Origin of the sequence: Pseudomonas sp. PSB11 (assembly GCF_014596605.1) — a bacterium.
Classification (GTDB): domain Bacteria; phylum Pseudomonadota; class Gammaproteobacteria; order Pseudomonadales; family Pseudomonadaceae; genus Aquipseudomonas; species Aquipseudomonas umsongensis.
Genome location: NZ_NOIO01000022.1, coordinates 1 through 113,488, shown reverse-complemented (window position 1 = coordinate 113,488; position 113,488 = coordinate 1). Strand labels below are relative to the sequence as shown.

The 113,488-nt window shown below is 59.5% G+C and carries 110 protein-coding genes, 2 tRNA genes and 1 pseudogene; 41 read left to right on the top strand and 72 right to left on the bottom strand.

All coding sequences use genetic code 11. From position 1 onward, the window contains the following. Window positions 1-202: pseudogene (locus CGA21_RS30020) on the top strand (IS110 family transposase); the annotation flags it as partial. Window positions 203-243: 41 nt separating this feature from the next. Here CGA21_RS30020 and xerD read toward each other — a convergent pair. The 6 genes from xerD to ffh all read right to left on the bottom strand — a co-directional run bounded on the left by xerD (window position 244) and on the right by ffh (window position 4,810). Next, complete coding sequence (gene xerD, locus CGA21_RS22460) at window positions 244-1,140, bottom strand: site-specific tyrosine recombinase XerD (protein ID WP_110755138.1); 897 nt, start codon at window positions 1,138-1,140, stop codon at window positions 244-246. A gap of 99 nt (window positions 1,141-1,239) precedes the next feature. Beyond that, window positions 1,240-1,590 carry a 50S ribosomal protein L19 gene (gene rplS / locus CGA21_RS22455; RefSeq protein WP_003175895.1) on the bottom strand — a complete coding sequence of 117 codons (351 nt, stop codon included), beginning with the start codon at window positions 1,588-1,590 and terminating at the stop codon, window positions 1,240-1,242. Between the two features lie 45 nt (window positions 1,591-1,635). Continuing rightward, window positions 1,636-2,388 (bottom strand): tRNA (guanosine(37)-N1)-methyltransferase TrmD, encoded by a 753-nt coding sequence (gene trmD, locus CGA21_RS22450; protein ID WP_188265071.1) that lies wholly within the window; start codon window positions 2,386-2,388, stop codon window positions 1,636-1,638. Between the two features lie 2 nt (window positions 2,389-2,390). After that, window positions 2,391-2,927, bottom strand: a complete 537-nt coding sequence (gene rimM, locus CGA21_RS22445; protein ID WP_020795643.1) for a ribosome maturation factor RimM — start codon at window positions 2,925-2,927, stop codon at window positions 2,391-2,393. Window positions 2,928-2,932: 5 nt separating this feature from the next. Further along, complete coding sequence (gene rpsP / locus CGA21_RS22440; protein ID WP_003198088.1) at window positions 2,933-3,184, bottom strand: 30S ribosomal protein S16; 252 nt, start codon at window positions 3,182-3,184, stop codon at window positions 2,933-2,935. A 249-nt stretch (window positions 3,185-3,433) separates the two neighbouring features. Further along, window positions 3,434-4,810, bottom strand: coding sequence for a signal recognition particle protein (ffh, locus tag CGA21_RS22435; RefSeq protein ID WP_188265070.1), 1,377 nt, complete (start codon window positions 4,808-4,810; stop codon window positions 3,434-3,436). Window positions 4,811-5,005: 195 nt separating this feature from the next. Between ffh and CGA21_RS22430 the strand changes: the two genes are divergently transcribed. From CGA21_RS22430 to CGA21_RS22420, 3 genes are all read left to right on the top strand, one after another. Continuing rightward, window positions 5,006-5,818 carry an inner membrane protein YpjD gene (locus CGA21_RS22430; protein ID WP_110755139.1) on the top strand — a complete coding sequence of 271 codons (813 nt, stop codon included), beginning with the start codon at window positions 5,006-5,008 and terminating at the stop codon, window positions 5,816-5,818. Window positions 5,819-5,830: 12 nt separating this feature from the next. Beyond that, on the top strand, window positions 5,831-7,084 hold the full coding sequence (locus CGA21_RS22425; protein WP_110755140.1) for an HlyC/CorC family transporter: 1,254 nt from the start codon (window positions 5,831-5,833) through the stop codon (window positions 7,082-7,084). A gap of 262 nt (window positions 7,085-7,346) precedes the next feature. Then, complete coding sequence (locus CGA21_RS22420) at window positions 7,347-8,660, top strand: MFS transporter (RefSeq protein WP_188265069.1); 1,314 nt, start codon at window positions 7,347-7,349, stop codon at window positions 8,658-8,660. A gap of 107 nt (window positions 8,661-8,767) precedes the next feature. Here the strand turns inward: CGA21_RS22420 and purT are convergent, their stop codons facing one another. From purT to CGA21_RS22395, 5 genes are all read right to left on the bottom strand, one after another. Beyond that, complete coding sequence (gene purT / locus CGA21_RS22415) at window positions 8,768-9,949, bottom strand: formate-dependent phosphoribosylglycinamide formyltransferase (RefSeq protein ID WP_110755142.1); 1,182 nt, start codon at window positions 9,947-9,949, stop codon at window positions 8,768-8,770. 99 nt (window positions 9,950-10,048) lie between these two features. Beyond that, on the bottom strand, window positions 10,049-10,516 hold the full coding sequence (locus CGA21_RS22410; RefSeq protein WP_110755143.1) for a preQ0 transporter: 468 nt from the start codon (window positions 10,514-10,516) through the stop codon (window positions 10,049-10,051). A 125-nt stretch (window positions 10,517-10,641) separates the two neighbouring features. Next, window positions 10,642-10,857 carry a DUF1289 domain-containing protein gene (locus CGA21_RS22405; RefSeq protein ID WP_188265068.1) on the bottom strand — a complete coding sequence of 72 codons (216 nt, stop codon included), beginning with the start codon at window positions 10,855-10,857 and terminating at the stop codon, window positions 10,642-10,644. Beyond that, window positions 10,854-11,378: a gamma carbonic anhydrase family protein gene (locus tag CGA21_RS22400; protein WP_188265067.1), complete on the bottom strand. Its 525-nt coding sequence runs from the start codon at window positions 11,376-11,378 to the stop codon at window positions 10,854-10,856. The genes CGA21_RS22405 and CGA21_RS22400 overlap by 4 nt, the downstream gene beginning before the upstream one ends. 55 nt (window positions 11,379-11,433) lie before the next feature. After that, window positions 11,434-12,033: a CoA pyrophosphatase gene (locus CGA21_RS22395; protein ID WP_110755146.1), complete on the bottom strand. Its 600-nt coding sequence runs from the start codon at window positions 12,031-12,033 to the stop codon at window positions 11,434-11,436. Window positions 12,034-12,180: 147 nt separating this feature from the next. On the opposite strand from CGA21_RS22395, the gene CGA21_RS22390 reads away from it, so the two are divergent. The 9 genes from CGA21_RS22390 to cmoB all read left to right on the top strand — a co-directional run bounded on the left by CGA21_RS22390 (window position 12,181) and on the right by cmoB (window position 20,194). After that, entirely contained in the window at window positions 12,181-12,732 is a 552-nt protein-coding gene (locus CGA21_RS22390) for an NUDIX hydrolase (protein ID WP_020795633.1), read from the top strand. Window positions 12,733-12,857: 125 nt separating this feature from the next. After that, window positions 12,858-13,361 carry a murein L,D-transpeptidase family protein gene (locus CGA21_RS22385; RefSeq protein WP_188265066.1) on the top strand — a complete coding sequence of 168 codons (504 nt, stop codon included), beginning with the start codon at window positions 12,858-12,860 and terminating at the stop codon, window positions 13,359-13,361. A gap of 185 nt (window positions 13,362-13,546) precedes the next feature. Continuing rightward, the gene (gene lon / locus CGA21_RS22380; RefSeq protein WP_110755148.1) at window positions 13,547-15,964 is read left to right on the top strand and encodes an endopeptidase La; all 2,418 of its coding nucleotides are present in this window, start codon (window positions 13,547-13,549) and stop codon (window positions 15,962-15,964) included. Between the two features lie 167 nt (window positions 15,965-16,131). Further along, on the top strand, window positions 16,132-16,518 hold the full coding sequence (locus CGA21_RS22375; RefSeq protein WP_188265065.1) for a hypothetical protein: 387 nt from the start codon (window positions 16,132-16,134) through the stop codon (window positions 16,516-16,518). A gap of 137 nt (window positions 16,519-16,655) precedes the next feature. Continuing rightward, complete coding sequence (locus CGA21_RS22370; RefSeq protein ID WP_188265064.1) at window positions 16,656-17,048, top strand: protease inhibitor I42 family protein; 393 nt, start codon at window positions 16,656-16,658, stop codon at window positions 17,046-17,048. A 2-nt stretch (window positions 17,049-17,050) separates the two neighbouring features. Further along, window positions 17,051-17,686, top strand: a complete 636-nt coding sequence (locus CGA21_RS22365; protein WP_110755151.1) for a lysoplasmalogenase — start codon at window positions 17,051-17,053, stop codon at window positions 17,684-17,686. 171 nt (window positions 17,687-17,857) lie between these two features. Further along, entirely contained in the window at window positions 17,858-18,316 is a 459-nt protein-coding gene (locus CGA21_RS22360) for a hypothetical protein (RefSeq protein WP_188265063.1), read from the top strand. A 145-nt stretch (window positions 18,317-18,461) separates the two neighbouring features. Continuing rightward, on the top strand, window positions 18,462-19,241 hold the full coding sequence (cmoA, locus tag CGA21_RS22355; protein ID WP_177411559.1) for a carboxy-S-adenosyl-L-methionine synthase CmoA: 780 nt from the start codon (window positions 18,462-18,464) through the stop codon (window positions 19,239-19,241). After that, the gene (cmoB, locus tag CGA21_RS22350) at window positions 19,238-20,194 is read left to right on the top strand and encodes a tRNA 5-methoxyuridine(34)/uridine 5-oxyacetic acid(34) synthase CmoB (RefSeq protein WP_188265062.1); all 957 of its coding nucleotides are present in this window, start codon (window positions 19,238-19,240) and stop codon (window positions 20,192-20,194) included. Before cmoA ends, cmoB begins: the two co-directional genes overlap by 4 nt. A gap of 132 nt (window positions 20,195-20,326) precedes the next feature. Here the strand turns inward: cmoB and tadA are convergent, their stop codons facing one another. The 6 genes from tadA to CGA21_RS22320 form a co-directional block, all read right to left on the bottom strand. Next, window positions 20,327-20,824 (bottom strand): tRNA adenosine(34) deaminase TadA, encoded by a 498-nt coding sequence (tadA, locus tag CGA21_RS22345; protein WP_110747066.1) that lies wholly within the window; start codon window positions 20,822-20,824, stop codon window positions 20,327-20,329. After that, a complete protein-coding gene (locus CGA21_RS22340) occupies window positions 20,824-22,200 on the bottom strand; it encodes a multicopper oxidase family protein (protein WP_188265061.1) in 1,377 nt (458 codons plus the stop codon). The genes tadA and CGA21_RS22340 overlap by 1 nt, the downstream gene beginning before the upstream one ends. 196 nt (window positions 22,201-22,396) lie before the next feature. After that, window positions 22,397-23,974, bottom strand: coding sequence for a glutamine-hydrolyzing GMP synthase (guaA, locus tag CGA21_RS22335; RefSeq protein ID WP_083348292.1), 1,578 nt, complete (start codon window positions 23,972-23,974; stop codon window positions 22,397-22,399). Between the two features lie 99 nt (window positions 23,975-24,073). Further along, window positions 24,074-25,543 (bottom strand): IMP dehydrogenase, encoded by a 1,470-nt coding sequence (gene guaB, locus CGA21_RS22330; protein ID WP_020795621.1) that lies wholly within the window; start codon window positions 25,541-25,543, stop codon window positions 24,074-24,076. Between the two features lie 218 nt (window positions 25,544-25,761). Beyond that, a complete protein-coding gene (locus CGA21_RS22325) occupies window positions 25,762-26,310 on the bottom strand; it encodes a hypothetical protein (RefSeq protein ID WP_020795620.1) in 549 nt (182 codons plus the stop codon). 61 nt (window positions 26,311-26,371) lie between these two features. Beyond that, the gene (locus CGA21_RS22320) at window positions 26,372-27,136 is read right to left on the bottom strand and encodes a sulfite exporter TauE/SafE family protein (RefSeq protein ID WP_188265060.1); all 765 of its coding nucleotides are present in this window, start codon (window positions 27,134-27,136) and stop codon (window positions 26,372-26,374) included. 137 nt (window positions 27,137-27,273) lie between these two features. On the opposite strand from CGA21_RS22320, the gene xseA reads away from it, so the two are divergent. Continuing rightward, the gene (gene xseA, locus CGA21_RS22315) at window positions 27,274-28,653 is read left to right on the top strand and encodes an exodeoxyribonuclease VII large subunit (protein WP_188265073.1); all 1,380 of its coding nucleotides are present in this window, start codon (window positions 27,274-27,276) and stop codon (window positions 28,651-28,653) included. A 3-nt stretch (window positions 28,654-28,656) separates the two neighbouring features. Then, entirely contained in the window at window positions 28,657-29,478 is an 822-nt protein-coding gene (locus tag CGA21_RS22310) for a M23 family metallopeptidase (protein ID WP_033041361.1), read from the top strand. 100 nt (window positions 29,479-29,578) lie between these two features. Here CGA21_RS22310 and CGA21_RS22305 read toward each other — a convergent pair whose 3' ends face one another. Next, complete coding sequence (locus tag CGA21_RS22305) at window positions 29,579-29,935, bottom strand: hypothetical protein (protein ID WP_020795616.1); 357 nt, start codon at window positions 29,933-29,935, stop codon at window positions 29,579-29,581. A gap of 388 nt (window positions 29,936-30,323) precedes the next feature. Here CGA21_RS22305 and leuA point away from each other — a divergent pair, with 388 nt between their 5' ends. Then, window positions 30,324-32,003: a 2-isopropylmalate synthase gene (leuA, locus tag CGA21_RS22300; RefSeq protein ID WP_020795615.1), complete on the top strand. Its 1,680-nt coding sequence runs from the start codon at window positions 30,324-30,326 to the stop codon at window positions 32,001-32,003. 179 nt (window positions 32,004-32,182) lie between these two features. On the opposite strand, the gene CGA21_RS22295 is transcribed toward leuA, so the two are convergent. The 21 genes from CGA21_RS22295 to trmJ form a co-directional block, all read right to left on the bottom strand. Further along, window positions 32,183-32,974, bottom strand: a complete 792-nt coding sequence (locus CGA21_RS22295; RefSeq protein ID WP_188265059.1) for an amidohydrolase — start codon at window positions 32,972-32,974, stop codon at window positions 32,183-32,185. Further along, on the bottom strand, window positions 32,962-34,110 hold the full coding sequence (locus tag CGA21_RS22290) for a pyridoxal phosphate-dependent aminotransferase (RefSeq protein ID WP_110747058.1): 1,149 nt from the start codon (window positions 34,108-34,110) through the stop codon (window positions 32,962-32,964). Before CGA21_RS22290 ends, CGA21_RS22295 begins: the two co-directional genes overlap by 13 nt. A 226-nt stretch (window positions 34,111-34,336) precedes the next feature. After that, a complete protein-coding gene (der, locus tag CGA21_RS22285) occupies window positions 34,337-35,806 on the bottom strand; it encodes a ribosome biogenesis GTPase Der (protein WP_110747055.1) in 1,470 nt (489 codons plus the stop codon). Window positions 35,807-36,055: 249 nt separating this feature from the next. Continuing rightward, window positions 36,056-37,207: an outer membrane protein assembly factor BamB gene (gene bamB / locus CGA21_RS22280; RefSeq protein ID WP_020795610.1), complete on the bottom strand. Its 1,152-nt coding sequence runs from the start codon at window positions 37,205-37,207 to the stop codon at window positions 36,056-36,058. Beyond that, window positions 37,200-37,841 (bottom strand): tetratricopeptide repeat protein, encoded by a 642-nt coding sequence (locus CGA21_RS22275; RefSeq protein WP_110747052.1) that lies wholly within the window; start codon window positions 37,839-37,841, stop codon window positions 37,200-37,202. The genes bamB and CGA21_RS22275 overlap by 8 nt, the downstream gene beginning before the upstream one ends. A gap of 41 nt (window positions 37,842-37,882) precedes the next feature. Beyond that, complete coding sequence (hisS, locus tag CGA21_RS22270) at window positions 37,883-39,172, bottom strand: histidine--tRNA ligase (protein ID WP_020795608.1); 1,290 nt, start codon at window positions 39,170-39,172, stop codon at window positions 37,883-37,885. 37 nt (window positions 39,173-39,209) lie between these two features. Further along, window positions 39,210-40,319, bottom strand: coding sequence for a flavodoxin-dependent (E)-4-hydroxy-3-methylbut-2-enyl-diphosphate synthase (gene ispG, locus CGA21_RS22265; protein WP_020795607.1), 1,110 nt, complete (start codon window positions 40,317-40,319; stop codon window positions 39,210-39,212). A gap of 3 nt (window positions 40,320-40,322) precedes the next feature. Continuing rightward, a complete protein-coding gene (locus CGA21_RS22260; protein WP_188265058.1) occupies window positions 40,323-41,345 on the bottom strand; it encodes a RodZ domain-containing protein in 1,023 nt (340 codons plus the stop codon). Further along, window positions 41,345-42,103 carry a type IV pilus biogenesis/stability protein PilW gene (gene pilW / locus CGA21_RS22255; RefSeq protein WP_188265057.1) on the bottom strand — a complete coding sequence of 253 codons (759 nt, stop codon included), beginning with the start codon at window positions 42,101-42,103 and terminating at the stop codon, window positions 41,345-41,347. The genes CGA21_RS22260 and pilW overlap by 1 nt, the downstream gene beginning before the upstream one ends. 16 nt (window positions 42,104-42,119) lie before the next feature. Next, the gene (gene rlmN / locus CGA21_RS22250; RefSeq protein WP_020795604.1) at window positions 42,120-43,262 is read right to left on the bottom strand and encodes a 23S rRNA (adenine(2503)-C(2))-methyltransferase RlmN; all 1,143 of its coding nucleotides are present in this window, start codon (window positions 43,260-43,262) and stop codon (window positions 42,120-42,122) included. Window positions 43,263-43,290: 28 nt separating this feature from the next. Next, a complete protein-coding gene (gene ndk / locus CGA21_RS22245; protein WP_020795603.1) occupies window positions 43,291-43,716 on the bottom strand; it encodes a nucleoside-diphosphate kinase in 426 nt (141 codons plus the stop codon). 195 nt (window positions 43,717-43,911) lie between these two features. Next, a complete protein-coding gene (gene iscX / locus CGA21_RS22240; protein WP_188265056.1) occupies window positions 43,912-44,112 on the bottom strand; it encodes a Fe-S cluster assembly protein IscX in 201 nt (66 codons plus the stop codon). Between the two features lie 14 nt (window positions 44,113-44,126). Beyond that, window positions 44,127-44,468, bottom strand: a complete 342-nt coding sequence (gene fdx / locus CGA21_RS22235) for an ISC system 2Fe-2S type ferredoxin (protein ID WP_020795601.1) — start codon at window positions 44,466-44,468, stop codon at window positions 44,127-44,129. Between the two features lie 2 nt (window positions 44,469-44,470). Beyond that, window positions 44,471-46,333, bottom strand: coding sequence for a Fe-S protein assembly chaperone HscA (gene hscA, locus CGA21_RS22230; RefSeq protein WP_110747046.1), 1,863 nt, complete (start codon window positions 46,331-46,333; stop codon window positions 44,471-44,473). 51 nt (window positions 46,334-46,384) lie between these two features. Next, a complete protein-coding gene (gene hscB, locus CGA21_RS22225; protein WP_008025499.1) occupies window positions 46,385-46,906 on the bottom strand; it encodes a co-chaperone HscB in 522 nt (173 codons plus the stop codon). 8 nt (window positions 46,907-46,914) lie between these two features. Continuing rightward, on the bottom strand, window positions 46,915-47,238 hold the full coding sequence (gene iscA, locus CGA21_RS22220) for an iron-sulfur cluster assembly protein IscA (RefSeq protein ID WP_003227904.1): 324 nt from the start codon (window positions 47,236-47,238) through the stop codon (window positions 46,915-46,917). 34 nt (window positions 47,239-47,272) lie between these two features. Beyond that, window positions 47,273-47,659 carry a Fe-S cluster assembly scaffold IscU gene (gene iscU, locus CGA21_RS22215; RefSeq protein WP_007974006.1) on the bottom strand — a complete coding sequence of 129 codons (387 nt, stop codon included), beginning with the start codon at window positions 47,657-47,659 and terminating at the stop codon, window positions 47,273-47,275. Window positions 47,660-47,761: 102 nt separating this feature from the next. Beyond that, window positions 47,762-48,976 carry an IscS subfamily cysteine desulfurase gene (locus CGA21_RS22210; RefSeq protein WP_020795599.1) on the bottom strand — a complete coding sequence of 405 codons (1,215 nt, stop codon included), beginning with the start codon at window positions 48,974-48,976 and terminating at the stop codon, window positions 47,762-47,764. Window positions 48,977-49,026: 50 nt separating this feature from the next. Further along, window positions 49,027-49,518: a Fe-S cluster assembly transcriptional regulator IscR gene (gene iscR / locus CGA21_RS22205; RefSeq protein ID WP_007903581.1), complete on the bottom strand. Its 492-nt coding sequence runs from the start codon at window positions 49,516-49,518 to the stop codon at window positions 49,027-49,029. Between the two features lie 270 nt (window positions 49,519-49,788). Then, entirely contained in the window at window positions 49,789-50,565 is a 777-nt protein-coding gene (gene cysE, locus CGA21_RS22200; protein WP_110747044.1) for a serine O-acetyltransferase, read from the bottom strand. Between the two features lie 2 nt (window positions 50,566-50,567). Further along, window positions 50,568-51,338: a tRNA (cytosine(32)/uridine(32)-2'-O)-methyltransferase TrmJ gene (trmJ, locus tag CGA21_RS22195; protein ID WP_033042604.1), complete on the bottom strand. Its 771-nt coding sequence runs from the start codon at window positions 51,336-51,338 to the stop codon at window positions 50,568-50,570. A 145-nt stretch (window positions 51,339-51,483) separates the two neighbouring features. Between trmJ and suhB the strand changes: the two genes are divergently transcribed. Then, a complete protein-coding gene (gene suhB / locus CGA21_RS22190; RefSeq protein ID WP_007941397.1) occupies window positions 51,484-52,302 on the top strand; it encodes an inositol-phosphate phosphatase in 819 nt (272 codons plus the stop codon). 255 nt (window positions 52,303-52,557) lie between these two features. On the opposite strand, the gene CGA21_RS22185 is transcribed toward suhB, so the two are convergent. The 6 genes from CGA21_RS22185 to queA all read right to left on the bottom strand — a co-directional run bounded on the left by CGA21_RS22185 (window position 52,558) and on the right by queA (window position 58,643). Beyond that, the gene (locus CGA21_RS22185; protein ID WP_020795595.1) at window positions 52,558-53,109 is read right to left on the bottom strand and encodes a glycine zipper 2TM domain-containing protein; all 552 of its coding nucleotides are present in this window, start codon (window positions 53,107-53,109) and stop codon (window positions 52,558-52,560) included. A gap of 119 nt (window positions 53,110-53,228) precedes the next feature. Next, window positions 53,229-54,143 (bottom strand): protein translocase subunit SecF, encoded by a 915-nt coding sequence (secF, locus tag CGA21_RS22180; RefSeq protein ID WP_033040611.1) that lies wholly within the window; start codon window positions 54,141-54,143, stop codon window positions 53,229-53,231. Window positions 54,144-54,152: 9 nt separating this feature from the next. Beyond that, window positions 54,153-56,021: a protein translocase subunit SecD gene (secD, locus tag CGA21_RS22175; RefSeq protein ID WP_188265055.1), complete on the bottom strand. Its 1,869-nt coding sequence runs from the start codon at window positions 56,019-56,021 to the stop codon at window positions 54,153-54,155. 63 nt (window positions 56,022-56,084) lie between these two features. Beyond that, window positions 56,085-56,420, bottom strand: a complete 336-nt coding sequence (gene yajC / locus CGA21_RS22170) for a preprotein translocase subunit YajC (protein ID WP_007982729.1) — start codon at window positions 56,418-56,420, stop codon at window positions 56,085-56,087. Between the two features lie 43 nt (window positions 56,421-56,463). After that, entirely contained in the window at window positions 56,464-57,579 is a 1,116-nt protein-coding gene (tgt, locus tag CGA21_RS22165; RefSeq protein WP_020795592.1) for a tRNA guanosine(34) transglycosylase Tgt, read from the bottom strand. A gap of 14 nt (window positions 57,580-57,593) precedes the next feature. Continuing rightward, complete coding sequence (gene queA / locus CGA21_RS22160; RefSeq protein WP_188265054.1) at window positions 57,594-58,643, bottom strand: tRNA preQ1(34) S-adenosylmethionine ribosyltransferase-isomerase QueA; 1,050 nt, start codon at window positions 58,641-58,643, stop codon at window positions 57,594-57,596. 105 nt (window positions 58,644-58,748) lie between these two features. Between queA and CGA21_RS22155 the strand changes: the two genes are divergently transcribed. The 5 genes from CGA21_RS22155 (at window position 58,749) to CGA21_RS22135 (ending at window position 63,154) form a co-directional block, all read left to right on the top strand. After that, window positions 58,749-58,833: transfer RNA gene (locus CGA21_RS22155), tRNA-Leu, on the top strand. A gap of 179 nt (window positions 58,834-59,012) precedes the next feature. Continuing rightward, window positions 59,013-59,342, top strand: coding sequence for a hypothetical protein (locus CGA21_RS22150; RefSeq protein WP_188265053.1), 330 nt, complete (start codon window positions 59,013-59,015; stop codon window positions 59,340-59,342). A gap of 637 nt (window positions 59,343-59,979) precedes the next feature. Further along, complete coding sequence (locus tag CGA21_RS22145; protein ID WP_188265052.1) at window positions 59,980-61,164, top strand: SIR2 family protein; 1,185 nt, start codon at window positions 59,980-59,982, stop codon at window positions 61,162-61,164. Then, window positions 61,161-62,933, top strand: coding sequence for an ATP-binding protein (locus CGA21_RS22140; protein WP_188265051.1), 1,773 nt, complete (start codon window positions 61,161-61,163; stop codon window positions 62,931-62,933). Before CGA21_RS22145 ends, CGA21_RS22140 begins: the two co-directional genes overlap by 4 nt. Window positions 62,934-62,941: 8 nt before the next feature. Continuing rightward, window positions 62,942-63,154: a KTSC domain-containing protein gene (locus CGA21_RS22135; RefSeq protein ID WP_188265050.1), complete on the top strand. Its 213-nt coding sequence runs from the start codon at window positions 62,942-62,944 to the stop codon at window positions 63,152-63,154. Between the two features lie 224 nt (window positions 63,155-63,378). On the opposite strand, the gene CGA21_RS22130 is transcribed toward CGA21_RS22135, so the two are convergent. From CGA21_RS22130 to CGA21_RS22120, 3 genes are all read right to left on the bottom strand, one after another. Further along, window positions 63,379-64,080, bottom strand: coding sequence for a hypothetical protein (locus CGA21_RS22130; RefSeq protein WP_188265049.1), 702 nt, complete (start codon window positions 64,078-64,080; stop codon window positions 63,379-63,381). A gap of 14 nt (window positions 64,081-64,094) precedes the next feature. Then, window positions 64,095-64,169, bottom strand: a tRNA-Thr gene (locus CGA21_RS22125). A 439-nt stretch (window positions 64,170-64,608) separates the two neighbouring features. Beyond that, complete coding sequence (locus CGA21_RS22120) at window positions 64,609-64,854, bottom strand: hypothetical protein (protein ID WP_188265048.1); 246 nt, start codon at window positions 64,852-64,854, stop codon at window positions 64,609-64,611. An 843-nt stretch (window positions 64,855-65,697) separates the two neighbouring features. Here CGA21_RS22120 and CGA21_RS22115 point away from each other — a divergent pair. The 5 genes from CGA21_RS22115 to CGA21_RS22095 all read left to right on the top strand — a co-directional run bounded on the left by CGA21_RS22115 (window position 65,698) and on the right by CGA21_RS22095 (window position 72,051). Further along, window positions 65,698-66,006, top strand: a complete 309-nt coding sequence (locus CGA21_RS22115) for a DUF3077 domain-containing protein (protein WP_188265047.1) — start codon at window positions 65,698-65,700, stop codon at window positions 66,004-66,006. Between the two features lie 921 nt (window positions 66,007-66,927). Further along, on the top strand, window positions 66,928-67,404 hold the full coding sequence (locus tag CGA21_RS22110; RefSeq protein WP_020795582.1) for a formate dehydrogenase subunit gamma: 477 nt from the start codon (window positions 66,928-66,930) through the stop codon (window positions 67,402-67,404). Continuing rightward, window positions 67,401-68,960, top strand: coding sequence for a formate dehydrogenase beta subunit (locus CGA21_RS22105; RefSeq protein ID WP_188265046.1), 1,560 nt, complete (start codon window positions 67,401-67,403; stop codon window positions 68,958-68,960). Before CGA21_RS22110 ends, CGA21_RS22105 begins: the two co-directional genes overlap by 4 nt. After that, on the top strand, window positions 68,957-71,839 hold the full coding sequence (fdhF, locus tag CGA21_RS22100; RefSeq protein ID WP_188265045.1) for a formate dehydrogenase subunit alpha: 2,883 nt from the start codon (window positions 68,957-68,959) through the stop codon (window positions 71,837-71,839). Before CGA21_RS22105 ends, fdhF begins: the two co-directional genes overlap by 4 nt. Further along, window positions 71,836-72,051, top strand: a complete 216-nt coding sequence (locus CGA21_RS22095) for a formate dehydrogenase subunit delta (protein WP_110747026.1) — start codon at window positions 71,836-71,838, stop codon at window positions 72,049-72,051. The genes fdhF and CGA21_RS22095 overlap by 4 nt, the downstream gene beginning before the upstream one ends. Before the next feature lie 120 nt (window positions 72,052-72,171). Here the strand turns inward: CGA21_RS22095 and CGA21_RS22090 are convergent, their stop codons facing one another. The 7 genes from CGA21_RS22090 to CGA21_RS22060 form a co-directional block, all read right to left on the bottom strand. Further along, the gene (locus tag CGA21_RS22090) at window positions 72,172-73,167 is read right to left on the bottom strand and encodes an asparaginase (RefSeq protein ID WP_188265044.1); all 996 of its coding nucleotides are present in this window, start codon (window positions 73,165-73,167) and stop codon (window positions 72,172-72,174) included. A 76-nt stretch (window positions 73,168-73,243) separates the two neighbouring features. Beyond that, window positions 73,244-74,443: a hypothetical protein gene (locus CGA21_RS22085; RefSeq protein WP_110747023.1), complete on the bottom strand. Its 1,200-nt coding sequence runs from the start codon at window positions 74,441-74,443 to the stop codon at window positions 73,244-73,246. A gap of 15 nt (window positions 74,444-74,458) precedes the next feature. After that, window positions 74,459-75,346 (bottom strand): nitrilase family protein, encoded by an 888-nt coding sequence (locus CGA21_RS22080; RefSeq protein WP_188265072.1) that lies wholly within the window; start codon window positions 75,344-75,346, stop codon window positions 74,459-74,461. Between the two features lie 200 nt (window positions 75,347-75,546). Further along, window positions 75,547-77,493, bottom strand: a complete 1,947-nt coding sequence (locus CGA21_RS22075) for a flavin monoamine oxidase family protein (protein WP_110747079.1) — start codon at window positions 77,491-77,493, stop codon at window positions 75,547-75,549. Window positions 77,494-77,676: 183 nt separating this feature from the next. Continuing rightward, window positions 77,677-78,129 (bottom strand): hypothetical protein, encoded by a 453-nt coding sequence (locus CGA21_RS22070; RefSeq protein WP_188265043.1) that lies wholly within the window; start codon window positions 78,127-78,129, stop codon window positions 77,677-77,679. A gap of 159 nt (window positions 78,130-78,288) precedes the next feature. Beyond that, window positions 78,289-78,657 carry a PH domain-containing protein gene (locus CGA21_RS22065; protein ID WP_188265042.1) on the bottom strand — a complete coding sequence of 123 codons (369 nt, stop codon included), beginning with the start codon at window positions 78,655-78,657 and terminating at the stop codon, window positions 78,289-78,291. A gap of 61 nt (window positions 78,658-78,718) precedes the next feature. Next, on the bottom strand, window positions 78,719-79,060 hold the full coding sequence (locus CGA21_RS22060) for a potassium channel family protein (protein ID WP_110747018.1): 342 nt from the start codon (window positions 79,058-79,060) through the stop codon (window positions 78,719-78,721). Window positions 79,061-79,187: 127 nt separating this feature from the next. Between CGA21_RS22060 and CGA21_RS22055 the strand changes: the two genes are divergently transcribed. Then, window positions 79,188-81,107 (top strand): alkaline phosphatase D family protein, encoded by a 1,920-nt coding sequence (locus CGA21_RS22055; RefSeq protein ID WP_188265041.1) that lies wholly within the window; start codon window positions 79,188-79,190, stop codon window positions 81,105-81,107. Window positions 81,108-81,248: 141 nt separating this feature from the next. After that, a complete protein-coding gene (locus tag CGA21_RS22050; RefSeq protein WP_188265040.1) occupies window positions 81,249-81,734 on the top strand; it encodes an AAA family ATPase in 486 nt (161 codons plus the stop codon). 101 nt (window positions 81,735-81,835) lie between these two features. On the opposite strand, the gene CGA21_RS22045 is transcribed toward CGA21_RS22050, so the two are convergent. Then, window positions 81,836-83,014 carry an aspartate aminotransferase family protein gene (locus tag CGA21_RS22045; RefSeq protein WP_188265039.1) on the bottom strand — a complete coding sequence of 393 codons (1,179 nt, stop codon included), beginning with the start codon at window positions 83,012-83,014 and terminating at the stop codon, window positions 81,836-81,838. Between the two features lie 102 nt (window positions 83,015-83,116). Here CGA21_RS22045 and CGA21_RS22040 point away from each other — a divergent pair, with 102 nt between their 5' ends. After that, window positions 83,117-84,022: a LysR family transcriptional regulator gene (locus CGA21_RS22040; protein ID WP_020795566.1), complete on the top strand. Its 906-nt coding sequence runs from the start codon at window positions 83,117-83,119 to the stop codon at window positions 84,020-84,022. Between the two features lie 78 nt (window positions 84,023-84,100). Further along, window positions 84,101-85,114, top strand: a complete 1,014-nt coding sequence (locus tag CGA21_RS22035; protein WP_110747009.1) for a sensor domain-containing diguanylate cyclase — start codon at window positions 84,101-84,103, stop codon at window positions 85,112-85,114. A 6-nt stretch (window positions 85,115-85,120) separates the two neighbouring features. On the opposite strand, the gene msrA is transcribed toward CGA21_RS22035, so the two are convergent. Further along, entirely contained in the window at window positions 85,121-85,828 is a 708-nt protein-coding gene (gene msrA / locus CGA21_RS22030) for a peptide-methionine (S)-S-oxide reductase MsrA (RefSeq protein WP_083348257.1), read from the bottom strand. Window positions 85,829-85,848: 20 nt separating this feature from the next. Next, a complete protein-coding gene (gene msrB / locus CGA21_RS22025) occupies window positions 85,849-86,367 on the bottom strand; it encodes a peptide-methionine (R)-S-oxide reductase MsrB (protein WP_020795563.1) in 519 nt (172 codons plus the stop codon). Between the two features lie 294 nt (window positions 86,368-86,661). Between msrB and CGA21_RS22020 the strand changes: the two genes are divergently transcribed. After that, window positions 86,662-87,381: a response regulator transcription factor gene (locus CGA21_RS22020; protein WP_083348256.1), complete on the top strand. Its 720-nt coding sequence runs from the start codon at window positions 86,662-86,664 to the stop codon at window positions 87,379-87,381. Further along, window positions 87,378-88,898, top strand: coding sequence for a sensor histidine kinase (locus tag CGA21_RS22015; protein ID WP_188265038.1), 1,521 nt, complete (start codon window positions 87,378-87,380; stop codon window positions 88,896-88,898). The genes CGA21_RS22020 and CGA21_RS22015 overlap by 4 nt, the downstream gene beginning before the upstream one ends. A 148-nt stretch (window positions 88,899-89,046) precedes the next feature. On the opposite strand, the gene CGA21_RS22010 is transcribed toward CGA21_RS22015, so the two are convergent. From CGA21_RS22010 to CGA21_RS21995, 4 genes are all read right to left on the bottom strand, one after another. Next, complete coding sequence (locus tag CGA21_RS22010; protein WP_188265037.1) at window positions 89,047-89,802, bottom strand: class II aldolase/adducin family protein; 756 nt, start codon at window positions 89,800-89,802, stop codon at window positions 89,047-89,049. Next, on the bottom strand, window positions 89,799-90,743 hold the full coding sequence (locus CGA21_RS22005; protein ID WP_188265036.1) for a CobW family GTP-binding protein: 945 nt from the start codon (window positions 90,741-90,743) through the stop codon (window positions 89,799-89,801). Before CGA21_RS22005 ends, CGA21_RS22010 begins: the two co-directional genes overlap by 4 nt. Then, the gene (locus CGA21_RS22000) at window positions 90,743-92,488 is read right to left on the bottom strand and encodes an amidohydrolase (protein ID WP_188265035.1); all 1,746 of its coding nucleotides are present in this window, start codon (window positions 92,486-92,488) and stop codon (window positions 90,743-90,745) included. The genes CGA21_RS22005 and CGA21_RS22000 overlap by 1 nt, the downstream gene beginning before the upstream one ends. An 81-nt stretch (window positions 92,489-92,569) precedes the next feature. Continuing rightward, window positions 92,570-94,174 (bottom strand): 5-guanidino-2-oxopentanoate decarboxylase, encoded by a 1,605-nt coding sequence (locus CGA21_RS21995; RefSeq protein ID WP_188265034.1) that lies wholly within the window; start codon window positions 94,172-94,174, stop codon window positions 92,570-92,572. A gap of 147 nt (window positions 94,175-94,321) precedes the next feature. Between CGA21_RS21995 and CGA21_RS21990 the strand changes: the two genes are divergently transcribed. The 7 genes from CGA21_RS21990 (at window position 94,322) to CGA21_RS21960 (ending at window position 102,135) form a co-directional block, all read left to right on the top strand. Beyond that, a complete protein-coding gene (locus CGA21_RS21990) occupies window positions 94,322-95,227 on the top strand; it encodes a LysR substrate-binding domain-containing protein (RefSeq protein ID WP_188265033.1) in 906 nt (301 codons plus the stop codon). Window positions 95,228-95,492: 265 nt separating this feature from the next. Then, a complete protein-coding gene (locus CGA21_RS21985) occupies window positions 95,493-96,584 on the top strand; it encodes an ATP-binding cassette domain-containing protein (RefSeq protein WP_110746995.1) in 1,092 nt (363 codons plus the stop codon). 94 nt (window positions 96,585-96,678) lie between these two features. Then, window positions 96,679-97,791: an ABC transporter substrate-binding protein gene (locus CGA21_RS21980; RefSeq protein ID WP_179056290.1), complete on the top strand. Its 1,113-nt coding sequence runs from the start codon at window positions 96,679-96,681 to the stop codon at window positions 97,789-97,791. Window positions 97,792-97,801: 10 nt separating this feature from the next. Further along, on the top strand, window positions 97,802-98,674 hold the full coding sequence (locus CGA21_RS21975) for an ABC transporter permease (protein WP_110746991.1): 873 nt from the start codon (window positions 97,802-97,804) through the stop codon (window positions 98,672-98,674). Window positions 98,675-98,681: 7 nt separating this feature from the next. Next, complete coding sequence (locus CGA21_RS21970; protein ID WP_188265032.1) at window positions 98,682-99,509, top strand: ABC transporter permease; 828 nt, start codon at window positions 98,682-98,684, stop codon at window positions 99,507-99,509. 291 nt (window positions 99,510-99,800) lie between these two features. Beyond that, window positions 99,801-100,505 carry a hypothetical protein gene (locus tag CGA21_RS21965; protein WP_110746988.1) on the top strand — a complete coding sequence of 235 codons (705 nt, stop codon included), beginning with the start codon at window positions 99,801-99,803 and terminating at the stop codon, window positions 100,503-100,505. A 199-nt stretch (window positions 100,506-100,704) separates the two neighbouring features. Beyond that, window positions 100,705-102,135 (top strand): PLP-dependent aminotransferase family protein, encoded by a 1,431-nt coding sequence (locus CGA21_RS21960; protein WP_188265031.1) that lies wholly within the window; start codon window positions 100,705-100,707, stop codon window positions 102,133-102,135. Window positions 102,136-102,226: 91 nt separating this feature from the next. Here the strand turns inward: CGA21_RS21960 and CGA21_RS21955 are convergent, their stop codons facing one another. The 10 genes from CGA21_RS21955 to CGA21_RS21910 form a co-directional block, all read right to left on the bottom strand. Then, on the bottom strand, window positions 102,227-103,027 hold the full coding sequence (locus CGA21_RS21955) for an N-acyl homoserine lactonase family protein (RefSeq protein ID WP_188265030.1): 801 nt from the start codon (window positions 103,025-103,027) through the stop codon (window positions 102,227-102,229). A gap of 14 nt (window positions 103,028-103,041) precedes the next feature. Then, window positions 103,042-104,001, bottom strand: coding sequence for a diiron oxygenase (locus tag CGA21_RS21950; RefSeq protein WP_188265029.1), 960 nt, complete (start codon window positions 103,999-104,001; stop codon window positions 103,042-103,044). A gap of 62 nt (window positions 104,002-104,063) precedes the next feature. After that, on the bottom strand, window positions 104,064-104,822 hold the full coding sequence (locus tag CGA21_RS21945; protein WP_188265028.1) for a TauD/TfdA family dioxygenase: 759 nt from the start codon (window positions 104,820-104,822) through the stop codon (window positions 104,064-104,066). Between the two features lie 21 nt (window positions 104,823-104,843). Next, the gene (locus CGA21_RS21940; RefSeq protein WP_188265027.1) at window positions 104,844-105,716 is read right to left on the bottom strand and encodes a branched-chain amino acid aminotransferase; all 873 of its coding nucleotides are present in this window, start codon (window positions 105,714-105,716) and stop codon (window positions 104,844-104,846) included. Window positions 105,717-105,747: 31 nt separating this feature from the next. After that, the gene (locus CGA21_RS21935; RefSeq protein ID WP_188265026.1) at window positions 105,748-107,100 is read right to left on the bottom strand and encodes a KamA family radical SAM protein; all 1,353 of its coding nucleotides are present in this window, start codon (window positions 107,098-107,100) and stop codon (window positions 105,748-105,750) included. Window positions 107,101-107,134: 34 nt separating this feature from the next. Beyond that, window positions 107,135-107,791: a glutathione transferase gene (yfcF, locus tag CGA21_RS21930; protein WP_110746977.1), complete on the bottom strand. Its 657-nt coding sequence runs from the start codon at window positions 107,789-107,791 to the stop codon at window positions 107,135-107,137. A gap of 210 nt (window positions 107,792-108,001) precedes the next feature. Beyond that, window positions 108,002-108,487, bottom strand: a complete 486-nt coding sequence (locus CGA21_RS21925; RefSeq protein WP_110746975.1) for a cupin domain-containing protein — start codon at window positions 108,485-108,487, stop codon at window positions 108,002-108,004. 84 nt (window positions 108,488-108,571) lie between these two features. Beyond that, on the bottom strand, window positions 108,572-109,066 hold the full coding sequence (locus CGA21_RS21920; protein ID WP_110746973.1) for a RidA family protein: 495 nt from the start codon (window positions 109,064-109,066) through the stop codon (window positions 108,572-108,574). Between the two features lie 48 nt (window positions 109,067-109,114). After that, window positions 109,115-110,395, bottom strand: coding sequence for an acetyl-CoA carboxylase biotin carboxylase subunit family protein (locus CGA21_RS21915; protein ID WP_188265025.1), 1,281 nt, complete (start codon window positions 110,393-110,395; stop codon window positions 109,115-109,117). A gap of 42 nt (window positions 110,396-110,437) precedes the next feature. Then, window positions 110,438-111,535: a hypothetical protein gene (locus CGA21_RS21910; RefSeq protein ID WP_110746970.1), complete on the bottom strand. Its 1,098-nt coding sequence runs from the start codon at window positions 111,533-111,535 to the stop codon at window positions 110,438-110,440. Between the two features lie 148 nt (window positions 111,536-111,683). On the opposite strand from CGA21_RS21910, the gene CGA21_RS21905 reads away from it, so the two are divergent. Continuing rightward, on the top strand, window positions 111,684-113,102 hold the full coding sequence (locus CGA21_RS21905) for a PLP-dependent aminotransferase family protein (protein ID WP_110746968.1): 1,419 nt from the start codon (window positions 111,684-111,686) through the stop codon (window positions 113,100-113,102). The last annotated feature ends 386 nt before the right edge of the window (window positions 113,103-113,488 follow it).

The window sequence follows — 113,488 nt, the reverse complement described above, 5'->3', positions numbered from 1 at the left end:
AGGCGATCCAGAAGCCCGCCGCCTTCTGCACAATGCGGCTATGTCGGCGAGTCGAACCGAAGCCTGGAAAGGGTTTTACCAAGAACAAAGAAATCGGGGTTTCAGCACCACTCAAGCCCTGGTGATGCTGGCTCGCAAGCTCGCTCGGATCGTATTCGCTCTGCTAAAGGGACAGAGCGAATACCAACCGAAAACAAGTTGAGGGCTTCACCTCAACCATAGAATCTCCCACAGGGGACAACATTAGCCTCGAGGGTGGTGTTTGGCGTGCAGGTCCTGCAAACGCGCCCGGGCGACGTGGGTATAGATCTGCGTGGTCGACAGGTCGCTGTGGCCGAGCAGCATCTGCACCACCCGCAGGTCCGCACCGTGGTTGAGCAGATGCGTGGCGAACGCATGGCGCAAGGTGTGCGGCGACAGCGACTTGCCGATCCCGGCAACCTTGGCCTGGTGCTTGATCCGGTGCCAGAACGTCTGGCGGGTCATCTGCTCGCCGCGCTGGCTGGGGAACAACACATCGCTGGGCCGCCCGCCGAGCAACTCGCCACGACCATCGCGCAGATAACGTTCGACCCAGACAATCGCCTCCTCGCCCATCGGCACCAGCCGCTCCTTGCTGCCCTTGCCCATCACCCGCAACACGCCCTGGCGCAGGTTGACCTGCTCCAGCGTCAGGCTGATCAGCTCTGTCACCCGCAGGCCACAGGCATAGAGGACTTCGAGCATGGCCCGGTCGCGCTGGCCGATGGCTTCGCTTAAATCCGGCGCCTTGAGCAAGGCTTCGACGTCAGCTTCCGACAGGGATTTGGGCAAGGGCCTGCCCAACTGCGGCATGTCCACGCGCAAGGTCGGATCGATGGCGATCAGCTTTTCCCGCAGCAGATAGCGATAAAAGCCGCGCACACCCGAGAGAAATCGCGCCGTGGATCGGGGTTTGTAGTTCTGTTCCAGACGCCAGGCCAGGTGATCGAGAATCAATTCTCGACCGGCATTGACCAGTTCCAGGCCCTTCTCCTGCAGCCAGCCGTTGAACAGGGCCAGATCGCTGCGATAGGCATCGCGGGTGTTGTCGGACAGGCCTTTTTCCAGCCAGAGAGCGTCGAGGAACTGGTCTATCAGGGGGTGATCGATGGCGGGCATAAAGGCTCAGGTGGGACCGGCAACACGGTCAACGAAGATAAATCGCGGGCAACAAAAAAGCAGCCCGTAGGCTGCTTTTTTCTGCATCGGAAGCTGGACTTAAGCCAGTTTTTCCTTGATGCGAGCTGCTTTACCCGACAGGTCACGCAGGTAGTACAGCTTGGCTTTACGTACGTCACCGCGACGCTTGACAGCCATGCTGTCGATTTGCGGGGAGTAGGTCTGGAAAGTACGCTCTACGCCAACACCGTTGGAGATCTTACGCACGGTGAATGCACTGTTAACGCCGCGGTTACGCTTGGCGATTACAACGCCTTCGAACGCTTGCAGACGCGAACGGTCGCCTTCCTTCACTTTCACCTGAACGACAATGGTGTCGCCCGGGGCAAAGGTAGGGATCTCTTTGGTCATCTGCTCTGCTTCGAGTGCAAGGATGATTTTGTTAGTCATGCTGTGCTCCTAAGGTAAATCGTCGGATCTACCATCGATACGTTGTTAACTATCGTCCCGCTCGCGGATGTATTCCTCGAGCAGCTTCTTCTCTTCTCCAGAAAGCGAGCGGCTTTCCAGAAGATCGACGCGTCGTTCAAAGGTCCGACCAAGGGACTGCTTTAAACGCCAACGCCGGATGTGCGCGTGATTGCCACTTAGCAATACGTCGGGAACACGCTGATCCGCATACACCTCCGGTCGGGTGTAGTGCGGGCAATCCAGCAAACCATCCGTAAAGGAATCTTCCTCGGCGGAGTCCGCATGCCCTAAAGCTCCAGGCAGCAGTCGTGTAACCGCATCGATCAGGACCATCGCCGGCAGCTCGCCGCCAGACAGTACATAGTCGCCAATCGACCACTCTTCATCGACATGAGCATCAATAAAACGCTCGTCAATGCCTTCATAACGACCGGCAATCAGGATCAATGCATCCAGATTCGCCAACTCGCGTACCGCCGACTGAGTCAGTTGACGGCCTTGGGGGGACAGGTAAATCACCTTCGCTCCCTCCCCGGCGGCTGCCTTGGCCTCGACCAGAGCATCTTCCAGGGGCTTGATCTTCATCACCATGCCCGGACCACCGCCAAAAGGGCGATCATCCACAGTGTGATGTCGATCCGTCGTGTAGTCTCGCGGGTTCCAACAGGTGAGCTGCAACAGCCCCTGTTTCACCGCCCGACTGGTGATGCCGTACTCGCTGATGGCGGAGAACATCTCGGGAAACAAACTGATCACTTCTACGCGCAAGTTAGCCACGCTTAGAAATCCGCATCCCAATCCACCTTCATCTCACCCGCGGCCAGGTCGACGGCCAACACGCATTGCTCGGTATAGGGCAACAGGCGTTCGCGATCATCCAGGCTGCCAGCGCAAGGCTTGACCACCATTACATCATTGGCGCCGGTTTCCAGAAGATGATCGATTTTCCCGAACAGTTGCCCGTGGGTATCGATGACCTTCAGACCTTCCAGCTGGTACCAGTAGTACTCGCCGTCGGTCAATTCAGGGAACAGGTTGCGCGGCACGCAGATCTCATAACCGGCCAGAAGACGCGCTTCTTCACGATCATCAAGACCCTTGAGCTTTGCGACCAGGAACTTGTCGTTCCCGCGTCCGCTGACCAGCTCTACCTGCTTTACATTGCCGTCACGCTTGAGCGTCCAGGTTTTGTAATCCAGCAGGTTCTTAATCGGATCAGTAAAGGAATACACCTTCACTTCGCCGCGAACGCCGTGAACCGAGTAAATCTTGCCGATAACGATCAAATCATCAGCAGCAGCTGGCGTCGCGTTCATATTGCTCAGGCCGCAGCCTTAGCAGATTCCTTCAACAACTGAGCAACGCGCTCAGAAGGTTGTGCACCAACGCTCAGCCAGTAGGCTACGCGCTCTTGGTTCACGGACAGACGAACTTCTTGACCACGAGCAACAGGGTTGAAGAAACCAACCTGTTCCTTGTGCGAACCGTCGCGCGGGTTGCGGCTGTCGGTTACGGTCAAGTGGTAAAACGGGCGCTTTTTGGAGCCGCCAAGGGCAAGACGGATTGTTAGCATGTGAACATCGTTCCTGTAGTCGGTGCTGCAAATCTAAAGGCACAGCGGGCATGGGTGCCCGAAAGGCCGCATATTCTAAGGAATATCCGGACTTTTGCAAATGACTTTTTCCGGCTGCCTTTCGGCCGCCATCAAGATTTGCTATAGAGCCGTCGGTAAAAACGGCCGGTCAGCTCCCGCCAAGTGCGGGTTTGCTGTGAATCCCACGTCCGTGTGGGCTGCGCAAGAGCAAGCCCTTGCGCGAATTCTTTACATTTTTGGCATGCCGCCGCCGGGCAACATACCGCCCATGCCGCGCATCATCTTGGCCATTCCGCCTTTGGCGGTGAATTTCTTCATCATCTTCTGCATCTGCTTGTGCTGCTTGATCAAGCGACCGATGTCCTGCACCTGGGTGCCGGAACCCATGGCGATACGACGCTTGCGCGAACCACTGATCAGCTCAGGGTCACGGCGCTCGGCCGGGGTCATGGAGTTGATGATGGCTTCCATTTGCTTGAACTGTTTCTCTGCCGCGCTCTGGGCATTGCCCATTTGCGCCAGGTTCACACCGCCCATGTTCGGCAGTTTGTCCATGAGGCCGCCGAGGCCGCCCATGTTCTTCATCTGTTGCAGCTGGTCACGGAAGTCTTCGAGGTCGAAGCCCTTGCCCTTCTTCAGCTTCTTGGCCAGCTTGTCGGCCTTGTCCTTGTCGAGGGTCGCTTCCGCCTGCTCGATGAGGCTGAGCACGTCGCCCATGCCGAGGATGCGCGAGGCAATACGCTCCGGGTGGAACGGGTCGAGCGCTTCGCTCTTCTCACCCATACCGATGAACTTGATCGGCTTGCCGGTGATGGCACGCACCGACAGGGCGGCACCGCCACGGGCGTCGCCGTCGACCTTGGTCAGGATCACGCCGGTCAGTGGCAGCGCATCGCCGAAGGCCTTGGCCGTGTTGGCGGCGTCCTGGCCGGTCATGGCATCGACCACGAACAATGTTTCGACCGGATTGATCGCGGCGTGCAACGCCTTGATCTCACCCATCATCTCTTCATCGATGTGCAGGCGACCGGCGGTATCGACGATGACCACGTCGATGAATTTGAGTTTTGCTTCCTTGATAGCCGCCTGAGCGATCGCGATCGGCTTCTGGCTCAGGTCGGACGGGAAGAAGGTAACACCGACTTCACCCGCGAGCATTTCCAGCTGCTTGATCGCCGCTGGGCGATAAACGTCCGCGGACACGACCATGACCGACTTTTTCTTGCGCTCTTTAAGGAAGCGCGCAAGTTTGCCGGCGGTGGTGGTTTTACCAGCACCCTGCAAACCGGCCATCAGGATGACCGCTGGCGGCACGGCGCTCAGGTTCAGGTCTTCGTTGGCCGCGCCCATCAGGCTTTCGAGTTCGGCCTGGACGATCTTCACGAAGGCCTGGCCCGGCGTCAGGCTGCGCGACACCTCGGTGCCGACAGCGCGTTCCTTGACCGAATTGACGAAGTCCTTGACCACCGGCAGGGCGACGTCGGCTTCGAGCAACGCCATGCGCACTTCGCGCAGGGTGTCTTTGATGTTGTCTTCGGTCAGCTTCGCCTTGCCGGTGACATGGCGCAGCGTCTGCGAGAGACGGTCGGTTAAGTTTTCAAACATTGCGCGATCCTTTCAGGCCCTGTGTAGACCGGGATAATGGCGGCCCAGACCGGACTAAACGTGTGCTCGGCGAGCCTGCGGCGTGGGCAGGTCGCGGATTATAGCGAAGACTGCGTCTGGCGGACACCTCGCACTTTCGTGTCGCGTGGGTTCTATGCCAAACTCAGCGCCTTTCGGGCTTGCCTAACAGGACTTATGCTCCCCTTGTCACCCAGTTTGCTTGCTACCCTCGCCGCCGCCTGCTTATACGCCGCTGCGACCTTCTATCAAGGCACTCGCCTGGCCACCGGAGCCAAGGCCAACAAGCGCCTGCTGGTTACGCTCGGCGTGCTGGCGGTGCTGGCCCACAGCGCCAGCCTGGTGACCCACCTGCTGACCCCGATTGGCCTGGGCCTGGATTTTTTCAGTGCCGCCAGCCTGATTGCCGCTGCGGTCATCGCCCTGACGCTGCTGGCCTGCTCACGCATTCCGGTGGAAAACCTGCTGGTGCTGCTGTTCCCCCTGGGTGCATTGACCGCGCTGCTGGCACAGTTCGCCCCCACCGGTACTGTGCAAATCATCGACGAGGAGCCAGGCATTCTCGCCCACATCCTGTTGTCGATCCTCGCCTATGGCATGTTCACCATTGCAGTGTTCCAGTCGCTACTGCTGCTGCTCCAGGATCATCAACTCAAGCACAAGCATCCCTCCGGGCTGATCAAGAACTTCCCGCCACTGCAAACCATGGAGAGCCTGCTGTTCGGCTTCCTTTGGGCCGGCTGGACACTGTTGTCGCTGTCGCTGATCTCCGGCTGGCTGTTTGTCGACAACCTGTTCGCCCAGCACCTGGTGCACAAGACCCTGCTGGCCTGCCTGGCCTGGATCGTCTTCAGCGTGCTGCTCTGGGGCCGTAACCACCTTGGCTGGCGAGGTCACAAGGCCATTCGCTGGACCCTGGCCGGTTTCTGCCTGTTGATGCTGGCGTATTTCGGCAGCAAGCTGGTTCGTGAATACATCCTGCACATCTGACGGGCGGCAATAATGGACGACTTGCCCATAGGGCCGATGCTTGCAGTAGTAGCCTTGCTGATATTGTGGTCGGGGCTGTTTACTGCCATAGAAGCCGCGCAGCAGCACCTGCTGGCCCAGCGCAATGCATCGCGCGCCAGCGACAAACCGCTGGCCAGGTTGAGCTTCCCCCTTGTCAGCCTGATCTTCTGCAATACCCTGTGCCGCGCCCTGGTCATGGTCATCTGTACCCTGCTGGCGATTTTTACCTGGGCTGAAAACGGCCCGTGGCTGGCGTGTGCGGGCGCCGGTGCCCTTCTGTTGATCCTGGCCGACTACCTGCCGCGAGCCCTCGCCACCCGTCATCCGGACGCAATCCTGGCCCTGGGCAACAACTTGCTGGCCATCCCCCTGAAGCTTGTATATCCGGCAGCGTGGCTGCTCAATGCCATCAGCCAGTTGCTGTTGCGCCCGTTCGCTCGCAAAGCCAATGTCGTGCAACAGAGCGAAGACGAGCCCGTACCGCCGCGGCACGACCCTCACGGCCATCAAGAGCATGCTGTCAGCCGTCCGCACGCGCTGCCGGGCATCCATGCACTGGATAACATCACGGTCAACGACATCCTGGTGCCGCGCAGCGAGGTCGACGGGATCAACCTCGACGACCCGATCGAAGACATCATCGAGCAACTGCGCCACAACCAGCGCACCCGCCTGCCGGTGTTCCACAGCGACATCAACCAAGTGGAAGCGGTGCTCAATACCCGGCAAATCGGCCATTTGCTACCCGACGGCAGCCTGACCCTGGAAGCCTTGCTGGCGGCCTGTCGCGAACCCTACTTCGTCCCTGAAAGCACCCCGCTGCAATTGCAATTGCTGAACTTCCACAAGCAACAGCGGCGCCTGGGCATGGTGGTCGACGAATATGGCGAAGTCCTGGGTATCGTCACCCTCGAAGACATTCTCGAAGAAATCGTCGGTGAATTCGAAAGCCAGCAAAGCCAGGACAACCCGCACATCCATCCACAGGCCGATGGCCGCCTGGTGATCGACGGTGCCGCCTCGATCCGCGACTTGAACAAGAGCCTCGGCTGGCACCTGCCCAGCGACGGCCCGAAAACCCTGAACGGCCTGGTGACCGAAGCGCTGGAAACCATCCCGGACTGTCCGGTATGCCTGAAAATCGGCCGCTATCGCCTGGAAATTCTCGAAACCGAGGACAACCGTGTCACGCGGGTGCTGATCTGGCACAACAGTTCTGTACCGGCAGTTGCATCAGTCCAATAACCGTTAAAAGATCGCAGTCTGCGATCTTTTTTGCACTTGTTGAATCGTTAGCCACCTTCCTATAATCGAACGGCTTACCCAAGCCTCGCCGTCCCGTGCTTACCCTGCACACCGCAAGTTCCGGCCTGACCATCAGACACGCCCGCTACAAACCGACGCCTGCTCCGACCTGGAACGGCGACCCGCGCCTGCACCCACATCCCTGGGTAATCGACCATAATAATTCGCTCCACTGGGGCACATGACAGTCAGGGATTACCGCATGACGACCAGCACGACCTACAACGACGCCACACCCGCACCGGTGAACTCCGCCAGCCGCGTGGCCACCGCGAGCTTCATCGGCACGGCCATCGAGTTCTACGACTTCTACGTCTATGCCACCGCAGCCGCGCTGGTGATTGGCCCGGTGTTCTTTCCACAGACCTCCGGCACGGCCCAGATGCTCTCGGCCTTCCTCACATTCGGCATCGCCTTCCTGGCACGACCGCTGGGTTCGGCGTTGTTCGGGCACTTTGGCGACCGCATCGGCCGTAAATCGACCCTCGTGGCCTCCCTGTTGTTGATGGGTGTGTGCACCACGCTGATCGGCGTGCTCCCGGGTTACGACAGCATTGGGGCCTGGGCACCGATCCTGCTGTGCGTGCTGCGCTTCGGCCAGGGCCTGGGACTGGGCGGCGAATGGGGCGGTGCCGCCTTGCTCGCCACGGAAAATGCCCCGAAGGGCAAGCGCGCCTGGTTCGGCATGTTCCCTCAATTGGGCCCCTCCATCGGCTTCCTCGCGGCCAACGGCCTGTTCCTGACCTTGGCCATGACGCTGGATGATCAACAGTTCCGCTCCTGGGGCTGGCGGATTCCGTTCCTGCTCAGCGCGGCGTTGGTGATGGTCGGCCTGTACGTGCGACTCAAACTCCACGAAACACCGGTGTTCGCCAACGCCATGGCGCGCCAGGAACGGGTGAAGATCCCGCTGGTGGAACTGTTCAGCCAATACTGGGTACCGGTATTGCTGGGGGCCGGTTCGATGGTGGTGTGTTATGCGCTGTTCTACATCTCGACTGTTTTCTCGCTGAGTTACGGCGTGGCGACGCTCGGCTACAGCCGCGAAACCTTCCTCGGCCTGCTGTGCTTCGCGGTGCTGTTCATGGCCGCGGCCACGCCGCTCTCAGCCTTGGCCAGCGACCGTTACGGGCGCAAACCGGTGCTGATCGTCGGCGGTGTGCTGGCGATCCTCTCGGGCTTTTTGATGGAGCCTCTGCTGACGCAAGGTTCGACCTGGAGCGTGGCGCTGTTCCTGTGCATCGAACTTTTTCTGATGGGCGTGACGTTTGCGCCGATGGGCGCGCTGCTGCCAGAGCTGTTCCCGACCCACGTGCGATACACCGGCGCCTCGGCTGCGTACAACCTGGGCGGGATCGTCGGGGCTTCGGCGGCACCGTTCTTTGCGCAGAAACTGGTGGCGATGGGCGGACTGAGTTACGTCGGCGGGTATGTGTCGGGGGCGGCGGTGCTGAGCCTGATCGCCGTGCTGTGCCTGAAGGAAACGCGCAATAACGACCTGAATCGAGTCTCATAAGAGCGTAGGAACGATCAGAAGCTTCGCGAGCAGGCTCGCTCCCACATGGTTCTGGTGTACACCGATCCAATGTGGGAGCGAGCCTGCTCGCGAATGCCGCGCCGCGGTTAGAGCTCTACCACAACTGCCTGGGATGCGCGGGTTGCCTTGGCACGAGCCGCCTCGATCGACTCATCCCGCGCCAGCGCCACACCCATCCGGCGCTGGCCATTCACTTCAGGCTTGCCAAACAGACGCAATGCCGTATCCGGCTCGCTCAACGCTGCACCCAGGTTGGCAAACGCGGTCTGGGTCGACTGCCCTTCCACCAGGATCACCGACGAAGCCGACGGGCCGAACTGACGGATCAGCGGAATCGGCAGCCCCAGGATCGCCCGTGCATGCAGGGCGAATTGCGACAGGTCCTGTGAAATCAACGTCACCAGACCGGTGTCGTGCGGACGCGGCGACACTTCGCTGAACCACACCTGATCACCCTTGATGAACAGCTCGACGCCAAACAGGCCACGGCCACCCAAGGCCTCTGTCACCGCCTTGGCCACGCGCTCGGATTCCGCCAGCGCCACCGGGCTCATGGCCTGAGGCTGCCAGCTTTCCTGGTAATCGCCTTTCTCCTGGCGATGACCGACCGGTGCACAGAAGGTGGTGCCACCGACGTGACGCACGGTCAGCAAGGTAATCTCATAATCGAAATCGATGAATCCTTCGATGATCACCCGGCCTTTACCGGCACGACCGCCTTCCTGGGCATAATCCCAGGCCTTCTTCACGTCATCGACGCTGCGCAGCAGGCTCTGGCCCTTGCCCGACGAGCTCATGACAGGCTTGACCACGCAGGGGAAACCGAGGTCTTCGACGGCCTTGCTGTAATCCTCGAAGGTGTCGGCGAAGTGGTAAGGCGAGGTCGGCAGGTCCAGCTCTTCGGCGGCCAGGCGACGGATGCCCTCGCGGTTCATGGTCAGCTGTGCGGCCCGCGCGGTGGGGATCACGGTGAAGCCTTCGGACTCCAGTTCCACCAGGGTCGCGGTGGCAATGGCTTCGATTTCCGGCACGATGAAGTGCGGCTGCTCGGCTTCGATGACCGCGCGCAGTGCCGCGCCATCAAGCATGTTGATCACGTGGCTGCGATGCGCCACCTGCATGGCCGGCGCATTGGCGTAGCGATCCACGGCAATCACTTCAACGCCCAGGCGTTGCAGCTCGATCACCACTTCCTTGCCCAGCTCGCCACAGCCACACATCAATACGCGGGTCGCGGTGGGCGACAATGGAGTTCCGATACGGGTCATCTCAAGTCCTCAAGAAGCGGATCATCGAGGGATGCGGCGCCTGGCGCGCTTCCCATGGGGAGAAAGCGCGGCATTTTACATGAACCGCAGGGTTTGGCTTCAGCTGACGAGTGCCTGCTTGCGCAAGCGCCAGGCCATGATCAGCCATACCGCCGTGACGCCGGCGAACTTGGACCCCAGTGCGGTGAGAATCACCCCCGGGGTCAGCGCGTCGATCATGCCGAAGAAGATAAACGTATCGAGCGGAATGCTCAGGGCTGAACTTATCCACAGTCGGTCGTGCAACGGGCGCCGGGTGATGCTGAACACCAGCCAGTCGATGCACTCCGACACGGCAAATGCCGTGGCGCTGGCCAGGGCGATAGAGGGATCGGAGGTGATGTACGACAACACCAGCGCCGCCAACATCGCCGCGATTGCGCCGTGACCGAAGCGGATTTGCACCATGTCGCGCAACACGAACACCAGGCCGCCCCAGGCCGACCAGATGATGTCCAGGTGCGGGGCAGTGGAGAAGGCGTAGTTGATCAGCACGACGCTGCTGATATAGGCGATCAGGAAGAACATGGAGGCACCTGTCAATTTGGCGCACAGGGTACTTCAACCAAACGCCAAATCAAAAGATCGCAGCCTGCGGCAGCTCCTACAGGGGATCAAATGTAGGAGCTGCCGCAGGCTGCGATCTTTTGATCTTATCGGCCGGGTGTCTTGCCGATCATCCACACCAACCCACTGGCCTTGGCCCGCTCATGGCACAACCCCAACACCGTGCGGCGCTCGTCGTTGCTCATGCGGCTCCAGCGGGTGATTTCCTCTACCGTGCGCTGACAGCCCGTGCAAATGTCATCGTCGTCCAGTGCGCAAATATTCACACAAGGCGATGCAACCAGGCGTTCGGGAGTGCTCATTCTTCCTGCTCAGCCAGGTCGCGTGCATAGCGCTGTGAGTTATGCACATAGTGGGCGGCGCTGGCCTCCAGCATCTTTTTCTGCTGTTCGGTCAGCTCGCGCACCACTTTGCCGGGGGAACCCATGACCAGCGAACCGTCGGGTATTTCCTTGCCTTCGCCGATCAGCGAATTGGCGCCGATGATGCAGTTCTTGCCGATTTTCGCGCCGTTGAGGATCACCGCGTTGATACCGATCAGGCTGTAGTCACCCACGGTGCAGCCGTGCAGCATGGCGTTGTGGCCGATGGTCACGCCGGTGCCGATGGTGAGCGGGTAACCCATGTCGGTATGCATCACGGTGCCATCCTGGACGTTGCTGTCCTTGCCGATCAGGATCAGCTCGTTGTCGCCCCGCAACACGGCGTTGAACCAGACGTTGGCGCCCTCTTCCAGTTTGACCTTGCCCACCAGCACGGCGTTGGGAGCGACCCAGCTCTGTGGATGGGTCTCGACACGGGCGTCGCCCAGGCGGTATTTCATCTTGTTGTCCTCAAGGCTCAGGCAGCGGCGTGTTCAAGCCATTCGAGTGATGGCTTCAGGTATTGATAAAGCTTTTAGGTGGTAGATGCAGGCTGATTTTCGCGTCATAGAGCAGATTGATCAACTCGACAATCATGATCGCCGTCAGGCCCCAGATCTTGAATTCACCATAGCGATAACTCGGCACGTACCAGCTTCGTCCCTGGTAATCGATGCGATGGGTGTGCTCGCGCGGGTCTTCGCGAAAGAACTCCAAGGGCACACTGAACACGGCGGCGATCTCGGCATCGTTGGCCCGGTACTCGACAAAATCCGGAATCACCCCGACATAAGGTGTGACCTTGATGCCGTGCAGGGAGATCAACGGGCTCAGCGGTCCGATCACTTCGACCAGGCCCGGTGGCAGGCCGATTTCTTCTTCGGCTTCGCGCAGCGCGGTAAAAACCAGGTCGGGGTCTTCAGGGTCGCGGCGACCACCGGGAAAGGCGACTTCGCCACCATGGGTCGACAGCCCGCTGGCGCGCAGGGTCAATACCAGTTCCGGCTCGTCACTGCGGGTGATCGGCACCAGGACGGCGGCCTCTGGGAAACGTCGGTCGGTCTCCAACGTACGCGGTGTGTGGTGACTTACCCGATGCAGTAGCTCGTCCAGCATGAGTGTTCTCGATCAGTGCCTTACCCTGCATCATGCACCAATCGCTTCGGTCGCCCAACCCCCCGGACAGTGGCATGTCGCGAAACGACAACTTGCCGACAGCCACCACCGCACGCCAAGATAGGCGCAGCATTCAGGAACCCAAGCATGAAATTTTGCAGTCAGTGCGGCAACCCGGTGACCCAACGCATTCCCGAGGGCGATTCACGCCTGCGTTTTGTCTGCGACAGCTGTCACGCCATTCACTACCAGAACCCCAACATCGTCGCCGGTTGCGTCGCGACCTGGGGCACCCAGGTCCTGTTGTGCCGCCGCGCCATCGAGCCGCGCCGGGGCTATTGGACCCTGCCCGCCGGCTTCATGGAAAACGGTGAGACCATCGAGCAGGCGGCCATTCGCGAGACGGCCGAGGAAGCCTGCGCCCGAGTGCGCAACCTGAGCATCTATACGTTGATCGATGTGCCGCACATCAGCCAGGTGCACGTGTTCTTCCGCGCCGAGTTGGCGGACCTGGATTTTGCCGCCGGTATAGAGAGCCTGGAGGTGCAACTATTCGACGAAGCCGACATCCCTTGGGACGAGCTGGCTTTCCGCACGGTGGGCCGTACCTTAGAATGCTTCTTCGCTGACCGGAAGACCGAAGTCTATCCCGTGCGGTCCGAATCAATCCCGCCGCTGGTTCAGTCTGTCATCACTTGATGTCATCTTGGTATCATCACCCGGCGCACACAGATCGTCCGAACTCGGCCCGGACCTTCGGCAGCGCCTGCAAAAACACCTATAAATAGATATATGGTCGCGACACCTCTTGGGGAATCGTTTCAATGCGCTGGTTGCTTGCCCTGTTCTGCTTGTCGTTCATCACGGTGTCCCAGGCTACTGCCATGGAGCCCCTGGATGGCAAGGTCATCGAGAAAATCCTGGTTCTCAAGTCGGCCCATCAATTGCAGTTGATCAATGACGGCAAGCCGTTCAAGACCTATCGCATTTCCCTGGGTAAACGGCCCAAGGGCCCCAAGCTGATGGAAGGCGACAAACGCACACCAGAAGGTTTCTACTGGATCGACTGGCGCAAGGTCAGCGACCGCTTCAACCTGGCGATGCACATTTCCTACCCGAATATCACTGATTCCGCCCGCTCGCGCCGTGAAGGCGTCGATCCCGGCGGCATGATCATGATCCACGGCACCCCGGACACCGAGGAAAACCCCGAGCACCTGTTCCACACCCTGGACTGGACCGACGGTTGCATTGCCATGCGCAACATGGACATGCGTGAAATCTGGAACCTGGTACCGGACGGCACGATGATCGAGATTCGCCCTTGATTTGACGAATGAGCGTTCCCATACCGTGGGAACGCTGCCCGTTTTGCCCTGCGCGCCATGCGTGTTACAGACTGACCCCCAGGACTTGTCCAGATCCTGATCGCCCCCCGAATATCCCCTCCCCCCATTGAAACCACCCTCGGCCTGCCCCATCTAAGACCCATACCCCATTGCGCAGGTGCCCCATGAGCGACCAGCAAGCATTCCCCGAAGACCCCAGCGAATACGCCGACCCGGAACACGCCGAACACCACCACACCGGCAAGGGCCTCGCCCTGCCCGGCCAGAACCTGCCGGACAAGGTCTACATCATTCCGATTCACAACCGCCCTTTCTTCCCGGCCCAAGTGCTGCCGGTCATCGTCAATGAAGAACCCTGGGCTGAAACCCTCGACCTGGTCGCCAAATCCGAGCATCACTCCCTGGCCCTGTTCTACATGGACACGCCCCAGGAAGACCCGCGCCATTTTGATACCTCGGCGCTGCCGCTCTACGGCACCCTGGTCAAGGTGCATCACGCCAGTCGCGAAAACGGCAAATTGCAATTCGTCGCCCAGGGCCTGACCCGTGTGCGCCTCAAGACCTGGCTCAAGCACCACCGCCCGCCGTACCTGGTGGAAGTCGAGTACCCGCACCAGCCCACCGAGCCGACCGACGAGGTCAAGGCCTACGGGATGGCGCTGATCAATGCGATCAAGGAACTGCTGCCCCTCAATCCGCTGTACAGCGAAGAGCTGAAGAACTACCTCAACCGCTTCAGCCCCAACGATCCATCGCCGTTGACCGACTTTGCCGCCGCACTGACGTCGGCGACCGGCAGCGAACTGCAGGAAGTGCTCGACTGCGTGCCCATGCTCAAGCGCATGGAAAAAGTCCTGCCGATGCTGCGCAAGGAGGTCGAGGTCGCACGCCTGCAAAAAGAGATTTCCGCCGAGGTGAACCGCAAGATCGGCGAACATCAGCGCGAATTCTTCCTCAAGGAACAACTCAAGGTCATCCAGCAGGAGCTGGGGCTGACCAAGGACGATCGCAGCGCCGACATCGAACAATTCGAGCAACGGCTGGCCGGCAAGGTGCTGCCAGCGCAGGCGCAGAAGCGCATCGAAGAAGAGATGAACAAGCTGTCGATCCTCGAAACCGGCTCACCGGAGTACGCGGTCACGCGCAACTACCTTGACTGGGCGACATCGGTGCCTTGGGGTGTGTACGGCGAGGACAAGCTGGACCTCAAGCACGCGCGCAAGGTGCTGGACAACCACCATGCCGGCCTCGACGATATCAAGGACCGCATCCTCGAGTTCCTCGCGGTCGGTGCCTACAAGGGTGAAATCAGCGGCTCCATCGTGCTGCTGGTGGGACCGCCGGGCGTGGGCAAGACCAGCGTCGGCAAATCCATCGCCGAATCCCTCGGTCGACCGTTCTACCGCTTCAGCCTCGGCGGCATGCGCGACGAAGCGGAAATCAAGGGGCACCGCCGTACCTACATCGGTGCGATGCCGGGCAAACTCGTGCAAGCGCTGAAAGACGTCGAAGTGATGAACCCGGTGATCATGCTCGACGAAATCGACAAGATGGGCCAAAGCTACCAGGGCGACCCGGCCTCGGCGTTGCTGGAAACCCTCGACCCGGAGCAGAACGTCGAATTCCTCGACCACTACCTGGACCTGCGCCTGGACCTGTCGAAGGTGCTGTTCGTCTGCACCGCCAACACCCTGGATTCGATTCCCGGCCCCCTGTTGGACCGGATGGAAGTCATCCGCCTATCGGGTTACATCACCGAAGAGAAAATCGCCATCGCCAAACGCCACCTATGGCCCAAACAGCTTGAGAAGGCCGGGGTCTCGAAAGGCAGCCTGAGCATCAGCGACAGTGCCCTCAGAGCGCTGATCGACGGTTATGCCCGTGAAGCCGGCGTTCGCCAGCTGGAGAAAAATCTCGGCAAACTGGTGCGTAAAGCCGTGGTGAAGCTGCTCGAAGATCCAGGCGCGGCGATCAAATTTGGTCCGAAAGACCTCGAAGCTTCATTGGGCAAACCCGTATTCCGTAATGAACAAGTACTGTCCGGGACGGGAGTAATCACCGGCCTGGCCTGGACCAGCATGGGCGGTGCAACCCTGCCGATCGAAGCCACGCGCATTCATACCCTCAATCGCGGTTTCAAGCTCACCGGGCAACTGGGCGAGGTGATGAAAGAGTCCGCGGAAATTGCCTACAGCTACGTCAGCTCCAATCTGAAGTCGTTTGGCGGTGATCCGAAATTCTTCGACGAAGCCTTCGTGCACCTCCATGTGCCGGAAGGCGCCACTCCAAAAGACGGCCCGAGCGCTGGCGTGACCATGGCCAGTGCCCTGTTGTCGCTGGCACGCAACCAGCCGCCGAAAAAAGGCGTGGCCATGACCGGCGAACTGACGTTGACCGGGCATGTACTGCCGATTGGCGGGGTTCGGGAGAAGGTGATTGCAGCGCGGCGGCAGAAGATTTTCGAGCTGATCTTGCCGGAGCCCAACCGTGGCAGCTTTGAAGAACTGCCGGACTACCTCAAGGAAGGGATTACCGTGCACTTTGCCAAGCGATTTGCGGATGTGGCGAAGGTGTTGTTCTAGTCACACGCTGAAGTGGCCAGAGCCTGCTCTGGCCACTTCACACATGATTTTCTGAACAGCTATCGCGATCGGATATAAAAAACTGTCATTAATGACAGTGTCAAACCCATTATTAATGTCCTAGCCTGTCACTCGACTACCGACCATCTTCAAGGGACGAGCACATTATGTCGACTGATAATACTCAGCGCGGGACGAAGGCTAGCGGTTATTTCGAATGGATAATTAAAGAAGAAAAATTCTATACCGACCAAATTTATATAACGCACGAAAGACTTAACATGGAAATTAACGGTTATATCGATTTTGCGGGCTCTAACCAAAAAATAATGACAGTTCTTATCGATCCCAACACCCCTGGCGGGGAGCAAACGTTTGATCCTCAATCATGGCTAAAGTCAGTGAGTTACCAAACTGAAAGCGGATTGGCTTATGCCATTAGCGGGACATACACTGCCACTCTCAACCACCTCACTAAACAGCACAAGTTATCGTTCGACTTACTGTTTGGTGGCGGTCAATCCATTCAATGTGAGCTCGACGTCAGCGAGTAGATACTTAATCCGCTTATATGCGCACCACTGACGCCAGAGCCTGTACGCTAGCAGTTCCTCGACCCGGCTCTGGTCACATTTTGTCTCATCTTCAGTTATGCTCGCCGTTCGTCGTGAATGCCGGAGCCGCTGACCCCATGTCCCCCACCCGCCTGCTTGTTCCCCTCGCCCTCGCCTTGCTGGCCGCCTGTGCCACGCAATCGAAACACAACGTGACCGTGGAAAAACAAAGCGAATGCCCGGTGCAGCTCACCAACGGACAGAACCTGATCCTGACCCTGCCCAGCAATCCGACTACGGGTTACCGCTGGTCGATCCAGGACTCGGCCGGTGGCGTGTTGCGCGCGCTCAGCCCTGAGGTCTACAGCAACCCGGAAGATGCCGGCGTCGTGGGTGCTGCCGGCGTTTCGACCTGGCGATTCCAGGCGTTCGCCCCCGGCACTGGACGCTTACGCTTGACCTCGCAACAACCTTGGGCACCGGAAGTGCTTCCGGTGGACGCTTTCGACTGCGCCATTTCGGTCAACTGACCATGGGCTGGTTGATTCTGGCGCTGATGGGCGCAGTGACTTTTCTCTATGGCCTGAGCGTGCACGCTGCGCTGCTCTGCCTGTTGGTCAAGCCGCTGCCTGTCCTGGCCCTGCTCGGCTGGCTGCACGACGCACCACCCGGCGAGTATCGGCGCTGGATCAGTCTTGGACTGATTTTCTCCCTGCTCGGCGACGTGTTGCTGGCATGGCCGGGGGATTTGTTTGTGTTCGGCCTCGGGGCGTTTCTCGTCGCCCACCTGGCTTATCTGAAAGCTTATTTGACGGACTGCAGACGGTTGGCCCTGTTGCCACTGGTTTTGGCCCTCGGGGTCGGCGCGGTTCTGCTGGGGATACTGATTGCCCACGATCTCGGGCCTTTGCTGATTCCGGTGATCGTCTACGGCCTGGCGATCAGCGCCATGCTCTGGCGCTCACTGGCGCGCCTGGGTACCGATGTGCCCAAGCGTTCGGCGCTGCTTGCGGCAGCCGGAGCCGTGGCGTTCGTGTTTTCCGATAGCGTGATTGGTATCAGCCGCTTTGTGGTGCCGTTTGATGCGGCGCCGTACGTGATCATCCTCAGTTATTGGCTGGGGCAATGGGGCATCACGGCATCGGCGTTCGATCAAAAACTGCGTTAGATCGCGAAGGGACGCAAAGCGTCCCGGACGGCATTCCCACGCAGAGCGTGGGAATGATAAATTCATACATTGTCATTAATGTCTTTTGAAACCTGTTAGTTCGAATAGTCGCCCGGACCGCTCGCAGGCCGTACATTCAAGATTCCAACAATCCTTGAAGAGACAGGCCCCATGGATATCCAGCAACGAAGAAGTTTGGTCGACAGTCGCATCCATGTTGAAATGAAATTCCGCCAGTGCTGTCAGAAAAATTATCTGAGTGCCACCTTTCAGGATCGCGAGGAGTTCAACTCAGAGGAGTTTTACATCAGCGTCGGCTCCCGGGAAATATTGGCTGTTTTCAAAGCGGGAGAAAAAGACACCCCTGAAGACCGCGCTTTCGATATCTACATCCCTAAAAACATCGAAACCGGTTACTACGAATTAAACTCACCGGATCAACGGATAGAAATCGCCTTGACTGAAAAATTCCCGACTTACACCAGTTACTGGGCATTCAAGGGCGCAATGAATCTGCTCGTTAACGCTAACAAGCAAGAATACTCCGGCACATTCAATGTCAGCTTCAAGGACAAACAAAACCGTGAGTTTGTATCCCAAGCCAAGTTTGCTTTTTCTGTGGAAGCTTGAATACAGGTAACCGACGGAGCCGTGGCGTTCGTGTGTTCCGATAGCGTGATGGGTATCAGCCGCTGTGTGAGCGTGGGGGCGAGCAAAGCGTCAGTCCCGTCGGTTTATCAGACAACCCGCGCATCCCCGCGCCAACTTGGCTAAAATGCCGGCCTTTTCCACCGACACCGCCGGAACCGCCGTGAGCAAAGAATCCGATCGCCTTTTCGCCCAGCCTTTGGCCCAGGTGCCTGACTTCGCCTTCAACGAGGACGTGGTGCGGGTGTTCCCGGACATGATCAAGCGCTCGGTGCCGGGTTATCCGACCATTGTCGAAAACCTCGGTGTGCTTGCCGCACAATTCGCCCAGCCCAACACTGTGCTCTACGACCTCGGCTCGTCCCTGGGCGCTGTGACTCAGGCGCTGCGTCGACATGTGCGCACTGACGGCTGCCGTGTCATCGCTGTGGATAACTCCGCGGCAATGGTCGAACGATGCCGTGAGTACCTCAACGGCCAGGACTCGATGTTCCAGGAGTTGCTGCCGGTGGAAGTGATCGAAGGTGACATCCTCGCCCTCGAATTCCAGCCTGCCTCGGTGGTGGCGCTGAACTTCACCCTGCAATTCATTGCTCCGGATCAGCGCAGCGCGCTGCTGTCGCGCATCCACCAGTCCCTGTTGCCCGGTGGTGCACTGATTCTCTCGGAAAAACTGCGGTTTGAAGACGAGCAGGAGCACGCCTTGCTCACCGATCTGCACGTCGCCTTCAAGCGCGCCAACGGCTATAGCGAACTGGAAATCGCCCAGAAGCGCAGCGCCATCGAAAACGTCATGAAGCCCGACAGCCTCGAAGAACACCGCGAACGCCTGTTGGCCGCCGGGTTCTCGAAAGTCGTGCCGTGGTTCCAGTGTCTTAACTTTGCCTCGTTGATTGCCTTGCCATGATTGATCTGTCCCCCCTCGCCCGCCGCCTGGCTGGCACACCGCTGGCCGAATGGGCCAACACACTGCAGGCGCAACTCGACAAGAAAATGGAGAAAGGTCACGGCGACCTGGAGCGCTGGCAAAGCGCGCTGGATGCCTTGCCTCAGATCCAGCCAAGCGAAATCGACCTGTTGAACGGTTTGAAGCTGGACACCGATTGCGACGATGAAACCCGTGCGAAGATGCGCACCGCGCTGATGGGCTTGTCGCCGTGGCGCAAAGGCCCCTTCGATCTGTTTGGCGTGCATGTCGACACCGAATGGCGTTCGGACTGGAAGTGGTCGCGCGTCGCCCCGCACCTGGACCTCAAGGGCAAGCGCATCCTCGATGTCGGCTGCGGCAATGGCTACTACATGTGGCGCATGCTCGGCGCAGGGGCCGACAGCGTAATCGGTGTCGATCCCAACTGGTTATTCTTCTGCCAGTTCCAGGCGGTGCAACGTTACCTGGCCGAGCCGAATGCCTGGCACCTGCCATTTCCTTTCGAAGACCTGCCGCCGAACCTGGAAGGCTTCGACACCGTATTTTCGATGGGTGTGTTCTACCACCGCCGTTCGCCGATCGAGCACTTGCTGGCGCTGAAGGATTGCCTGGTCAAGGGCGGCGAACTGGTACTGGAGACGCTGGTGGTCGAAGGCGACAAACATCAAGTGCTGGTGCCGGAAGACCGTTATGCGCAGATGCGCAACGTATGGTTCCTGCCGTCGGTGCCGGCGCTGGAGTTGTGGCTGCGCCGTGCCGGGTTCACTGATGTGAAATGCGTGGACGTGAGCGTGACTACGGTTGAGGAACAGCGCGGCACGGAATGGATGAAGTATCAGTCGCTGAGCGACTTCCTCGATCCGCAAGATCACAGCAAGACCATCGAAGGCCTGCCGGCGCCGATGCGGGCTGTCATCGTCGCCCGCAAATAACCCCCCGCCGCCCCTGCCGATGAAGATCAAATGTGGGAGCGGGCTTGCTCGCGAATGCGGTGAGTCAGCCAACATCTCTGTTGAATGTTAAATCGCATTCGCGAGCAAGCCCGCTCCTACAGGGTTTAGTGTTCAGTCTGAAGGTTTGGCTCTACGGGCCTTGAAGAACTCGCTGAGCACCGCCCCGCACTCCTCGGCCAACACCCCACCTTCATACAACACCCGGTGATTCAAAAAGCCCTGGGTAAAAAACTGCCCCTGGCTCTGCACAATCCCGGCCTTGGGTTCCAGCGCGCCATACACCACCCGTGCAATCCGCGAATGCACGATCAGCCCGGCGCACATGCTGCACGGTTCCAGCGTCACATACAGCGTGCTGCCCGGCAGTCGATAGTTGCTGACGGCTAGCGCGGCAGCGCGGATCGCGACCATCTCGGCATGGGCACTCGGATCGTTGCCGCTGATGGGGCAGTTGAAGCCGCGACCGATGATTTCACCGTCCTGCACCAGCACCGCACCCACGGGCACTTCGCCCAACGCGGCACCTTGAGCGGCGAGGGCAAGGGCTTCGCGCATGAAGTCGCGATCACGGCTGCGGTCGATGATCGCGGCGGGACGTATCTGACGCATTACGCCACCTCGATCGCGGCCATCAGGCCGGTTTCCATGTGATCGATCACATGGCAATGGAACATCCACACCCCGGGGTTATCCGCCACCAGCGCCACTTGCGCGCGCTCGTTCTTACCCAGCAAATACGTGTCGGTAAAATACGGGATGACCTTGTGCCGATTCGAGGCGATGACCTTGAAGCTCATGCCATGCAGGTGAATCGGGTGTTGATATTGAGTCATGTTCTTCAATTCGAAAATGTAGCTCTTGCCCTTCTCGAGCTTGGCAATCGGGCGGTCGGCGCAGGTTTTGTCCGTAATGTCCCAGGCTTTGCCATTGATCTGCCACAGGCTTGGCGGCTTGCCGTTGTCGACATTCACCGACACCGACCCCACCCATTCGAAATTGAAGTTGAGTTTCTCGGCATTGGCCAGGTCCGGTTCGGCCACCGGGTTGGCGGGCAGAGCCGCAGGCCATGTAGTCGGCGCGTCGGTGTTGGCCACGGAGCGCAGCGTGCCCAAGCGAACCGGGCCGTTGCGCAGGGACAACTCTTCACCCGCCGGCGGCGCTTTGATCGCCAGGCAAATACGCATGCCTGGGCCGAGCCAGTACTCCTTGCCCAGCGGGCGCGGTTCGACGGGATTGCCGTCCAGCGCATAGATCTGCGCTTCGACACCCGGAATATTGAGGCGGTAGGTCAACGTGTTATCGAGGTTAAGCACCCGCACCCGGGTGATCTGCCCGGCGGGCAAGTCGATGATCGCTTGCGGGACACCGTTGATGGTCGACAGGCGCCCCGCCGTACCGCCTCGGGCGGCTTCGCGAGGAATGCTGAAGTCGACAAAAGCGCCCTGCTCATCGACATGCCAGCTCTTCAAGCTCAAGGTTTTCTCGTACTTGAAACCTGTCGGCTCGCGCTCCTCGACGATCAACGGGCCGACCAGACCGCGCCCGAGTTCTTCGCTGCTGCTCACATGGGGGTGATACCAGTAGCTGCCGGCATCGGGCACGCGGAATTTGTAGTCGAAGTATTCACCGGGCAATACCGGCAACTGCGACACGTACGGCACACCGTCCATCTCCAGCGGCAGGCGGATGCCATGCCAGTGGATGGTCGTCGCCACTGGCAGGTGGTTGATGAACCGCACTCGCAGCCATTCGCCCTGGCGCACGCGCAACTCGGTGCCCGGCGCCGACGGGCCGAATGCCCAGGCCTCGGTCTTGTGCCCGGCCACCAGCTCGACGTCCAGCGGCGCGGCGATCAGCTCATAGTCATGGCCCGCCTCAGCCTCGGCCATCTTGCCCAGCCAGTACCGCGACACGCCCCCTGCTCCGACACCAACGACAACAAGACCGGCCAGGCCACCGAGGATTTGGCGACGGGTAAAGGACATGAACTCAACTACCTCACTTGAACGCGGCAGGCCCTGGGCCCGCAAAAGGCGAATACGATACACCCGCAATTGTGAAAGAAACAGCAAAGCAGGCATGATCCCGGGCCGCAGGCAGGGCATGAATGCAAAAAGCCGCGTGAACTCACGTTCACACGGCTTTTTATCCAGCGATCAACCCCTCAGGGCTGGTGCGGGATCATTCCCACTCAATCGTCGCTGGCGGCTTGCTCGACACGTCGTAGGTGACGCGGGAGATGCCTTCGATTTCATTGATGATGCGGCCGCTGACGGTTTCCAGCAGCTCGTAAGGCAGGTGTGCCCAACGCGCGGTCATGAAGTCGATGGTTTCCACTGCACGCAGGGCCACGACCCAGGCGTAACGACGGCCATCACCCACCACGCCAACCGATTTCACCGGCTGGAACACCACGAACGCCTGGCTGACCTTGTGGTACCAGTCGGCCTTGCGCAGTTCTTCGATGAAGATGTGGTCGGCACGACGCAGCAGGTCGGCGTATTCCTTCTTCACTTCGCCGAGGATGCGCACGCCCAGGCCCGGGCCCGGGAACGGGTGACGGTAGACCATGTCGTACGGCAGGCCCAGCTCCAGGCCCAGGCGACGGACTTCGTCCTTGAACAGCTCGCGCAGCGGTTCAACCAGCTTGAGGTTCATTTCTTCCGGCAGGCCGCCCACATTGTGGTGCGACTTGATCACGTGGGCCTTGCCGCTTTTCGCGCCAGCCGACTCGATCACGTCCGGGTAGATGGTGCCTTGGGCCAGGTACTTGATGTTGTCCAGCTTGCAAGATTCGGCATCGAACACGTCGATGAAGGTACGGCCGATGATCTTGCGCTTCTTCTCTGGGTCGGCTTCGCCGGCCAGGTTGTCGAGGAACTGATCCTCGGCGTTGGCGCGGATCACCTTGACGCCCATGTTCTCGGCAAACATGGCCATCACTTGCTCGCCTTCGTGCAGGCGCAGCAGGCCGTTGTCGACGAAAACGCAGGTCAGTTGGTCGCCGATGGCCTTGTGCAGCAGTGCGGCAACCACGGACGAGTCCACGCCGCCGGACAGGCCGAGCAGTACGTTGTCGGTGCCGACCTGGGCGCGAACCTGGGCGATGGCGTCTTCAGCGATCTTCGACGGGGTCCACAACGCTTCGCACTCGCAGATGTCGAGGATGAAGCGCGACAGGATGCGACCGCCCTGCTTGGTGTGGGTCACTTCCGGGTGGAACTGCACGCCGTAGTAACGACGCTCGTCGCTGAACATGCCAGCGATAGGGCAGCTCGGGGTGCTGGCCAGGATGTGGAAATCTTCCGGCATCCTGGTGACCTTGTCACCGTGGCTCATCCATACGTCGAGGCCAAACAGGCCATCGGCGTCGATGTGGTCTTCGATGCCGTCGAGCAGGCGGCTCTTGCCAACCACGTCTACGCGGGCATAACCGAACTCACGCAGGTCGGAACCTTCAACCTTGCCGCCCAGTTGCTCGGCCATGGTCTGCATGCCGTAGCAGATACCGAAGACTGGCACGCCCAGGTCGAACACTGCTTGCGGGCAGCGAGGGCTGTCGGCTTCGTGCACGGACTCGGGGCCGCCGGCGAGGATCACGCCTTTTGGAGCGAATTCGCGAATGGCTTCCTCGTCCATGTCGAACGGATGCAGTTCGCAGTAAACGCCGATTTCACGCACGCGGCGGGCAATCAGCTGGGTGTACTGGGAACCGAAATCGAGGATCAGGATGCGGTGAGCGTGAATGTCGAGGGCCATGATTCAGTCTCGTCTTAATAATTCAGAAACAGTCGTGATTCAGAAACAACTCGGGGCTGAATAGAACAGCCCCGGTTGCTTAACGATTTGCTTGAAGCCTCAACCTACGCGGTAGTTTGGCGCTTCCTTGGTGATCTGTACGTCGTGGACGTGGGACTCGGCCATGCCAGCACCGGTGATCCGCACGAACTCAGGCTTGGTGCGCATTTCTTCGATGTCGGCACTGCCGGTGTAACCCATCGAGGAACGCAGGCCGCCCATCAGTTGATGGATGATGGCGCTCAGGGTGCCCTTGTACGGCACACGCCCTTCGATACCTTCCGGAACCAGCTTCTCGGCACCCGCGGAGGAGTCCTGGAAGTAACGGTCGGAGGAACCCTGGGCCTGGGACATGGCGCCCAGCGAACCCATGCCGCGATAAGCCTTGTACGAACGGCCCTGGAACAGTTCGATCTCGCCTGGCGCTTCTTCGGTACCGGCGAACATCGAGCCCATCATCACGCAGGAAGCACCGGCCACGATGGCCTTGGACAGGTCACCGGAGAAACGGATGCCGCCGTCGGCGATCAACGGAACGCCAGTGCCTTCGAGGGCAGCGGCGACGTTGGCGATGGCACTGATTTGCGGCACGCCGACACCGGCGACGATACGGGTGGTGCAGATCGAGCCAGGGCCGATACCGACCTTGACTGCGTCAGCGCCCGCTTCGGCCAGGGCCTTGGCGGCAGCGCCGGTGGCGATGTTGCCGCCGATCACTTGCACTTCAGGGAAGTTTTGTTTAACCCAGCGAACGCGGTCGATCACGCCTTTGGAATGACCGTGGGCGGTGTCGACCACCACCACGTCAACGCCGGCGTTAACCAGGGCAGCGACACGGTCACCGGTGTCTTTACCGGTACCGACCGCGGCGCCCACGCGCAGACGACCTTGATCGTCCTTGCTGGCCAGCGGGTAAGCCTTGGCTTTTTCGATGTCGTTGACGGTCATCATGCCCTTGAGGGCGAACTTGTCGTCGACGATCAGCACGCGTTCGATGCGGTGCTTGTGCAGCAACTCGCGAACGTCGTTCTTGTCGGCGCCTTCCTTGACCGTGACCAGGCGCTCTTTAGGCGTCATCACTTCACGGACAGTGGCTTCCAGACGGTTCTCGAAACGCACGTCACGGGAAGTGACAATGCCGACCAGGTCGCCATTGTGCAGCACCGGAACGCCGGAGATGTTGTTCATGCGGGTCAATTCGAACAGTTCGCGCACGGTAGCGTCGGCATCGATGGTGATCGGATCCTTGACCACACCGGCTTCGTAACGCTTGACCTTGCGCACTTCGGCAGCTTGCTGCTCGATGGTCATGTTCTTGTGGATGATACCGATACCACCTTCCTGAGCCATGGCAATTGCCAGACGGGCTTCAGTGACGGTGTCCATGGCGGCGGAGACCAGTGGAATATTCAGCTCGATGCCACGGGTAAGGCGGGTCTTGAGACTGACTTCGTTAGGAAGCACCTCGGAATAACCAGGCACTAGGAGAATGTCGTCGAATGTCAGAGCTTCTTGGCTGATACGCAGCATCGCGGGGGCTCCCGAGCGGGAAAATGGAAGCGCGCCATTATAGTCAGACACCCCCTCGGGTTCAATGTAAAACTCTGTCTATTATCGACCTTATGGATATACGGAACATATCGCCCCCTGTAGGAGCTGCCGAAGGCTGCGATCTTTTGACATTGATCTTCAAAAGCAAGATCAAGAGATCGCAGCCTTCGGCAGCTCCTACAGGGGGGATGCAACGATCAGAGCTCTACTTTCACCCAACTTACCGGCTGATCCAGCCAATCGGCAAACTCGTCGAGAAAGCTCTGCTTGAACCCCGCCTCGGCCCAGTTGTTGAAAATGAAGCCCAGGTTGGAAAAGCCGCACTCCTGCAGGAACAGGAAACCGTTGATGTCATCTTCATGCCCGCATTCAGGGCAGGTGAAGTTATCGGTCCGTCCGGGCATCCAGTCTTCGAGGCTTTCAAACAGGGCTTCACCGATTTCCTTGCGGCACTCGGCACAACCGGCCTCGCCAAGAAACCCCTTGGCCGGTGTATAGATGCAGCGCTTGGTGACGATCTCCAGGCCATTGATCGGCTCGCCGAACGGCAGGGCTTGCGGGTGCAGGACCACTTCCCTGGCACCCTCGGCGATGGCGTGGGCCATGCGATTGCCGGTGCGGCCGCAGGTGGTCAACTGTTCGTTGATGATGTTCTTGCGCACCAGCCAGCGCACGATCGCCCGGGCCCGCGGCTCATGCACCGGCAGTGTGGAAATTTTCGGGACAATGATGCTTTGGGAATTCATGGGGCGACCTGCTGTAACGCTTTGAAAGAAGCCCGGCAGCTTAAGCCCAAGGCTTCAGAGGTCAAGTACTCAAGTAACGCCCGATCAGGGCGATACCGCTGGCCAGGACCAGCCAGGTCACCAGGCGGACGAACGCCTCGCGTGACAATTTCAGGGTCAACCGTCGACCGATCCACAGGCCCAGCGCCATGGCCGGCAGCAAACACAACGCCAGCACCAACAAGGGTAGCTCGGCATAGACTCCGGCGACAATGAACAGGCTCAGGCGCACCACCGTGCTGCAACTGATCAGCGCACTCTGGGTCGCTCGAGCCGCCTCCTTGGGCAAGCGGCTGTTCAAATAGATCGCGTACAGAAAGCCGCCACTGCCAAACAACGCCCCGAACATCCCGCCCACGGTGCCCATCGGCAATGCCCAGGCGGCAGACAATTGCGCCGGACGGGTTTTAATCCACAGGCTGTAGATGGCGTAGGCGCTGATAAACAGCCCCATCAACAGCAGCAATAAATCCGACTTGAGGTTCAACAGGAAGATCACGCCCAGCGTGCAACCCACGGCCATGCAGGGCAACAATCGCAGCAGCTCAGGCTTGGCGACATCACGCCGCGAGGGCAGCAGGTTGCCGAACGCCGCGACAAAATCGAGCAACACCAGCAACGGCACGATCTTCGACAGCGGCAGGAACAGGATCAGGATCGGTCCGGCGACCAGCGCCGTGCCGAAACCGGCAATGCCGAACACGATATAGGCCAGGGCGATGCCCAGCGCGATGACCAGCCAGTCCACTGCGCCAAAATTCCATTGACCGAACAAATCAACCAACATTTGTACTCATCCTTGTAGGAGCTGCCGCAGGCTGCGATCTTTTGCTCTTGAAAATCAAGATCAAAAGATCGCAGCCTGCGGCAGCTCCTACAAGGGGATCGTGCATTGGGCGAGAGAATGCCTCTATCATGCGCCCCATGATTAAAGATCCCTTTGCAAGACTCGGCCTGGACCGCGAAGTCCTGACCGTCAGCCAGCTCAACGGCCGCGCGCGGGTGTTGCTTGAAGACGTTTTCAGCAACATCTGGGTCGAAGGCGAAATCTCCAACCTCGCCCGCCCCGCGTCTGGCCACGTCTATTTCACCCTCAAGGACAGCGGCGCCCAGGTGCGTTGCGCGCTGTTCCGGCAAAACGCCGCGCGTGTGCGTCAAGCGCTGAAGGATGGCCTGGCCGTCAAGGTACGCGGCAAAGTCTCGTTGTTCGAGGGACGCGGCGATTACCAGCTGATCCTCGATACCGTGGAGCCGGCCGGTGATGGAGCATTGCGCCTGGCGTTCGATGCCCTGAAGGAAAAACTCAGCGCCGAAGGCCTGTTCAGCGCCGAGCGCAAAGTACCGCTGCCGGCGCATCCGCAACGCATCGGCATCATCAGTTCGCCCACCGGCGCGGTCATCCGCGACATCATCAGCGTGTTCCGCCGCCGCGCGCCGCAGGTGCAATTGACCCTGATCCCCACTGCCGTGCAGGGCCGCGAAGCCACCGCGCAGATTGTCCGCGCGTTAAAACTGGCGGACGCCCGCGGTTTCGACGCGCTGATACTGGCCCGCGGTGGCGGTTCGCTGGAAGACCTCTGGTGCTTCAACGAAGAAGCCGTAGCGCGCGCGGTGGATGCCTGCGAGACACCGATCGTCAGCGCCGTCGGCCACGAAACCGATGTATCGATCAGCGACTTCGTCGCCGACGTCCGCGCGCCCACGCCATCGGCCGCGGCCGAGCTGCTGGCACCGGACTCCAGTGATCTGGTCCGCCGGGTCGAGAGCCTGCATCGGCGCCTGGTGATGCGCATGCGTGATCGCCTGATGCGTGACCGGCTGCGCCTGGAAGGCATCTCTCGGCGCCTGCGCCATCCCGGCGAACGCCTGCGCCAGCAAGCGCAACGCCTGGATGATCTGGACATGCGCATGCGTCGGGCCTTCGAACGCAGCCTCAACACCCGTCGCGAACGGCTGATCCGCCTGGAAACCCGCCTGGCGGGGCAACATCCGGGTCGTCAATTGGCGATGCTGCGCCAACGTCTCGACAGCCTCGCCGAACGCTTGCCCCGCGCCATCCGCGAGGGCCTGAAAAACCGTCGCCTGCAACTGCAGAGCCAGATGCAAACACTGCACGTGGTCAGCCCCCTGGCGACTCTTGGCCGTGGCTACAGCATTTTGCTCGACGAGCGTGGCAATGCAATCCGCAGCGCCGCACAGACCCACACCGGCCAGCGCCTGAAGGCCAAACTGGGTGAAGGCGAACTGCACGTGCGGGTCGAAGACAATCACCTGACGCCCGTCACACTTTCTCTACTGGACTGATCCATGCCGCGTTTCTTAGCTCCGCTGCTGTTGCTTTGCCTGACCTTCAACGCCCACGCCGACAGCTACATCACCCGCCTGTTGAACAAACCGGTGCCGGGCGGCGTGGCGGTTGTCGACCTGGGCGCTGCCGCGCAAGCGCCGAAAGCCAGTTATCAGGGCAAACCCGTTCTGGTGATCAAGGAACAGAACAACTGGCTGGCGATTGTCGGCGTGCCGTTGACGGTCAAGCCGGGCGCCCAGGCCATCAGCAGTGGTGGGCGCAGCCTTGGTTTCACCGTCGGCAACAAGAAATACCCGGAGCAGCGAATCACCCTGAAAAACACCCAACAGGTCAATCCAGACCCGGACAATCTCAAGCGCATCGAGCGCGAACTGGCCGAGCAGATCGCTGCCTACCGTACGTTCAGCCCGAATTCGCCAAGTAACGTGCTGCTGGACAAACCGGTAAACGGACCGCTGTCGAGCAAGTTCGGGGTACGCCGGTTCTTCAACGGTGAGGAGCGTAATCCTCACTCAGGCCTGGATTTCGCCGTGCCTGCCGGTACGCCGATCAAGACGCCGGCCGCAGGCAAGGTGATCTTGATCGGCAACTACTTCTTCAACGGCAATACGGTGTTTGTCGACCATGGCCAGGGGTTCATCAGCATGTTCTGCCACATGTCGAAAATCGACGTGAAGGTCGGCCAGCAGATGGCGCGTGGCGGTGTGGTCGGAAAAGTCGGGGCGACCGGTCGGGCGACCGGGCCGCATATGCATTGGAATGTCAGCCTGAATGATGCGCGGGTGGATCCGGCGATCTTTATCGGGGCGTTTCAGCCTTAAGCAAGATCAAAAGATCGCAGCCTGCGGCAGCTCCTACAGGGTTCGTGTCGTATCGCTGAACCCTGTAGGAGCTGCCGCAGGCTGCGATCTTTCAAGGCCACTACTCCGCATCCAGATCCTCAATGCCATGGACTTCCCGGTCCGCCAGGCAATGCCTGACCCACTCCTGAGTCTCCACTGAAAACCAGCTCAACTCCTGCGCCGTAATCAACTCCCGCGCGCACAGCCCGAGCAAATGCGAACGGGCTTCATGCCGCGAGAACCTGAACACGCCAAACGCCCAGTACAACTCCTTTTGCCCAGCCTTGAGCAATTCCTCGCTGCGATCTATCCGCTCGTACGGCGCGATACTCTTGTCCAATAGCGTCTTTTCGACATCCGATAGAATCCGCTCACACATCCGCTCATGGGCTATCGGACGCAACACGCAGTATTGTTTCCAATCAGACTCGTTCATCACCGACTCCTGCTGGGCCTCCAAGACTTAAGAATAGCTTCGTCAGCAGAACAAGATGCCAGCATCGTCGATTGCGCACAGCTCAAACCTTGAGCAAGCAACCTGAAGATCACCGTACTCCAGAGCAATAAAATCTCGCCAAACAAGCCTTAAAGAGGATTCCTCTCAATTTTTTTCCACCGCTTGCCATCCTTTCCCCCCGCGGTTAGGGTTGAAGGCATGAAAACCTCTCACACCCTCATTCAGCTTCGTCAGCACCGCAGTTTGTGCCTTGTCAGTGCACGACTGCCGGGCTGAATCGCGGCGCCTCATCCCAAGCGTTACTCCAAGAACATTTTGATCCACCGGCAGGCCGCCTTTTTTCGGCCAACACAATAAGGATTTCCCGATGAGCATGCTCAAAGACCCGTCTTCGAAATACCGCGCGTTCCCGACCATCGATCTGCCGGACCGCACCTGGCCGTCGAAGACCATCACCGCCGCGCCAATCTGGTGCAGCTCCGACCTGCGCGATGGTAACCAGTCGCTGATCGAACCGATGGACGCCGTCAAGAAGCTGCGCTTCTGGAAAACCCTGGTGCAGGTCGGCGTGAAGGAAATCGAAGCGTCGTTCCCGTCCGCCTCGCAGACCGATTTCGACTTCGTACGCACCCTGATCGAAGACGGTCATATCCCGGACGACACCACCATCCAGGTATTGACCCAGGCACGTGAGGATTTGATCGCGCGTACTTTCGAATCCCTGCGCGGCGCGAAAAAAGCCATCGTTCACCTGTACAACGCCACGTCTCCTTCTTTCCGCCGCATTGTCTTCAACCAGGACTTGGAAGGGGTCAAGGAAATCGCCGTAAACGCGGCCAAGCTGTTCGTCAAATATGCCGCCCAGCAGCCGGAAACCGAGTGGACTTTCCAGTATTCCCCGGAAACCTTCAGCGCCACAGAACTGGAGTTCGCCAAGGAAGTCTGCGACGCGGTGATCGAAGTCTGGAACCCGACACCCGAGCGCAAGATCATCCTCAACCTGCCGGCCACCGTCGAATGCGCCACCCCGAACATCTATGCCGACCAGATCGAATGGTTCGGCCGTCACATCAACCGTCGTGACAGCGTGATCATCAGCCTGCACACCCACAACGACCGTGGCACTGGCGTTGCCGCCACCGAACTGGGCCTGATGGCTGGCGCCGACCGCGTCGAAGGCTGCCTGTTCGGCAACGGCGAGCGTACCGGTAACGTCGACCTGGTAACCGTGGCCTTGAACATGTACACCCAGGGCCTGAACCCTGAGCTGGACTTCTCCGACATCGACGGCGTGCGCAAGGTCGTCGAAGAGTGCAACCAGATCCAGGTTCACCCGCGTCACCCGTACGTTGGCGACCTGGTGCACACCGCATTCTCCGGCTCGCACCAGGACGCGATCCGCAAGGGCTTCGCCCAGCAGAAACCGGACGCCCTGTGGGAAGTGCCATACCTGCCGATCGACCCGGCCGACATCGGCCGCAGCTACGAGGCGGTCATCCGCGTCAACAGCCAGTCGGGCAAGGGCGGCATCGCCTATCTGTTGGAGCAGGAATACGGCATCAGCCTGCCACGTCGCATGCAGATCGAATTCAGCCAGGTCGTACAGCGTGAAACCGATCGCCTGGGCCTGGAAATGACCGCACAGCAGATCCACGCGCTGCTGCACAGCGAGTACTTGCAGGCCAATACCCCGTATGCGCTGGTCAGCCATCGCCTGCAGGAAGAAAACGGCCACAGCGCCGTCGAAGTGGAAGTGGCCAGCAAAGGCCAGGGCGAAACCAACCTGCACTGGCGCGGCAAGGGCAACGGCGCCCTGGAAGCACTGGTGGCCGGCCTGCCGATCCCGGTGGAAATCATGGACTACAACGAACACGCCATCGGCGCAGGCACCAATGCCAAGGCGGCGGCCTACATCGAGCTGCGAGTCAATGGTGAGCGTGCGGTGCACGGCGTGGGTATCGATGAAAACATCACCACCGCCAGCTTCAAGGCCCTGTTCAGCGCGCTGAACCGCTCGCTGAGCCAGCCGGAAGCGAAAGCGGCGTAATTAGCCTTCGCTGAAATACAAAAGGCCCCGAGATGCGATCTCGGGGCCTTTTTGTTTGCCTGTAGTTTTTGTAGTGCCTGTCATGCCATCTTCGCGAGCAGGCTCGCTCCCACAGGAGAACGCATTCCAATGTGGGAGCGAGCCTGCTCGCGAAGGGGCCAGCTCAGGCAGTGCAAGTCTCAGGTGAACTCGAAGGTGTCGGCATCCAGGTTCGCCGGAAAACGTGTGCGATAGGCCGCCAGTTCCGCCGCATCCAGCACCACTTTGAACACCCCGTCCGCCTCCCCCGCGCTGAGCAACGTCTCGCCCTGGAAATCCAGCACCTGGCTGTCCCCGGTATAGGCAAAGCCTTTGCCATCGGTGCCGATGCGGTTAACCGCTGCCACGTAGCACAAGTTCTCGATGGCCCGCGCCGGCAGCAAGCGGTTCCAGTGCTGGCGCCGTGCGCCCGGCCAGTTGGCGGTGTACAGCAGCAGGTCAGTGTCCTGCGCATCGCGACTCCACACCGGGAAGCGCAGGTCGTAGCAAATCAGCGGCCGCACTCGCCAGCCCTTGAGTTCGAACTGCACCTGGCGTTCGCCGGGGGTGAAGTGCTTGTGCTCGCCGGCCATGCGGAACAGGTGACGTTTGTCGTAGTGCCACACTTCGCCATCCGGCCGCGCCCACAACAGGCGGTTACGATGGCTGCCATCAGCGGCCTGCACAATCACGCTACCGGTGATCACTGCATCGAATTTTTCCGCCTGAGCCCGCAACCATTTGCTGGTCGGTCCGTTTTCCGCTTCGGCGAGGGTCTCGGACTCCATCGAGAAACCGGTGGTGAACATCTCCGGCAGAATGATCAGGTCCGCACCGCGAGCCTGTTCCAGCAAATGCTCGAAATGCTCCAGGTTGGCCTGGCGATCGTGCCAGGCCAGGGTGGTCTGGATCAGCGCTACGGTCAGGTTGGGTAACGCACTCAGATCACGCATAGTTTTTCCGCTGCTTCACGCAGGGTCTCCTCACGCTTGGCAAAGCACAGGCGCACCAGGCGCTGGCCGACCGGGGGGGTCTGGTAGAATACCGAGATGGGAATGCTCGCCACGCCATGTTCACGGGTCATCCACAGGGCCATCTCGACGTCGTTGAGATCCGGACGGATCTGCGAGTAGTCGACCAGCTGGAAATACGTACCGCTTACCCGTGTGAAGCTGAAGCGCGAAGGCGCCAGCAGGTCGCAAAACAGGTCGCGCTTGGCCTGATAGAACGCCGGCAACTCTTCAACGTGTTCCGGGTGTTCGGCCATGAAGTCGGCCAAGGCATACTGCAACGGTGTGACGCCGCAGAAATTCACGTACTGGTGCACCTTGCGCAGCTCTGCCGTCAGCGCCGGCGGCGCTACTACATAGCCGGTTTTCCAGCCGGTGACGTGATAGGTCTTGCCGAAGGAGCTGACCACGAAGGCGCGCTGATACAACTCTTCATGGGCCAGCACACTGACGTGGGGCACACCGTCGTAGACCAGGTGCTCGTAGACCTCGTCGCTGATCACATAGATGTCACGATCGCGGATCAACGCCGCCAGTTGGTCCAGCTCCGCACGGTTGATCAGTGCGCCGCTGGGATTGTGCGGAGTGTTGAGGATGATCATCCGCGTACGCGGACTCAGTGCCTGGGCGAGCTTCTGGAAATCGATGCTGAAGTCATCCAACCCCAGTTGCACATGAACGCAACGGCCACCGGCCAGCTCAACCGAAGGCTCGTAACTGTCATAGGCCGGGTCAAACACGATGACCTCGTCACCGCTGTGGATAACGGCCTGGATGGCGCAGAAAATCGCCTCGGTCGCGCCGGGCGTCACGGTCACTTCGCTGTCCACATCGACGCTGACGCCATAGCTGCGGGCGATTTTCGCCGCGATCTGCTGACGCAGTACCGGCAGGCCGGTCATTGGCGAGTATTGGTTGTGGCCATTGGCAATATGCCGGCCGACCGCATCGCACAGGGCTTGCGGTGCAGCAAAATCGGGAAAGCCCTGGGACAGGTTGAGCGCCCCGGTTTGCGCCGCGAGCTGAGACATCTGCGTGAAGATGGTGATGCCGACATTCGGCAGCTTACTGGTGATCATCGAGGATTCCCTGCTCTACACCCGGCTCTAACGGCGGCGCGGGAGAGTCCGAGGATAGCCCAAACGGCGTCCATAAAAAAAGGGCGCCAAAAGCGCCCTTCTTCTCGTCCTACCCTGTGGGAGCGAGCCTGCTCGCGAAGGCGGTGTGTCAGTCGCGATAAACGTTGACTGACAGATTGCATTCGCGAGCAGGCTCGCTCCCACATGAGTGAGGCCAAGCCTTAGATCAGCGCTTGTCGCGGCGCTTCTTGTCGGCTTTCTTGTGGTGCGACATCAAGCGACGCTTCTTGTTGACCTGGCGGTCGGTAAGCGAGTTCTTGTTGCCTTCGTACGGGTTCTCGCCGCCCTTGAACTCGATGCGGATCGGCGTACCGACCAGCTTCAAGACACGGCGGTAAGTGTTTTCCAGGTAACGCACGTAGGACTTCGGCACCTTCTCGATCTGGTTACCGTGGATCACGATGATCGGCGGGTTCGCACCACCCAGGTGAGCGTAACGCAGCTTGATCCGGCGGTTGTTGACCATCGGCGGTGCGTGCTCGCCAACTGCGTCTTCCAGGATCTGGGTCAGGCGGTTGGTCGGCCAGCGGGTGACCGCGGACTTGAACGAGTTCTGCACCGAGGCGTAGAGGTTGCCCACACCGGTGCCGTGCAGCGCCGAGATGAAGTGGATGTCGGCGTAGTCAACGAAGAACAGTCGACGCTGCAGCTCGACCTTCACGAAGTCGCGCTCGCTCGGCGTCATGCCGTCCCACTTGTTGATCGCGATGACCAGCGCACGACCCGACTCGATGGCGAAGCCCAGCAGGTTGAGGTCGTGGTCCACCACGCCTTCGCGGGCGTCCATCACGAAGATCACCACGTTGGCGTCTTTGATCGCTTGCAGGGTTTTGACCACGGAGAACTTTTCGACTTCTTCGTGGATCTTGCCGCGCTTGCGCACACCGGCGGTGTCGATCAGCGTGTACTTCTCGTCGTTACGTTCGAACGGGATGTAGATACTGTCGCGGGTGGTGCCGGGTTGGTCATAGACGATCACCCGGTCTTCACCGAGCATGCGGTTGACCAGGGTCGACTTGCCGACGTTCGGGCGACCGATGATCGCGATCTTGATCCCGTCTTTTTCGCTCGGGCCAGGAATGCGCTTGGCTTCCTCGCCTTCGGCAACGTCCTCTTCCTCGCCTTCTTCCGGCTCGTCTTCGTCTTTCGGGAAGTCGCCCAAGGCGATTTCCAGCAGCTGGGTGATGCCTCGGCCGTGAGCACCGGCGATCGGGATCGCGTGGCCCATACCCAGTGGGGCGAATTCGGCGCGGGCCATTTCCGGGTCGATGTTGTCGACCTTGTTGGCGACCACGTGGGAACGCTTGTTACGTTTGCGCAAATGCTCGGCGATCATCTGGTCGGCGGCGGTGAAACCGGCCTTGGCATCTACCAGGAATAGAACGACATCCGCTTCTTCAATGGCCAGCAGCGACTGCTCGGCCATTTTTTCGTCCATACCATGCTCGTCACCGGAGATACCGCCGGTGTCGACCAGAATGTAGGAACGCCCTTGCCACTTGGCCTCACCGTACTGGCGATCACGGGTCAGACCGGACAAGTCGCCGACGATAGCGTCGCGAGTCCTGGTCAGGCGGTTGAACAAGGTGGACTTGCCGACGTTCGGTCGGCCCACCAGGGCGATTACGGGAACCATGCGGCTCTCCACTTCGTTTATTTCAGAAAATACAAAAGCCGCTGCGAGGGCAGCGGCTGGTGCTCGGGGCAACACTGTGCGCTTGTCTGTGGGAGCGAGCCTGCTCCAGGCGGCCCGACGAAAAACGCCGGAGCACCGCGTTTATTCAGGTCGCCAACGTCATCGTTAACGTCCATCGCGAGCAGGCTCGCTCCCACATTCATACCCGCAAGTGAAGCAGCCAGGGGTGGTTAACCCCAAGCATAGTTCTTACTTAATGGTCAGGGCTTCCAGTTTGCCGCTGTTGCCATATACATAAATCGTGTCACCCACCACCAGCGGACGGGCACGCAGGCCGTCGCTGTCGATGCGCTCACGGCCGACGAATCGACCGTCCACCTGACTCAACAGGTGCAGGTAACCTTCCAGGTCACCGACTGCAACATAACTGGAGAACACTTCCGGAGCCGACAGTTGGCGGCGAGCCAGCGAATCGTTGCTCCACAAGGCTGTGGTGGAACGCTCGTCGACGCCTTCAACCGTGCCCGAAGACAGGCTCACATAGACGCTGCCAAAACCCTGGGCGACACCGGCATAGCTGGAAGCATCACGCTGCCAGAGCTGCCGACCGCTTTGCAGGTCCAGTGCCGCAACGCGACCCTGGTAGCTGGCGACATAAATCGTCTCACCGGACAACAGCAAGCCGCCGTCGATGTCGACAACACGCTCCAGTTCCGAACGACCTTGCGGGATCGCTACACGCTGTTCCCACACCGGCACGCCGTTGGAAATGTCGAGCGCGACCACTTTACCGGTCGAAAAGCCAGCCACCGCGAGGCGGTTGGTGACGATCGGTGCGCTGGTACCGCGCAGGGTCAGTACCGCAGGCGTGCTGTCATACAGCCAGCGCTGGTTGCCGGTGGCGGCATCCAGACCGATCAAACGGTCGTCCTGGGTCTGGACCACGACCACATCGCCATTGTTGGCCGGCGGTGCGAGGACTTCACTGGACACGCGCGCGCGCCATTTCTCTTCGCCGTTGATGGCGTCCAGGGCAACGATTTCACCCTTGATCGTACCCACCGTCAGCAGACCGTAACCCACGCCAACAGCGCCGGAAACAGGCAGTTCGAGATCTTTTTTCCATTTGACGTCGCCGTTGCTGCGATCCAGCGCCATCACCACACCGGTGACATCGGCGGCATAGATGGTATCGCCATCGATGGCCGGAACCAGCATGTTGTAGGTTTCGCCCTGACCGTCACCGATCGAACGACTCCACTGCTTCTGCAGGACCACTTCTTCCTTGAAGTCGGTCAATTCGGCCGGTGGCAATTCTTTCTTGCTGTTGCTGCTGCAACCCGCGGCCAAAATGGCCAGGGCCAGCAATGCTGCATGCTTCCAACGAATCACGTCACGCATCCCCTTTGGCCAGGTCGTCCAGCTTGATTTGCAGGCCACCGACCGCCGCTTCATCCGACAGTGCCGCCTTGGCTTTTTGATACGCCGCGTGCGCTTCGTCGGTACGACCCAACTGCACCAGCAGGTCGCCCTTGAGTTCTTCACGAGTGGCCAGGAAGGCCTTGTCGGCATCGCCTTCCAGCAGCTTCAGGGCTTCATCGACCTTGTCCTGCGCGGCCAGCACCTGCGCCAGGCGCTGACGGGCGATTTCGCCCAGTGCCGGGTTGGCCGGCTTGGCGACGATGGCCTTGAGCTCGTTGGCTGCGTCATCGAGCTTGCCACTGTCGACCGCGACTTTCGCCACGAACAGGCTGCCGTATTGCGCATAGGCGCTGCCGCCGAACTCGCTGTTGAGCTTGCCGGCCAGGTCCGAGACACGCGCCGCATCCGGCTTGCCGTCAGGCGTCAGCGTGGTTTCGAGCAATTGCTGATAGAGCATCGAGGCACCTTGCGACTGGTTGCTCTGATACTTCTGGAACGCCTGCCAACCGAACACGATGACCAGCGCCAACAGGCCGCCAGTCACCAGGGGCTTGCCGTTGCGTGACCACCATTCCTTAAAATCCGCCAGCTGTTCGTCTTCGGTACTCGACACCCCAATACTCCTTAATCGCTAATTCGGCTGTTATGACAGCTTCAACCCTGCACGACGCAGGTGGCCAGGTGTGCAGCAAGCGCATCCCAGGCAATGCTTTGTTGTTCGCCCTGGCCACGCAGGGGTTTGAAACCTACCACTTGCTGGGCCATCTCGTCGTCGCCGAGGATCAGTGCGAACAGCGCACCGCTCTTGTCGGCCTTCTTGAACTGGCTCTTGAAGCTGCCAGCGCCGGCATTGACTTGCAGGCGCAGGTTGGGCAACTGGTCGCGCACGCGCTCGGCCAGGGCCAGGCCTGCCAGCTCGGCGGCTTCACCGAAGGCACAGAGGTAGACGTCGACCTGACGGGAGATTTCTTCCGGGATTTGCTCCAGGGTTTCGAGCAGCAATACCAGGCGCTCGATACCCATGGCGAAACCGACGCCGGCAGTAGGCTTGCCGCCCATCTGCTCGACCAGGCCGTCGTAACGACCACCGGCACACACGGTGCCCTGGGCGCCAAGTTTGTCGGTGACCCATTCGAAAACGGTCTTGCTGTAGTAGTCCAGCCCGCGAACCAGCTTCGGGTTGATCACATAGGGAATACCGGCGGCATCCAGGCGAGCCTTGAGGCCCTCGAAGTGCACCCGGGATTCTTCGTCGAGGTAGTCAGCCATTTTCGGCGCATCGACCAGAATCGCCTGTGTATCGGCATTCTTGGTGTCCAGGACCCGCAGCGGGTTGGTTTTCAGGCGGCGCTGGCTGTCTTCGTCCAGCTTGTCCAGGTGACCGGACAGGAACTCGACCAGCGCTTCGCGATAGCGGCCCCGGGACTCGCTGGTGCCCAGGCTGTTGAGTTCGAGCTTGACCGCATCGCGGATGCCCAGCTCGCCCCACAGGCGCCAGGTCAGCACGATCAGTTCGGCGTCGATGTCCGGACCGTCGAGGTTGAACACCTCGACACCGATCTGGTGGAACTGGCGATAGCGGCCTTTCTGTGGGCGCTCGTGGCGGAACATCGGACCGATGTACCAAAGCTTCTGCACCTGGCCACCGCCGGTGATGCCGTGCTCGAGCACCGCGCGCACGCAGGCTGCCGTGCCTTCGGGACGCAGGGTCAGGGAGTCGCCGTTACGGTCGTCGAAGGTGTACATCTCTTTTTCGACGATGTCGGTCACTTCACCGATGGAGCGCTTGAACAGCTCGGTGAACTCGACGATCGGCATGCGGATCTGCTTGTAACCGTAGTTATCCAGCAGGCGCGAAACGGTGCCTTCGAAATGACGCCACAGGGGGGTCTGTTCGGGCAGGATGTCGTTCATGCCACGAATGGCTTGCAGAGACTTGCTCACATTAAATCCTTAAATTCGTTCGGCGCTTCGGTCGGGCTCAGCCGCGCGCAATGACTGCAGCGTCAGCTTCGACCTTCTCGGCCGCTTTCTCGCGGATCAAGCGTTCCAGCTCGTCCACCAGATTGTCATTCGTCAGTTTCTGCGACGGCTTGCCGTCGATGTAAATCAGGTTTGGCGTGCCGCCGGTCAAGCCGATATGGGCTTCCTTGGCTTCGCCCGGCCCGTTGACCACGCAACCGATGACCGCGACGTCCAGCGGTACCAGCAGGTCTTCGAGGCGCCCTTCCAGCTCGTTCATGGTCTTGACCACATCGAAGTTCTGCCGCGAGCAACTCGGGCAGGCGATGAAGTTGATGCCACGGGAACGCAGATGCAGGGACTTGAGAATGTCGTAGCCGACTTTCACTTCCTCGACCGGATCAGCCGCCAACGAGATGCGAATGGTATCGCCAATCCCTTCGGCGAGCAGCATACCGAGGCCCACGGCAGATTTCACCGTGCCTGAACGCAAACCACCGGCTTCGGTGATCCCCAGGTGCAGCGGCTGGACGATTTCCTTGGCCAGCAAGCGGTAGGCTTCGACGGCCATGAACACGTCGGAGGCTTTCACGCTGACCTTGAAGTCCTGGAAGTTCAGGCGCTCAAGGTGTTCGACGTGGCGCAACGCAGACTCGACCAGCGCGGCAGGCGTCGGCTCGCCGTATTTTTTCTGCAGGTCTTTTTCCAGGGAGCCGGCGTTCACCCCGATACGGATCGGAATGCCACGATCGCGAGCGGCATCGACCACCGCGCGCACGCGGTCTTCGCGACCGATGTTGCCCGGGTTGATGCGCAGGCAGTCAACGCCAAGTTCGGCCACGCGCAAGGCGATGCGGTAGTCGAAGTGAATGTCGGCGACCAAGGGCACCTTGACCAGTTGCTTGATCTTGCCGAAGGCCTCGGCGGCGTCCATGTCCGGCACGGACACCCGCACGATATCGACACCCGCGGCTTCCAGGCGATTGATTTGCGCAACGGTCGCAGCGACGTCGTTGGTGTCGCTGTTGGTCATGCTTTGCACAGCGATGGGCGCATCGCCGCCAACAGGTACATTACCGACCCAGATCTTGCGCGATTCGCGACGTTTGATTGGAGATTCGCCGTGCATGACTTATTGACCCAACTTCAGGCGAGCAGTCTCGCCACTGGTGAACGGAGCGACATTGACCGCCTGACCGTTGTAGCTGACCTGCGCGCCGCGGGCATAGCCCAGGCGTACGGAAAACGGCGGCTTGCCATTGAGGGAAACGCTTTCGCCTTTACGCTTCAGGCCGCTCAACAGCACCTTGCCGTTGCCATCGGTCACCTGGGTCCAGCAGTCGGCGGTGAACTGCAGTTGGACCTGGCCCTGACCTGCCACAGCAGGCGCTGCTGGCGCCGGTGCCGCAGCGGTTGGCGCTGCAACACTTGGAGCAACCGGTGCAGTCACCGTCGGCGCTGCAACAGCTGGAGCAGCAGGAACAGCCGGGGCTGGCGTCACAGGCGTGGCGGCGGTCGGTGCGGCGGCGGTCGGTGCAACGGGGGCCGGCGCTGGTGTTTCAGCCGGAGCCGGGGTCGCGGAGTCGGCTTGGGGCAATGCCAGGGCTGTTGCGTTTTGCGCCTCACCCTCGGCCACCGCCTGGTCTTCCGGCTCATCCAGCGGATGAATCTGGGTGGTGCCGTCGGCACCTTCGACTTCCACGTGTTCCGGGGCAAGGCTGATCAGGTCCTTGGTGCGCAGCGAGGTCTGGTCCTGCCACCAGACAAAACCACCACCTACCACAGCCACCAGCAACAACAGGCTGACAATGCGCAGGATGGTGTGGGACACGCGCACTGGCTCTTCGATACGGCCCAGGCTGTGAACGCTGCTGCCCTTGGAGTCGGTACCGGTGGATTGGTCGAACTGCTGGACCAGGACGGCCTGGTCCATGCCGAGCAATTTGGCATAGGCGCGGATATAGCCGCGGGCGAAGGTATGCCCTGGCAGCTTGTCGAAATCGCCGGCTTCCAGATTGCTCAGGGAATTGACGGTAAGGTTGAGCTTAAGGGCCACTTCGGCCAGCGACCAGCCATTGCTTTCGCGGGCCTGGCGCAAGGTCTCACCGGGGTTAACGCGATTCGCTGCTACAACTTCGGGATGCGCCGCTTTCATCATTGCTCCGACAGGTATTGCTGATATTCCGATGTACCGGGATAAAGTCGTTTTAATTGCAGGCCCGCACTGGCGGCCTTGTCACGATCATCAAACACTTTTGCCAGGCGAATGCCGAGCAATAGACTACGTGCATTTTGCTCGGCAAGCAGGCTAAAACGGTCGTAAAAGTCACGCGCGGGCACATAATGCCTGTCTTCGTAAGACAACTCAGCCATTTCCAGCAATGCCCGAGGCTGTTGTCGATTCAAACGCAGGGCTTTTTCCAGTTGCTGCTGGGCCAACTCGCGCTGGCCGAGCATCGAAGCCGTCATGCCCAGGTTCTCGAACACGCGCGAACGCTCAGGATACAGGGTATCGGCGGCGGCCTGTTCGAAACGCTCGTAGGCTTCCTTGTAACGTTTCTGCTCGTAGAGAAAGCTGCCGTAGTTGTTGAGGATTCGCGCATCGGCGGGACGGGAAGACAGCGCCGTGCGAAAATGCTGGTCAGCCAGTTCCGGCTCCATTTCGGCCTGGAACACCAACCCCAGCGCAGCATTGGCGTCCGGGTCTGCGGTGTCCAGCTCCAGCGCCTTCTTCAGGGGCACTTTTGCGCGCTCGGTCATGCCTTGTTGCAAATAACCGATGCCCAGCTGCACATACGCCTCACGCGCCTCGCCACGGCCTTTGCTGGTCTTCATCGGGTTGTAGTCGCCCGAAAGCACACAGCCAGCGCACAGGCTGGCCATTAGCAAAAGCAGCGCAAAGCGCAGGGACATGGAGATCCTCTCTTGATTACTTCGCAGCGTTCGACGCCATATCGTTGTCGGCGCTCAGTTCACGCACGGCGATATAACGTTCGCTGCGACGGGTGCGATCCAGCACCTGCCCTACCAATTGACCACAGGCCGCGTCGATGTCTTCACCACGGGTGGTGCGGACAGTGACGTTGAAACCGGCATGATGAAGCTGATCCTGGAACCGACGAATGGCATTGTTGCTAGGCCGCTCGTAACCGGAGTGCGGGAACGGGTTGAACGGGATCAGGTTGATCTTGCACGGGATGTTCTTGAGCAGCTCGATCATTTCAACGGCGTGCTCGACCTTGTCGTTCACGTCCTTGAGCAAGGTGTACTCGATGGTCAGCACGCGCTTTTCGCCCAGGGACGACATGTAGCGCTGGCACGACTCGAGAAGCATCTTAAGCGGATACTTCTTGTTGATCGGCACCAATTGGTTACGCAATGCGTCATTCGGTGCGTGCAGTGACAACGCCAGGGAGACGTCGATGTGCTTGGACAGCTCATCGATCATCGGCACCACGCCGGAGGTCGACAGGGTCACGCGGCGCTTGGAAATGCCGTAGCCCAGGTCGTCCATCATCAGGTGCATGGCCGCGATGACGTTGTCGAAGTTCAGCAGCGGCTCACCCATGCCCATCATCACCACGTTGGTGATTGCACGGTCGACGGTTGCCGGGACGCTGCCAAAGGATTTGTTGGCAATCCACACCTGGCCGATGACTTCGGCGGCGGTGAGGTTGCTATTGAAGCCTTGCTTGCCGGTGGAGCAGAAACTGCAATCCAGGGCACAGCCTGCCTGGGACGAAACGCACAAGGTGCCGCGTTTGCCCTGGGGAATGTACACGGTCTCGACGCAGCTGCCGGACGCCACGCGCACCACCCACTTGCGGGTGCCGTCGCTGGAGATGTCCTCGCTGACCACTTCCGGACCGCGAACTTCAGCAACGGCCTTGAGCTTCTCGCGCAGGGCCTTGCTGACGTTCGTCATGGCGTCGAAATCATCGACGCCAAAGTGGTGAATCCATTTCATTACCTGACCGGCACGGAAACGCTTCTCCCCGATTGAGTCGAAGAATTTTTCCATTTCCTGTTGAGTCAGACCCAGCAGGTTGGTTTTTACAGTCGATGTAGTCATGGATTCACCTTCACTCTTAAGCCAATGCTTAGCGAGTGGTTACTTCAGTAGCTGCGAAGAAGTATGCGATTTCGCGAGCGGCAGCGGCTTCGGAGTCCGAACCGTGTACGGCGTTGGCGTCGATCGATTCAGCGAAGTCAGCACGGATGGTGCCGGCAGCAGCTTCTTTAGGGTTGGTAGCGCCCATCAGCTCACGGTTGCGAGCGATGGCGTTTTCGCCTTCCAGAACCTGAACGACAACCGGGCCGGAGGTCATGAACGCTACCAGGTCACCGAAGAAACCGCGCTCGCTGTGCTCAGCGTAGAAGCCTTCGGCTTCGGCTTTGGACAGTTGCTTCATTTTCGAAGCTACAACGCGCAGGCCAGCGTCTTCGAAACGGGAAACGATCTTGCCGATCACGTTTTTAGCAACGGCGTCAGGCTTGATGATGGAGAAAGTACGTTGAACAGCCATGGTGTAACTCCAGAAACGGTAATTTGCGAAAAATTAAACCCGCGAATTATACGCGGGTTCTTGGGTATTGCCTAACTGTGTACAGGTCGCCAGCTCTGTAGGAGCTGCCGAAGGCTGCGATCCTTTGATCCTGGCCTTTCGCTTGAGATTCAAGTGGCACCGGAAAGATCGCAGCCTCGCTTCGCGAGTCAGCTCCTACAAGCGTTCTTCGATCCAGTGGGCCTGAATGGCCTCCAGGATCTTTTCGCCACAATGCTCAGGCTTGTCGTCGAATTTGGGCAATTCCATCACCCATTTGCGCAGATCGACGAAGTTGACCGACATAGGGTCCACTTCAGGCTTGCTTTCTTCCAGCTGGATTGCGATTTCCAGCACATCAGTCCACTTGAGACTCATGACAATTCCTTGAATCAGTGCGGCGCTTCGGCTGCGTGGTTGAGCGAGTATTTCGGAATTTCGACAGTCAGGTCTTCGGTGCCGACCTTGGCCTGACAGCCCAGGCGCGACTCACGCTCCAGCCCCCAAGCCTTGTCGAGGTAGTCCTCCTCCAGCTCATCAGCCTCTTCCAGCGAATCGAAACCCTCGCGGATGATGCAGTGGCAGGTGGTGCAGGCGCAGACGCCGCCACAGGCACTTTCCATCTCGATATGGTGTTCGTGAGCCAGCTCGAGGATGGAAATACCCGGCTCAGCCTCGACGACCATGCCTTCAGGGCAAAACTTTTCATGTGGCAGAAAAATGACCTGCGGCATCGTTATTCCTCAATCTCATTCAGGTTGCGCCCCGCCAGCGCGGCTTTCACCGTCGAGTCCAGGCGGCGGGCAGCAAAGGCGTCGGTCACTTGCGACAGACGCTTGGTCTGCTGCTCGATGGCGTAGCCATCGGTACCTTTCATCAGCTCGGTCAGTTCCTGCACTTGCAGTTCGATGACCATGCGCTCGTCGGCGTCCAGCAAGCGCTCGCCGTCAGCTTCCAGGGCGGCCTGTACCGCTTCGATCAGGCGCTGGGCATCGACCTGCTGCTCACGCAGAACGCGGGCAACCTTGTCGTCGTTGGCGTGCTGGAACGAATCCTTGAGCATCTTGGCGATTTCGCCGTCGGTCAGGCCGTAGGACGGTTTGACCTGGATGCTGGCCTCGACGCCTGAACCCAGTTCGCGGGCGGAAACACTGAGCAAGCCATCGGCATCGACCTGGAAGGTCACGCGAATCTTCGCCGCGCCGGCCACCATCGCCGGAATACCGCGCAATTCGAAGCGCGCCAGGGAGCGGCAGTCGCTGATCAGCTCGCGCTCGCCCTGCAACACGTGGATCGCCATGGCCGACTGGCCATCTTTGTAAGTGGTGAAGTCCTGCGCCCGAGCGACGGGGATGGTGGTGTTGCGTGGAATCACCTTCTCCATCAGGCCGCCCATGGTTTCCAGGCCCAGGGACAATGGAATCACGTCCAGCAGCAGCAATTCATCGCCATCGCGCTTGTTGCCGGCCAGGGTATCGGCCTGGATCGCGGCACCGATGGCCACCACTTGATCCGGGTCGATTTCAGTCAATGGCTGGCGACCGAAGGCTTCGGCGACGGCTTCGCGGACGCGAGGCACGCGAGTCGAGCCGCCGACCATGACCACCGCATGCACGTCTTCCAGCTCCACACCGGAATCACGCACCGCGCGGCGACAGGCTTTCAGGCTGCGCGCGACCATCGGCTCGATCAAGGCATCGAAGGCTTCGCGGGTCAGCTCGGCTTTCCAGTCGCCATGAGCCACTTCGACCGACGAGGCGTTGGTCAGGGCCTCCTTGGCGGCGCAAGCCGTTTGCAGCAGCTGACGCTGCGCACCCGGATCGAGATTGGCGGACAGACCGGCGCTCTCGATGATCCAGCCAGCAATTGCGTGGTCGAAGTCATCACCGCCCAGGGCGCTGTCGCCGCCGGTAGCCAGGACTTCGAACACACCGCCGGTCAGGCGCAGAATCGAAATATCGAAGGTGCCGCCGCCCAGGTCATAGATGGCAACCAGGCCTTCGGCGTGCTGGTCCAGACCGTAAGCCACTGCCGCAGCGGTCGGCTCGTTGAGCAAACGCAGCACATTCAGGCCGGCCAGTTTGGCCGCATCCTTGGTGGCTTGACGCTGGGCATCGTCGAAATAGGCAGGAACAGTGATGACCGCACCTACCAGCTCGCCGCCCAAAGTGGCTTCGGCACGCTGGCGCAAGACCTTGAGGATGTCCGCCGAGACCTCGACCGGGCTTTTCGGCCCCTGGATCGTCTCGATGAACGGCATGTGCGACTCGCCACCGACAAAGCGGTACGGCAACTGATCACCCAATTGCTTGACGTCGGACAGACCACGACCCATCAAGCGCTTGACCGACAGCACGGTGTTCAAGGGATCGGTGGCGGCAGCCAGCTTGGCGGATTCGCCAACCTCGACGCGATCGGCGTGATAGCGCACGGCAGACGGCAGGATGACCTGCCCTTGCGCATCAGCCAGCGGCTCGGAAAGACCACTGCGCAACGCAGCGACCAGCGAATTGGTAGTGCCCAAGTCGATCCCCACAGCCAGGCGACGCTGGTGCGGTTGAGGACTTTGGCCGGGTTCGGCGATCTGCAGTAGGGCCATCGTTATCAGGACTTATCTGTATATCAGGCGTGCGACCGGAGCGGCACTGGGTTAATCGTCGAGGCGCTCTTCCAGCTGGCGCACTTCGTAGGTGAGCTTGTCGAGGAACTGCATGCGCCGCATCAGGCGTTCGGCCTGTTCACGTTGCGCTGCATCATTCCAGCAAGCTGCGAAACTGTCGTTCAGTTTTTCCTGGGCCACTTTCAGGCGGCGCTTGAAGACGGCAACGCCATTGAGGTCGGCGCTGTCCTGCAGGTCTTCGAGCTCTTCGCGCAACTCCATCTGTTGCAGAAGAAACTCCGGATCATGCACCGTAACCTCCAGCGGCAGCTCGCCACCATTCAAGGCGAGCAGGTAACGCGCGCGCTTGGGTGGACTCTTGAGCGTCTGGTAGGCCTCGTTGAGGCTCGCGGATTGCTCTAACGCCAGCCGCTGCTCCCGCTCGGAAGCGTCGGCAAAGCGGTCTGGATGAACACTGCGCGCCAACTCTCGGTAGCGCGTAGCCAGCTGGTCGAGATCCAGGTTGAAGCTCGGTTGCAGCTCGAATAAAGCGAAATGACAAGGAGTTCCCACGACAAGCCTCAGATGTTGAAGCTTTCGCCGCAGCCACATTCACCGCGCACGTTGGGGTTGTTGAACTTGAAGCCTTCGTTCAACCCTTCCTTGACGAAATCGAGCTCGGTGCCGTCCAGGTAGGCCAGGCTTTTCGGGTCGATGATCACTTTCTCGCCGTGACTCTCGAACACCTGGTCCTCTGCAACCACCTCGTCGACAAACTCCAGCACGTAGGCAAGGCCGGAGCAGCCCGTGGTGCGAACACCCAGGCGAATCCCCTCACCTTTGCCGCGCCCGTCAAGGGAGCGTCGCACGTGTCGAGCAGCCGCTTCTGTCATGCTGATAGCCATCGGTGACTCCTTACTCGTCGCCAAAAACTGAAAGTCAGATCAAGCCTTTCTTCTGCTTGTAATCGCGAACGGCCGCCTTGATGGCGTCTTCGGCGAGTACCGAGCAGTGAATTTTGACTGGCGGCAGGGCCAGCTCTTCAGCCAGCTGGGTGTTCTTGATGGTTTCCGCTTCGTCCAGGGTCTTGCCCTTCATCCACTCGGTGGCGAGGGAGCTGGAAGCGATAGCCGAACCGCAGCCGTAGGTCTTGAACTTGGCATCTTCGATGATGCCGGCGTCGTTGACCTTGATCTGCAGGCGCATCACGTCGCCGCACGCCGGAGCGCCGACCATGCCGGTGCCGACATCAGGATCTTCCGCGTCCATCTTGCCGACGTTGCGCGGGTTTTCGTAGTGGTCGATGACCTTTTCGCTGTAAGCCATGATTCTCAATCCTCACTCATCAGGGCCGCTCTTGAGACCCTGTAGCTGCGCTTGCGTCAGTCGCCGCGTCGCTACAGGAGCTGTATCTGGCGGCTTCTTTATTTAGTGTGCCGCCCACTCGATCTTCGAGATATCGACGCCGTCTTTGTACATGTCCCACAGCGGCGACAAAGCGCGCAGCTTGGTAACGGCCTCGCAGACTTTCTGCGCGGCATAATCGATTTCTTCTTCGGTGGTGAAACGGCCGAAGGTGAAGCGGATCGAGCTGTGTGCCAGCTCGTCGTTGCGGCCCAGGGCGCGCAGTACGTACGAAGGCTCAAGGGACGCCGAGGTGCAGGCCGAACCGGACGAAACCGCCAGGTCCTTGAGCGCCATGATCAGCGACTCGCCTTCAACGTAGTTGAAGCTCAGGTTCAGGTTGTGCGGGACGCGGGCGGTCATGCTGCCGTTGACGTACAGCTCTTCCAGGTGCTCGACCTGCTTGTAGAAACGGTCGCTCAAGGCCTTGATACGCACGTTCTCGGCAGCCATGTCTTCCTTGGCTACCCGGAAAGCTTCGCCCATGCCGACGATCTGGTGGGTCGCCAGGGTGCCCGAACGCATGCCGCGCTCGTGACCGCCGCCGTGCATGGTCGCTTCGATACGTACGCGCGGCTTGCGGCTGACGTACAGCGCGCCGATGCCTTTAGGACCGTAGGTCTTGTGGGCGGAGAACGACATCATGTCGACTTTCAGCTTCTGCAGGTCGATTTCGACCTTGCCAGTGGACTGGGCGGCGTCGACGTGGAACAGGATGCCCTTGGAACGGGTCAGCTCGCCGATGGCCGCGATGTCGTTGATGGTGCCGATTTCGTTGTTCACGTGCATGACCGAAACCAGGATGGTGTCGTCGCGCAGTTCGGCTTCGATCATCTCAGGCGTGACCAGGCCGTCGGTGCGAGGCTCGATGTAGGTCACTTCGAAACCTTCACGCTCCAGTTGGCGCATGGTGTCCAGGACAGCCTTGTGCTCGATCTTGGTGGTGATCAGGTGCTTGCCTTTGGTGGCATAGAAATGTGCCGCACCCTTGATTGCCAGGTTGTCGGATTCGGTGGCACCGGAGGTCCAGACGATTTCGCGCGGGTCGGCGTTGACCAGGTCGGCCACCTGACGACGGGCGTTTTCGACGGACTCTTCGGCTTTCCAGCCAAACACGTGGGAACGGGAAGCCGGGTTACCGAAGTTTCCGTCGACCAGCAGGCATTCACTCATCTTTTGCGCGACACGCGGATCAACCGGGGTAGTCGCAGAGTAATCAAGGTAAATCGGCAATTTCATGGACTATCTCCTAAATCAGGCTGGCTGGCGTGCCGCTAGCTCTCTGGCTGTCATTCGACGGCGGACGCTTCAATCTTGTCCAGGCGTGGCGCCTTGCTGTTGCAACGGCGTTGATCCTGACGCTGGGCTACTTCTTGCACCTCACGGCGAGTCACAAGGTCAGCCAAGCTGATACCGCTCAGAAATTCGTGAATCTGCAGGCTCAGATCGCACCACAAGTGGTGGGTCAGGCAGGTGTCGCCTTGATGGCAATCACCCTGGCCCTGGCATTTGGTTGCATCGACCGATTCGTTCACAGCATCGATCACCTGGGCGACCTGGATACCTTGCATGTCGCGTGACAGCTGGTAACCGCCGCCTGGACCACGGACGCTGGACACCAGATTGCTACGGCGCAATTTGGCAAACAGCTGCTCGAGGTAGGACAGGGAGATGCCTTGGCGCTCGGAGATATCGGCCAGGGACACGGGCCCGTGCTGCGCGTGCAACGCCAGGTCGAGCATGGCGGTCACGGCGTATCGGCCTTTTGTAGTCAGTCGCATGGACAATTACCACGGAGTTCGGAATGAGGCGAGTATGCAATTCCCGAGTATTTAAGTCAACTATAAGACCTAGTACTTTAGTCAGGTTTACCCGCAAAAGAGCGGCCGCATCATATCAGGATCTGCGACTTAATGGCACACCGCTTAGCGCGGTGCCATTGTCTAAATGCGACCTGTAGGAGCTGCCGCAGGCTGCGATCTTTTGATTTTGCTTATATAAGACAAGATCAAAAGATCGCAGCCTGCGGCAGCTCCTACAGGGGGGGGGATTCAGCCGGCCTGGCTTTGGTCCTTGTCCTTCACACAGGCGAAGTCTTCTTCGCGCAGCTCGGGCAGGTCCTTGGCACAGTAATTACTGCCCAGGTCCTTCAATGCCCCACACATCCCCTCCAGACGGCCATCGACCGCCTGCAGGTGGTCGAGCAATTGGTTGATGGCGCGTGCCACCGGGTCCGGCATATCTTCAGTCACGCCGTAGGCATCGAAGCCGATTTTCTCGGCCATGGCCTTGCGCTTGGCATCCAGCTCCTGGTCCGGCTTGACGATGATCCGCCCCGGAATGCCCACCACCGTGGCACCCGGCGGCACTTCCTTGGTGACCACGGCGTTGGAGCCGACTTTGGCACCCGCCCCCACAGTGAACGGGCCAAGCACCTTGGCACCGGCACCGACCACCACACCATCACCCAGCGTCGGGTGGCGTTTGCCCTTGTTCCAACTGGTGCCGCCCAGGGTCACGCCCTGGTAGATGGTCACGTCATCGCCGATTTCGGCGGTTTCACCAATGACGATGCCCATGCCATGGTCAATGAAGAATCGCCGCCCGACCTTGGCCCCCGGGTGGATCTCGATCCCGGTCAGCCAGCGGCCGAAGTTCGACACCAGCCGCGCCAGCCATTTCAGGTCGGCGCGCCACAGCATCGCCGACAAACGGTGGATCCAGATGGCATGCATGCCGGGGTAGCAGGTCAGGACTTCAAAAGCGTTACGCGCCGCCGGGTCTCGATGGAAAACACTCTGGATATCTTCACGCAAACGCTCAAACATCATTAATCCTTCCGCTTAAGAAGCTCACCACGGGCCGCTTTCTGGGTTTCCGTGAGGATGCCACGCAAAATATTCATTTCCGCCCGGCTGACCGAGCTGCGTCCGTACAACCGGCGCAGGCGCGCCATCAAGTGCCGTGGCTTTTCCGGGTCGAGAAATTCGATGGCCACCAGGGTTTGTTCCAGGTGCTCATAGAACCGCTCCAGCTCATCCATGGTCGCCAGCTCAGCGCTTTTGACCGAAGCCACTTCCTCCTTCTCGACCTTGGTTGGCTGACCTTGGGCGGCCAGCCAGGCCATGCGCACTTCATAACTCAACACCTGCACCGCCGCCCCAAGGTTCAGAGAACTGAACTCAGGGTCTGATGGGATGTGCACGTGATAGTGACATCGCTGCAGCTCTTCGTTGGTCAGGCCGGAATCTTCCCGACCGAACACCAGGGCGATCTCGGCCCCCTGCCCGGCTTCCTCGACCACTTTGGTCCCGCATTCGCGCGGGTCCAGCAGCGGCCAGGGAATGCGCCGGTCGCGAGCACTGGTGCCCAGCACCAGATTGCAGCCGACCAAGGCATCTTCCAAGGTGGCGACGACTTGCGCCTTTTCAAGGATGTCACCGGCACCGGAAGCACGGGCATCGGCCTCGTGGTGCGGGAACAGGCGTGGTTCGACCAGCACCAGGCGCGACAGCCCCATGTTTTTCATGGCGCGCGCGGTCCCGCCGATATTGCCCGGATGGCTGGTATTGACCAGGACGACACGAATGTTTTGCAGCAAGGGAGGCGCTCTCGAACACATTATCGGGAGCAGAATCTTACAGCGCCCACTACCGTTAAGCCATGAAAGCGAACGTCGTCCTTCTCCTGTAGAAACTTTCTGATAGAATGCCCGGCTTTCTTTAACAACCTTAGGTGACACATCCATGCAGCCCATGCTGAATATCGCGCTGCGCGCCGCCCGCAGCGCCAGTGAATTGATCTTCCGCTCCATCGAGCGCCTGGATACCATCAAGGTCGACGAAAAAGACGCCAAGGATTACGTATCCGAGGTGGATCGCGCCGCCGAACAGAAAATCATCGACGCACTGCGCAAGGCGTACCCGAATCACTCGATCATGGGTGAAGAGACCGGCCTGCACGCCGGCACCGGCATCGAAGGCGAAGAGTACCTGTGGATCATCGATCCGCTGGACGGCACCACCAACTTCCTGCGCGGCATCCCTCACTTCGCTGTCAGCATCGCCTGCAAATACCGCGGTCGCCTGGAACACGCTGTGGTCCTGGACCCGGTTCGCCAGGAAGAATTCACCGCCAGCCGTGGTCGCGGCGCCCAACTGAACGGCCGTCGCCTGCGCGTCAGCGGTCGCACCAGCCTGGACGGCGCCCTGCTGGGTACCGGCTTCCCGTTCCGTGACGACCAGATGGACAACCTCGACAACTACCTGGGCATGTTCCGCGCCCTGGTCGGCCAGACCGCCGGCATCCGCCGCGCTGGCTCGGCGAGCCTGGACCTGGCCTACGTGGCCGCCGGTCGTTTCGACGCCTTCTGGGAGTCGGGCTTGTCCGAGTGGGACATGGCAGCAGGCGCCCTGTTGATCCAGGAAGCAGGCGGCCTGGTGAGCGACTTCACCGGCGGTCATGACTTCCTTGAAAAAGGCCACGTCGTAGCCGGCAACACCAAATGCTTCAAGGCAGTACTGACGGCCATCCAGCCGCACCTGCCAGCCTCGCTGAAGCGCTAAGCGTCCAAGCGACAGAAAAAGCACCCTACGGGGTGCTTTTTTTATGCCTGGAATTTGATCCCCCAAACACCACAAATCCAAATGTGGGAGCGGGCTTGCTCGCGAAGAAGCCGTGTCAGTCGATAAAGATGGCGACTGATACACCGCTTTCGCGAGCAAGCCCGCTCCCACAGGGGATGTGTGGTGGCGCACAAATAGCGTGCGCACAAAAAAGCACCCCGCAGGGTGCTTCTTTTTGAATCTGACTTCAGCGGATCAATGCGCCTGCTGATTCTCCGACAAGATCAACTTGCCCTCTTTATCCACAGGGATCTGGTTCCCTGGATCGCGATCCATCCGCACCTTGCCTTCCTTGCCATCGAGCGAATAACGCACGTCGTAACCCACGACCTTGTCGCTGATGTCATTTACCGTATTACAACGGGTCTGGGTCGTGGTGTAGGTGTCACGCTCTTGCATGCCCTCCTGCACCTTGTTACCGGCATAACCACCACCGACAGCGCCTGCAACCGTGGCAATCTTCTTGCCCGTGCCGCCGCCGATCTGGTTACCCAGCAAGCCACCTGCCAGCGCACCTACCACGGTACCGGCAATCTGGTGTTGATCTTTGACCGGCGCTTGCCGGGTGACCGCTACATCCTTGCACACTTCACGTGGAGTCTTGATTTGCGTCTTGACCGGCTCAACCGCGAGTACTTGCGCGTACTCAGGGCCATTATCCTTAACCAGGCTGTAGGTGGCCACAGCACCGCCGGCAGTTACACCGACAGCACCCAGTACAGCACCAACCAGCATCGACTTGTTCACATGAACCTCCTGAACATCACATGCGGAGCGCGTCTGCGCTTCTCCCAGCCTTGGAGTATAAAAAAAGGCGCGAGTTCAACTCGCGCCTTTTTGGACTACATCGCTGAAGGAATTGCCCTTCAAGGACGGTCGTCGACTTCCTTCTCGGTGTTGGCCGCAGGAATCAGGTCTTCGGAGCTTAGGTTCAGCCAGATCAGCACCACGTTGGCAATGTAGATCGACGAGTAAGTACCCGCCAATACACCGATGAACAGCGCGATGGAGAAGCCGAACAGGTTGTCGCCACCGAAGAACAGCAGGGCTGCGATCGCCAGCAAAGTGGAGATCGAGGTGGCCATGGTCCGCAGCAGGGTTTGCGTGGTCGAGATGTTGATGTTCTCGATCAGGCTGGCCTTGCGCAGTACCCGGAAGTTCTCACGAACCCGGTCGAATACCACGATGGTGTCGTTGAGCGAGTAACCGATGATCGCCAGTACCGCCGCCAGCACCGTCAGGTCGAAGGTGATCTGGAAGAACGACAGGATACCGATGGTCACGATCACGTCGTGGATCAGGGACACGATCGCCCCGACCGCGAACTTCCACTGGAAGCGGAACGCCAGGTAGATCAGGATGCCGCCCAGCGCCATCAGCATGCCGAGGCCGCCCTGGTCGCGCAGCTCTTCACCCACCTGCGGGCCGACGAACTCGACGCGCTTGACCGTCGCCGGGTTTTCGCCGCCGACCTTCTGCAAGGCCTCGGCCACCTGGTGACCCAGTTGTGGATCTTCACCCGGCATACGCACCAGCAGGTCGGTGGTTGCACCGAAGTTCTGCACGATGGCTTCGTGATAACCCGCGGTCACCAGCTGCTCACGCACCTTGGTGACGTCGGCCGGACGCTCGTAGGTCAGCTCGATGAGCGTACCGCCGGTGAAGTCCAGGCCCCAGTTCATGCCCTTGGTGGCGACGCTGAACAAGGCCAGCACGGTAAGGAACAATGTGACGCCGAACGCAACGTTGCGAACGCCCATGAAGTTGATTGTACGTAACATGGCAGCCCCTTAAATCCACAACTTCTTGAAGTCACGTCCGCCGAAGATCAGGTTGACCATCGCGCGGGTCACCATGATGGCCGTGAACATCGAGGTAAAGATCCCGAGGGACATGGTCACTGCGAAGCCCTTGACCGGCCCTGTGCCCATGGCAAACAGGATGCCGCCGACCAGCAAGGTGGTCAGGTTGGCGTCGAGAATCGCGGTGAATGCCCGGCCGAAGCCTTCGTTGATTGCGCGCTGCACGGTCATGCCCGCGGCGATCTCTTCACGAATCCGCGAGAAGATCAGCACGTTGGCGTCGACCGCCATACCCATGGTCAACACGATACCGGCGATGCCCGGCAGGGTCAGCGTGGCCCCCAGCAGCGACATCAAGGCCAGCAGCATCACCATGTTCACCGCCAGTGCGACGGTGGCAATGATGCCGAAGAAGCGGTAGATGGCGATGATGAACAGCGACACGAACAGCATGCCCCACAGCGACGCATCGATACCCTTGGTGATGTTGTCGGCACCCAGGCTCGGGCCAATGGTGCGCTCTTCAGCGAAGTACATCGGGGCGGCCAGGCCACCGGCACGCAGCAGCAGCGCCAGTTCGGACGACTCGCCCTGGCCATTCAGGCCGGTGATGCGGAATTGCGCGCCCAGCGGCGACTGGATGGTCGCCAGGCTGATGATCTTCTTCTCTTCCTTGAACGACTGCACCGCGACGTCTTTCTCGACACCGTTGACCACTTGCTTGGTGTAAGTGGTAACCGGACGCTGCTCGATGAAGATCACCGCCATGCTGCGACCGACGTTCGAACGGGTCGCACGGCTCATCAGCTCGCCACCGTGGCCATCCAGGCGGATGTTCACTTCTGGCGTACCGTGCTCGCCGAAACCAGCCTTGGCGTCGGTCACCTGGTCACCGGTGATGATCAGGCCACGCTCGATCAGCGCAGGAGGACGCTTGCCCTCACGGAACTCGAATTCCTCGGACGTGGCCTTCGAAGCGCCAGGCTCGGCGGCCAGGCGGAACTCAAGGTTGGCCGTCTTGCCGAGGATACGCTTGGCTTCGGCAGTGTCCTGCACGCCCGGCAGCTCAACCACGATGCGGTTGGCGCCCTGACGCTGGACGATCGGTTCGGCAACACCCAGCTCGTTGACGCGGTTACGGACCGTGGTCAAGTTCTGCTTGATGGAGTATTCACGGATTTCCGCCAGCTTGGCCGGGGTCATCGCCAGACGCAGCACCGGTTGGCCATTGAGGTCGGCCGGAACAATGTCGAAATCGTTGAAATTCTTGCGGATCAGGCTGCGGGCCTGTTCACGGCTGTCTTCATCGGAGAAGCCCAGCTGAATGGCGCCGTTGAGTTGCGGCAGGCTGCGATAGCGCAGTTTCTCTTTACGCAACAGGCTCTTTACATCGCCTTCGTACACTTTCAAGCGTGCATCCAGGGCTTTGTCCATATCCACTTCCAGCAGGAAGTGCACGCCACCGGACAAGTCCAGGCCCAGCTTCATCGGGTGCGCGCCCAGGCTGCGCAGCCATTGCGGGGTGGTTTGCGCCAGGTTCAGTGCAACGACGTAGTCATCACCCAATGCCTTGCGCACGACGTCTTTGGCCGGCAGCTGGTCTTCAGCCTTGGTCAGGCGAATCAAACCGCCCTTGCCGTTGGCAGCCAGGGTGGCAGCCTTGACGTTGATCCCGGATTCCTTGAGCGCAGCGCTCACACGGTCCAGATCAGCCTGATTGACCTGCAGCGCAGTGCTTGCACCGCTGACCTGAATGGCCGGGTCATCAGGATAAAGATTGGGAGCGGAATAAATCAGACCAATCGCCAGCACCGCCAGGATCAGAATGTATTTCCACAGAGGGTATTTGTTCAGCATCACGCCGCCCGCTTATGACGCGGGGCGCCTTGCGCGCCCCGTCGATTGAGTAGAAGTTGAAACTTAGATCGCTTTGAGCGTGCCTTTTGGCAGCGTGGCGGCGATGGCGCCTTTCTGGAACTTCATTTCGACGGTGTCGGAAACTTCCAGAACCACGAAATCGTCGGCCACTTTGGTGATCTTGCCGGCGATGCCGCCGGTGGTCACGACTTCGTCGCCTTTCTGCAGGCTGCTCAGCAGGTTCTTCTGCTCTTTGGCGCGCTTGGCCTGTGGACGCCAGATCATCAGATAGAAGATGACCAGGAAGCCGACCAGGAAAATCCACTCAAAGCCGCCGCCCATAGGGCCTGCCGCAGGTGCAGCAGCGTCTGCCATGGCGTTAGAGATAAAAAAGCTCATTTAGCACTCCAGTTGCAAATGTTGAATCTTGGGGTCAGGAAACTCAGTCCAAAGGCGGCACGGGTAGCCCGCGTTTGGCGTAGAAGGCATCGACAAAGGCGGCCAATGTACCCTGTTGAATAGCCTCGCGCAAACCAGCCATAAGCACTTGATAATGACGCAAGTTATGGATGGTATTGAGCATGCTTCCCAGCATTTCGCCGCACTTGTCCAGGTGATGCAGATAAGCACGGGAGAAGTTCTGGCAGGTATAGCAATCGCAGGTCGGATCCAGCGGCGAATCATCATGGCGATGGAACGCGTTACGGATCTTGATCACGCCTGTGTCAATGAACAGATGCCCATTGCGGGCATTACGGGTTGGCATCACGCAATCGAACATGTCCACACCGCGGCGCACACCCTCCACGAGATCTTCCGGTTTGCCAACGCCCATAAGGTAACGAGGTTTGTCAGCCGGCATCTGGCCCGGCAGATAGTCCAGCACCTTGATCATTTCATGCTTGGGCTCGCCCACCGACAGGCCGCCGATGGCCAGGCCGTCGAAGCCGATCTTGTCCAGGCCTTCCAGGGAGCGCATGCGCAGATCCTGGTGCATGCCGCCCTGAACGATACCGAACAGCGCCGCCGTGTTGTCGGCATGGGCGTTTTTCGAGCGCTGGGCCCAGCGCAGCGACAACTCCATGGACACGCGAGCGACGTCTTCGTCGGCCGGGTACGGCGTGCATTCGTCGAAAATCATCACGATGTCCGAGCCCAGGTCACGCTGGACCTGCATCGACTCTTCCGGACCCATGAACACCTTGGCGCCGTCGACCGGGGAGGCGAAGGTCACGCCCTCCTCCTTGATCTTGCGCATGGCGCCCAGGCTGAACACCTGGAAACCGCCGGAGTCGGTCAAAATCGGGCCTTTCCACTGCATGAAATCGTGCAGGTCGCCGTGCTTCTTGATCACTTCCATGCCCGGACGCAGCCACAGGTGGAAGGTGTTGCCCAGAATGATTTCAGCGCCAGTGGCCTCGATATCCCGCGGCAACATGCCCTTGACCGTGCCGTAGGTGCCCACCGGCATGAAGGCCGGGGTCTCGACGGTACCGCGCGGGAAGGTCAAACGACCGCGACGAGCCTTGCCGTCAGTAGCAAGTAACTCAAACGACATACGACATTGGCGACTCATTCTTTGTCCTCGGGGCCACGTGGTGCGGGGTTACGGATGATAAACATCGCATCACCGTAGCTGAAAAAGCGGTATTCGTTGTCGACGGCGGCTTTATAGGCAGCCATGGTTTCCGGATAACCGGCAAACGCCGAGACCAGCATCAACAACGTGGATTCAGGTAAATGGAAATTGGTGACCAGGGCATCGACCACATGAAACGGCCGGCCCGGGTAGATGAAAATGTCGGTATCGCCGCTGAACGGCTTGAGCACGCCATCGCGGGCGGCGCTTTCCAGGGAACGCACGCTGGTCGTCCCCACCGCCACCACCCGACCGCCGCGCGCACGACAGGCGGCCACCGCATCCACCACGTCCTGGCCAACTTCCAGCCATTCAGTGTGCATGTGGTGGTCTTCGATCTTCTCGACCCGCACCGGCTGGAAGGTGCCAGCGCCCACGTGCAGGGTCACGAACGCCGTCTCAACGCCCTTGGCGGCAATCGCCTCCATCAGCACCTGATCGAAATGCAGCCCCGCCGTCGGCGCCGCCACCGCGCCCAAACGCTCGGCGTAGACGGTCTGGTAACGCTCGCGGTCCGCGCCTTCGTCCGGGCGGTCTATATAAGGAGGCAGCGGCATGTGCCCGACACGGTCGAGCAGCGGCAACACCTCTTCGGCAAAGCCCAGCTCGAACAACGCATCGTGACGCGCCAGCATCTCGGCCTCGCCACCGCCGTCGATCAAAATCTTCGACCCGGGCTTGGGCGACTTGCTGGAACGCACATGGGCCAGCACGCGATGACTGTCCAGCACCCGCTCCACCAGGATTTCCAGCTTGCCGCCGGAAGCCTTCTGGCCAAACAGCCGCGCCGGGATCACCCGGGTATTGTTGAACACCATCAAATCGCCAGGGCGCAAATGCTCCAGCAAATCAGTGAATTGACGGTGTGCCAGGGCGCCGCTGACCCCATCCAGGGTCAACAGGCGACTACCGCGACGCTCGGCCAAAGGGTGGCGGGCGATCAGCGAATCAGGGAGCTCGAAAGTAAAGTCAGCAACGCGCATGATGGGGTTCGTCTAGCAGGGCCGGGAAGTCTAGCGGAAATATCAAAAATTCTCCATGTACCTGATTGACCGACGGTTATCTCATCTTTATACTCCGCGGCCATTGCCCTGATGGCGGAATTGGTAGACGCGGCGGATTCAAAATCCGTTTTCGAAAGGAGTGGGAGTTCGAGTCTCCCTCGGGGCACCAAAATTAAGAAAGGTCTTGCTTAGCAAGGCCTTTTTTTTCGTCTGCAGAAAAGCACCTGGCACCCCACCGCCAACGCCCTGACACCGCGCTGACCTGTAGGAGCCGGCTTGCTGGCGATGCTTTTGATCCTGCTTCTCCACGCGCCCCACACCCGCGGAACATTTCACAAGGACTCCCCCATGGAATCGCACCTGGAAACCGTCGCCCTCTTCTCCCTCAAGCTGGCTTACGAGTCGGAAGGTTCAAGCCCGATTTTGCGGGATGACCTGGTGATGGGTGATTACCAGCGGGATGTGTTTGAGCTGCTGGTGCGGCGGGGGGATGTTGAGGGGATTCAGGGGAAGGTGGGTGAGTGTGTGGGGTTGGCGTTGGAGGCGGTTGGGGGTGTGGATAAGCCGTTGGGGCGGGAGTTGGGGAGGTTGGCGGGGGAATTTGCCGGGATTCAGACGCTGGAGGAGCTTGATGCGCCGCTTGTCGCGCTTAAGGATTATCTGAAAGATATTCAATAAATGACGGCGCGGGACCTAGAAAAAGCGGTAACGCCCATTTGCCGTACTGACGTTAGTCGCCACATCTTATCCAATTACAAATCCTTACCCTGTTTTCCAACCTACTTTCTAAGACCTCCTCCACCTTTTCCACTTCCCCATTTTCCAGTTTTTTCGCCTAGCAGCGTTAGCAAAGTCCGTTTACCGCCGAATGCGGGACGCTCGTCCGAAAAACTCTTTATGGCAAGAGCCAAGCGGGAATCTGCAGAGAACATCCCTGATCGCTGATGGTCGGCAAATCGTGGAACAGAACCTCGCTGCGCTTCTAGTCTGGATGGCGGGCATTATTGATCTGGACTGTTGGTGCTCAGCAGAGACCAATTAAGGCGCAGGCAGTAACCACAGGCGATGACATCGTGTGGCGCACCTTGATGGCACGCAGCCATGTGCTAGAGTCGCGGGGAAGGTGATGGTGTTAAGGACTTGGCAACAGTCATCCTGATGCGCGGACATGCAAGAAAACGAAATTAAAAAACGAAACCGCGGCAATCCAACCATAGATGCGAAATTTTCCAATCTCAAAAGCGACGTAGCAGGTCAATAAGATAAATATCTGCTATCAACCCGGCACTGCCGAATTAAAATAATAGGTAAGAATATGGAAAATACTTCGCACAACCCCGATCAACACATGTTTGGATTTCGCCAACTCGCTACAAACGGAAGAAAAAAAATAGGGATACTGATCGGTGCAGGGGCGCCCGTCAGCATCAACATCGGTGAAGCAGGAAAATGGAAGCCGTTGATACCAAATATCGCCGGCCTTGAGAAAATCGTATTAGATGAACTGAATGAAATCCAGCGGGAAGTGTACAATCAAATAAAAACATCATTTCCGGACTCGAACTTAGAGAAGGTCTTATCACGTGTCAGAATGCTTGCAGAAGTTATTGGCGATGGAAAGCTGTTTAATTTTTCAGAAAAAGATTTCTCCGATCTCTCTGAAGCAATATGCAATTCAATTAGGGAAGTAGTTGCACAGGACTTACCACTGGGCGCAAATCCATACTCTGAACTTGTATCATGGATCAACGGCATTAATAGAAAGTATGCGATTGAAATATTTACAACAAATTATGACCTTTTGATTGAAAATGCCTTGGAACGAGCTCGAACACCCTACTTTGATGGATTCAGCGGCTCCAAAAGTGCTTTTTTTGATCCCTCAAGCATTTCAAAAAATGATCTTCCGCCGCGCTGGGTAAGACTTTGGAAACTTCATGGCTCTATTGGCTGGGAGTCAAATGCTAATGGCGAAGTTGTACGCGTACCGAACTCTAAAAACGCCAATATGGTTTATCCATCACACATCAAGTACGATCAAACACAAGCCGCTCCGTTTTCGTCTCTTTTTGAACGCCTGAAGAACTTCATTCTCGAGCCTGACACATTAATTTTAAGCACCGGATTTTCTTTTGCTGACGCCCACATCTCATCGCGACTGCTTGAGTGCCTAATGGCCAATCCCACCGCTGCATTATTTGCTTTTCAGTTTAATAATCTGGCAGATGAAAAGGCAGCTAAGGAATTGGCTCTAAAGTGCCCAGGAATAAGTGTTTTTTGTAGCGATGGGGCTGTGATCAATGGAGTGGAAGCAAAGTGGAAAATCGGCACCCCTCCAACCAAAAATTGGCATGAAATTCGAGCAGAATACTATAAAGACAACAAATTCTTACTTGGAGACTTCCTGCGGCTAGCTCGTTTTCTGGCAACTGCTGGTAGCGACATATCTCAAGATGCAGTTCATCCAGTTCTTCAGGAAATCCAAGAGCAGACAATATGACAATTATTCAACCAACGTTTCTAGGGCTTGTAAGTGCCGTATCAAGCTCTTCGGTGGCGGTTGAACTCGCTGCCTCTGTGGAGTCTGGAATTGTCGTGCTGGAAGGACGCAATTATCGAATCGGGCAAGTCGGAAGCTTCGTGAAAATTCCTTTAGGGTATAACCACCTCTACGGAGTTATTTCCGAATCTAGCGAAACTTCAACAGTCGACGCCGATTCAAAAATGTCTTCCGATAGAAAATGGATCAAAGTTGAGCTAGTGGGAGAGTCCATTGGAGGAAGTTTTGATCGAGGCATAAGCGAGTACCCAAGCATCGGCGACCATGTTCATTTTGTCGTCGAGAGTGACCTGAAATTAATTTTCAGAAAGAACTTAAATAGTCACTTCCAAGTTGGCCGCCTGTCCAGTTCGGAAGGAATTGAAATAAGCCTGGACCTGGATAAGCTTATCGCTCGCCATTCTGCAATTTTGGGATCTACCGGATCTGGGAAGTCAACCAGCACGGCGAGTATTCTTCGGTCAATGGTGATCAAAGCTGATGGATCACCCTTACCATCTGCGAGAGTATTGCTGATAGACATTCACGGCGAATATGGCCCAGCACTCAGCGATGTCGCCAAGACCTTTTCAATCATGCCCTCAGGCGAAAATCAGCTATACATACCATTTTGGTGCATCTCACCAGATAAACTTATTGAATTTCTTTGCAACAATCCAAACGATTCTCAGCGATCACTTTTCATGGATAAAACCGTTGATGAAAAGAGGCTGGGCATCGTTGAGAATGACATACAAAATATAGATGTGGATAAAATAACCAGTAACACACCGCTACCTTATAGATTGAAGAAGATATGGTATGACCTTTGTCATGAGGACGGGATTAATTACAACGATGCAGCCATGACTATTCCAGCATACTCTCCTAATGGAAAGGGCGCATTTAATGACTTGATTGCCCCTAAGTTTCTCCCTCCTGGGGCTGGCTCGTCACTACCAAAAAAGGGTGGAACTGGGGCAATGAAAAGGCAGCTTGATTTGATGAAGTCAAGGCTGCTTGACACACAATACTCATTCTTGCTTGACCCAGGCGAGTGGAATCCAGACAGCGAGGGCAAGATCAAGAAAGATTTAGATGATCTTCTGGAAGATTGGTTGGGGCATGATAAGCCCATAACGATACTTGACTTGTCTGGAATGCCCTCCGCACGGTTGACGCTTCTTTTGGGTGCAGTCCTCGACATTATCTTTGAGTCGGCAATTTGGGGAAGAAATGTTACTGAAGGAATGCGTGAGCGCCCCCTTCTTATCGTACTTGAAGAAGCACACCGCTATCTCGGGAAGTCAGAGAATGGACATTCAAAGGAAATGGTACAACGGATTGCCAAAGAAGGTCGGAAATTTGGTGTTGGCGCAATGATTGTTAGCCAGCGCCCATCTGAAATTGATGAAACTATTCTATCTCAGTGCGGAACAATTATTTCGCTGCGCATAAATAACTCGACGGATCGTGGAATAGTTAAAGCAGCTATGTCTGATGGCTTGGCGGGGATTGTTGACTCACTGCCCATCCTTAGAACTGGGGAGGCGATTATAGTTGGGGAAGCTGCCCAACTCCCAACGCGGTGCAGGTTCAACGTTTTACCCGAGGACAAATACCCCAATAGCGGAGACCCTAAAATTGGTGAGAAGTGGAACTCTACACGAAGAAAGGAAGACTACTCCAGGCTCGTTACGGCATGGAGAAACCAAGATAGTACTCAATAGGAGAAATCATGGAACGTGTAACTGTTAGCTCTTCAAACATAGCATCTGTTGGACATGACGAGTCATCGCAGACTCTGGAGGTAGAGTTCTTGAACGGAGCGATTTATGAATATTACGATGTACCTGAATATGTCTATCAGGAGTTAATAACCGCCGCTTCAGTCGGGAGCTATTTCTCGCAGCGGATAAAAAATTTGTACGGCTTCTCCCGTGCCGGATAAAAAAAGGGGACGGATTTATTATTTAAAAAATGGGTGAAAAATAAATCCGTCCCTTTTTTGTTCCTAGCCGTAACTCTTGACACCTCACTCAGAGAGCCGCGATGAAGCTTGAGTTCATTCCGAGGCCTGCGACCGCCACAACCATGGCTGACGGCTTCGCCAGCATCAACGATCACGCGGGTTTACGGCAATACCTTAAATTCCCTTCCCCCTAAGCACGCTTGTTAAGAATTATAGCAGACCGGTTTTTTGTTTAATTCGCTTGATTTAGTAGTAACTGACCAGCTTTGGGTTTCCGCCGCATATTGCTCCAGTGCTGTGACATGGATCAAATAGTCTCGACCAAACCCAAGTGCTGGCGACTGTACCAAATCCCTTATTATCTTTCCAAGATAGTTATGAATTTCAATTTGTCGCATTATCTGGACTGAATCCAAGCTATTCAGATCCCCAGTCATGACCAAATCAATCTTATTCAAACTACCATTCAACGCCTCAACCCATTGTCCATGTGCAACTTTGTTTCTTATACTGCTAGGCTTTGTAATTTGACTCGCAACCAGCCCTAGAAGCTTATTTAGTCTCTTGCCCAGCTCAACATCAGTACTAGGGTTTCCTACTTTTGCAAAAGCCAGATTAATCATCTTAATCCAGCCGTTGGTAATTCCATTCTTTTTCGCCTTTAGGAGAGTTTTAATCTCAGAAGCTGAAAAACCACTCTCAGTATAAGCAATTTGCACAAATTGAGCTTCTGACCAAGCAGAATAAAGCAAAGCCAATAACTTAGTTTTTGTTTCAATTTGGAATTTTTTACTCTTGCGAATATCGCTATTAATGTCTCTTTTAAAAGACTTAATAACTTGCTTCAAGTGCCTTACGTTTCGACTCTGAGCCTTATGGATGGCAAGAATTTCAATGTCGTTCATTGATGGACTCTGGGTGGGGGAGGCGGGAATCGAACCCGCATCTTTCCACAAATACATGTGGAACGCATTATTCCTTATTATGCTACCCCATTGAGTCCTGAAGCAGCAGAAATGAGATCTGCTAAGTCAGGCACAGCGTTCCGGATTTTAAGAACGCCAGCCCACTGATCCTACATGAATGCACGGGCATTTCCAAGCCCCGTCGCTTGGAGTTAAGGAGACGAATAAATTTTTTCGGGGTCATCCAATATAAAATTGTTACCCTTCCAACCTCGCCTTACGCATTGAGATCTTTGAAAGCGGCAGCAATCTGCACGATCGAACCCGACAAAATTAGGCCAAGCCCCAGCCGACGAATACGTTGCTCAGTGTTTTGCAGCTTCACTGCTCTCGGGAATGTGACTGTCGCATCAAGCATCGAAAGTGGCACCATCGAATAAAACCATAGGCGCAAAAAAAAAGACGCTGTTGTAGATGCGGATGGAGCGTCACTAAGAGTCCATGCACCTATCGACGCGCCTAGAGGAATTACGGTTTGCCCCAGAGAAAAACCACAGCCCCCCAGTCAATAATGAAGGATTTCCAGCGAACTGATGTTGCAACCATTTCTGAAAGGACAATTAAACCCAATAGGTCATAGATCAAGCCAATGATGTTCATTAGCTTGAATGTTTCGAGATCTGGGTGGTTAGCCAAAGCTCGGCCAATAGACCATCCAACGCAGAACAATACGGCGATGAACAGAGTGAGCGAAGCCTTTTCTCGTCTCATCATTCTCCCCACCTTATATAAACCGGCATTCCTATCACGCATTGTCCCCTTCGGACAATCTCAATCCTAAGCCGCCACTGAGCAGCTTCCTCTTGGTTTCGGTCGCCCCACCTAACTAGAACCGGGTCCACGGCTACTCCTTTGCCATGCCTCTCCAGCCGGAAGCCAGCACTCACGTGCCTATACCCCTATCTGTATCCCAAGGAAATTAAATCCCCTGCGAGCTTTGTAGAACATGGATGATGCGAGTCTCCCTCGGCACTTAAACTTGAAAGGTTCCTGCTTAACAGGACCTTTTTTGTGCAGGCAAGAAAGTTAGCTACTCACCTTTGCTCCCCGACGAACGTAACCCCATTAGAACTTCCCAGTGGAACTGCTGCAGGAATGCCAATCGCCTCAGAAACTCCGGTAGGTTTTTTTGCAGCTTAAGCCAATCATTCTCGGCGAAGAGTTTGCATAGGACTCTGTCGAAGGTTGCAGCAAAGAGGTCAGCACGATACCCTCGTCGCCGTCGCTGCCAATTCAGTGACCGGGTGTGGAAACCCGTGTAATTCAAGGCGCAACAGCGCCCCCATCATGTCTGCCGGCGCTTTTTTTATGCCTGCGGCGTGAGTTATGGCGGCTGTGCGTGGGACGTCTTCGGGCGTGCCGGTTTCCTTGATTCCCGGTTTTCCACCCTGCGCACAGCTGTCACCCATTCGTGTGGAAACGAACGTGGCAGCTCCTCATATCAAGGAGTTGGATAATGCGCAGTATCAATCCGTTTGAAATTTGGCTTTCCCCTCTATGCGATTCCCAATGGCGTAACGCCCTCCCCCATTGCCTCTCCATCCTCGGAGGTGACCAATGACCGAACAACCCGAACTCAAAACCATCGGATTAACCCCCGCCATTTACTGCTCCGATCAACCACTGTTCCACGTTACTCGCGGCGTTCCGCTCGGTGATGCGTTGTCGATGGCTTCTGATTTTCTGTTCCTGGCCAAGACGCTGACTGAAGATGCTGCCTATGCCAGGGATACCGACCGGCATGCCTGGGCTGCGCATTATCTGACGTCGATGAGTAAGGCGTTGGTGGATGATGCGGTGAAGGTGTTGGAGCGGGATCGGGTGGTTGGGCCGATGGGCAAGCGGGCGGCGGAGGCTGGAGGGTAGCTTTTGCGTTTTTAGACGTCAGGCATGACGCTTGTAGGGATGGGTTTGGTTGCGGGGGCTTGGGCATTCTGCGGGCGTGGGGGTTGCCTTGGGTTTTTCGCGAGCATGCTCGCTCCTACAGGAAGCTGGTATGGGCAATCTTCGTGGTTCGTTAACAAGAAGGCTCGAATGGAATGCCGGACTGAGCCAGTCTGATGATGTGGCAATTTCGATTTCGCATTGAACACTGGTTTTGGTGACACCCGTGCGGGTGGCTAGCTTCAGCAGTGATGTTGGCTGGGCTGGCGTTATAGCTGGCAAGCCAGCTCCTACAGGGTATTGCGGGGGCTGGTGGGTGTTGTTTGGCCCTGGTGGGTGAGTTGCTTTTTGATGCAGGACCCCATTTGGCATTTGTGTTGGCTGGGCTGGCGTTTTCGCGAGCAGGCTCGCTCCCACAGGGGGTTCACACAGGGGTTTTGCGTGCCGTTCGGTTGGATTAGCCCCGAGTTTCGGGCTTTGGTTGAGCGGACCGCTGCTTTTCCCGGAATGGTTTTGCCCATCTGCTCCGCAGAATTGCCTACGGTTCTGAGGCTTCTTTCCACCTCTAATGCTTGTTATACATCCCTCATCGACAAGCCTTCAGGCCGTTAGGCCAGTGTGTGAACGCCCCTGCGGCGCTCATCTAGACTTAATGCATAGTCGTAGGCAGAACCGAGCACGTCGCTTTGGTGCGGTTTGATCAATAGCGGCGTGGCAAGCTGCCCTTTATGCCCAGTTGAGGTGCGGCGAAGACCGTGCCGGGCACAACAAGATGCCCGCTCAGGGTGCCCTGGCCAACGGCCTGTCAATGCCACGATGCCGTGACGTGGTGTGAGTGCCGCAGCCGACACTTTCGGACGACCGACGACCTTCTGGTTTGTCCGTGACCGTGAGGATTGCTGAATGCCTGATGTTGAGTTGCACCTGTCTGTGGTCAATACCCTGCTGGAGCGCCATAAGGGCACTCCCGGTGCTCTGTTGCCGATTCTTCATGATATTCAGGAGCGCATTGGGTATATCCCCGATGCGGCCGTGCCCGAGATTGCCCACGCGCTGAACCAGAGTCAGGCCGAGGTGCGCGGGGTGATCAGTTTTTACCATGACTTCCGTACTGCGCCGCCTGCCCGGCACATCCTGCGGTTGTGCCGCGCCGAGTCGTGCAAGAGCCGCGGTGCCGAGCAGTTGGCGGCGCAATTGCGTGAGCGTCTGCAGCTGGATGATCACGGCAGCAGCGCTGATGGCAGCATCAGTTTGCGGCCGGTGTATTGCCTGGGTGCTTGTGCCTGCTCGCCGGCCCTGGAGCTGGACGGCCGGGTGCATGCGCGGCTGAGCGCTGAGCGTCTGGATGCCTTGCTCGACGCTTGCCGGGAGGACGCATGATGCCGACTCTTTATCTGCCGACCGACTCGCTGGCCCGTGCCGTGGGGGCCGATGAGGTGTCCGCGGCGCTGATCACTCAGGCCAGGGAGCGCAACCTGCCACTGGAGTTGCAGCGCACCAGTTCGCGTGGCCTGTATTGGCTGGAGCCGTTGCTGGAGGTGGACTCACCACAAGGCCGGATCGGCTTTGGCCCGCTGACCGCTGCCGATGTGCCGTCCGTTCTCGAAGCCCTACACAGCTCAACCGAACATCCTCTGTCCCTGGGCCTGGTAGAAGAGCTGCCTTATCTGAAGACCCAACAACGCCTGCTGTTCGCCCGCGCCGGCATTACCCGGCCGTTGTCGCTGGACGACTACCGCGCCCATGGCGGTTTCGAAGGCCTGGCAAGGGCTGTCGCCATCGGCGGCGAGCAAACCGCCACAGCGGTGTTCGATTCGGGCCTGCGTGGCCGTGGCGGCGCCGCCTTCCCCGCCGGGATCAAATGGCGCACGGTGCGCGGCACCCAGGCGGCGCAGAAGTACATTGTGTGCAACGCCGACGAAGGCGACTCCGGCACCTTTGCCGACCGCATGTTGATGGAAGGCGACCCCTTCCTGCTGATCGAAGGCATGGCCATTGCCGGTCTCTGCACAGGGGCCACCTACGGTTATATCTATGTGCGCTCGGAATACCCGGATGCCGTGGCCACCTTGCGCAACGCGCTGGAGATTGCCCGGTCGAACGGTTACCTCGGCGCCAATGTCGGCGGCAGCGGCCAGGCGTTCGATATGGAAGTGCGGGTCGGTGCCGGCGCGTACATCTGCGGTGAAGAAACCGCCCTGCTGGATTCGCTCGAAGGCAAGCGCGGGGTCGTTCGCGCCAAGCCGCCGATCCCCGCGTTGCAGGGCCTGTTTGGCCAGCCGACGCTGGTGCACAACGTGCTGACCCTGGCCTCGGTGCCGCTGATTTTGGCCAAGGGTGCGCAGTTCTATCGCGACTACGGCATGGGCCGTTCCCTGGGCACCATGCCCTTCCAGTTGGCGGGCAATGTTCGTCACGGCGGCCTGGTGGAACGGGCCTTCGGCCTGACCCTGCGCGAGTTGGTGGAAGGCTACGGCGGTGGCACTGCCAGTGGCCGGCCGCTGAAGGCTGCGCAGGTGGGTGGCCCGCTGGGTGCCTGGGTGCCGCCGTCGCAATTCGATACGCCGCTGGATTACGAGGCCTTCGCCGCCATGGGCGCGATGCTCGGTCACGGTGGTGTGGTGGTGGCGGACGACACGCTGGACATGGCCCACATGGCGCGTTTCGCCATGGAGTTCTGCGCCGAGGAATCCTGTGGAAAATGCACGCCGTGCCGTATCGGCTCGACCCGGGGCGTGGAGGTGATCGACCGTTTGCTGGCCGCGCCAGATCAGGCCGGTCGTGATCAGCAAGTGATCATCCTCAAGGACCTGTGCGACACGATGCAATACGGTTCGCTGTGCGCCTTGGGCGGCATGGTCTCCTTTCCGGTTGCCAGCGCCCTCAAGTACTTCCCCGCCGACTTCGGCTTGCAGCCCTCGGAGGCCGAGCAATGATCACTGTATTCGATCCGAAAACCGACATGGATCTGGGCACGCCAGCCCGCGACAGCCAGGTGCAGGTCACCCTGAACATCGACGGTCAAACCATCAGCGTGCCCGAGGGCACGTCGGTGATGCGCGCAGCCGCGTTGCTGGGCACCACCATTCCCAAACTCTGTGCCACCGACAGCCTGGAAGCCTTCGGCTCCTGCCGCATGTGCCTGGTGGAGATCGACGGTATGCGCGGCTATCCGGCGTCCTGCACCACGCCGGTCACCGAAGGGATGACCGTACATACCCAGACGCCGAAGCTCGCCACCCTGCGGCGCAACGTCATGGAGCTGTACATCTCCGATCACCCGCTGGACTGCCTGACCTGCTCGGCGAACGGCAACTGCGAGCTGCAAACCGTGGCCGGTCAGGTCGGCCTGCGGGAGGTGCGTTACGGCTATGAAGGCGACAACCATCTGGCCGACGTGAAGGACACTTCCAACCCCTACTTCGACTACGACCCGAGCAAGTGCATCGTCTGCAACCGCTGCGTACGTGCCTGCGAAGAAACCCAGGGCACCTTTGCCCTGACCATCACCGGGCGCGGTTTTGAATCCCGGGTGGCGGCGGCTGGCGGGGATAACTTCCTCGATTCGGAATGCGTGTCCTGCGGCGCCTGTGTACAGGCCTGCCCGACCGCCACGCTGATGGAAAAAAGCGTGGTCGAACTGGGTCAGCCCGAACACAGCGTGATCACCACCTGCGCCTACTGCGGTGTGGGTTGCTCGTTCCGTGCCGAGATGAAAGGCGACCAACTGGTGCGCATGGTCCCGGACAAGAACGGCCAGGCCAACCACGGCCACTCCTGCGTCAAGGGCCGATTTGCCTGGGGCTACGCCACCCACCCGGATCGCATCACCAAGCCGATGATCCGCAAGCACATCAACGACCCGTGGCAGGAAGTCAGCTGGGATGAGGCGGTGACCTACGCCGCCAGCGAATTCCGCCGCCTGCAGCAGAAATATGGCCGCGATTCCATCGGCGGCATCACCTCCAGCCGCTGCACCAACGAAGAAACCTACCTGGTGCAGAAACTGGTGCGCGCCGCCTTCGGCAACAACAACGTCGACACCTGTGCCCGGGTCTGCCATTCGCCGACCGGTTATGGCTTGAAGCAAACGTTGGGCGAGTCCGCTGGCACCCAGAGCTTCGACTCGGTGATGCAGGCCGACGTGATCCTGGTGATGGGCGCCAACCCGAGCGATGCGCACCCGGTGTTCGCTTCGCAACTCAAGCGCCGCCTGCGTGAAGGCGCGCGGCTGATCGTCATCGATCCACGGCGTATCGATCTGGTGGATTCAGTGCATGCTCGCGCTGAATATCACCTGGCCCTGCGCCCCGGCACCAACGTTGCCATGCTCAACGCTCTGGCCCACGTAATCATCACTGAAGGCTTGCAAAACCAGGCCTTCATCGACGCCCGCTGCGAAGGCAACGATTTCGCCCGCTGGAGCGAGTTCGTCAGCCGTGCGGAGAACTCGCCGGAAGCCCTTGCCGCAGTCTGTGGGGTCGACGCCGCCGATATTCGTGCGGCCGCACGCCTGTACGCCACTGGCGGCAACGCCGCGATCTATTACGGCCTGGGCGTCACCGAGCACAGCCAGGGCAGTACCGCGGTGATGGGCATCGCCAACCTGGCCATGGCCACCGGCAACATCGGCCGCGAAGGCGTGGGCGTGAACCCGCTGCGGGGGCAGAACAACGTGCAGGGCTCCTGCGACATGGGCTCCTTCCCTCACGAGTTGCCCGGCTACCGGCACATTTCCAACGAAGTGGTGCGGGCGCAGTTCGAGCAGGCGTGGAACGTCACGTTGCAACCCGATCCGGGCTTGCGCATTCCCAACATGTTCGAGTCGGCGCTGGCCGGCAGTTTCAAGGGCTTGTATTGCCAGGGCGAGGACATCGCCCAGAGTGACCCGAACACCCAGCACGTCACCGCGGCCCTGTCAGCCATGGAGTGCGTGGTGGTGCAGGATATCTTCCTCAACGAAACCGCCAAGTTCGCCCACGTGTTCCTGCCGGGCGCTTCGTTCCTGGAAAAGGACGGCACCTTCACCAACGCCGAGCGGCGCATCTCGCGGGTGCGCAAGGTCATGGATCCCCTGGGCGGCAAGGCCGACTGGGAAGGCACGGTGGCGCTGGCCAATGCCTTGGGCTACCCGATGAACTACAAGCATCCATCGGAAATCATGGATGAAATCGCCCGCCTGACGCCGACCTTCACCAACGTCAGCTACGCCGAACTCGAGCGCCACGGCAGCCTGCAATGGCCGTGCAACGCCGAGGCACCGGACGGTACGCCGACCATGCACATCGATCAATTCGTGCGCGGCAAGGGGCGCTTCATGCTCACCGGCTACGTGCCCACCGAGGAGAAGGTCAACAGCCGCTATCCGCTGCTGCTGACCACCGGGCGCATCCTCAGCCAGTACAACGTCGGCGCCCAGACCCGACGTACCGAAAACGTCGCCTGGCACGATGAAGACCGCCTGGAAATCCACCCGACCGACGCCGAGAGCCGTGGCATCAACGAAGGCGACTGGGTCGGCATCGGCAGCCGCGCCGGGCAGACCGTGCTGCGCGCGCGGGTCACCGAGCGGGTGGCGCCGGGCGTGGTGTACACCACCTTCCACTTCCCGGAATCGGGGGCCAACGTGATTACCACCGACAACTCCGACTGGGCCACCAACTGTCCGGAGTACAAGGTCACGGCCGTGGAGGTCAGCCGCGTGTACCACCCTTCGGAGTGGCAAAAACGCTTCCAGGAATTCACCGAAGAACAGCACCGCTTGCTCAAGGAGCGCCGTCATGCCCGTGGCGATAAGGCAGAGGTGCGCCGATGAGCACCGAAAACCTGATCAAGATGGCCAACCAGATCGCCCAGTACTTCGCCACCGAACCGGACCGGCAACAGGCAGTACTGGGTGTGCGTAATCATCTGCAGATGTACTGGACGCCGGGCATGCGCAAGGAGCTGCTGGCCTGGCAGACCGAGCATCATGGCGCGGATATGCACCCGCTGGCGCAGGAGGCGGTCAGCGGAGCGGGCTGGTAGCGACTGAAAAACGCAATTCCTGTAGGAGCCGGCTTGCTGGCGATTGCAGTTCGTCAGGCGACATTTGTGTCGTCTGGATGTCCGCAATCGCCAGCAAGCCGGCTCCTACAAGGTTAAGTATCAATTTTGAATGCAGCTTTCGTCTTTGAGGTAGCGCGACAACTCATGTTGCTGCTGACAACCAAGTAACAGCCAAAGCAGAACCCTGGCTTTACGCGGACATAGAAATCCCGCCATCGATGCACCCTTGCGAATCAAATCCATCTCACTGCCGTTAAAACCATAGCTGGCTTGCGCGGTAGAGCCCGAACCGGTGCGAGTCGCGATGATGACCGGGATACTTTCGGCGACGTGCTCAATCACGGTCGCCCAGCTCTGCGAGACATGTCCGGCGCCGAAACCGGCTATCACCAGCCCGTCATAACCGAGGGTGAGAGTGCTTTCCAGAAACAGCGTGTCGGCCGATAGGGATGCCTCGAGCATCGCAACCTTCTGTGTTGTCTGGTGTGGCAAAGGCAAAACCCTGCGCTGAGCCGGCGCACGAAGGTAGTGAACGCGGTCTTCCATGATCAAGCCTGTAGGCCCCACGACCGGAGAGGTAAACGCCTGCAGCGCCAGCGAATCGGTTTTGCGCACGCTTCTCGCTTGATGAATCTCCCCGTTCATAACGACCTGAACGCCCCGCCGCCGGCTGTTCTCGGACAGCGCTACGCGGCATGCATCCAGCAGATTCGCCGGCCCCTCGGCCCCTGGCTGTGCTGCCGAGCGCATCGCACCGGTCACCACCAGTGGCGCGTCGTGAGGCCACAGGTAATCGAAAAAAACTGCCGTTTCTTCGAGTGTGTCGGTGCCTTGGATCAACACGACACCCACGGCGCCCTGTTTGATTTGAAATTCTGCCCAAGACAATACGGTCAGTAAAAGTTCGAAATCCAGTGAAGCGCTGGGAAGCAGTCCAAGGGTTTCAACGGTCACCCGGGCAAGCGTCGTCAATTGCGGAACGGATGCCAGTAGAGTCTCGCCGCTGACGGTCGGGATAACGCCTTCGCCAGCATTCCTGGCTTGCATGCTCACTGTGCCACCAAGCGCCGCGATAGCTAGTTTGGGCAGATCCATGTGATACCTCACGTGTTCAGGAAGAGAGGTGGCTGTACCCGGTTCAAGACGGGGACAGCCGAAGGAGCTGGGGCATTTACTCCGCGACAAGAACGCCGATCAGCGGCACGATCAACAACGTGCTGATGGCCATGGACAGGACATTGCCGATGTAGGCATGCATGTCGGCCGGCAATCGCTTGGCGATCGCACAGGCCAGGGGCGGTGCGATCAATGCCCCCAGCAACGCACTCGAGCCGATCACCAGCCCACTGCCGCCATGGGTCAGGATCGCAGCGGGTACCACTGACACCAGAGGCACGTAAGTGGGGTACCAGCCGCGCATCATCCATTGTCGACGCCAGACCAGCACCCCGATGGCCGAGCTCAGCGCTTGTGCAGCGATGATATGCAGCAATAGTCCCGACCCGTACGCCGGGCTGATCGGGTTCATCGCGTACGCCAGCAATACCCCCAGTAACAAGCCAAGACTGGCCAGTTCATTGCCAAAGAATGGCGCTTCGGAAAAGTCTGCCAAGACCCGGCGCAGGCTCCAGACGACCCCGTAGTCGGGCGCTTTGGTGACGGGCGCGGGAGACTTGGCGGGTGGTATCACGGACTGCTCGGACTTCATCAGGCCGGGTCGATAGCGGCACAGTAGAAATGCCACGACGCTGGCGACCGCCATGCCCAGCACATTGCCGATCACCGCTGGCAACCCCAAGGGGTTACACAGGTAATTGACAATCAACAAGCACATGGGTGTGACGAGTACGGCCCCCATGATTGCGCCGTTGATCGTGACCTTCCAACCCCTGCCGAACATCAGCACCATCGCCGCCGGCAGCGAAACGAACGCGGCGAAGGTGGGTTGCCAGCTGGTGGCGGTCACCGTCCAGCCCCACAGCACGTTACTCAGCAACAACCCGAGTAACGAACTGGTGATCAGCCACGGCCATAACCCGGTGCCATAGGCAATGCTGAAGCCTTGCCAGGCTCTGCCCGTTCGATTCGCCCAATAGGCGAGATAGGCGCCGGCCAAGAGTCCGATCGAGGCGAACTCGTGTTTGTAGAACGCCACCTCGCTGATGTCGCCAAGCAGCCAGCGCAACCAGGCACTCGGCTGGGAAAGGCTCGACACCATGTCGCTGTAACTCGGCCAATGCGCGGCCCAGAGCGAGCGATAGGTCAATGAAAGCCAGATGATCAGCAATGTCGCGCCGACCAGCATCAGGATGACCGCCATATCAAATGGCGATCTGTGGGCAATGCGGTTTTTGTCGGTAGTCGTTTGCATGTCAGGTCTCCCCTATCAGCGTGGGAGACATGGGTGTTGGGTGTAGCCGAGCATCTGATCGTAGAGGTCGGCTCTACGGTCACGATGCAGATCGTTCAGGTTGTTCCAGATGGGGGCGCTGCGGGAGCTGGTCAGGTCAATATCGGCATACAGGATTTCCTCCTGGTCTGCCGAGGCTACGGCGCCAATCGGCCAGCCATTGGTGCCGGCGATCAGCGAGCATCCGAGGTAGCGGGCACCTCGTTCCTCACCGATCCGGCTGGCAGCGGCGATAAACACATTGTTTACGTGCGCCGCTGTCATCGTCAGGTACGACGCCATGCATTTGCCGGCATCGTCGAACAGCGGCGGCGGTGTCCAGACCCAGTTGTTGACGCTGCAAATGATGTCGGCGCCTTGTTGACTCAGGATGCGTGGCACCTCGGGGAACCAGATATCCCAGCAAATCAACATGCCGATTCGACCAATCGGCGTATCAAAAACCGGAAAACCCAGATCGCCGGGTGTAAACCAGAGTTTCTCCAGGTTCCACAAATGCGTCTTTCGATACTTGCCGATAAAACCGTCAGGGCCTACCAGCATCGCGGTGTTGAACAGTCGCATGCCGTCGCGCTCCGCCAGGCCGGCCACGAGGTAGACGTTGTGCCTGTAGGCAAAATCGATCCAGAGTTGCGCGCTTGGTCCGCCGGGTATCAACTGCGCATGTGCAAAGGCATCCTGCCGACTGCTGAAGAAATAACCGGTGCTGGACAGTTCAGGCAGCACGACAAGATTCGCACCACCGTTGACCGCCTCCAGCGCCAATTCCAGGCTGCGACACAGATTTGCATCACAGTTTTCAATGCCGACTTGTGGATCGAATTGCACGACTGCTACACGCACAGGGCTTGTTGGCTCGCTCATTTCGGGTGACCTCTTTTTATTTTTATTCACGCTGTTTAATTGCGTGTTTATAAGACTCGAAAAGCCAACCGACGTAAGTCAGACGTTTCCGATAAGGCTGTAGCCTTTGTCCGAAGATGCATGAGCGAGTGTTTTGTTCGTCGGCCTGGTCAGGCGGGAAAGCAGAGCCATGCCAGAGGTGCATGGCTCTGGCGGAGGCATCAGGTTTTAAGTTTGTAGTGTGGATAGTCACTCATGGAAAAACCGCCATTGAATTTTGCTGCGGTTTTGTCGCAGATGTGAATCGCCGCATCGACGGCCGCCCGGAAACAAGGTTCAGTCCAGCCAGCATCGACTGAAAATGACTCCCCAGAAAAATACAGGCCTGATGAACGCGCGAAGTCTCTGTTGTACTTCATCAGGCTCACTGCGTCGTAATAAGTGCCGGGCCGGTAGAGCTTTGCACAACCCAAGGCGTTTTTGTCGGTTATCCAGCGTTGGACCACCGCTTGATCAATCCCAACGTAAGGAGAGATTTTCTCCTGAATATTGGCGGAGTTCATGAGGATGCGATCCAGCTCTTTGACGCACTTGGTAACCAGTTCTTTGTCGGTGAATGAGGCGAGTTTTGTTGCGTCATCCTCCCATGTATAACTCAAGAGGATGCAGTCGTATGTATAGTTATCGTTGTAGCGGTAGGTGTAGACATCGTGGATAAAGCTGTCGGTGACGATGGTTTGCGGGATTTTGTGGTTCTTCGAAAGAAATGATTTTTTCAGCGGTGCATAGACTTTACAGCTGGTTTCCCAGTGCGCCGTTTTGTAGGCGTTGATTATCTCGAATGGCAGCATCTCCTGAGAGAAATTTTTCAGTTCGATTCGAGTCTCGATTAACCAGGACGGTAGGGTCATGATGACCGAATCAAATTCGTCGAACCGTTCCTCGGCATGCTCGGGTCGACTGTTCTGCCAGTTGAAGTAGACGCGTATTTTCTGGTTAGCCAGTTTTTCAAGTTTTGTAACGGATGAGTCCGTGAGGAGGCCATTGCTTCTTTCAATGCTGTGTTCGTAAACCGACTTCCCGGTTTCGACGGTCTTCAGAAACATCAGGCATTCGTCTAAAGCGGCGAGTCCGATATAGCGCGGAACGTCGAAATTCAATCCAGCCGAGTCAAAAACAGCTTTGCTGTGTAGGTACGGCGAGGCCAGTGGGTCTCCATTTGCGTTTACCCGACCATGGATCAGTTGCAACTGACTGCTAAATCCAAAAATAGCAGTTCGCAGTGGGTAAAGGCAGCAGACGTCGTAAAAAGCCCCCCAGCTCCCGTCACCTATACCTATCGCATAGAAAATTGCGGATTCTTCCGCGGACATTCCCATTCCGCCAAAGTCCCCGGGAGCGCTTTCATCCCAGGCTGTAAGGGCCGGCATACTGACCAGATCGCGAAATGAAACGCTCTCGTACTTGTTTACGATCGCAGCCCACATGCTTTCCCATTGCGGACTCGCGTAAATTTCCGAAACATGTTTCGTCATGCGATCGGCAAAATCCTTCCACTTTGCATAAACCTTTTGCAGTTCCTCACCAGGAGGAGGGGTGAGTCCATCGGCATTTTTCCAAATCAACATCTCCGGGGTGCCACTGTTCCCCATGCTGCCTTCTCTTAGGTAAATACCAGTCGAACGGACCCACTGGCTTCCGGGATTCGCAAAGTCTGAAAACGAAAGGTCAAACGCCTTCGCGTAATAAGCCATGAGCGATCTGCCCTCTGTCGGTGGCTCGTCTGCCCGATTGAAAAAGGGCATGCGCATGGCCCCCATTTCAAACGGCGTATGACTTTCCGTGGAGTTACGACTTCCTGGAATGGTTAAGTGCCTGCCCCCTATTCGAGAGGACTGTTCTATGAGGGTGATATTGGTGAAACCGCAGCGATACAGTTCTCGGGCTGCCGTCAGTCCGGTCACCCCCGCGCCGACGATACAAATTCGGTGATCCGGGGCAGCGGTCTTGGCTATACCATTTGCCTGTTCAACCAGTGATCGATAGTCGAAACACAGGTCGGGTGGATTGGGAAAGCGGGCGGCCCATTTGTTGTCAGTCGAGCGCTTTTTTCTGGTGGTTAGCGTGGCTGCGTATGAAGGGTAGTTGTAGCTTGAACCTATAGTCATTTGATCTTCCCTGACGATATTGATGGTGTACGCAGGGACGACCTTGAAGTTTTGAGCGACTAACATAAATGGGCCAAGTGGGACGCTGGGACACTCCGCTTTCTGTTTTTTTTGTAGGAAATGAAGAAACCTAAAATTCACCACACCCCCTATGGGAGCGTCGCTCTCGAGTTCCTGTTTGGATCACTCGATCTCAATCGGCCCCTTGGTCCCGGCATCACTGTCCGTCCAGTAATCCTCGCCCGTCAGCCGCCGATCACCTTGAAGCGTGAAGGTAAGTTTGCCCTGGTGAAATTGCAGGGTGCCGTCGGTGCGTTTGGCGTCAACCCGTTTGCCGTTCACCCAGACCTGTTCCTTGGCATCGATGCGGATGGTGGCCACTGTCGCGCCTGCATCGCTTTTGGCTACCCACTGGCCGGCATAGGGCGTCTGGGTCGTCGAGTTGTCCGTGGCGGGGTTGGTGAACCCGGCCTTGGCGTTTTCCGCCTTGCTCTTGTGGATATCACAGCCCTGGGTCTCGCTGACCTGGGTACAACCCGATTGCTCGAGTTGCTTGCGGTACTTGTCGTTGATGGCAAACGCCGGGGATTGCGCGGTCAGCAGGATTGCCAGCACTGGCAGGATGATTTTGTTCATGATTGCCCTCTTATTGATCAACAACTTGGTCAATGGCTGCGAACAGTATGGTGGGATGGAGCGGTGACCCATGCCTGCGGGGTGCCAGGCTTCCCGCGTTATCGTTATCGACCATCGTCGGAACGCCGCCCGGAGCATACTCGCTCCTACAGGGGGGGGTTAGAGCAAGTGTTGGGAGATCAGCTTGGAGATCTCGACCATCGAGGTCTTGCCGGTGAACTCGAATTTTACTTTGCCCAATGACGAAAAGTAGATTTCCAGCTCGGAGTCCAGGTCGAACGTCCCCGAGGTTTCCACCGAATACGCCACGATGTTTTTGTATGGCAACGAGGTGAAGTCTTTCTTGCTGCCGGTGATGCCTTGTACGTTCACCGCAATGATGCGCTTGTTGGTGAACACCACGCCGTCGCGCATGGACTTGTAGGAATCGATGACCTCTTCGCCGTCGAGCAAAAGGTCGGCAACCCGTTCGGCGTATTCCGCATTTTGCTTGAGCTTGAAGAATCCCTTGTTGTTGAAGTCGATCATTGGCCTCTCCCTGATTGTCAAAAAGAGCATCTAAGCACGACTTCATGCCATCGGGCCTGCCTTACTTTTCTTCGCCGGTCGTGCGTACCGCACTCTCGATCGCCCGCACGCTGATCGCCGCAAAGATCGCGGTGAGCAGCACGCCGTTGAACCCCAGCAATATCGCGAGTATTCGCGACATCGGCAGTTTCGGCACGAGTTCGCCGTAGCCGATGGTCAACCCGGTCACGAAACCGAAGTAAATGCCGTCGAAAGCGTCCCAGCCTTCCAGGTAGCTGATGATCAGGCCGCAGGTGACGATGACGACCAGCATGGTGGAAAAGATCGGCCAGACAATTCGCAGGTAGTAACCTACGGCTTTGTAGAACGCTCGACGGATGTGCGAGGTATGGGTGGGCTTCATGTCATGGGTATCCTGGGGGCGGCGGATCATTTCGTGACAGACGCAATGGCCACTTCACTTTAGCCTGTGTCGCCGTCAGCTGCGCTATCATCGCCCGCCTCTGTATCTTCAAGAGTTTGTATCCCGGATGTCCCAAGCGCTGCCAATACCCGATGCCCCTCAATCGCTGCCACCCGTGCTGGCCGGCCCGCTGTTGCGACGCCTGGAACCCACGCGGCTGGTGCTGTGGCTGGTGGGCTCGCGGGCGCTGGAGCTGACGCTGCGCTTGCAGGGCGTGGGCGATATTCGCCTCGATGCCGGGCAATGCACGGTCGTTACGGTGGGAACCCATGGGTTTGTGCACCTGATCGACGTAGCGCTGGACGTTGCCCTGCCCTGCGATGAACTGATCGAGTACGACCTGCTGATCGATGACGGCACCGGCATCGCCACCTGGGCGCCGCATCTGTTGTATGGCGACGCCACTGCGCCGAACTTTGTCCTGCGCGCTCGCGTCGATCAGTTGCTGCACGGCTCCTGCCGCAAACCCCATCATCCGGCGACCGACGGCCTGCTGTGCGTCGACGGGTTGTTGGCGCAAGACCACCCGGCCACGGACCGTCCGGCGCTGCTGATGATGAGCGGCGATCAGGTCTACGCCGACGATGTAGCCGGGCCGACCCTGCGGGCGATCCACGCCCTGATCGAACGGCTGGGGTTGTTCGGTGAGCATCTGGAAGGCGCCGTGGTCAGCGACAGCGCCGAGCTTTACGGGCACGCGGCCTGTTATTACCACCGCGCGGATCTGTTGCCGGCGCTACAGAGCAACGAAACCCTGCGCGAGCGCTTTTTCGGCGGCGCGCGCAAGCCGATTTTCACCAGCAGCAGTGCCGACAATCACCTGGTGACCTTCGCCGAAGTCATGGCCATGTACCTGCTGGTCTGGTCGCCGACGCCCTGGGCCTTGATCGCGCCCAAACCGCCGAAACTGATCAAGGAGCGACGCGAGCGTTATGCCCTGGAGCAGACGCGCATCGATGCCTTCAAGGCCGGCCTGGACAAGGTCGCCCGAGCCCTGGCGCACGTGCCGACGCTGATGATCTTCGACGACCACGACATTACCGACGACTGGAATCTTTCCGCGCAGTGGGAGGAGACGGCCTACGGCCATGCGTTTTCCAAACGCATCATCGGCAACGCGCTGCTGGCCTACATGCTGTGCCAGGGCTGGGGCAACAATCCGGATGCCTTCACCGCTGTCCTGGAAAAGACCCGTTTGCTCAGTGCCACCGGAGATGACCGTTACCTCGACAGCGATGTCCAGGACGCTCTGATCGATGAGCTGCTGCGCTTCCAGCACTGGCATTACGTGCTGCCCACCACCCCGGCCATGGTGGTGCTCGATACCCGCACCCGACGCTGGCGCAGCGAGATGAACCTCAAGCAACCGTCGGGCCTGCTGGACTGGGAAGCCCTCTGCGAACTGCAGCAGGAGCTGCTCGATCACCCCTCGGCGATCATCGTGTCGCCGGCGCCGATCTTCGGCGTCAAACTGATTGAAACCGTGCAAAGAGTGTTCAGCTGGCTGGGCTATCCACTGCTGGTGGACGCCGAGAACTGGATGGCCCATCGCGGCGCGGCCCAGGTGATCCTGAACATTTTCCGCCACTCGCGCACGCCGGGTAACTACGTGGTGCTGTCCGGCGATGTGCATTACTCCTTCGTCTACGAAGTGCTGATCCGCCACCGCAAGGCCGGCCCGCGCATCTGGCAGATCACCAGCAGCGGGATCAAGAACGAGTTCCCGCCGACCCTGCTGGAGTGGTTCGACCGCCTCAATCGCTGGCTGTATTCACCACGCTCGCCGCTGAACTGGCTGACCAAGCGCCGGCGCATGCGCATCGTGCCGCACGTGCCCGAACATGCCGAAGCGGGCGAACGACTGTGGAATTCGGCGGGGATCGGCCAGGTGTACTTCAATGAACAAGGGCAGCCACGGGATATTTTTCAGCACAACGCCAATGGCTCGCCGAAGACGCGAATGGTGGCGCCTGCAAACGATGACTGAGGGGCTGTACGGAGAACCTGTGGGAGCGACGGTGCGGCGATCCGACCTGCTCGCGAAGACTGCTTAACATTCAGCATTTATGCTACCTGATACACCGCTTTCGCGAGCAGGCTCGCTCCCACAGTTTGATCGGTGTCGCTCATGGACCTTACCCGAACCCTGATCATCGGTAACTCCGGTTCCGGCAAGAGCTGGCTGGCGCAACGCCTGGCCGAGCGATTGCAGGTGCCATGGACCGACCTCGACCGCACTCACTGGCTGTCCGACGAACACAGCATCGCCCGCCCCCGCGCCGAAGCCTTGGCCATGGCGAGGGTCGCGGCCGAGCAGGAGCGCTGGGTGATCGAAGGCGTGTATGGCTGGATCGCCAGCGAACTGCTGCCCCGCACGACGACGCTGATCTGGTTGAGCGTTGCCGACGAGGTTTGCGTCGCCAATATTCGCCAGCGTGAAATCAACGACGATGAACGCCTGATCGCCCTGCTGGAGTGGGCGGGGAGTTATCGCCAGCGCGATGACTCCAGCGGATATACGGCCCATCAGCGGCTGTTCGAAGGGTTTACCGGTACGAAGATGCGGCTGACGGATCGGACGGAAATAACAGTGTTCGCCACCGATTTACTGTAGGAGCTGCCGCAGGCTGCGATCTTTTGATCTTCAACGACGCCAGAGCCGCCGCACATCAAGAACAAAAAAATCGCAGCCTGCGGCAGCGCCTACGAAGGGAGTCACCGTTCTGCTTTCAGCACCCGACTCACCCCCCTGACAATCATCTCCACCTCCCGCTCATCAATCGTCAGCGGCGGCAACAAACGAATGGTTTGCCCGCGCGTCACGTTGATCAGCAACCCATGGTCCCGGGCGGCGATCAGGCTCAGGTCGCGGATCGGCTGCTTGAGTTCGATGCCGATCATCAGGCCCTGGCCACGGATCGCCAGGACGTTCGGTTGATCCGCCAATTCCATGCGCAACCTGCTTATCAGACGTTCGCCCTGAAGCCGGGCATTTTCCAGCAAGGCTTGCTCCTCGATGATGTCCAGCACCGTGCAGCCGACCCGACAGGCCAGCGGGTTGCCGCCGAAGGTGCTGCCGTGACTACCGGGGGTAAAGAGTTCGGCGGCTCTGCCACGGGCCAGGCAGGCGCCGATCGGGACGCCGTTGCCCAGGCCTTTGGCCAGGGTCATCACATCCGGGACGATGCCTTCGTGCTGGAACGCGAACCACTGCCCGGTACGGCCGATGCCGGTCTGGATTTCATCCAGCATCATCAGCCATGAGCGCCGGTTGCAGAGCTCGCGCACGGCTTTCAAGTAACCGGGGGGTGCCAGTTGCACACCGCCTTCGCCCTGGATCGGCTCCATCAGGATGGCCACGATGCGCGAGCCGTAATCCTGGCGCACCTTGTCCAGTGCGTTGAGGTCGCCGAACGGCACTTTGACAAAGTCCCCCGGCAACTTGTTGAAACCCAGGCGCACCGCCGGGCCATCGCTGGCGCACAGGGTGCCGAGGGTGCGGCCATGGAAAGCGTTTTCCATGACCACCACCAAGGGTTGCTCGATGCCTTTGTGCCAGCCATGCAGACGGGCAATTTTCAGCGCCGTTTCATTGGCCTCGGCCCCGGAGTTGTTGAAGAACGCCCGGTCCATGCCTGACAGTTGGGTCAGTTTGCGCGCCAGGCGTTGCTGCCAGTCGATGCTGTAGAGGTTGGAAGTGTGTAGCAACAGGCCGGCCTGTTCGCTGATCGCCGCGACGATTTTCGGGTGAGAGTGGCCGACGTTGGTCACCGCCACCCCGGCCACCGCGTCCAGGTATTCACGACCGGCCTGGTCCCACAGGCGCGTGCCCAGGCCCTTGTTGAAACTCAAGGCCAAGGGTTGGTAAGTGCTCATCAGGCAGGCGGCGGTCATGACATCAAGCTCCATCAAGGGTCGTTGTTTTTGCAGTATGGTTAGCCACCTGAACTGGATAAATACTGCAATACTTCAATCATTTTAAAGTCGAGCTTGATAATGGACCTGTTCCAGGCAATGACCGTCTACGTCAAGGTGGTGGAAACCGGCAGCATGACGAGCGCCGCGGCGCAGTGCAAAATGTCCACGACCATGGTCGGCAACCACCTCAAGGCCCTCGAGCAGCGCCTGGGCGTGCGCCTGCTCAACCGCACGACCCGGCGCCAGCGGTTGACCGAATTTGGCGTTGCGTATTACCAGCGCTGCCTCGAAGTGTTGGGGCTGGTGGCTGATTCCGAACGCCTGGCCGAGCAAGCGCTGGATGAACCCAGCGGCACGTTGCGCATCTCGGCGCCCTTGACCTTCGGCACCGAAAAACTGGCACCCGCCCTGAGCGAATTCGCCCTGCTCTACCCCAGGGTAAAACTCGACGTGATGCTCACCAACCGGCGTCCGGACCTGCTGGAAAACGGACTGGACGTGGCCTTTCGCCTGGGCGCCATCGAGGCGTCCAACCTGATCGCCCGCCCGCTGCTCGACTACACCCTGACCATGTGCGCATCGCCGGCGTATGTGGCCCGTCGCGGCGCGCCACAAACCCCTGAAGACCTGCGCCACCACGATTGCCTGTCCTTCGCCTATCCGGCTGGCGATGACTGGCATTCGGTGGAGAAAGAATGGCGCCTGGCCGGCCCCGAAGGCGAAGTCACGGTAGCGGTCAGCGGACCGATGCTGATCAACAGCTCGGCAGGGCTGCATCAGGCGGCGCGAACCGGCATGGGCATCGTGATGTTGCCCGATGTCCTGGTCGAGCAAGACATCCAGGACGGCAAACTGCTGGCCTTGATGCCCGGATTCAACCCACCGAGCCGGCCGATGCACCTGATGTATGCCCAGGACCGCTACCGCCTGCCGAAATTGCGACGTTTCGTCGACTTCGCGGTGCAGATGTGGGGCAAGCACTAGCAGCCTCGCCAACCCTTGGACTAATCTCCCTGACTGAGCAGGTCATTGGCTATCAGGCGCGTGCCAGGGAGAGCAGCGATGGGAGAAGCATCGAGTATCGAACCCTTGAAGTTCAATGTCTCGGACATGAACGAAGGCATGCTGCACACCATCATGGAACTGGTCAGCGACGGAATATGGGACTGGAACGCCAACACCGGCTTCGTCTACCGCAACGCCCGCTGGTACGAAATGCTCGGCTACACGCCGCACTCCCTGGATAACAACGTGTTGACCTGGGAAAACATCATTCACCCCGATGATTTCCCGCAGGTGATGGCCCTGTTCGATGACTACCTGAGCCAGCGCACGCCCGTGTATCAGGCCGAGTACCGCTGCCGCACGCATGACGGCCGTTATATCTGGATCGAAGACCGCGGCCACGTGCTGGCACGCAATGCCGACGGTTCAGTGGCGCGGATGGTCGGCGCCCACCGCAGCATCGAAGACAAGAAGCGCCTGCTCGAAGCCCTCGAGCGGCGCAATCAATCCCTTGAAGCCCTCGTTGAAGAACGCACCCGCGAGCTGTCCAGGGTCAATCAGCAACTGCAGAAGCAACTGGAAGAAAATCGTAAGTTGGCTGAAACCGATGCCCTGACGTCGATCGCCAATCGCTATCGCCTGGAACAGACCCTGCGCCAGGAATGCGAGCGGTCCCAGCGCTTTCGCCAGCCGTTGTCACTGATCGCCATGGACATCGACGACTTCAAGAGCATCAACGATCACTACGGCCATGCACTGGGCGATGCCGCTTTGATTCAGGTGGTCGAACGAGTCAAGCGCAGTTTGCGTGCGGGGGATGTGCTGGCCCGTTGGGGCGGCGACGAATTCATCGCGGTCCTGCCCGATACCTCGCTGGCTGAGGCCAGGACCCTGGCCGAAGCCATCCGCCAGGGTCTATCGGAGATGCCATCGGTGGGCGACTTTCACGTGAGCATGAGTTTCGGCGTGGTCCAGCGCTTCGAGGAGGAGCAACAGACCGGCCTGATGGCCAGGGCCGATCAGGCACTGTATCGGTCGAAAATCGCCGGCAAGAATGTGATCACCGGATAACGACCGTCACATCCCCGTCTTCACCAGCACCGGTTTTTCCTGATAGCGATCCGGGTACAGTTGCTTGAGCTGTGCCACCTTTGGCAAGTCATTGATCACGATGTAGGGATAGGTCGGGTGCTCGGTCAGGAAGTCCTGGTGCTCTTCTTCGGCCGGATAAAAACCGTTGAAGCTCTCCAGCTTGGTCACGATCGGCTTGTCGAACGAATGCGCGGCATCGAGCTGGGCAATGTAGGCCTGGGCGACCCGTTGCTGCTCGCTGCTCTTGGTAAAGATCGCCGAACGGTATTGGGTGCCGGTGTCGGGCCCCTGGCGGTTGAGTTCGGTCGGGTTGTGGGCCACGGAGAAGTAGATCTGCAGCAAGGTGCCGTAGCTGACCTGGCTCGGGTCGAAGGTCACTTCCACCGATTCCGCATGACCGGTACTGCCGCTGCTGACGCGTTCGTACTGTGCCGTATCAGCTTTGCCACCGGCGTAACCGGAGACGGCATTCTTCACGCCTTTGACATGCTGGAACACCCCTTGCACACCCCAGAAGCAACCACCGGCAAATACCGCGGTTTCGCTGCGGGCCTGGGTGGTTTCGTCGAGGGCCGGTGGGGGTAGAAGCACGCCCTCTTCAGCCCCGCCCAGGGAAAATGCCGAGCATTGGCCAATGATGCCGGCAGCGGCCAACCCCAACAGCGTGCGGCGCCAGGTGAAAAGATTTTTCATGTCACAGACTCCTGAGAAATTCAGACGGCTTTGGGCTCGAACTTGAGCGCCAGACCGTTCATGCAGTAACGCAAACCGGTCGGTTTCGGCCCGTCGTCGAAGACATGGCCCAGATGCCCGCCGCAACGCCGGCAGTGCACCTCTTCGCGCGACATGCCGTAGGAACGGTCCTGGCGAGTGGCCACGGCCTTGTCCAGCGGCGCCCAGAAACTCGGCCAGCCGGTATGGCTATCGAACTTGGTCGCCGATGAGAACAGCGGCAACTGGCACCCGGCGCAGAGGAATGTGCCGTCGCGGTGCTCGTTGTTCAGCGGGCTGCTGTAGGCCCGTTCAGTGCCTTCTTCGCGGAGAATTTCATACTGTTCGTCGCTCAGGATGGCGTGCCATTCGCTATCGCTGTGGGTCACTTCAAACGCCTCGGCGGCGCTGGCATCGCTGATCAATGCCGTGCCTGTGGAAAACTTAGGCAACAGGCCGATTGCCAGGGCTGCCACCCCCAGCCCGCCGCTCGCGAGAAGAAATTGCCGTCGTGAAAACATGCTCGTCTCCAAAAATCCAGGGGTGTTTCATGGAACACAGCCTAGGCTTTGGGTGATCGCCAAATCCTCACAGGAAGTTAAACAATTCGTGATAACTCGGGCCGCGAAAAACCCGCACAATGGCCCCTTCAATGACTTCACTGACTTGACTGACTTGACTGACTTGATTGTAGGAGCTGCCGCAGGCTGCGATCTTTTGATCTTGTTTTTTTAAATCAAAGTCAAAAGATCGCAGCCTTCGGCAGCTCCTACAGTGAGTGGCATTACGCACAATGCGCAGAGGGATCGAGCTGGATGGAACAGACCAAACGCGTCCTCGTGGTCGAGGACGACCTGCATATCGCCGACCTGATCTGCCTGCACCTGCGTGACGAGCAGTTCGAGGTGGTGCACAGCGCCGACGGCAATGAAGGCATGCGCCTGCTGCAGCAAGGCAACTGGGATGCGCTGATCCTCGACCTGATGCTGCCCGGTGTCGACGGCCTGGAAATCTGCCGCCGCGCACGCGCCATGGCCCGCTACACGCCGATCATCATCACCAGTGCGCGCTCCAGCGAAGTGCACCGGATCCTCGGCCTGGAGCTCGGTGCCGACGATTACCTGGCCAAGCCGTTTTCCATGCTCGAACTGGTGGCCCGGGTCAAAGCCCTGCTGCGCCGGGTGGATGCCATGGCACGCAACCTGAAGATGGACGCCGGCAGCCTGCTCATCGACGGCCTGGCCATTGACCCGATCACCCGCGAAGTGTCCCAGGGCGGCCGACGCCTGGACCTCACACCCCGGGAGTTCGACCTGCTGTACTTTTTCGCCCGCCAACCGGGCAAGGTGTTTTCGCGCATGGACCTGCTCAACGCCGTCTGGGGCTATAGCCACGAAGGCTACGAGCATACGGTCAACACCCACATCAATCGCCTGCGCGCCAAGATCGAGGCCGACCCCGCGCAACCGGTACGCATCCTCACGGTCTGGGGCCGCGGCTACAAGTTCGCCACCGGGGAGGAATCGCCGCCATGAGGCTGACCCTGACGCAGCGCCTGTCCCTGGTGTTCGCCGTGCTACTTCTGGTGTGCTGCGGCACCTCGGCGTGGCTGCAGGTGCGGTCCAACCAGATGCATGAACAGGAAGTGGTGCAAGGGTTGTCCCGGGACCTGGCGCAGCATATCGCCAGTGACACGGTGCTGATGGACACCCAGGGCCTGATGCCCAATGCCGTGCGGGATCTGTTCAGCAAGCTGATGCAGGTCAACCCCAGTGTCGAGGTGTACCTGTTGGACACCGAGGGCAAGATTGTCGGCAGTGCCGCGCCCGAAGGCCGGATTCGACGCGAGCGTGTCGACATGGCACCAATCCAGCGCCTGCTCAGGGGCGACGCCTTGCCGATTACCGGTGATGATCCGCGCAGCGTCGACGCGCGCAAGGTGTTCAGCGCCGCACCGTTGAAGGTCAATGGCAAGGCCGTCGGGTATCTCTACGTGGTGCTGCTGGGTGAAGACCACGATCGCCTGGCCGAACGGGGCGCCACCAGTGCTGCGCTCAATACCGCCCTGATGTCCATTGGATTGGTTGCGCTGTTGTGCCTGATTGCCGGTCTCACCGCGTTTGCGCTGATCACCCGGCCGTTGCGCCGCCTCACCGAAACCGTCAGCCAGTTCGACATCGATGGCGTCCCGGTAACCCCGGCCCCGCCCGTCCCCCTGGAAAAAGCCGCCAGCCACGATGAAATTGCTGTACTCGACGCCGCCTTCCGGCAGATGCAGGCGCGTTTGGGTGAACAATGGCGCTCGTTGACCCGCCAGGACCAGGAACGCCGCGAACTGGTGGCAAACATCTCCCACGATCTGCGTACGCCGCTGGCCTCGTTGCACGGCTATCTGGAAACCCTGTCGCTCAAGGACGCCACGCTGTCCGCCGCCGACCGCCGCCGCTACCTGGGCATCGCCCTGGATCAAAGCCGCAAGGTCGGTGGGCTGGCGCAGTCGCTGCTGGAACTTGTGCGCCTGGAACATGGTTTTGTGCAACCGGTGCTGGAGCGTTTTTCGCTGACCGACCTGGTCCAGGACATTTTCCAGAAATTCGAACTGACGGCCGAGGCGCGGCAGGTTGAATTGAAGGCCACGTTCGCCCCCAACGTTTCTGCAGCCTGCGCCGACCTGGGATTGATCGAGCGGGTGTTGACCAATCTTTTCGACAACGCGTTGCGCCATACACCGCCAGGTGGCGAGATCGAATTGGGTTTGCGTCCCCAAGGCTCGTTTATTGAAGTGACTGTCAGCGACACGGGCCCTGGTATTGCTCCCGAATTGCGCGAGGGTCTGTTTTTGCGGCCGTTCAATATCGGTGGTGCACGGCGCGATGGCGGGCTGGGGTTGCGTATTGTGCACCGCATCCTGCAATTGCATGGGCTTGAGATTCAGTTGACCGACAGGCCGGGGCGTGGGGCGACGTTTCGGTTTTTGTTGCCGATCGATGAACAGACTGCGGCGGGATTGGCGGAGCGGTCGATGAACCTGAATACGCCGGGGCAAGTCTGAAAAGTCAGGGCGCCTGACACACCGCTTTCGCGAGCAGGCTCGCTCCCACAGGGGATTTGCGTCGTACACAGAATTTGTGGCAACCCAAATCAACTGTGGGAGCGAGCCTGCTCGCGAATAGGCCAGCTCAAACAATATAGAACTCAGGTCAGTCCCGATAATCCGGCGCCACCCGCTCCAGCAATCTCAGCAACGCCGCCCAGGCCAGTTGCATCGCATCTGGATCATTGAGCTCACCCTCCTCCAGCGCCCGTCCCGGCTCATTGAACTGCCGCTCGGTATGCGCGCAAACCTCGGGCGACGGCAACACCAGCTCCCCGGCAGCCATGGCTGCCAACTGAATGTCGCAGGCCTTTTCCAGGTAATACATGCGCATGAACGCCTGCCCTACCGTCTCGCCCACCGTCAGCAAACCGTGATTGCGCAGCATCAGCACCGGCTTGTCGCCCATGTCCGCCACCAGCCGCCGCTGCTCGCTCAGGTCCAGCGCCACGCCTTCGTAGTCGTGGTAGGCCACACGGTTGTAGAACTCCATGGAAATCTGGTTCACCGGCAACAGCCCGCACTTCAACGCCGCCACCGCACAACCGGATTTAGTGTGGGTGTGCAACACGCATTGCGCGTCTTCACGGGCACCGTGAATGGCGCTGTGGATCACGAAACCGGCCGGGTTCACCGGGTACCGCGACGGTTCCACCGCGTTGCCATCGAGGTCGATTTTCACCAGGTTGGACGCGGTGATCTCATCGAACATCAGCCCGTAGGGGTTGATCAGGAAGTGATGCTCCGGCCCCGGAATGCGCACCGAGATGTGGGTAAAGATCAAATCGGTCATGCGAAAATGCGCCACCAGGCGATAACAGGCGGCGAGTTCTTCGCGCAAACGTTGTTCGGTCGGGCTCATGCGTTCACCTTCACGGTAGAGGCCTCAAGTCCCTGACCCAAGGCCTCCCAACCGTCGAAGCCACGTCGGGCGATGAACACCAGCCGGGTAGTATCGACGCCGGCTTCGTCGGTCGCCGGCAAAAACTGACTGCGGGTACCGACGTGTTGCAGCCAGTGCGCCTTGTTGCCCTGCGCCAGCTTCACCAGCCCCTTGACCCGGAACACATCGCTGGGCAGCGCCTGCAACCAGCCGCGTAATCCGTCGGCATCCAGGGCCGCGTTACTCTGCCACAACCAACTGCTGAACATCTCGCCGTGATCGCCATCGGACACCCGTGTCAGCGGTTTGACTTTGCGAGGTTCAAGCTCCAGTTCGGTATCCAGCCACAGCGCATCCGGCAACTGCGCCTGCACGCTTTCATGCACGCGGGTCCTGAGCCCCAACGCCTCGCGCAATGCCTGCAACTGCGTCTCGTCGACCAGATCGGTCTTGTTCAACAGCAGCAAATCGGCAGCGGCCACTTGCGCCCGCGCCAGTCGCGCGTACTCGCCGTCGAGTTGCAGATGGCGAGTGGCATCGACCACCGTGATCACCATGTCCAGTTGCATCTGGCTACGCAGCTGTGGATAAGCCAGGGTCTGCACGATGCGCTGCGGATCGGACACGCCGCTGCACTCGATGACGATGCGCTCCAGCCGCGGCTGCAATTGCGCCAGGCTGCCCAGTTGGGCCAGCAGGTCTTCCTGCACGGTGCAGCAGATGCAGCCGTTTTGCAGGCTGTACACCGCGTCGGTCACCTCCGAAACGATCGCAGCATCGATGTTCAGCTCGCCGAAATCGTTGACGATCACCGCCAGGCGGCTGCCTTCGGCACGGCGCACCATGCGGTTGAGCAAGGTGGTTTTACCAGCCCCGAGAAAACCCGAGACGACGGTCACGGCAATACGTGGCGTGGTCATTACGCCTTGCCCTCCAGCACCGGTGGTTCGCCCTGCCAGACCGCCTTGAGGCCAACGGCTTCCAGCGTCGAATGGCGGTCGTAGACCAGTTGCCCTTCGACGAAGGTCAGCAGCACCTGGGTCTTGTGGATGTAGTTGCGTGCCGGTGCAGCAAACAGGTCACGGTCGATCACGATCAGGTCCGCCGACTTGCCCACTTGCAGGCTGCCGGTGCTGTGCTCCAGGCCCATGGCCACGGCGCCGTTGCTGGTAATCACGGTCAGCGCCTGTTCGAGGCTGATCGGGTCGCCGAAGCAGGCCGGGTCGTCGTTCCACGGGTTCTGCCGGGTGATCATGGTTTCCAGCGCCAGCCACGGGTCGATAGACGCCACCGGCCAGTCGGTGCCCATCACGGCGGTGCCACCCGCGGCGAGCACGCCCTTGAAGTCGTAGATGCGCTTGAGCCGTTCCTGGCCGTAACCGGACCGCGCACCGCTGGCGAACGGTGTCGGGTACCAGGCCGCCGGGGAAAATTCGGCGATGACGTTCAGTTCCTTGAAACGCGGCAGGTTGCCCGGGTGCAGCAAGGTGCTGTGGGCGCACTGGTGACGCACACCGCTGAAGCCGTTGCGCCGACGCGCCTCGGCCACGGCATCGAGGAACACGTCGGAGGCGCCGTCGCCGGTGCAATGGGCAATGACGCGGATGCCCTTGCGGTCCATGTCCACCACCATGTCGGTGATGTGCTCCGGTGTCAGGTTGAGCTTGCCGCGCCAGCTCTTTTCCTCTGGCCATGGGGTCAGCAGGTACGAAGACTTTGGCTCCACGGTACCGTCGAAGTGAAACTTCACCGCGTTGGCGCTCAGGCGTGCGCTGCGATAGTAGTGACGCTCGCCCGCCAGCAATTCCCAGCGACGACGCACCGGGAAGATGTCGTCCTGCCAACTGATCGCCGCTTCGATGCGCACGGTCAGTTCACCGCTGTCATCGAGCGCCTTCAGGGCTTGCAAGCGCTGTTCGCAGACGTGCACATACTTGCTTGCCGTGACCCCGCGCGAGCTCTGGAAGTGCACGCCATCGCGATAAGCGCGGCGCAGCACGCTGACCGGTGTCGGCGGCATGGCGGCGTGGATCATCGCGTAGGCGCCATCGATCATCAGGCCGGTGGGTTCGCCGGTCAGTTCGTCACGCTCGAAATAGCCGTTGCGCGGGTCTGAGGTGTTGCCATCGATCCCAGCCAGTTCCAGGGCCTTGGAGTTGACCATCATGGTGCCCCACATGCGGTCGAGCAGCGCCACGGGACGGTCAGGCATGACGCTGTCGAGCCAGGCACGCCCCGGGGTCAGGCCCGCTTCGCGGAAGGTGTAGCGCACCCAGTATTGGCCGTAGATCCAGCCATCGCCGGGATGGCTGTCGGCGTAGGCGAGAATGCTTTCGCGCAGCTGTTCCGGGGTCGGGTCTTCGATGCCGACGTCGAGGTCATCGGCGTAGCGCGGCGCCAGTGCGAGATCGGGGTGGGTGTGCATGTCGTGCAGGCCCGGCATGCAGAACGCACCTTGCAGGTCATGCACGCGGGTGTTCGGGCCCTTGAACATCTCGATCTGACCAAGGCTGGCAACACCGATCAACTTGCCGTCGCGAATGGCCACGGCCTCGGCCCACGGGTTGGCAAGGTCCTGGGTGTAGATACGACCATTGGCCAGGATCAGGTCGGCGTAGGTCCCCTGCACGGAATGGGTAGAGGAAAAGTTATCGGACTCAGCCATGTAAGCCACCTTTGAGTTCAGGAGATTGAAAGGTCCACCGGGCGTCGGGCGCATCGGGGGCCTGAAAAAATTGTTGTTGTTTTAGTCAGCCAGAAACGTTGCCGCATCGACCTCGATCATCACCGGTTCATGGCAATTGCCGAGTTGCCCCAGCAACTCGCGCAGCGCTTGCAGAGTGCTCGCCCGGTGGTGGGAGACGTGGCAGCTTTGCGCGAGAGCGGCGAAGTCCGGCGTGAGGATGTCCACCCCGAGCAAGGGCACCGCCCTGGCGTTCATGTAGTCGCGGATTTCGGCGTAGCTGCTGTTGTTCCACAGCAGCAGGATCACGCCAACGCCGGCTTCCCTGGCGGCGATCAGTTCGGCGCTGGAAAACTGCAAGCCACCGTCGCCCACCAACGCCACCACCGGACGCAAGGGTTGCGCGAGCTTGGCGCCGATGGCGGCGGGCAAGCCGTAGCCGAGGGTGCCGTAGCCACTGCCGGCGTTGAACCAGCTGTTGGGTGTTGGCGCCCGGTAGCCCAGGGCGCCCTGGTACACCGGCTGGGTCGAATCACCGACGATCAGCGGTTGGGGCAGGCAATCGCGCAGCGTATCGAGCAGCGCTTGCATGCGATTTTGTTTCGCCGTCCAGCCGGCCTGTTCAAGGGCGTTGACCCGACTCACCCGCGCAGCGGCCCAGGCGCCATCGGCCTCGCGTTGCGGCAGTTGCGCCAGTAACGCGAGCAAGCCTTGTTCGGCGTCACCCAACAAGCCGACCGTAGCCGCCTGCACCCCGAGTATCTGTAGCGGGTCGATGTCCAGGCGAATCAGCGGCGCCTTGAACTGCAAGGGGCCAAGGCCGAAAAAGTCGTAGTCGGTTTCCCCCAGCTCAGTGCCGACCGCCAGCACCACGTCGGCCTCGGCGAACAGCTCGCGGCCGTGGGCCGAAGACTGCACACCGTCGAGCAATAACGGATGCTCGGGAGCTAGCAAACCACGGGCGTTGGTGGTCAATGCCACGGGGGCCTGCAAGCGTTCGGCGAGTGCAGTCAGGGCCTCGCTGGCGCGGCGCGCGCCGCCACCGGCAAGGATCAACGGACGCTTCGCCGCCTGGATCAATTCGACTGCGCCGGCGATGGCCGTGGCTGCCGGGGCCGGTGCTGCCGGCAATGCCCGCGGGCGCAAGTCCAGGCCATCGGCAGGCATTTCCAGCACGTCCAGCGGAATCTCGATGTGCACCGGCCGTGGCCGCGTGCAGCCGAACAGGGCAAAGGCCCGCGCCAGCACTTCCGGCAACTGCGACGGGTGCTGCAGCGTATGGCTGAAGGCGCAGACACCGGCGACCAGCGCACGCTGGTCCGGCAGTTCATGCAGGTGACCGTGCCCAAGGCGCAAGTGCTCGCGACGGTTGCAGGTGGAGATCACCAGCATCGGTACCGAGTCCGCATACGCCTGGCCCATGGCGGTGATGATGTTGGTCATGCCGGGACCGGTGATGATGAAACACACCCCCGGCTTGCCGCTGGCGCGGGCATAACCGTCGGCCATGAACCCGGCGCCCTGCTCGTGGCGTGGGCTGACGTGTTGCAGGCGGCTGCCGTGCAAGCCGCGATACAGCTCGACGGTGTGCACGCCGGGAATGCCGAAGACGGTTTCAACGCCATAACCTTCCAGCAACTGAACGAGCGCCTGGGCACAACGGGTCATGCAGCACCTCTTTGATGATGGGCGATACCGGCCCAAGGACAATTGGCGCTAGTATTGTTGAATCAACCGATACAACAATCGATTTTTTTTGGCCTGACTGTTCGATTTACGTCACCATACGAGCTCACAACAAGACCGGGATGATTTATGCGTTTTCCTTCGATGACCGCCCTTCGCGCGCTGGACGCAGTCGCCCGCACCGGCAGCGTGTCGGTTGCGGCCCGTGAGCTGAACCTGACCCGTAGCGCCATCAGCCACCAGATCAGCAAGCTGGAGGAATGTGTCGGCTTCCCCCTCACCGAGCGCATTGGCCGCGGCATTGGCCTGACTTACCAGGGCGAACGTTACGCCAGGGAGGTGCACGGGATCTTGTTGAACCTGCTCGATGCCGGGCAGTTGGTCGACGACCAGGAAATCTCCGGCCGGCTGTGCGTCAGTTGCGCACCGGGGTTTGCCACCTATTGGCTGTGCCACCACATCGGCGCGTTCCTGCGCCAGTATCCGCAGGTGCAATTGCAGCTGATTTCCCCACGCACACCGGACGATATCAACAACCCCGGCGCCGACCTGTTCATCGCCTACGGGATTGGCGACTGGCCGGAGATGGTGGTCGAAGAAATCGTTGCGCTGCGCTTCTTCCCGGTGTGCAGCCCGCGCCTGATCAACGCCCTGAGCGGCCTGAAAAACCCGCAGGAACTGAGCAACTACCCGCTGTTGCACATGACCGATTATTCGGACTGGCGCGTCTGGCTGACCGCCGCGGGGGCTTCGGGGGTCAACGCGACGAGCGGCATCCTGTTCTCCGATGCGCACTGCGCGCAGTCGGCGTGCATTGCCGGCCAGGGTATCGCGATCGGCGACAACCTGATTAGCGGCGATGCCTTGTCCAAGGGCCTGCTGGTACGCCCCTTCGACATCACCATTGACCTGCACCGTGGCTACTACCTCGCCGTCGATCCGCAAAAGGCCGAGCGCGCAGTGGTCCAGGCCTTCAGCAACTGGGTCAAGACGCAGCTGCAGTCCTCCCACCAGACCTGGCAGGACACCCTCTGAGGACAGAGCGGGATGCCTGACCACCGCAGATCTGTAGGAGCCGGCTTGCTGGCGATGGCGGCCTGAAGAACGCTATCGCCAGCAAGCCGGCTCCTACAGAAAAGCCGTCTGGGCGACACCGGCAAATGAGTAAAAAAACTAACCAATACGGGCAAAATAATTCCATTGATGTAGCGATATTTTTAACAATAATACGCCCAAAGCCCATTTCGGATTCGCATCCGTCCTCGTACGTCTTATGGGCAATAAAAAGAGGAACCTCATTGTGTCCAGCCGTTCAGCGATTCAGCTCAGCGCTCAAGGTATCAGCCAGTATTACGGCCGTTTCGCGGCGCTGGATAACGTCGACCTGGATGTTCGCCAAGGCGAATTCCTGACCCTGCTGGGCCCCTCCGGCTCGGGCAAGACCACCTTGCTGATGATCCTGGCCGGTTTCCTCAGCCCGACCTCAGGCAGGCTGATGGAGCAAGGCGTCGACATCATCCGGCGCTCCGCCGAGAAGCGGAACTACGGCATGGTGTTCCAGGGTTATGCACTGTTCCCGCACATGAGCGTGGCCGACAACGTCGCCTACCCGCTGCGTATCCGCAAAGTCGCGGCCGAAGAACGCAATCGCCGGGTCAAGCACATCCTTGAAGTGGTCGGCCTCGGAGCGCACATGCACAAGAAGCCCGCCGAGCTGTCCGGTGGCCAACAGCAGCGCGTAGCGATTGCCCGGGCGCTGGTGTTCGAACCGGAACTGTTGCTGCTCGACGAACCGCTGTCAGCCCTGGACAAGAACCTGCGCGAACAGCTGCAAACCGAATTGCAACGCATCCACCGTCAGGTCGGCACCAGTTTCGTCTTCGTCACCCACGACCAGAACGAAGCCCTGGCGCTGTCCTCGCGCATCGCGATTTTCAACCACGGCAAGCTGACCCAGGTCGACACGCCGGAAAACATCTATAACCGCCCCGAGAGCCGTTTCGTCGCCGAGTTCCTGGGCAAGATGAACCTGTTCCCGCTGGACAACCTGACCCGCAACGGCCAGACCGCCAGCGGCCGCTGTGGCACCAGCGTGTTACACGCCGTTGCACCGAACGCATTGAGCAATGCGCCGATCGTATTGGCCGTACGCCCAGAGCACATGGAACTGCACAGCGATTGCCCGACCACGGAGGGCTACAACGTGATGCCCGCGCAGCTCACAGACAAGGTCTATCAAGGCTCCAGCACCCACCTGGCGCTAAAAGTCGGCGGCGATACATTGCCGATCAACCTGTCCGTACCGGGCAATCACCCGGGCGCGCTGATGCCCAGCGGTGCGCCGGTTTGGCTGAGCTGGCCGGTGCAGCAAAGCTTCCTGCTCCAGGCCTGATTCCCCCCCAACACATTGCGTCACAAAGCTCTCTTCCAATGACAACAAAAAGGCCGGTGCCCACGCAGGCATCCGCCGACTGAGGACTTGCCCAATGCGCCAGGATCACCAACAAGACTGCATCGAAGTGCTAATCGAAAAAGCCCGTGGCGGTCAGATCAATCGTCGCACCTTCATCCAGGCCATGGGCCTGTTGGCGGCAGTACCGCTGGCGATGCGCAGTGGCATCAGCTGGTCGGCGGACAAGCCGCTGGTGGTGGTCAACTGGGGCGGTGATGCCTTGAACGCGTTCCGTTCGGCATGGACAGACACCTTTACCAAAAACACCGGCATCCAGGTGCGCATCGACGGCGCCGGCCCGACCGAGGGCGCGATCCGCTCGCAGTTGGCCAGCGGACAACCGAGCTGGGACGTGGTCGACGTCGAGAGCTACAGCGCCATTGTGCTGGGTCGCGAGAAGATCCTGCAACCGCTGGACTACACCACCATCAAGCGCGATCAGGCAGCCCCGGCGCTCAGCTCTGACTTCGGCATCGCCAGCTACCAGTTCAGCTACGTGATGGCCTGGGACAGCGCAAAATTCGGCGACAACGGGCCAAAGACCTGGGCGGATTTCTGGGACGTAAAGAAATTCCCGGGCAAGCGCACGCTGTACAAATGGATGAACGGGATGCTCGAAGCGGCCCTGCTCGCCGACGGCGTTCCCGCTGATCAGCTCTACCCGCTGGACGTGCCGCGGGCTTTGAAGAAGATCGACGAGATCAAGCCTCACGTGCTGTCGTTCTGGAGCTCGGGCGCCGAGAGCCAGCAATTGATGGTCGACGGCGAAGTGTCGGTGGGGGCGATCTGGCACACCCGCGCCAAACTGCTCAGCGAAGACACCGACAACCGCGTGCGCTGGAGCTTCGACAACGGTTTCATCAACTCCAGCAGCTGGGCCGTGCTGAACGGCAACCCGGCGGGCACCCAGCCGGCCATGCAGTTCATTCAGCAAGCCATGCAGCCTGAAGGCCAGCTCAAGTTGTTCGAAGCACTGGGCAATGGTCCGTCGAACAGCGCGACCGAAAAACTGATGTCGGCCGAGCAGCTGGAAGCCAACTGCGGCTCCGAAGCGAACCTGAAAAAACAGATCGCCCTTAATGCCCAGTGGTACGCCGATAACTACTCCAAAGCCCTGGAAGAGTACCTGACGCGGTTGTCCAAGTGAGCCATCGACCATGACTACGACCCTGACTTCAACCCTGGCCGCCCCCAAGCCGCGCGTCAGCTCGCCGGGCCTGGAGCGTGGCTTGCTGCTGTTTCCGCTGCCGGTGCTGCTGCTGGTCTTCTACGTGTTGCCGTTTCTCGGCGTGGTCGGCTGGAGCTTCTCGCTGCCCACTCCAGGCATCGAGCAGTACCAGCGCATCGCCACCGACCCGGCAATCCACGAGATGCTCTGGCGCACCTTGCGCCTGTGCCTGACTGTCAGTGGCCTGGCCTTGATGATCGGTTACCTGCTGGCGTACTGCTGGGTGTTCAGCCCGCCGTTCTGGCAGCGGGTGGTGGAGATCTGCATCTTCATCCCGTTCTGGATTTCCGTGCTGGTACGCGCCTTCGGCTGGCTGATCGCCCTGCGCAGCAATGGTGTGCTCAACGAAAGCCTGTTGGGCATGGGCCTGATCGATCAACCCCTGCAACTGAGCCGCAATGAAATCGGCGTGGTCATCGGCATGCTCCACGTGATGATCCCGTATGCGGTGTTCCCGCTGTTATCGACCATGCGTCAACTCGATCAACGCGTGCTCATGGCCTCGCGCGGGCTGGGTGCAGGTGCCTTGCGCACCTTCTGGCAAGTGCTGCTGCCACAGACCCTGCCGGGCATCCTGGGCGCGTTCATCATGGTCTTCGTGTTCTGCCTGGGCTTCTTCATCACACCGGTGCTGTTGGGTGGCGGGCAAACGGTGATGATCGCCGAATACGTGTTCCTGCAGATGTTCCAGACCAGTAACTGGGGTCTGGGGGCGGCACTGAGCGTGGTGCTGCTGGCCCTGGTCAGCGCATTGATCTGGGTGCTGTTGAAAATGACCCGCGTGAACCGACTGGTAGGCTGAGATCACTATGAACACCCATCGTACAAGCCTGAGTACCCGCCTGCTGGCCGTGGTCGCCATGGCCTTCATGCTGTTCCCGTTGCTGACGGTCATCCCGGTGTCGTTCACCAGCAAGCGTTTCCTGTCGATGCCCCAAGGCAATTGGTCGCTGCGGCATTACGAAGCGCTGGTGAGCAACCCTGACTGGTTCCATGCCATCAGCCAAAGCCTGACCATCGCCTTCGCCACGAGCATCATCGCGACCCTGCTGGCCGCCAGCTTCAGCCTCGGCATCTGGTACATGCGCTCCAAATGGGCCACGGCGTTGATCGGCCTGGTGCTGCTGCCGATGGCGATTCCGCCGGTGATTTCCGCGCTGGTGCTGTACTTCATGGAAACCAAGCTCGGCCGCTTCGCACCCGGCATGGGCTACGACACCCTGACCGGCGTGGTGATCGCCCACGTGATCATGGTGGTGCCATACGGCGTGGTGACCATGCTGGTTGCCCTCAGCCAGATCGACCGACGCATTGAACTGGCCTCACGCAACCTCGGCGCCAGCCTGATGCAGACCACCTTCATGGTGATCCTGCCGAACCTCAAGCTGGGGCTGGCGTCCACCGCCCTGTTGGGTTTCGCGCTGTCGTGGGAAGAAGTGGCGGTGACGTTGTTCATCACCAGCGTCAACGTCGACACCCTGCCCAAGCGGATCTGGAGCGGCTTGCGCGATAACGTTGATCCGAGCGTGGCGGCGATTTCGGTGCTGCTGATCTCGCTGACCTTGCTGGTGCTGATCGGGCGGTTGGTGGCTCAACACTTGGCGGATAAACGCGCGCAGAAACTGTTGCATCCATAAACACACTACCGGACGGAAAGCCCCGCGTTTGTCATGACCGTGGGGCTTTTTTGCATCTTCTGTAGGAGCGAGCATGCTCGCGATGGACGTCAACGATAACGCTGGCAGCCTGACACCCCGCGGTGTTCTGTCGTCCATCGCGAGCAGGCTCGCTCCCACAGAAAGGCAAAAAAATGACCAGCTGCCTGTTGCTCCGTGACATCCGCGCCCCGGTCCAATAGATTAGTCGGCCTGAAAAAGCCCCCGGGCTTTCTCGCCCCTATTCAAGTTCAAAGAAGTAGTGAAATTTCAATGTCCGATTCCAACACCGCTGAATCCGTAGTCACCTTGTCGTCCAAAGCGGAATACGAAAACTCCATCAATCTTTCACAGCATGTGCCCCAGGCCAAGACCATCAGCGAGATGGTCCTGGACGCTTTCCAGTCCACCCGCGAAAGCGAGCAGATCCGCGAGCTACGCGCCGCGATCCGCCAGGCCCATGACAGCTTCGACGACGATAAAGCCTACGAACTGATGGGTGAACTCAAGCAACTCAAGGACGCCGAGGCCGCCGACATCGCCGCCCTCGAAGACTTGAGCAGCAAATTCCCGATCAGCCGCATCCTGTCCAGTTTCAAGGACGACCCGGCTTTCCAGGAAATCGTCTACGGCCTGGCCCTCAAGGTGCTGAACCAGACGCACCAGGCCATCAGCAACCCGAGCGGCGGCAAGAGCAAGGCCGCCAAGGCGAAAAAAGAAGTCGAAGTGTTCACCATCAGCAAGGACGGCATGAGCGTCACCTTGCCGCTGCGCACCCCGCGCTCGCGCCTGAACGTCGACCGTGAAGCCCTGGAGTTCCTCGGTTTCAGCTTCGTTGGCGAAGGCGACGAGGCAGAGTTGCAAAGCGAGACGTTCCTGGACAACCAGGGCGCCGAACAGGCCGTGAACCGCAAGAACATCATCACCGCCCTGCAACAGCAGACCGCCTTCGACGGCTACAGCATCGCCGCCCAGTAAGCCGCGCCGGCATCCCCAGAGCCCCGCCCCCGTGCGGGGCTTTTTATTGCCCGCGATTCCTGCAAAACCGCGTTTAGTGTTCCAGTATCAAGGCCAGAGAAACACTTCCCTTCACCCACCTGCACCACGGGGCCGCCTGCGGGGAGCGTCAACTCACTTTCCAGCCCAAGACCTCAGTGGTGCGACTGCTGAGGTCATCATGAACACGCCACCCCTGTACCGTCAGTTGGCCAACCACTACCTGGACGCAATCCGCAGCGGCACCCTGAAGACCGGCGAGCGCCTGCCCTCGATCCGCCTGATGATGGAAAAACACGCCGTCAGCCTGTCCACCGCCGTACAGGTCTGTCGGGAGCTCGAAGACCATGGCGTGCTGGAAGCCCGACCGCGCTCCGGCAACTACATTCGTCAGCCCGACACTGCGCCCGGACCCACGCCGATCGCCCTGCCCCCGGCACTGGAGAATGGGGTCTACGTGGGCATCCATGAAAAGGTTTCCTCGGTCCTGAAGGCCAGTCAGCGCGCCACGGTCAAGGTCAATTTTGCCAGCGCCTATTGCGCGCCGCAGCTCTATCCGCTCAAGACCTTGCAGGACAACATGATCAAGGCGTTGCGCCTGGACCAGCATCTGTTCGATAACACGAGTTCGACCTGCGGCAACAGTGCACTGCGCAACGTCCTTGCCCGCCGGATGCTGACCGTCAAAACCAACCTGACGGCCGAACGCATTGTGATCACTCACGGCGCCACCGAAGCGATCAACCTGGCGTTGCGTGCCGTGACCCGTCCCGGCGATACCGTGGCCGTGGAGTCACCGACCTTCTACGGCCTGCTGCAAATTCTCGAAAGCCTGAACCTGCGGGTGCTGGAAGTCCCGGCCTCGACCCATGCCGGGATTCACCTGCCGGCCCTTGAACACCTGCTGCAAGGGCCAGAGCCAATCAAGGCGCTGATCGTCATGCCCAACCTGCACAATCCGCTGGGCAGCATCATGCCCGACACCCACAAGGCACGGCTGGTGAAGCTCTGTGCCGAGCACGAAACAGTGCTGATCGAGGACGACACCTACGGTGACCTGGTGGACACCGAGCAACCGCTGTCCACCCTCAAGCACTGGGACCGCACCGACAATGTGATCTATTGCGCTTCGCTGAACAAAACCCTCGCCCCGGGCCTGCGCCTGGGCTGGATCAGCGCTGGCAAATGGCACGATCGCGTGGAAATGCTCAAGCACACGCAAACCCGTGGCTGCGAGAAGCTGTCGCAACTGGCCGTCAGTGCATTCATGGGTACGCCCTCCTACGAACGCTACCTGCGACGTTTGAGAAAAACCCTGACCCAGCAGCGCGAGCAAATGAGCGGGGCGATCATGCGCTATTTTCCCGAGGGCACCCGAGTGACCTGCCCTCAGGGCGGCACCTTGCTATGGGTAGAGTTGCCGGCTCGGCATTCGTCCATGGGGCTGTTTCATGATGCGCTGAGCCTCGGCATCCAGATTTCACCTGGGGATATCTTTTCCAACGCCAAGCGTTTCACCCATTTTGTGCGCATCGGCTGTGGAGCGCCGTATTCACCGAGAATCGATGAGGCACTGCAGACCCTGGGCCGCCTCCTCAAGAACCAGAGCTGACCCGCACCCTGTAGGAGCTGCCGCAGGCTGCGATCTTTTGATCTTAAAAAACAAGATCAAAAGATCGCAGCCTGCGGCAGCTCCTACAGGGTCAGATTGGCGGTTGGTGCAGGCAAATGATGTGTGGATCGTCGTTCCAGTGCGGGAAACTTTCGGCGATCAGTGGGTCGTGGCCAGGGATGACGTGGTCTTCACTGTCCGCCAGGCGATCGATTTCACTGAACGCTTCGAGCGACTGCGCCAGGTCATCGATGATCGGAAACGGACTGCGCTCGCGAATGTTCACCCACAAGTGCGCCGCGTCCGAAGCCAATACTATCCAGCCCCGCTCGGTGTTCACCCGCACCACCTGGCTGCCCGGTGTGTGACCGCCCACCGCGTGCAGTGTCACTCCCGGCAGCACCTCGACAGTGCCGCTGTGCAAACGCATCCTTCCTTCGAACAGCGGTGGCAGCGCGGACATCACATCCTCGACCTCATAGGTCTTGTTCACCGTGTGATGGGTCATCTTCGGTCCGGTGCAGAAACGCAGTTCCGCTTCCTGCAAATGTACCGTGGCCCTGGGAAACAGCCCCAGGTTGCCAGCGTGATCCCAGTGCAGGTGCGTGAGGATCAGGTGCTCGACCTGCGCCGGATCGATGTCCAGTTGCCGCAGGGAGTCTTGCGGCAGGCGGTACATCTGCCGGTTGCGCCGGTCCGCCGTGGCCGGTTGAAAACAGGTGTCGACCACGATCACCTGGTGGTCGTTGCGAATCACCCAGAAGTAATAGTCCAGCGGCATCGGCGCATTCGGATCGCCGCAGCAGGCGTCGTAGAGAAAGTTCTCCCGGGCAGTGCGCTGCGCGTTGGCGCCGACACGCAGGGCGAACACTTCGTACATGGGAACGGACATGGGCACCTCCAGGTTCAGGCGGCTGCGGTGGCTTTTAGGGTCGGACGGAAATCGAAGTCGATCTGCTCGCTGATGCCCAGGTCCTGCGCCAGCTTATGCAGGCCACTGTAGTCGCGCATGATCGTCGCATTCCTGTTGCTCTCGCGGGTGTCGGCAATGATTGCCTGCGCGTCCTCGACCCCGAGCTGCGTGAGGATCGCCTCCCACATCGAGTAGTCCTGGGCGATAAAAGCACTCAGCGCCACCGACAGTTTGCGGGCGAAAAATTCCCGTTGGACTGGCTGCATGTTGGCGTACATCACCTTGGCGACTTCAGCCAGCACCTTGCTGTGGGCGTATTCGTCGCGGTTGTGCAGTTCGGCCACGCGGCGGTTTTGCGGCTGGATGGTCGGGTCGTCCGCCAGCAGGTCGAGATAGGCATTGACGCTGATCTCGGCGACCACCGCGAAGGTGATCGCCGCCAGGTCCCGCTGCCAGGGTTCGGGCAGTTCCTCGCGCAGGGACTTGAGGCACAAGTATGTCACCGAAGGCGGCAACTCCAGGTCCTGGTCCAGAGCGCGATCACGTTTGGTCCGCTCGATGGCCCGCAGGTGCATGAGCGTGTGGTAGTGCTCGTCGATCAGGGTCTGCTGCATCGCTTCGCGAAAATGCCAGTCGTCCTTGCCCAGGTATTGATTGGCGATGACGCTCAGCGCCGGGTTCACCACGAGTTCTTCGGCGGTGACCGTGCGCAGGTTGTAGCCGATCCAGCCCCAGGTCACCACCTTGCTCTTGAGCTCATCGCTCAAGGCCTGGAACGTCGGATGATGGAAAAACGGCACCATGCACTCCGGGTAATCCGGGCGTGCCGGGTCGAACACTTCGTTGATCTGGGCCTTGTCCGGCGAGCAGACTGCGGCGCGTTTGATCCAGGCCTGATTGAGCCGTACGATCAGTTGATGATCGACCTGGGCGATCTCGATTGCTGTTTGCATGACGCGATACCTGTAAACGCGTACCCCTGGGGGTACGCTGAAAAAGAAGGGCGACGAAAAAATCAAGCCAGCCAGTAGCGGGTCAGGTGGCGCGCCGGGTCAGTGTATCGGCTGCGGGCATGAATCATCCGCCAGTTGTCCCAAATCAGCATGCATCCGTCGGGAATCAGCACCGGGATGTTGTGTTCGACAAAGTACGCTTCGCCGAGCACCGCAAACCTGGCAAGCGGCGAGTCGTTGTCGACGACCTGTGATTGCTGCAAGGCTTCCTTGGACGGATTCACATCGCCGTAGTGAAACTGGTTGTAGCTGAAGCGGAAAATATCGCCTTCCTCGGTCGGTGTCAGGATGTATTCCCTGACCCGGGTTTGCGCCGGTTCGCCGGGCTTGGCAGTGGCGACGAATTCCACCGGCGTGTCGTCGAGCCACTCGCGCAGTTGCGGTTCGGATCGCTCGAGCGCCCTCAAGAACGCGTAGCCGTCCACCAGCCCCGTGTGACCGCCACCGCAAGTTGCCTGTTTATGGCAATGCAGCGCCAGGTAACGCGGTGGCGGGCCGTACACCGGCGCTTCGGTGTGTGGGCCGATGCCGTTCATGCTCTGGGAGTACGGCAAGTCCTCGTAGCCCGGCTTGCGGGTGATGGCGAAAGCTATCTGGCCATTGAACTGCGGAATGATCGGGCCGAATTCATGCAGTGTTCCCGCAACATCGTGGGCAAATTCCCCTGGCGTCAGCACGGTCCAGCCACGATTCGACAATTCTTCATGGCGATGGCCCAGCGAAACATAAGGTGTGGACGCAACAATCCCTTGGTCTGACATGGTGAGTTTCCTGGCGGTTTATCAGGCGTTTACGGTTGAGGTGTAAGCGGCAATCAATTCACTGCAGGCGGTGCCCGGTCGGTATCGCTGCTCATCGATGCTCTGCACCGGGGTGATTTCAGCGGCGGTACCGGTGAGAAAACACTCGTCGAAGTCGCCCAGTTCCGTGGGCAATATCGTGCGTTCGATGACCTGGAAATCCAGGGCCCGGGCCAGTTCGATGACGGTCTGGCGGGTGATGCCGTCGAGGAAGCAGTCAGGCACCGGCGTATGCAAGGTCCGGCCTTTGGCGAAGAACACGTTAGCGCTGGTGGCTTCGGCCACATGGCCGCGCCAGTCGAGCATCAAGGCGTCGTGGTAGCCGGTGTTTTCGGCGTCGTGCTTGCTCAGCGTGGCGATCTGGTAATGCCCGGACGCCTTGGCTTCGAACGGGCTGCTGCTAGGCGGCGGACGACGCCAGGTGGCGGTCTTCAGGCGGATGCCGGCCATGCGCGCCGCCGGGTCGAAATAGCTCGGCCATTGCCAGCAGGCGATCGCCACATGCACGCGATTGAAACGCGCCGACGTGGAAATCATCTCGCTGCCGCGCCAGGCCACCGGGCGCAAATAGCCGTCGTTCACCTGGTTGCGTTGCAGCAATTGATGGCTGGCCGCTTCCAGCTCGGCGGGTTCGAACGGGATGGCAAAATCCATCAGCTGGGCCGAGCGATACAAACGCTCAGTGTGTTCGCGCAACTTGAAGATCTTGCCGTTATACACGCGCTCGCCCTCGTACACGGTGCTTGCGTAATGCAAGCCGTGGGTCAGCACATGCAGGCGCGCCTGGGACCACTCGACGAACTCGCCATCGAGCCAGATCAATCCTTCGCGCTGATCAAACGGGATACCGCTCATGTCCTTGTCTCCCCAATAATCAAGTGTCGTCCTAGGCCGTTTGCAGCAGGACCGGTATCAACTCAGGCGCTGGCGCCAGCAACAGCTCAGGCTCAGCCTGAAAGAAAAAGCTTCGTTCGCCGAAGGCCGGGCGCAGCTCATCGAACCAGGTCGCCTGCGGATCGAAGCGCGCATAGAAGGTCCGCAATACCCATTGCGGGTCCCGGGCCTGGAGGAACTGCAGGACGAAGACTTTTTCCCCGGCGACGGTCTCGATGCCATTGATCAAGACCTTGCCGTAGAAGGTGCTCATCGACGGCCCGCGCACCGTTCGCGCCAGGCCCGAGACCGTGCGGTACGCTGCCTGGAAGATCTCGAACGCCCGGGCCAGCGGCATCGCGAAGTAGTGGCTGGGGCCGGTGTCGCGCTCGACGAACATGTAATACGGCACTGCACCGAGCCGTACGCCTTCGGTCCAGAGATCCGCCCAATCGGCGGGGTTTTCGTTGATATGGCGGATCAACGGCGCCTGCATGCGCAGGGTCGCGCCCGTGGCGCGAATGCGTTCGACGGCGAGCCTGGCGATGTCCTGGCGAATCTCTACCGGGTGGTTGTAGTGCCCCATGATCGACAGGTTTTTTCCCGCCGCGACGATTCGCCGGAACAGTTCGAGCAACTCGTCTGCGTCCTTGTCGCTGACAAACCGCTGTGGCCAGTACGCCACCGACTTGGTGCCGATGCGGATGCTCTTGAGATGCGCCAGCTCCAGCAGCGGCTCGATATACCCGGCCAGCGAGCGGGTGTTCATGATCAGAGGGTCGCCACCGGTGATCAGTACGTCGGTCACTTCCGTGTGCACACGCAGGTAGCGCAGCAGCTCCTGGGATTCCCGCGCGTTGAACTTGAGCTCCTCCTCGCCGATGAACTGCGCCCAGCGGAAACAGAAGGTGCAATAGGCATGACAGGTTTGACCGGCACCGGGGAAAAACAGCACGGTCTCGCGATATTTGTGCTGAATGCCCGGCAAGACTTTTCCGTCGAGGGTCGCACCGTTGTGCGTCAGTTGCCCGGCCGGGTGGGGGTTCATGCGCAGCCAGATCGCCTCGATCCGGCGCTTGATCGCAGCGGCGTAATCCTGCTCGATCAGTTGTTTGAGCGAGTCATATTCATCGACCAGCAACATGTCTTTGTGGGGAAAGGTCATGCGGAAGATCGGATCGTCCGGGATGTTGTTCCAGTCGATCAGCGTTCCCAGCACGTATTCGTTGGTGCGAAACGGCATGACCCGGGCCACGACCGTCATGGCTTCCTGCAACTGCGGCGTCAGCCTGTGCCAATACGGTGTGTCGCGAATGGTGCGGGCGTTGTAGGGTTTGTAGCGTTCGTGCTCCGACAGTCCTTGCATGGCAGCGCTCCTGGTGATTGCCCTGACGGTCGCCTTAAACCACCGCGGGTGCGATGGCCGGCGCTTTGCGCTCTATGTCCATCCATGCCCGAACGCTGTCGCGATCCCACTGGCGACGGACATAGGCGGCGAGTCGCGCCGGGACCTGATCGCCATTGGCGACCAGTCGGTTGAGCATGATCGCCAGGTCGGTATCGGCAATGCTCCAGTCGCCGAAGAGGTGCTCGGCGCCCTCCTCCAGCAAGCGCTCGGCGACGAAGAACAGACGCTCGACCGCGGCCTTGGCATCGTCGGAGAGCGGCGCGTCTTTCTTGCCGAAGTACACCAGGTCAAACGGGCGCTCTTTGCGGATCACCAGCAAATCGCTGCGCAGCCAGGCCTGTAGTTGACGGGCCCTGGCGCGCTGCTGGAGGTCCTGGGGGAAAAGCCTTGCATGCCCTGGCGCGAGTTCCTCGAGGTATTCGGCGATGGCGGAAGACTCTGAAAGCGCAAAACCCGAGTGAACTAATGTAGGAATCTTGCAGGTAAGTGAAATATCCCGATATTTCGCCTGATAGTTCTCTCGCGCCTTTAAATCCAGCGTTACAAGTTCAAATGAAAGTTGCTTCTCCTTGAGCGCTACAAACGCTGACATCGCAAACGCGCTGACAAAGTCCGCGCCAACATAAAGTTTAATCCTGTTATTTTCCATGGAACGCTCCCTTGCACTAATCACATTAATCCGTTGCATTCGAGTCGATCGTAGTAAGTTGATCGAACGCTGAACAGATACAGAAATTATCCTTTTGCATCGATACAGAAATTCGAAAATGCGAATCGCCAAGGGCTTATCGAGGGCACGACAGAAACGAAAAAAGGGAGTCCGCGAACGCGGACTCCCTGGTGTGTAATGAAGGGGGATTTACAGCTGGCGGGGGATCAGGCCGACGTTGTCGGTGCAATTGGCGAGCAGCAGCGCCTGGGGCATGTTGCTGATATTGAGCATGACCAGCGACTCGGTGGTGCTGGTGTTGACGAAGCCGTGGCGGGTCCAGGCCGGCACCAGCAGCACGTCCCCGCTGCCGACACACACGGCCTCGGCATCCCCCAGGGTCAAGGTGCCGTTACCGCTCTGGATGAGGAACAGGTGCCACCACGAATGATCATGGCCTTGGAGCTGCGCGCCGGGTATCAACCATTGCATGGACACGGCCATGCCGGGCGTCAGCGAGCAGCCATCGAGGCTGTTGTCGTGGGCCAGCGCAACAATATCGACCTCGCTGGCCTCAAGGCTCTGACGTATTCCCGTTAGTTCAACTTGCTTCCACACCCGTGGCTTGATCGGCTGGCGAACCAGACTTTGACGAAAGTCTTTATAGGAAAAGAACGCACCTTGAACGTTATTCATGCTCGGCTTCCAACTTATTCTTCAGCGTTGAGTCACTCGACCTTAGGCGAACAATTAATCGCTGTAAAGCCGAACAACCCTTACTTATAACGCCGAAGGTCGCAACGCCACGATCATGTCCACTTCTACTGCCGCGTTTTTTGGCAATTGATAAACACCGACGGTCGTGCGTGTATGTTTCCCGGCATCGCCGAGCACGTGACTGAAAACATCCGAGGCGCCGTTTGCCACATCGCTGAGGTCGACAAAATCCGCTGTGGATTTCACATACACCGTGATCCTTATCAACGACTTGATCTTGTCCAGCGAACCGATGGCGTCGACGATCAACGCCAACCCGCGCATCGCGCAGAGACTGGCGGCCGCTTGCGCATCCGCCATGTCGAGCTCCAGGCCGACCCGCCCAGGGTATTGGATCTTGCCATTCACGCGCGGCACCATGCCGCTGACATACAACTCGTCGTGGTGGCGGATCAGCGGAGCGTAATGCCCGCCTGCACTGTTCTCGCCATAGATGTCGTAGTCGAATTCCTTCGCCAGCGCGATGAAGCGCTCGTCACAAGTCATGTGCTCAATCATTTACCGAACCTCTTGATCAATACTGCAAAAAACATCGATCCCTGACACTCAACACACCGCCCTTGCAGATGACGCCAGGCTGGTGATCCCGATGTTCGTTTCAATCGTTTCGGCCAGGCGTAACAGGTCATGGCTGAGCTGCTCGTAGTCGTCGTTGAACAACACGATGTGGCCGATAAACGAGAAGTTGTCTTTCACCAGTGCGCTGACCGGTTCGCCGATGCGTTTGCTCACCACCGAATCCAGCAGATCGATATTCAGCGAGCGGGCCAGGGACGGGATGTCTGGTACATCTCGCAGGATGCCGCCCGTGGTCGCCCGCAGCAGGCGTATGCCGCAGTAGCCGCGAGGTACCGGGTCCTGGCTATCGACCTGGCCTTCCACGGCCCAGCGGACCCAACGCTCCCACGGGTCGAAATCGACGAACGCCTGGCGCGCCAGGTCCCAGATGTGCATGCCACCGGGGCGCATGTTGGTTTCCACGGCCGAGGTGCGATGATTGGCCCTGTAGAACACTTCGTTGTGCCAGGCACCGTTATCCTGGGAAACCAACCCCGCCATGTGCTGGCCGGCAGCCTTCAGTCGAGCCTGCACCTCTGGCGCCAACGGTGCGGGCACCACTTGCTGGATCTCGGCGCGGTAGGCACCGTCGGTGGTGGTTTTTTCGGTGATCCAGGTGCTCCCGGCGACAGAATCCCAGCTGTATTCCCGGGCGTTCTGGATCAGTTCCTCAAGCACGATGCCGCCCTCGCGATAGGGCTTGAGCGCTTGCCACGCGTCGTCGCATTCGGACGGGTGACGGATGACCCGGCAGCCTCGACTGGCACCTTCGCAGGCTGGCTTGATGAAAGCCTTGCCGCCCAGTTCGATCACTCGCTGACGCAGTTCCGGCAGGCTTTCGATACGGCTGGAAACCACCGGCCGGTAATCTTCGGGAGCCGTGGTGGCCGACGCTTCGAGCTGGCGGAAAATCTGTTTATCCAACCCGGCCCTGGCCTCGGCGGGAGAAATACCGGGCAAGCCGAAATGACTGGCCAGCGCCGCACCGAGCAGCACGCCACGGTCGGAAAACGGCAGCACGCCGATCAACTTCCAGCGATCGGCATTCAGGCACCCCACCACCAGTTCGAGGGACGACGCAACGTCTTGTTCGGCCAGTGAAGTGCTGCAAACGTGATCCGCCACCTGGTCGTCATGGGGCTGTACCTGCTCGACCAGCAGGATCAGCCTGGCGTCGTACATCGATTTGCACAGGTCACGCAGCTTCTGGATATCGTGAACCCGACTGCCGTTGTACCCCACCACTACTACGCATGAAGTCGTATTCATAATGCCCCCGACTTGCAAAGTTAAAACCGAAACAGCGATGACTCAGTCATGTAACGCGATTGATCGACGGTTGAGCCAGTACCAGGCCAGGATCCCGCCAGCGCCGATGGCCGCCAGTACCAATGCGTTGTAGGGCGGTGGCGCGACCCGCATGATCAACACGGTCAACCCTGCGCCGACGCCCAGGGACACTTCCTTGACGAACATGTTGTTCTGCTTGACCGAGAAGTAATCGAGGTGACTGAAGGCGCACTCGGCAATTGACAGCAGCGCCACCCAGATCAGCGCGCCGACCAGGGTTTCGACGTGGAACGCGGCAGGCGAAGACAGCACGGCAAAACCGCCGACGATGATTGCGATCACCGTCAGCACCTTGAAGCGCCCGGTGCTCTCGATCAGTTTCATGACCGGTACTTGCGCGAACACCACCACGGCGCTGTTGAGGATCAGCATCAGGCCATACCAGGCCGGCAGCTCGCCGGTCTTGAGCAGGATCGCCTGGGGCAGGATGGAGAACACGCCGAACAGCTTGATGCCCATGATGACGCCGGCGATGACCCACGGCAGCTTGTTGCGCCAGCCGCTGCCATCCTGGCTGGCGGGACGGGCAACCACGGGGTCGCAGGTGAACGTCGCGCCCATGGCGATCGGCAGGCACAACAGGACGAACCCGGCGGCGCCGAGGAAAAACAGGGTCGGGGTGAGCAACGGCGACAACAGGATCAACCCTGCCAGCAGGCTGCCCATGTTCATGGCGACGCGGTTGTAGGCGGCGCCCTCCTTGGTCTGGGCCGCCTCGCTCTTGATCAGGTAGCCGGCAATTGCAATGCCATAGGCAAACAACGCCGCGGCAAACATGACCACACCCTGGTTGCTGGTGACCGCCAGCAACACCAGCCCCCCGGCAGCGCACAGCAGCGTGACGCTCAAGGAGCGGCGACCGAGGACCAGCAACGTCAGTGGCAACAGCAGCAACAAGGCCCGATAACCCAGGGCCAGGATGCTGTTGGTGGCGGTATCGAGCCAGACGTTGGCCTTGCCCAGCACCGCGAACAGCGACACGGCGGTGATGATCCGGATGGTGAACAACCGCAGGTTGATCACCGGTTTGGCCACGACGACCGTTGTTTCGACACTCATGCAACACCTCACGAACCTGGCATGGATCGACCGGCATAGGCCGACCATCCAGAAAGTCTGTAAAGCGATGGTAGAAAGAGATGCTTGTCTTGATCAGAGCAAGTTCGTATAGAATCGAACGAACTTTACTGCCGGAGAGACCAGTAAAATGCAGGCTCAGCGAGCAGTGATCGCCGCTATCGAGTTCCAGCCGGGTGTGCCGCTGGTGCAGCAGATCGTCGATCAGTTGACGGTGGCGATCAGCAAGGGTGGACTGCCCCACGGCTCAAGGCTGCCACCGATTCGCGAACTCTCCGACCTGATGCACGTGGGCAAGTCCACGGTGGTCGACGCTCTCGATCGCTTGCGCGCCAAGGGGCTGGTAGTGTCACGCCAGGGCTCGGGGCATTACGTGCACCGTTCGAGCACCACCGCCCAGACCAACGCCGGCCCCGACCTGTTGCCCCAGGACACACTCAGCGTGGTCCGCCGCGCAGTCTTGCAGGACAACGGTGCGCTGCGTCCGGGCGCCGGTTTTCTGCCGTCTTCATGGTTGCCTGCCGAAGAGTTACTCAAGGCCGTGCGCGGCACACTTCGCGCAACGTCACTGCGCATGGGCGAATACGGTAACGCCAGCGGTTACTTGCCGCTGCGCCAGGCTTTGCGGGTCAAGATGTCGACCCTGGGCATCGAAGCGCCGGTCGACCAGATCATTACCACCGCCAACACCGTACAAGCCATCGACATGCTGATGCGCCTGCTGGTCAAGCCCGGCGACACGGTGCTGCTCGATGATCCCTGTTACTTCACGATGCACACCAATCTGGCCTGGCACGGCGCCAAGGTCATCACCATCCGCCGCGAGTGCGACGGCATGGACCTGGATGCCCTGGAGCAGTTGCTGATCGCCCACCGTCCCGTGCTCTACTTGACCAACAATGCGCTGCACAACCCGACCGGACACTCGTTCACCTCGGCGCAGGTTTACCGCTTGGTGGAACTGAGCCATCGCTACAATTTCCACATCGTCGAAGATGATCTGTACTGCGACATGCAGCAACGCCGAACGCCGCGCCTGGCCGCGAGCGGGCTGGACAACGTGTCTTACGTCTCTGGTTTCTCCAAGACCCTGACCGCCAACAGCCGCGTCAGCTTCGCGGTGCTGTCCCCACAACTCGCGGCGCGGATGGTGACCCTGAAAATGGCCTGCGGTGGCATGACCTCGGAAATGGCCGAGCAGATTATTTGCACCATGCTCAGCGACGGCAGCTATGCCAAGCACATGCGTCGTACGGTGGACCGGCTCTATGAGTCGAACAGCCGGGTGGCGGCGTGGCTGGGCGAAGCCGGGTGTTCGGTATCGTCGTTGCCTGGAGAAGGCTTGTACATCTGGACGCGGCTTCCCGATGGCTTTGAAGCCGAGGCACTGGCCCGCAAAGGCCTGGAAATCGACCTGGTGCTGGCGCCGGGGACCATGCTCAGCAAAGCGGCGGACGGCAATCGGTTTCTGCGTTTCAACGTGGCGCACAGTGATCATGTGCAGGTGCGGGAGCGGTTTTTCCGCTTGCTGGACAAGCCACACAAATAACCGACTGTCCTCGATCCTGTGGGAGCGGGCTTGCTCGCGAAGAGGCCATCACACCCCGCATCAAGGTCGCCTGACACTCCGCTTTCGCGAGCAGGCTCACTCCCACAGGGGATCGAAGCTGCATTCAAAATGGGCGACGATGCAGATCCAATGTGGGAGCGGGCTTGCTCGCGAAGAGGCCATTACATCCAGCATCAAGGTCGCCTGACACACCGCTTTCGCGAGCAGGCTCGCTCCCACAGGGGGATCGGGGCTGCATTCAAAATGGGTGACGACGCAGATCCAATGTGGGAGCGAGCCTGCTCGCGAAGGGGCCATCACATCCCGCATCAAGGTCGCCTGACACACCGCTTTCGCGAGCAAGCCCGCTCCCACAGGGGATCGAG

Excerpts from the sequence above, each read along its gene's own strand:
- xerD (WP_110755138.1), bottom strand. The coding sequence starts at position 1,140 with ATGCCCGCCATCGATCACCCCCTGATAGACCAGTTCCTCGACGCTCTC.
- rplS (WP_003175895.1), bottom strand. The coding sequence starts at position 1,590 with ATGACTAACAAAATCATCCTTGCACTCGAAGCAGAGCAGATGACCAAA.
- rimM (WP_020795643.1), bottom strand. The coding sequence starts at position 2,927 with ATGAACGCGACGCCAGCTGCTGCTGATGATTTGATCGTTATCGGCAAG.
- rpsP (WP_003198088.1), bottom strand. The coding sequence starts at position 3,184 with ATGCTAACAATCCGTCTTGCCCTTGGCGGCTCCAAAAAGCGCCCGTTT.
- ffh (WP_188265070.1), bottom strand. The coding sequence starts at position 4,810 with ATGTTTGAAAACTTAACCGACCGTCTCTCGCAGACGCTGCGCCATGTC.
- CGA21_RS22430 (WP_110755139.1), top strand. The coding sequence starts at position 5,006 with ATGCTCCCCTTGTCACCCAGTTTGCTTGCTACCCTCGCCGCCGCCTGC.
- CGA21_RS22425 (WP_110755140.1), top strand. The coding sequence starts at position 5,831 with ATGGACGACTTGCCCATAGGGCCGATGCTTGCAGTAGTAGCCTTGCTG.
- CGA21_RS22420 (WP_188265069.1), top strand. The coding sequence starts at position 7,347 with ATGACGACCAGCACGACCTACAACGACGCCACACCCGCACCGGTGAAC.
- purT (WP_110755142.1), bottom strand. The coding sequence starts at position 9,949 with ATGACCCGTATCGGAACTCCATTGTCGCCCACCGCGACCCGCGTATTG.
- CGA21_RS22410 (WP_110755143.1), bottom strand. The coding sequence starts at position 10,516 with ATGTTCTTCCTGATCGCCTATATCAGCAGCGTCGTGCTGATCAACTAC.
- CGA21_RS22405 (WP_188265068.1), bottom strand. The coding sequence starts at position 10,857 with ATGAGCACTCCCGAACGCCTGGTTGCATCGCCTTGTGTGAATATTTGC.
- CGA21_RS22400 (WP_188265067.1), bottom strand. The coding sequence starts at position 11,378 with ATGAAATACCGCCTGGGCGACGCCCGTGTCGAGACCCATCCACAGAGC.
- CGA21_RS22395 (WP_110755146.1), bottom strand. The coding sequence starts at position 12,033 with ATGCTGGACGAGCTACTGCATCGGGTAAGTCACCACACACCGCGTACG.
- CGA21_RS22390 (WP_020795633.1), top strand. The coding sequence starts at position 12,181 with ATGAAATTTTGCAGTCAGTGCGGCAACCCGGTGACCCAACGCATTCCC.
- CGA21_RS22385 (WP_188265066.1), top strand. The coding sequence starts at position 12,858 with ATGCGCTGGTTGCTTGCCCTGTTCTGCTTGTCGTTCATCACGGTGTCC.
- lon (WP_110755148.1), top strand. The coding sequence starts at position 13,547 with ATGAGCGACCAGCAAGCATTCCCCGAAGACCCCAGCGAATACGCCGAC.
- CGA21_RS22375 (WP_188265065.1), top strand. The coding sequence starts at position 16,132 with ATGTCGACTGATAATACTCAGCGCGGGACGAAGGCTAGCGGTTATTTC.
- CGA21_RS22370 (WP_188265064.1), top strand. The coding sequence starts at position 16,656 with ATGTCCCCCACCCGCCTGCTTGTTCCCCTCGCCCTCGCCTTGCTGGCC.
- CGA21_RS22365 (WP_110755151.1), top strand. The coding sequence starts at position 17,051 with ATGGGCTGGTTGATTCTGGCGCTGATGGGCGCAGTGACTTTTCTCTAT.
- CGA21_RS22360 (WP_188265063.1), top strand. The coding sequence starts at position 17,858 with ATGGATATCCAGCAACGAAGAAGTTTGGTCGACAGTCGCATCCATGTT.
- cmoA (WP_177411559.1), top strand. The coding sequence starts at position 18,462 with ATGCCGGCCTTTTCCACCGACACCGCCGGAACCGCCGTGAGCAAAGAA.
- cmoB (WP_188265062.1), top strand. The coding sequence starts at position 19,238 with ATGATTGATCTGTCCCCCCTCGCCCGCCGCCTGGCTGGCACACCGCTG.
- tadA (WP_110747066.1), bottom strand. The coding sequence starts at position 20,824 with ATGCGTCAGATACGTCCCGCCGCGATCATCGACCGCAGCCGTGATCGC.
- CGA21_RS22340 (WP_188265061.1), bottom strand. The coding sequence starts at position 22,200 with ATGTCCTTTACCCGTCGCCAAATCCTCGGTGGCCTGGCCGGTCTTGTT.
- guaA (WP_083348292.1), bottom strand. The coding sequence starts at position 23,974 with ATGGCCCTCGACATTCACGCTCACCGCATCCTGATCCTCGATTTCGGT.
- guaB (WP_020795621.1), bottom strand. The coding sequence starts at position 25,543 with ATGCTGCGTATCAGCCAAGAAGCTCTGACATTCGACGACATTCTCCTA.
- CGA21_RS22325 (WP_020795620.1), bottom strand. The coding sequence starts at position 26,310 with ATGAATTCCCAAAGCATCATTGTCCCGAAAATTTCCACACTGCCGGTG.
- CGA21_RS22320 (WP_188265060.1), bottom strand. The coding sequence starts at position 27,136 with ATGTTGGTTGATTTGTTCGGTCAATGGAATTTTGGCGCAGTGGACTGG.
- xseA (WP_188265073.1), top strand. The coding sequence starts at position 27,274 with ATGATTAAAGATCCCTTTGCAAGACTCGGCCTGGACCGCGAAGTCCTG.
- CGA21_RS22310 (WP_033041361.1), top strand. The coding sequence starts at position 28,657 with ATGCCGCGTTTCTTAGCTCCGCTGCTGTTGCTTTGCCTGACCTTCAAC.
- CGA21_RS22305 (WP_020795616.1), bottom strand. The coding sequence starts at position 29,935 with ATGAACGAGTCTGATTGGAAACAATACTGCGTGTTGCGTCCGATAGCC.
- leuA (WP_020795615.1), top strand. The coding sequence starts at position 30,324 with ATGAGCATGCTCAAAGACCCGTCTTCGAAATACCGCGCGTTCCCGACC.
- CGA21_RS22295 (WP_188265059.1), bottom strand. The coding sequence starts at position 32,974 with ATGCGTGATCTGAGTGCGTTACCCAACCTGACCGTAGCGCTGATCCAG.
- CGA21_RS22290 (WP_110747058.1), bottom strand. The coding sequence starts at position 34,110 with ATGATCACCAGTAAGCTGCCGAATGTCGGCATCACCATCTTCACGCAG.
- der (WP_110747055.1), bottom strand. The coding sequence starts at position 35,806 with ATGGTTCCCGTAATCGCCCTGGTGGGCCGACCGAACGTCGGCAAGTCC.
- bamB (WP_020795610.1), bottom strand. The coding sequence starts at position 37,207 with ATGCGTGACGTGATTCGTTGGAAGCATGCAGCATTGCTGGCCCTGGCC.
- ispG (WP_020795607.1), bottom strand. The coding sequence starts at position 40,319 with ATGCACGGCGAATCTCCAATCAAACGTCGCGAATCGCGCAAGATCTGG.
- CGA21_RS22260 (WP_188265058.1), bottom strand. The coding sequence starts at position 41,345 with ATGAAAGCGGCGCATCCCGAAGTTGTAGCAGCGAATCGCGTTAACCCC.
- pilW (WP_188265057.1), bottom strand. The coding sequence starts at position 42,103 with ATGTCCCTGCGCTTTGCGCTGCTTTTGCTAATGGCCAGCCTGTGCGCT.
- rlmN (WP_020795604.1), bottom strand. The coding sequence starts at position 43,262 with ATGACTACATCGACTGTAAAAACCAACCTGCTGGGTCTGACTCAACAG.
- ndk (WP_020795603.1), bottom strand. The coding sequence starts at position 43,716 with ATGGCTGTTCAACGTACTTTCTCCATCATCAAGCCTGACGCCGTTGCT.
- iscX (WP_188265056.1), bottom strand. The coding sequence starts at position 44,112 with ATGAGTCTCAAGTGGACTGATGTGCTGGAAATCGCAATCCAGCTGGAA.
- fdx (WP_020795601.1), bottom strand. The coding sequence starts at position 44,468 with ATGCCGCAGGTCATTTTTCTGCCACATGAAAAGTTTTGCCCTGAAGGC.
- hscA (WP_110747046.1), bottom strand. The coding sequence starts at position 46,333 with ATGGCCCTACTGCAGATCGCCGAACCCGGCCAAAGTCCTCAACCGCAC.
- iscA (WP_003227904.1), bottom strand. The coding sequence starts at position 47,238 with ATGGCTATCAGCATGACAGAAGCGGCTGCTCGACACGTGCGACGCTCC.
- iscU (WP_007974006.1), bottom strand. The coding sequence starts at position 47,659 with ATGGCTTACAGCGAAAAGGTCATCGACCACTACGAAAACCCGCGCAAC.
- CGA21_RS22210 (WP_020795599.1), bottom strand. The coding sequence starts at position 48,976 with ATGAAATTGCCGATTTACCTTGATTACTCTGCGACTACCCCGGTTGAT.
- iscR (WP_007903581.1), bottom strand. The coding sequence starts at position 49,518 with ATGCGACTGACTACAAAAGGCCGATACGCCGTGACCGCCATGCTCGAC.
- cysE (WP_110747044.1), bottom strand. The coding sequence starts at position 50,565 with ATGTTTGAGCGTTTGCGTGAAGATATCCAGAGTGTTTTCCATCGAGAC.
- suhB (WP_007941397.1), top strand. The coding sequence starts at position 51,484 with ATGCAGCCCATGCTGAATATCGCGCTGCGCGCCGCCCGCAGCGCCAGT.
- secF (WP_033040611.1), bottom strand. The coding sequence starts at position 54,143 with ATGTTACGTACAATCAACTTCATGGGCGTTCGCAACGTTGCGTTCGGC.
- secD (WP_188265055.1), bottom strand. The coding sequence starts at position 56,021 with ATGCTGAACAAATACCCTCTGTGGAAATACATTCTGATCCTGGCGGTG.
- yajC (WP_007982729.1), bottom strand. The coding sequence starts at position 56,420 with ATGAGCTTTTTTATCTCTAACGCCATGGCAGACGCTGCTGCACCTGCG.
- tgt (WP_020795592.1), bottom strand. The coding sequence starts at position 57,579 with ATGTCGTTTGAGTTACTTGCTACTGACGGCAAGGCTCGTCGCGGTCGT.
- queA (WP_188265054.1), bottom strand. The coding sequence starts at position 58,643 with ATGCGCGTTGCTGACTTTACTTTCGAGCTCCCTGATTCGCTGATCGCC.
- CGA21_RS22150 (WP_188265053.1), top strand. The coding sequence starts at position 59,013 with ATGGAATCGCACCTGGAAACCGTCGCCCTCTTCTCCCTCAAGCTGGCT.
- CGA21_RS22145 (WP_188265052.1), top strand. The coding sequence starts at position 59,980 with ATGGAAAATACTTCGCACAACCCCGATCAACACATGTTTGGATTTCGC.
- CGA21_RS22140 (WP_188265051.1), top strand. The coding sequence starts at position 61,161 with ATGACAATTATTCAACCAACGTTTCTAGGGCTTGTAAGTGCCGTATCA.
- CGA21_RS22135 (WP_188265050.1), top strand. The coding sequence starts at position 62,942 with ATGGAACGTGTAACTGTTAGCTCTTCAAACATAGCATCTGTTGGACAT.
- CGA21_RS22130 (WP_188265049.1), bottom strand. The coding sequence starts at position 64,080 with ATGAACGACATTGAAATTCTTGCCATCCATAAGGCTCAGAGTCGAAAC.
- CGA21_RS22120 (WP_188265048.1), bottom strand. The coding sequence starts at position 64,854 with ATGATGAGACGAGAAAAGGCTTCGCTCACTCTGTTCATCGCCGTATTG.
- CGA21_RS22115 (WP_188265047.1), top strand. The coding sequence starts at position 65,698 with ATGACCGAACAACCCGAACTCAAAACCATCGGATTAACCCCCGCCATT.
- CGA21_RS22110 (WP_020795582.1), top strand. The coding sequence starts at position 66,928 with ATGCCTGATGTTGAGTTGCACCTGTCTGTGGTCAATACCCTGCTGGAG.
- CGA21_RS22105 (WP_188265046.1), top strand. The coding sequence starts at position 67,401 with ATGATGCCGACTCTTTATCTGCCGACCGACTCGCTGGCCCGTGCCGTG.
- fdhF (WP_188265045.1), top strand. The coding sequence starts at position 68,957 with ATGATCACTGTATTCGATCCGAAAACCGACATGGATCTGGGCACGCCA.
- CGA21_RS22095 (WP_110747026.1), top strand. The coding sequence starts at position 71,836 with ATGAGCACCGAAAACCTGATCAAGATGGCCAACCAGATCGCCCAGTAC.
- CGA21_RS22090 (WP_188265044.1), bottom strand. The coding sequence starts at position 73,167 with ATGGATCTGCCCAAACTAGCTATCGCGGCGCTTGGTGGCACAGTGAGC.
- CGA21_RS22085 (WP_110747023.1), bottom strand. The coding sequence starts at position 74,443 with ATGCAAACGACTACCGACAAAAACCGCATTGCCCACAGATCGCCATTT.
- CGA21_RS22080 (WP_188265072.1), bottom strand. The coding sequence starts at position 75,346 with ATGAGCGAGCCAACAAGCCCTGTGCGTGTAGCAGTCGTGCAATTCGAT.
- CGA21_RS22075 (WP_110747079.1), bottom strand. The coding sequence starts at position 77,493 with ATGACTATAGGTTCAAGCTACAACTACCCTTCATACGCAGCCACGCTA.
- CGA21_RS22070 (WP_188265043.1), bottom strand. The coding sequence starts at position 78,129 with ATGAACAAAATCATCCTGCCAGTGCTGGCAATCCTGCTGACCGCGCAA.
- CGA21_RS22065 (WP_188265042.1), bottom strand. The coding sequence starts at position 78,657 with ATGATCGACTTCAACAACAAGGGATTCTTCAAGCTCAAGCAAAATGCG.
- CGA21_RS22060 (WP_110747018.1), bottom strand. The coding sequence starts at position 79,060 with ATGAAGCCCACCCATACCTCGCACATCCGTCGAGCGTTCTACAAAGCC.
- CGA21_RS22055 (WP_188265041.1), top strand. The coding sequence starts at position 79,188 with ATGTCCCAAGCGCTGCCAATACCCGATGCCCCTCAATCGCTGCCACCC.
- CGA21_RS22050 (WP_188265040.1), top strand. The coding sequence starts at position 81,249 with ATGGACCTTACCCGAACCCTGATCATCGGTAACTCCGGTTCCGGCAAG.
- CGA21_RS22045 (WP_188265039.1), bottom strand. The coding sequence starts at position 83,014 with ATGACCGCCGCCTGCCTGATGAGCACTTACCAACCCTTGGCCTTGAGT.
- CGA21_RS22040 (WP_020795566.1), top strand. The coding sequence starts at position 83,117 with ATGGACCTGTTCCAGGCAATGACCGTCTACGTCAAGGTGGTGGAAACC.
- CGA21_RS22035 (WP_110747009.1), top strand. The coding sequence starts at position 84,101 with ATGGGAGAAGCATCGAGTATCGAACCCTTGAAGTTCAATGTCTCGGAC.
- msrA (WP_083348257.1), bottom strand. The coding sequence starts at position 85,828 with ATGAAAAATCTTTTCACCTGGCGCCGCACGCTGTTGGGGTTGGCCGCT.
- msrB (WP_020795563.1), bottom strand. The coding sequence starts at position 86,367 with ATGTTTTCACGACGGCAATTTCTTCTCGCGAGCGGCGGGCTGGGGGTG.
- CGA21_RS22020 (WP_083348256.1), top strand. The coding sequence starts at position 86,662 with ATGGAACAGACCAAACGCGTCCTCGTGGTCGAGGACGACCTGCATATC.
- CGA21_RS22015 (WP_188265038.1), top strand. The coding sequence starts at position 87,378 with ATGAGGCTGACCCTGACGCAGCGCCTGTCCCTGGTGTTCGCCGTGCTA.
- CGA21_RS22010 (WP_188265037.1), bottom strand. The coding sequence starts at position 89,802 with ATGAGCCCGACCGAACAACGTTTGCGCGAAGAACTCGCCGCCTGTTAT.
- CGA21_RS22005 (WP_188265036.1), bottom strand. The coding sequence starts at position 90,743 with ATGACCACGCCACGTATTGCCGTGACCGTCGTCTCGGGTTTTCTCGGG.
- CGA21_RS22000 (WP_188265035.1), bottom strand. The coding sequence starts at position 92,488 with ATGGCTGAGTCCGATAACTTTTCCTCTACCCATTCCGTGCAGGGGACC.
- CGA21_RS21995 (WP_188265034.1), bottom strand. The coding sequence starts at position 94,174 with ATGACCCGTTGTGCCCAGGCGCTCGTTCAGTTGCTGGAAGGTTATGGC.
- CGA21_RS21990 (WP_188265033.1), top strand. The coding sequence starts at position 94,322 with ATGCGTTTTCCTTCGATGACCGCCCTTCGCGCGCTGGACGCAGTCGCC.
- CGA21_RS21980 (WP_179056290.1), top strand. The coding sequence starts at position 96,679 with ATGCGCCAGGATCACCAACAAGACTGCATCGAAGTGCTAATCGAAAAA.
- CGA21_RS21975 (WP_110746991.1), top strand. The coding sequence starts at position 97,802 with ATGACTACGACCCTGACTTCAACCCTGGCCGCCCCCAAGCCGCGCGTC.
- CGA21_RS21970 (WP_188265032.1), top strand. The coding sequence starts at position 98,682 with ATGAACACCCATCGTACAAGCCTGAGTACCCGCCTGCTGGCCGTGGTC.
- CGA21_RS21965 (WP_110746988.1), top strand. The coding sequence starts at position 99,801 with ATGTCCGATTCCAACACCGCTGAATCCGTAGTCACCTTGTCGTCCAAA.
- CGA21_RS21960 (WP_188265031.1), top strand. The coding sequence starts at position 100,705 with ATGAACACGCCACCCCTGTACCGTCAGTTGGCCAACCACTACCTGGAC.
- CGA21_RS21955 (WP_188265030.1), bottom strand. The coding sequence starts at position 103,027 with ATGTCCGTTCCCATGTACGAAGTGTTCGCCCTGCGTGTCGGCGCCAAC.
- CGA21_RS21950 (WP_188265029.1), bottom strand. The coding sequence starts at position 104,001 with ATGCAAACAGCAATCGAGATCGCCCAGGTCGATCATCAACTGATCGTA.
- CGA21_RS21945 (WP_188265028.1), bottom strand. The coding sequence starts at position 104,822 with ATGTCAGACCAAGGGATTGTTGCGTCCACACCTTATGTTTCGCTGGGC.
- CGA21_RS21940 (WP_188265027.1), bottom strand. The coding sequence starts at position 105,716 with ATGAGCGGTATCCCGTTTGATCAGCGCGAAGGATTGATCTGGCTCGAT.
- CGA21_RS21935 (WP_188265026.1), bottom strand. The coding sequence starts at position 107,100 with ATGCAAGGACTGTCGGAGCACGAACGCTACAAACCCTACAACGCCCGC.
- yfcF (WP_110746977.1), bottom strand. The coding sequence starts at position 107,791 with ATGGAAAATAACAGGATTAAACTTTATGTTGGCGCGGACTTTGTCAGC.
- CGA21_RS21925 (WP_110746975.1), bottom strand. The coding sequence starts at position 108,487 with ATGAATAACGTTCAAGGTGCGTTCTTTTCCTATAAAGACTTTCGTCAA.
- CGA21_RS21920 (WP_110746973.1), bottom strand. The coding sequence starts at position 109,066 with ATGATTGAGCACATGACTTGTGACGAGCGCTTCATCGCGCTGGCGAAG.
- CGA21_RS21915 (WP_188265025.1), bottom strand. The coding sequence starts at position 110,395 with ATGAATACGACTTCATGCGTAGTAGTGGTGGGGTACAACGGCAGTCGG.
- CGA21_RS21910 (WP_110746970.1), bottom strand. The coding sequence starts at position 111,535 with ATGAGTGTCGAAACAACGGTCGTCGTGGCCAAACCGGTGATCAACCTG.
- CGA21_RS21905 (WP_110746968.1), top strand. The coding sequence starts at position 111,684 with ATGCAGGCTCAGCGAGCAGTGATCGCCGCTATCGAGTTCCAGCCGGGT.